The sequence below is a fragment of the Paenibacillus sp. F024 genome (assembly GCF_057814255.1).
In genome coordinates, this window is sequence record NZ_JBVASZ010000001.1 from 573,184 (window position 1) to 688,526 (window position 115,343).

Sequence of the window (115,343 nt, forward strand, 5' to 3'; positions counted from 1 at the left end):
TGGTTTTGTCCCGCATTCCCGGCAAAGCGGCAATCGATTGATGCGGAGCATCGTAAATCAGCTCGCTGTAAATTTCATCGGAAATGACGAAAATATTCCGCTGCGCAAGCAGCTGCGCCATCTCCGACAGCTCCTCTTCCGTCAATACGCGGCCCGTTGGATTCGACGGATAACACAGGATGATGCATCTTGTCTTCTCCGTTAAATGCGGCTCTAATAGCTCCGCCGTCAGCTTAAAGCCGTTAGCACGTGTGTCCACGTACACGGGAACGCCCCCGCATAATCGAACCAAGGGCTCATACCCCGGATAAATCGGTCCGGGCAGGATGACCTCGCTGCCTTCGTCCAAAATGGTACGCAGCGTAATATCGAGAGCTTGACTTGCGCCTGCAGTCACAATAATTTCATCCGCCGCGCCGTACTTCAATCCGTACTTTTTCTCTACAAATGCGCTGGCGGCTTGTCTTAGCTCCAATATTCCCGGATTAGGCGTATACGTGGTCCGGTGGTCTGCAATCGCTTGTTCGGCAGACCGCAAAATATGCTCGGGCGTCGGGAAATCGGGCTGGCCGATCGTAAGCGTGATCGCATCCTTATAGGTGGCCACCAGATTCGAAATTTTGCGGATACCGGATATTTGAATGTCTTTGACTCTCGGATTAATTAAGCGCTCTAAGTGCTCCATGTCCGTTTCTCTTCCTCTACCTTGTTTTTAACACTTCCAGTAATCTCACCATATCCTCCGGCATCGGCGCTTCGAACTCCAGCCATTCTCCCGTCCGCGGATGCTTAAAACCAAGCACGGCGGCATGAAGCGCCTGTCCTTCCATTTGGACTCCTCTGCTTTTCGACGGGCCATAAGCCGGATCTCCCACCAGCGGGTGACCGATAAACTTCATATGTACCCGAATCTGGTGCGTTCTCCCCGTTTCCAGCTTCAGCTCAAGCAGCGTGTAATCCTCCAATCGCTCAATGACGACGAAATGGGTAACCGCATGCTTGCTGTTTCGCTCCGTAACCGTGTACAGCTTGCGATCCTTCGGGTCACGGCCGATCGGGGCGTCCACTGTACCGTTATTGTGAGGCACGTTCCCGTGAACGAGCGCAAAGTATTTACGGTTTACCGTATGTGCTTTGAGCTGCTCGGCAAGGCTGTTATGCGCCAGATCATTCTTGGCCGCCATCAGCAGCCCGGACGTATCTTTATCGATGCGGTGAACGATCCCCGGACGCATCACCCCGTTAATTCCGGACAAATCCTTGCAGTGGTGCAGCAGCGCGTTCACCAATGTTCCTCCCGGATGTCCCGGTGCCGGGTGCACGACCATCCCGCGCGGCTTATTGACTACAATCACATCGGAATCTTCGTAGACGACCTCAAGCGGAATCGCTTCGGGAGCCAGCTCCAGCTCTTCGGGATCCGGCATCACGAGGATAAGCGTATCCCCTTCCGATAGCTTATAATTGGGCTTTACGGTCCTTCCATTGACGGTAACATGCCCGTCTTTAACCCACTGCTGCACCTGCGTACGGGATACATCCTCTTCCAACACTTCCGTCAAAAACTTGTCTATTCTTTCTCCCGCTTCTTCGGGCTCGGCAATCCATTCCAACCGATTGTCCGAAGACTCACGCTCTTCTTCCATGCTCATGATTTACGCATCTCCGCCTTCCGCATTGCTTTGTGCATTTTGTTTGCTTTCCTGACGCCAGCTGATTAACGAATCTACGAAAATCAGGGCAACGCCGATGACAATGGCCATATCGGCTACATTAAATATCGGATAAGTATAATCTACAGGAGTACCGAACCAGTTAAATTGAAAACGGAACATCAAAAAGTCTACCACTTCACCAAACAAAGCCCGGTCGATAAAATTGCCGAGAGCGCCGCCAAGGAGCAGACTCAAAGCGAATGGAAGCAGCTTTTTGCCTTCCTTTAACGTTTTTTGCAAATACCAGATCACTCCCACAGCAACGCCAATCGTGATCACAATAAAAAACCAGCGCTGTTCCTGCAAAATGCCAAAGGCTGCGCCGCGGTTGCGGTGAGATGTAATCTGAAAAAATTCTCCGATGACAGAACGGACTTCTCCTAGCGTCATTTGGCTGACGATGATCCATTTGGTTATCTGATCCAGCAGCAGCACGATAAAAGCGTAGATGTAATATTTCAACGTAACAGCTCCTTTATCCGTTTCCGAGCTAACAGCGATTCCCTTGCCTAAGATCAACCGGAACCGTGAAAAATAACATTACTTGCGATTGTGAAAAAAGGAGGCGTACTCGTATGACGAGCGGACCCGTACCATCCCATTCGCTTACAGATCAGCAGCTTCAGGAACTGGCTGACACGCTGCGTGAAGAGACGCGTTGGCTCGAAGAGCACTTGCAGGACGGCGAACATTTCGGTTTAGGCAACTCCATGCGCGTCCAAACCGGCGAGCTGTCCACCAATGACAATCATCCCGCCGATTTGGGCACCGAGATGTTCGAGCGCAGTAAAGACATAGCGCTGCATGAGAATGCCGAGCGTCATCTATCTGATGCCAAAGAGGCTCTCCAACGTATCCAGGACGGAACTTACGGCGTATGCCGTACGTGCGGCGCACCGATTCCGTTCGAACGGCTGCAGGCCGTCCCGACGGCAGCTTACTGCGTCGATCACGTACCTGATCCGCATGCTTCCGACCGGCGTCCGGTTGAAGAGCGGTTAATGGCTCCTCCGTTCGGACGTGCCAGTCTTGACGAGCTTCCCGAACAAAATCAATTCGACGGTGAAGACGCCTGGCAAATCGTTGAAAGCTGGGGCTCGTCGAACACCCCCGCCATGGCCGAGAACCCGAACGAATCGGACAGCTACAACGAAATGGAAATCGAGGCCGATGAATCCGTCGGCTATGTGGAACCGTTCGAAAGCTTTTTGGCCACGGACATGTACGGCCGGCATGTTACCGTAGTCCGCAACAAAGCTTATAAAGACTACATGCGAAGCAGCGAGGGCTATGGACTTCTTGAGCCGGAACACGTCGTGGAAGACGAGTATTAGTCTAGAAATAACGAGCTTTTCCTTGGGACAATCCCTCGGATCAGCTCGTTTTTTATGAGTTAAGCTTCTACACCGGACTCCAATACTTCCGCACAACGTTTGCAAAGCGACGGATGCGTTTCATGATGGCCGACCTCCGGCGTGACGATCCAGCACCGTTCGCACTTCTCGCCTTCCGCTACGGAAATGTTCACCGACATTCCTTTATAAGCATGGGCACCTACCGGAACCGCAGCGCCTGCCTCGTGTACCTGTACAGCCGATACGATGAACAGCAGGTCAAGTCGGTCAAAACCGTTCAAAAACTGCTGCGTCTCCTGATCCGGATACAAATGAACCGCGGCGCTAAGCGAATTTCCGATTAGCTTTGCCTTACGGGCCTCCTCAAGCGACTTCAATACATCGTCGCGAAGCTCCGTGAACTTCTCCCACTTCTCTTCCAATCGGCTATCAAACAAGCTTCTGTCCACCTGCGGAAGCTCCGCCACTTGTACACTGGGCAGCTCTGTTCCCGGGATATAGCTCCAAACCTCATCGGCCGTGTGCGGCAAAATCGGTGCAATCAGTTTAGTTATTGCCGTGAGGGCGTCATATAATACGGTTTGGGCCGCTCTTCTTTGCGGATCCTCCGGCGTGCTCGCGTATAGACGGTCCTTCAGAATGTCCAGATAGAAGGCGCTCATCTCCACCGCGCAGAAATGATGCACAGCCTGGTAGACGACATGGAATTCATATTTGTCATAGGCTTCGATCACACGGTCGGCCATGCGGTGCAAACGCACCATCGCGTACCGGTCAAGCTCATTCATTTGCTCTGCGCTTACGCGGTCTGCAGCCGGGTTGAAATCATACAGATTCCCCAGCAGGAAACGAAGCGTATTGCGGATTTTGCGGTATCCCTCGGAAATCTGGTTCAGGATATTATCCGAGATGCGGACGTCCGACTGGTAATCCGTGGATGATACCCACAGGCGCAAAATATCGGCGCCGAGCTTGTTGGACACTTGATTCGGATCTACTGTGTTGCCCAGCGACTTGGACATTTTGCGGCCTTCGCCGTCCAGCGTAAAGCCATGACTCAAAATTCCTTTGTATGGCGCAGTACCCTTGACCGCTACCCCGGTAATCAACGACGAGTTGAACCAGCCGCGGTACTGGTCCGAGCCTTCCAGATACAAATCGGCAGGCCACTGCAGCTCTTCGCGAGTTTCCAGCACAGCGGAATGGCTTGAACCGGAATCGAACCAGACATCCATAATGTCGGTTTCCTTACGGAAATGATCGTGTCCGCATTTGGAGCATACGGTTCCGCTCGGAAGCAGCTCCTTTTCATCCTTCAAGAACCAGGCGTTGGAGCCTTCCTGTTCAAAAATGGATGCTACGTGCTCGATCGTCGCTTCATTGACCAGAGGCTCGTTACAGCTGCGGCAGTAGAAGATCGGGATCGGAACACCCCAAGCGCGTTGACGCGAAATACACCAGTCCCCACGGTCGGCAATCATGTTGTGCAGACGGGTTTCGCCCCACTCCGGCGTCCAATTCAGTCTTTTGATTTCATCCAGCATGGCCTGACGGAAGCCGTCAACAGATGCAAACCACTGCTCCGTAGCACGGAAAATCACCGGTTTTTTCGTCCGCCAATCGTGCGGATATTGGTGCTGTATCGTGTTCATATGAAGCAGATGCCCGGATTCCTGCAGCTTCTCCGTAATGATTTTGTTTCCTTTTTCGTAGAACAGCCCTTCAAAGCCCGGAGCTTCACCCGTAAAATGCCCTTGGTCGTCTACAGGACAAAGCACGCCGAGATCGTATTTTTGCCCGATGATAAAGTCGTCCTCGCCGTGGCCCGGAGCCGTGTGAACGCAGCCGGTACCTGCATCCAGCGTTACATGCTCGCCGACCATTACGAGCGAGGTACGATCATAGAACGGGTGCTTGCAGAGCACCTGCTCCAGCTCGCTTCCCTTGAAGGTAGACAATACCTTAACGTCCGTCCAGCCGATTTCTTTGGAGGCAGCTTCCAAAAGCCCTTGTGCCAATACATATTTTTTGCCGCTGGTTTCCACCAGGGCATAATCGAATTCGGGATGAAGGCTGATGCCCAGGTTAGCGGGCAGCGTCCATGGCGTCGTAGTCCAGATGACGATCGACGCATCTTCCGGAAGCTTGCCCTTGCCGTCCTTTACATCAAAAGCAACATAGATCGAAGTGGACGTTTTGTCCTTGTACTCAATCTCCGCTTCCGCCAAGGCGCTTTCGGATGAAGGGGACCAGTAAACCGGCTTCAGTCCTTTATAGATGTAACCCTTATTCACCATTCCGCCGAAGACACGGATTTGCTGCGCCTCATACTTCGGCTGAAGCGTGATATAAGGATTGTTCCAATCCCCGCGGATGGAAAGACGCTTGAACTGGGCCTTCTGTTTTTCAACCCATTCCAAGGCATATGCTTTACAATAATCCCGAAACTCGGGTACGCTCATCTTCTTGCGATCGACCTTGCCGCTATTGGCAATCGCCTGCTCGATCGGCAGTCCGTGCGTATCCCAACCGGGAACGTAAGGGGCATCATAGCCCTGCATCGTTTTGAAGCGGACGATAATGTCCTTAATGACCTTGTTCAACGCATGGCCGATATGAATATCACCGTTTGCATACGGCGGACCGTCGTGAAGTATAAATTTCGGTTTGCCTTTGCGGCTTTCTTGAACCATACGGTAGATATCGATTTCATCCCAGTGCTTTTGCATTTTCGGTTCGGCCTGCGGCAGGTTTCCGCGCATCGGAAAATCGGTCTGCAGCAGGTTCAATGTTTTGCCATAATCCATTGCTCAGTTCACTCCTTACTTGATTTAAACGCAAAAAAGACTTCCCATCCCTAAGGGACGAGAAGTCTCGCGGTACCACCCAAATTAAGACACAAACGAACAGAAGGGGATTGCCTGAAATATTCAAGCAAGCCTGCCCTTTCATCGAAGCGTCTTCGCTCCATGATCGGTAACGGGATCAGCCGATGCTCTTTACTGCAAATCGGTTCAAGAGATGCTCCTGGGTGATTTTCCTTCGCCGCCAAAGCCCGGGCTCGCACCAATCCCCGGTTCGCTGACTTCAGCCTGACGCCAAGTACTCGTCCCAATCGTCGCTTTCGCTCATGTTAACTTATAGTGGAGTATAGCGGAAATCAACGGCGTCGTCAACATAAGACGCATGCTCCATTTAAAAACAGGCAGCAACCCGGATTCGCCTTATCGATTGCCGTTTTTGCTTTAAGGCTGCTCTACCTCTGTTCGTTCTAGAGAACTCCAGTCCTCTTGACTTAGCAGCTCCAGCTGCGCCTCGATCAGCGTGCGGAAACGAGTGCGGTAGATCGATGCTTGTTTCTTCAGTTCTTCCGTTTCCATGGCGATCTTACGTGTCTTCGAGAGGGCTTCATTGATGATGCGGTCCGCATTCTTCTCCGCTTCCTTAAGGATCAGCTGCGCTTCCTTCTTCGCGTTCGTCTTTACTTCATCCGCCGCTTCTTGTGCAACAATGATCGTCTTGCTTAACGTTTCTTCAATGTTCGCAAAATGATCCAGCCGTTCTTGAATGGTGTTCAATTGATTCTGCAGTTCTTTATTTTCACGGATTAACACTTCGTAATCCTTTATCACCTGATCCAAAAACTCATTGACTTCATCTTCATCGTAACCGCGAAATGATCGTTTAAATTCCTTATTATGTATGTCTAGCGGGGTTAAAGCCATTGCTGCACCTCCTGCAAATTTAGCAACCATGCCATCACGTATTGCTATATTCGACAATTGACTGCAATTTCCTGCAATCACAAATAAAAAAATCGGCATTTATGCATACTTGCCGATTTTTACGCGATATCTTCCCTTTTTGGTAACGCCCTCCACCTCTAGCACCTTGAAGCGTCCGAAGCCCTGGAGAGATACGACATCCCCTTGCATGAGCGGCTTGCTCGGATCCTCCACCTGCTTCCAGTTGACCTTGCACCGCCCCGCTTTGATAGGAATCAGCACCTTGGCGCGGCTCAGCCGGTACACATCACTGACAATGCCGTCCAGGCGGAGCGATGCGACCGACAGGCTCATCTCTTCCAGCTTGACCTCTGTACTCTTAAGACGGTCCAAAGGCAAAAGCTCGGTTTGCACATGCACGCGATGGACTGCGCTCAGGTTAAGCCGCATATAATCGGCCACCTCGGCAGCGACGAGAAAATGACATCCGTCGGGACGTACATAAATATCGCCGACCTTATCGCGCTTAATGCCAAGCCCTAAGATCGCTCCCATGTAGTCCCCGTGATCGAGCTGCTGCAGCTTCTCGTCGGGAGAAGTGACCTCAATCAATCGAATGCCCATGTCTTCTTCGTCCAATACGCGATAATCCGGCGCAAGGAATGCCCGCTTGCGCTCAGCATCCGGATGACCGCCATCAAAGCGCACCTGAACATCTCCACTCCGGTTCACCAAGGACGTAACGATAAAGGCTTGGCGCGGATCCAAAAAGTCGGTAAGCTTCACCGCGTGCTGCTCAGCCCGCTCCACCCATTCGGCCGCTTTGTCCACAAAACGATGCTCATCCGGATGAAAGTGGGCATACATATTCTCGTTCATTCGTCAATACTCCTTCGGCTCAAAACACCATTCCGCCCGATAACTAAAAAATGGCGGATACGATCGCGATAATACCTTCGCCAACAAACCGGAGCGCAATCAGGGCGACGATCGGAGAAATATCGATCATCCCGCCGATTGGCGGAATAAAGCGGCGGAAGATGCCCAAGTACGGCTCACACAGCTTCCCCAAGAATTCTCCGATAAAGCTTTCTCTCGCATTCGGCAGCCAGGAGAGCAGAACATAGGCGATGAGTACGTATTGGTAGATTTCGACAAGAGTGCGTATGTAACCCTCAATCAAGCTGTTCACCTCGTTTTGTATAGTTGGGGCTACCCTTCATCATGATTCATGATTTCCGAAATGGAACCGTGAATTTCTACGGTATCCGGAGTACACAAAAAGATGTTGGGGCCAATTTTCGATATTGAGCCGCTCAGCGCATACACTGTTCCGCTCAAAAAGTCAACGATTCGGGTCGCTTGGTCCGGACGAACGCGATGCAAATTGACCACTACCGGACGCCTGGAACGCAAATGATCGGCAATCTCCTGCGTTTCCTCATAGGTACGCGGCTCATTCAGCACGACCCGAACATTTTTTTGCGAGTGTATGCTTACAACGTTCCCCTTATGTTTACGTGTATCCTGCACCGAGGTTTCAACTTCTTCATGCTGTTCTACGATACGTTCGCGTTCCACGACTTCCTCTTCCTCTTGCAACCCGATCAAATTCATAAATTTGTTCATTACGCCCATGTCCTCTCCTCCTTTAGTGCTGTTCACAGTCTTTCCTTACTCCTTACCCACCAGAATAGAACCGAGACGCACCCAAGTTGCCCCTTCTTCAACCGCTACTTCAAAGTCGTTAGACATACCCATCGACAAGTGGCTGATTTCGTAATCGAGCAAAGCCTCCCCGTTAAGTCGATCGCGCCACTCCCGCAAACCCCGGAATACCGGACGCGTTTGCTCCGGTTCCGCCTCATAAGGCGCCATTGTCATTAAACCCGCAATTCGGATGTGACGATATTCTCGAATTTCTTTGACAAATTCGATCAGCGCCTCCGGCTGCAAACCGTATTTGGTTTCTTCCCCGGATACGTTAAGCTGGATAAAGCACGGAACCTCAACGCCCAGAGCCGCCGCTTTCTTTTCTATTTCTTTGGCAAGCGGCAACCTGTCCAACGAATGAATGTAAGCGAACCGGCCGACAACCTCCTTGACTTTGTTCGTTTGGAGATGGCCAATGAAATGCCAGGTTCCTTGATCGCCGTAAGCTTCCCATTTGGCCGCCGCATCCTGCCATCGGTTTTCTCCGATATCGGTAAGCCCCTGCTGCAATACCCGACCCGTGGCTGCCAGCGATACGTACTTGGTCACGGCGATGATCCGTACCTCTTGCGGATCCCTTCCCGCTCTCGCACACGCCGCGGCAATCCTCCCTTTTACCTCGTTTAAGCGAGCTTCCAATTCATATGTCATAGTCAACATTCACCTGCTTCCCGGCTTACGTCAAGCATGAGCTCAGTCACATAGGATTGTTCCCGGCTACTTCCGCAAACCGATCCATGCAGCCATACGGCCTGTAGACCCGCCTTCCTTGCGGTGCGAGTAGAACAGATCAAGCCGACAGCTTGTGCATAAACCACTTATTTCGATATTTGATGGCAAAATTCCTGCTTTTATCATAATTTGTCGGTTTATTTGTTGCAAGTTTAAATTATATTTTCCGTTCGGCTTTTTTATATACAGCGGAGGGATTTCCCCTATCGATTCATTTTTGGCTCCAAGCCCTAGTTCCTCGATGACTTTATTCATCCGCTTCATCACAGCATCGTCCACTTCATAACAGCACATTCCAATCGATGGTCCGATCGCCGCCTTCAGTTCGCGGGGTTTTGTGCCATAGGCGGCGCTCATGGCCTCCGCAACAGCTTTGGCGATCCCCAGCGCCGTCCCCTTCCAGCCCGCATGAGCCAGTCCGACAGCCTTGTGAACGGGATCATAAAAGTACAGAGGCACGCAATCGGCAAAGAGTGCATGCAGGAATACCTCCGGCTCATTCGTGATAAAGCCGTCTTTGGCCTGCAGAGCGCCCTCTCTGGAATCAATACCTGCTCCACGCTGCTTAACTGTTACCACCTGAATCTCTTTTCCATGCACCTGCTCCGCATATGTACAGTGCTCAAAAGGCACGGCCAGCGCTCCTGCAAGCCGCTTTCGGTTCTCCACGACATCCCCCGGAGCATCCGCTACATGGAGACCGCAGTTTAAGCTATCAAAATCACCCCTGCTCACTCCGCCGAGCCGTGTTGTAAATCCGGCGGTCAGCTTGGAATTCAACCGCATAAAACCGGCGAGCGTCAAGAGTTCACAGCCGTTATCCGCTTTTTCAAGCACGAAAGGTTCCGCCGTCTGCATCAACATCCCATCCCCCTGCTGTCAGAATATTTACAAGTATACACGAAATGGACTGAAAGAGCATCATGTCCTGCTTGTTGGGGTGAGACGGAAGTATTGCGGACAAGCTTCGAAAGCCCTCCGTCTGATTTTCGTTTCAGTCGCGATATTGTCGGTAATATTCATAAGCAAGATTCGTTTCGTCATGCCGGCGGTAGGTTGGAATATCCTCCAGCTTAACCAGCACAACGTCCATACCGATCTTTACAATGTTTTCCCAAGGTATGATGATATCGGCGCCGCCGCTAAACAAACCGAAAAAACGCGTTCCGTTCGGCACCACAATGGCATCGATCCGGCCATGCCACAAATCGAGCTCCAGATCGCTGATCTGTCCCAGCTTTTTGCCGTCTACAATATTGACGACATCCTTCATTTGAAGATCGGATATTTTCATGCTGCTTCCCACCACCGAGACAGGCTAGGTTAAGGCTTGAACCAGCCTTTTTTTACTATTATATGAGAAACCTCGGCAAAATAACTTGCCGGAACAAAAAAAGACCGTTCCCGTATGCAGGGTCAGGTCGGATGCTTCGATCAGAAGCGGTTTTAGTTTTTGACGTGCTTTTGCATTTGCGAAATCGCTGATTTCTCCAGCCGCGATACCTGCGCTTGGGAGATGCCGATCTCATCGGCAACCTCCATCTGTGTTTTTCCATCAAAAAATCGCATGGACAAAATCATTTTCTCCCGGTCATTTAGCTTGCGCATCGCCTCCCGAAGAGCTATGCCTTCAATCCAGGAAACGTCCTTGTTACGGTCATCGCTGATTTGGTCCATCACGTAGATGGGATCTCCTCCGTCATGGTAGATCGGCTCGAACAACGATACCGGATCCTGAATCGCATCGAGGGCAAATACAACATCTTCCTTAGGAACGTTCAGCGCCTCGGAAATTTCATATATCGTGGGCTCGCGCGAGTTTTGATTTGTGAGCTGATCCCTTACCTGCAGCGCTTTATAAGCGATGTCCCGCAAGGAACGGGATACCCGAATCGGATTGTTGTCCCGTAAATAACGTCGAATCTCACCGATAATCATCGGCACTGCATAGGTTGAAAACTTCACATTTTGGCTCAAATCAAAATTATCAATCGCCTTCATCAGTCCGATACAGCCTACTTGAAACAAATCATCGACATATTCCCCACGATTATTGAAACGCTGAATGACACTAAGGACCAGCCTGAGATTGCCGTTAACTAATTTCTCTCTTGCAGATCGTTCATTATTCGTTTGCAGCTGAACGAAAAGTTCACGCATTTCCGCATTGGTCAAAACCGGAAGCTTTGCCGTATCGACGCCGCATATTTCGACTTTGTTTCGGGTCACCGCGATTACCTCCCAAGGAGAAACATTACTGTTAATTATCTCCTCGGAACATTTTTTTATGCGCCTCTTAACCCCGTCCGAATCATGCCTTCGGGGATTGCAAACCGTCGAAAGTCAAATCCAGCAAGGAAGATTTCGCTTTCACGGAACGTGAAAAAAACATTTACCAGTTTACACCATTTTATTAAATTCCTTGCGAAGTCGTTTAATAATGCGTTTTTCTAAACGAGAAATATAGGACTGTGAAATGCCCAACATATCCGCAACATCCTTTTGCGTCTTCTCCTGACCATCCTGCAGCCCAAAACGCAGCTCCATGATGATCCTCTCCCGTTCCGACAGCTTATCGAGCGCTTTATGCAGCAGCTTGCGGTCCACCTGCTCCTCGATGTTGCGATAGATCGTATCGTTCTCGGTTCCGAGCACATCGGAAAGCAGCAGCTCATTGCCGTCCCAATCAATATTTAAAGGTTCGTCGAAGGATACCTCCGTACGAATCTTGCTGTTGCGGCGCAGGTACATTAAGATTTCGTTTTCGATACAGCGGGAGGCGTACGTGGCCAATTTTATCTTTTTCTCCGGATCGAACGTATTGACCGCCTTAATTAAACCGATCGCACCGATCGATACGAGATCTTCAATGTTAATCCCGGTATTCTCAAATTTCCGTGCAATGTAAACCACGAGCCGGAGATTCCGTTCAATCAGCATCCCTCGAATGGCCGCATCTCCGGACGGAAGCTTCTCCAGCAAATATTCTTCCTCTTCGCGGGTGAGCGGGGGCGGAAGCGCTTCACTTCCTCCAATGTAGTATATTTCTTCTCCCTTGAGCCCCAGCAGCAGCAAAAGACGGAAATACAAAATCTGCATCATCAGCTTCCACTTGACTAACATATTATGCTTCCTCCTAGCATGAAGATGTCTTCTGGTTGGCAATCCCGTTTCATTGCCCGTTCCTCTGATGTTTTCGGCGCGACTTTGCCCCCTATGCGGTACAGATGATATATGCGGACCGAAAAAGCATGGATCTAGCCGTGATGTTCTTCCTTTAAGGCTGACTGCCCTCCATGAGCGCCGGATGAATGATCGCTTGATAGGCGTTGTCCGAACTAAGTCTGCCGCCGTCAAGGCCGATCAATACCTTCATCGCCTCGATCTGTTTTCCCTCTGTCGTTATGACGACCCGATCCGGCTTTATCGCCAGCATAAACTGCGTACTTCGGTTCACCCCCCGATAAGGGACCAAGCGCAGCCGATCCTGCCATATAAAAGGCTCCGTTCCGATCGATGAAACCAATTGATCGACTTCCGCGCGTCGGATCCTGGCCATCCATGCTTCCGGAATATGCGCTCCCCATTGTGCCGCTTCCATCACCATAACGGGAGTCTTGGTTAACGGGTCGTACAGCTGATTTCCCGTATCGATCAGTCCGGTACAGCTGGTGGCATAATCGTCGATATGGACATCTACTTTGACCATATAGGTCGTCAACTCCTGCTTCCTCCTGAACGTCAGCATCACCTGCCGATAGATCCATACGGTAAAGGGAATAGAGAACAGCAGCAGCGGGACAGTCACCTTTAAATCACGGCTAATCAAAATGCCTTGCACAAATTCACCCGACGATTGCCAAAAGTACACAAACCCGACAACTCCGCCGGCCGCAGCGAAATTGATAAGGTAAAAGGCTCCGAGATTTCGCACAAAATGCTGCAATCCACCAAATCCGAACGCCGTGAGCAGCATCAGCAAGGACAGTATAAGCTTGACTGCAAATGTGTACAAGAACGACAATGGAGGAAAAAACAGCATGATCGCATAGCTGCCGCCGATCGCTGCGGAAAGCCCGAGCCTCCACCAGCGAAAACTGAGCTTGCGTGACCAAGCTGTTGTCCATAGCAAAGCGCCGTCAATCAACACGTTAAACAGGAAAATGACATCGATATACACGATCATTTCCCGTAACCTCCCGCCATCTGTCCCTCTCCGTCGCGAATGAGACAAGTATATAGCAATCCTATTCCAAAGTCTGTCTAAACATGCCGACAGCAGGAGACTTTTTTTGTCGGATAGCGTAAGGTCTTGAAAGGTTTATTCGAGGCAAGTAAGTGGGTGTTATTCGGACGGGACGCAAAAAAAACCGCCTCTGGTCGCAGAGGCGGCTGCTTGTTAGCATCTGAACTATTGATTTTACTTGTCGAAGCCGTTCCGGTTGCGGTTACGCAGGAAAGCCGGAATATCCAACTGATCGCCGGAGGGTTGTCCCCCGCCGAAAGGCCGAAGATTACCCAAACGGGAATCCGACGATTCCTGCTGCGCATTTCCTGTAGCGGCACCGGCTCCAGCAGGCTTCCTCGCTCCCGGAGAAGGCGCGGCCTTATGCTCGAAACCGGTGGCAATCACGGTTACAACGATCTCATCTTTCAGCGATTCATCGATGACGGCGCCAAAAATCATGTTCACTTCCATATCGGAGGCGGAAGCTACGATATCGGCAGCTTCATTCACTTCATACAGCGACAGGTTAATGCCGCCGGTAATGTTCATCAGCACTCCGCGCGCACCATCAATGGAGGTTTCCAGAAGCGGGGAACAGATGGCTTTCTTGGCCGCTTCCGCTGCGCGGTTCTCACCCGTAGCCACGCCGATCCCCATCAATGCGGACCCGCGCTCCGTCATGATCGTCTTCACGTCGGCAAAGTCAAGGTTAATCAGCCCTGGTACCGCGATCAAGTCAGAGATCCCTTGAACCCCTTGACGAAGCACGTTATCCGCTTCGCGGAACGCTTCCAGCATCGGAGTCTTCTTGTCCACGATTTCAAGCAAACGATCGTTCGGTATAACGATCAGTGTGTCAACCTTTTCTTTCAGGGCTGCAATCCCCTGTTCAGCCTGCATATGCCGTTTACGTCCTTCAAACGTAAACGGCCTGGTAACCACTCCAACAGTTAAAGCTCCGCATTCTTTAGCGATTTCAGCGATAACCGGCGCAGCGCCGGTTCCCGTGCCGCCGCCCATGCCCGCTGTAACGAACACCATATCCGAGCCCTTAAGGGCGTTCATAATCAATTCACGCGATTCCTCGGCCGCTTTCTTGCCTACATCCGGATTCGCTCCTGCACCGAGACCGCGGGTTAGCTTATCCCCGATCTGCAGTCTTTGCTCCGACTTGGCAAGATGCAAAGCTTGAGCATCCGTATTGACGGTAATAAACTCCACGCCCTTGACGCCGTTATCAATCATTCGGTTGACGGCATTGCTGCCGCCGCCGCCGACGCCAATGACTTTTATTTTTGCTAACTGGTCCATGTCCATGTCAAATTCAAACATACTAGCGTCTTCCCCCTCATTAGGCTTTCATCGTGCAAGCTTTTTCGATCAAATAAATTCGCTTAACCAATTTTTAAACCGTTCCATAGCCGATGGCTTTTGCTCTTGACCGGAAGACGACTTTTTACTCACCAGCTTTTTCACGCCGGTGCTTTGTTTGGAGCTGCGCATATATTTGGATGCGTATTGAATAATTCCTACTCCGCTTGTAAAGGCGGGATCGCGTACTCCGATAAAATCCGGAGTGGCGATGCGGACAGACGTTGCCAGCTCCAATTGTGCGACAGCCAGCATTCCAGGCAAGGAAACCGTCCCTCCGGATAATACATACCCTCCCGGCAATTCGGTGAACCCGAGTCTTTGCACTTCCATCTGTATCAAATGGAAAATTTCCTGTGCGCGCGGCTCGATAATATTCGCCAAATCGACCTGGGAGTATTCCTTGTCCACATTGCTGCCCAGACGATTCACCTTGAATACTTGATCTTCCGCCGCATGCTCCACCATGGCGCATCCGAATTTTTGCTTGATTTTCTCGGCAATATCGGCTTGCGTTCTAAGACCGTATGCAATGTCATTCGTAATATATTCGCCTCCGATCGGAAGCGTAGATGTCGCAACCAAATTGTTTTCATTAAATACGGCGATGGTGGTTGCACCCGCACCGATATCGACCAACGCGGTTCCAATCGCCTTCTCATCTTTGGACAAAGCTATATGGCCTGCGGCCAGCGACATGAGCACCAATCCGGCAACCTTCAGTCCGGACTTCTCCACCACACGAAGCAAATTATGAATGGCAGTCTTCGTGCCTGTCACGATCGTCGCTTCCACTTCCAGCCTTACGCCGATCATGCTTCTGGGATCATGGATTTGATCCGTCCCATCCACCACGTATTGATTGGGGACCACTCCGATAATTTCCCTTTCAGGAGCCAAAGGGATCACCTTGGCGGCTTGAATGACACGTTCAATGTCGTCATCCCCGATTTCACGGTCATCATTCGACACGGCTACTACGCCATGACTCGATTGCAAAGAGATATGGTTGCCGGAAATTCCTACATACACTTCCGCGATTTGAATGCCCACCATCCGCTCCGCGTGGTCCACCGCACTTCGAATCGATTGTACCGTTTGATCGATATCCACGATTGCTCCCTTGCGGATTCCCTGCGAGTCGGCAGATCCAACTCCAATTATATTAATGGTGCCGTTAACGACTTCCCCAATAATAGCACGAACTTTGGATGTACCGATGTCCAAACTAACAATGATGTCATTGCTGCTCAACCTGTGGCACCTCCTGTGACATGTAATGTATACGAGCCCTGGTCAGCAAACCTCCTGTAGTTATTCCACACAGCTCGTCTGTTTCCTCTTTTTTTCTTAATTTTTTTCGAAAATAAGCATAAAATATCCCATAATTACAATTCTATCATTTTTTTGGTAGGTTGAGTAGCTGGTTTTTTTTAATTTTTCGCTGGTGAAGCCGGGGCTTTGGCGCTCCCATCCTTCCTGCTGCCTTGTTCTGACGGGAAGGGCGTATGGGAATCGGCTTCCAGTAATGTCAATACTCCGCCTGTCTGATTATTTTCTTTTAAGCTGGCGATATAAGTATTCAAATAGATCATTTTTTCCGGAAGATACTCAATTGTGGTCTGCACCTCAAACTGAGAGCGGGTGTACATCTTGATTTTGTCCGGATACGATGTGCTTGGGTCGGGCTTGATCTCCGATACGTCGGAAAAATTGGCAGGGGACAGCTTGGACATCGCAAGACAAAGCTTAGCTTTTAGCGGATCTTCCTCGCTCCATCCCGTTAATAACGGCTTGTCCGGCACAAATCCCTGAAGCGTCACCGGAACCATACTGGCGTCCGCCAGCAGCGCCTTGATTTGGCCTCCCTCGCCGATTTGATAGGCCACCTTGGGATATTCCTTCACTTCGATTAAAATCCGACCGGGAAAATGCTTGGACACGTGTACGGATTCTACCATTCTTAAAGCTCTCACCTTTTCTTCAATCCCGCTGGAAGAGACAGAGAAAAAATGATCGCCCGGCTTTACAGCTGCGGCTTCTTTGATCTCTTCAGCAGAGACAAGCTCCTGGCCTTGAGCTTCGATTTCAGTGATTTGGCTCAACGAGGACTGAAAGAACAGCACGAGAAGCAGCGTAATAAAAAAAACAAAAAGAAACAGGAGCAGCTTTTTGCTGCTGCGGTTTCTTGGTGCAGGTTTTTTGATGACCGGAAGCCTGTCTTCTGAAGTCATGGAAAACCTCCTGAGCTCAGGAATAATATGTAAACCGCTGAACTCCCTTTTCACAGGGAAAAGGGATATTTCAACGGCTATGATCATATGGATGAGTATAGCGTTACTCCGCCGCGACGGGAGTAATCCGTTCAATATTGGCGCCCAAAGTGCTTAACATGTGCTCGATCCGTTCATAACCGCGATCGATATGGTGAATCTGCTCTATGATCGTTGCCCCTTGGGCAGCAAGGCCTGCGATGACCAGCGCAGCGCCCGCACGCAGATCGGTGGCCTCTACCGTGGCCCCATACAGCCTCGACACGCCGCGAATCACTGCCGCGTTCAAATCTACGCGAATATCCGCCCCCATGCGTGAAAGCTCGTCGACATGCTTGAATCTGCCCTCAAACACGGTTTCTTTTATAATGCTGGCACCGTCTGCCAAACTCAACAGCACCATGATTTGCGACTGCAGATCCGTCGGAAATGAAGGATAAGGGGAAGTGACGATCCGCCCTATGGCTTTGGGCCGTGCTTTGGCACATATGTTCATTATATCACTGTTAATTGTGATTTGAACACCTGCCCGTTTCAGTACGTGAATGGCGGAGGTCAGATGGGCAGGATTCACCCTCTCCAAAGTCACGCTGCCTCTCGTAGCTGCAGCGGCGATCATCAGCGTTCCGGCTACGATCCGGTCAGGAATAATCCGATAAGTACAAGGAGTTAATTCGGGAACGCCTTCAATCGTTATCGTATCCGTACCGGCTCCGATAATCTTGGCGCCCATGGCATTCAAAAAATTTTGCAGGTCCTGGATTTCAGGTTCTCTGGCGGCGTTGGTGATGGTCGTCATCCCACAGGCCATTACGGCAGCCATCATAATGTTCTCCGTAGCCCCTACGCTCGGGTAATCGAGAACAATCTCCGCACCAACAAGCTCATCGATCGTACAAACGATTTTGCTGCCGGTCTCCTCAATCCTTGCCCCCATCGAAGCTAAACCCCGCAAATGCAGATCGATCTTTCTTTCGCCAATGGCACAGCCTCCCGGCTGATAGAGTTCCACTTTACCCAGTCGGGTCAGCAGCGGGCCCATAAGAAAAATAGAAGACCGCATCTGGCTCATCAGGCTTTCGGGAATGTGATACTGACGAACGCCGTTCGTATTGACGATAACCGCATCGCCCTTGAGCTCGGCTTGGCAGCCCAGAGCACGCAAAATGCCCAGCATAACATGTATATCGGACAAATCGGGCACATTTTGAATCGTTATTGTTCCTTTTGCCATGATGCTGGCCGCCAGAATGGGCAGTGCGGCGTTTTTTGCGCCGTGAATTCTGATGGCTCCCGATAGAGGTTTCCCGCCTTCGATAACCAACTTTTCCAAAGTCCCACCTCCGATTTACCGCTCACCCACCACCAATACTTCAGGTACAAGCGTAACGCCGAACCGCTCCGAAACGGCATATCGCACTTGTTCGATCAGGGTGAGCACGTCGTGGGCTGTCGCCTGCCCGGTATTGACAATGAAGTTGGCGTGCAGAGGCGATACTTCGGCGTCGCCGACCCTTAGGCCCTTGAGTCCGGCCTCTTCGATCAGCCTGGCGGCATGATGCCCTTCCGGGTTGCGAAATACGCTTCCCGCACAAGCCAGCTGAAGCGGCTGCGTCCTCAGCCTTCTGTCTTTGTAGGCTGCCATGGCTGCCGCAATTTCCTTCCGGTCGCCGCTGTCAAGCTTAAAGACCGCTTCCGTCACAATCCCCGGATTCGTGTGCAGAATGGAGTGCCGGTAAGCATACGCCAAATCGTCCTTTTGCAGTGTCACCAACTCCCCTGTCGGGAGCAGCACTTCAACCCGCTGTAGAATGCGCGACACATCCGACCCGTGCGCCCCGGCGTTCATGTAAACGGCTCCTCCCACGGTTCCCGGAATGCCTCCGGCAAATTCCAACCCGGTCAACCCTTCCTTGCCTGCCATGACCGATAGTTTGATGAACGAATAAGCGCCGCCGGCATAAACGTACTCCCCTTCGAAGCGTACGGTTTCCAGCGCATCCCCCAGTTTAATCGCTACACCCCGGATTCCTTTGTCGGTTACGAGCATATTGGAGCCTCTGCCGATCGCAGTCCAGGGAATCTGGTGCTGATGGAGCAGCTTAACGGCGTTGATCAGCTGGGTTTTGTCATGAGGAATGAGCAGTACGTCGGCCGGTCCGCCGATTTTCCATGTGGTGTAAGGGGCAAGCGGTTCGTTCAATCGAACTTCACCATAGGATCCTTTTAGCAATTCTGTTATGACCTGTTGCATGGGAAAACCTCCTTCACAGAACGACAAGACGGTTGGCCTCCGGCACGTAAGCCGAAGCCCGAGAGCCTCAAGCGATGCGCTTCGCGGGTCTTTGAATGCGCATTGCGGCTTGCGGCTTCGTCAGGTCTCTGTCACGGTTATAGTGTAGTTTATGTGAATCACTGCAGAGTGTGACAAATGCCTAGGGCAAATTTGTCATGCTTCAGGCAATCGGCAAGCTTCGATTAGCTCCACAATCGTTTGAGTTCCGTTGCCGAAAGGGCTGCGGGACATTTGCTCCTGAAAGAGGAAGCGTTCTTCATAAAGATCGGAGACGGCGGTCACAAGCATTTGCGGGGAAAGGTTTTCTTCGTAGAGCACTTTGCTGTAACCCATATTGCGGAAGGACTCCGCATTCAATATCTGGTCACCCCGGCTGGCCTCACGGGATAGAGGGATCAGAAGCATGGGCTTACGGAGCGCCAAAAACTCAAAGATGGAAGTAGATCCTGCCCTGGAGATAACCAAATCCGCACAAGCAAGCAAATCGGGCAGCTCGTCTTTGACATATTCGAACTGACGGTATCCCGGCATTCCTTCCAAAGAAGAATCGGTGTTTCCTTTACCGCAGATATGAATGATTTGAAATCCTGCCAGAAGCTGCTCTAACGTTGCTCTCAACGCTTCGTTAATCCGCTTGGATCCCAGACTCCCGCCCATCATGAGCAAAACCGGCTTTTGTGAATGAAAATCACACATTTGAAGTCCCCGGGAAGCTTCACCCTGCAAAATTTGTTCGCGGATCGGCAGTCCCGTGCATACGGCTTTGTCGCTTCGGATATGCTTAAGCGTCTCGGGAAACGTAACACAAATGCGCGAGGAGAAGGGCATGGAAATTTTGTTGGCGAGTCCCGGCGTCAGGTCCGACTCGTGACAGATGACGGGAATTCCGTGCAGCCTGCACGCCAATATGACGGGAACGGTCACAAAGCCCCCTTTGGAAAATACGATATGAGGCTTGATCTTGCGAAGAAGGCGATAAGCTTGGCCTATTCCCAAAAGCACTTTAAACGGGTCCTTCGCATTTTTCAAATCGAAATAACGCCTCAGCTTTCCTGAAGCGATATGATGGAACGGAATGCCCTCGTGATCGATGATTTCTTTTTCTATACCGTCACGCGAGCCTATGTATTCAATCTCCCAGCCCTGCTTGCGCAGCTCGGCCATGACAGCCAGATTCGGCGTGACGTGGCCGGCCGTACCGCCGCCGGTGAAGACGATTTTTTTCATATGCGGATCACCTCGAAAACCGGGAAATGTTAAGCAATACACCGATTGAGGTCAGCATCAGCGTAAGTGATGAGCCTCCGGCGCTAATAAGCGGCAGCGTGATACCCGTAACGGGGAACATGCCGATGACGACGCCGATATTGATGATCACCTGCACGGCAATCATGCCGACAATGCCGGCTGCCAGCAGGCTGCCGAATGTGTCCGGAGCCGTGATCGCCGTACGCATGCCGCGCCATAAAAGGAGCGTAAACAAGACAAGCACAAACGTTCCGCCGATAAAGCCGAGCTCTTCGGCGATGATAGAGAAAATAAAGTCGGTCTGCGGCTCGGGAAGATAGCTGTACTTTTGCCTGCTCATGCCGATTCCGAGTCCGACAAGACCGCCCGGACCGATCGCATACAGCGATTGAATCGCCTGATAGCCGGCGCCGAGCGGGTCCTGCCACGGGTCCAAAAAAGCCGTAATACGCTTCAAACGATAGGGCGCAGCAGCAATCAAACCGACAAAGCCGAGGAGCCCGACAAGACCGAGATAAGATAAATGAGAAAGCCGGGCTCCCGCCGTATAAATGATCAAAAGCGAGGCTCCCACCAGCACAGCGCCGGTGCCAAGGTCCGGCTGCAGCATAATCAGGCCGAAGGCTAGTCCTACAAGCCCGAGCGGGGGAAGCAGGCCTTTGCCGAACAGCGTGATCGTGCTTTGTTTTTCGGAAAGCCATTTGGACATAAAAATGATCATGCCGATTTTCATAAATTCGGAGGGCTGAATTCCGAACGATCCGATCCCAAGCCAGCTGCGCGCACCGCCGCGAACTACGCCAATGCCGGGAACCAGCACCGCAACGAGCAAAATGAAGCAAATGATAAGCCCGATTTTGGCATGCTTTTTCCATATCCAGTAATCGGTGTTCATCGTGAAGACCATGGCCATAATGCCTAACGCCGCGAACAGCGCCTGCCGCTTCAAATAATAGTATGAATCGCCGAATTCTCGAAACGCCAGCACCGCGCTGGCACTGTACACCATGACCACGCCGATTCCGAGCAGGAGCAGCGTGGAGCCTAGCATCAACATGTCCGGAGCCGACCGCGCTTTAACCATACCTCCCACACCTCTAACCTTAAGTTTGATGGGAGCGACCGATCCAAACGTCCTGCAGCATAATGTTAGCCGCCTGATCAGGCAGCCGCAGGCTTGTTTACTCCCTCTTTACAGGTTATGCACGGTCTGCTTAAACATTCTTCCCCTTTCCTCGTAAGAAGGAAACATGTCCCAGCTGGCGCAAGCGGGCGACAACAGCACCACATCTCCCGGCTTCGCCATGGCAAAAGCGGTTCTCACCGCTTCCGCGACCGTATCCTGCAATCCCTTAGCAGTATCGACGGTTTTGATCCGGCTCATGCCTGCAAGCCGAGCCACCCGGGCGATTTTATCTTTTGTTTCCCCCAAAGCGACCAGCCCCTTCACCTCATGCTGAAAGACAGGCAGCAGCTCCATATAATCGGATCCCCGGTCGAGTCCTCCGGCAATCAGGATAATGTCCTTCGAGAAGGATTCGATGGTTTTGATCGTTGCCGTCGGGTTGGTTGCCTTGGAGTCGTTGTAAAATAAAACCTCATCCTTAACAGCCACATATTCCAGGCGATGCTCCACCCCGCGGAATTCCTTAAGCACACGGGCAATGACGTCTAGCGACACGCCCGATACGAGCGCCATACAGCTGGCCGCCAGCGCGTTCTCCACATTGTGCTTGCCGGGGATGCCCAGCTCTTTGACGGCGGAAACGGGATGCACCTCACCCTGATGATCCCGGTATACGATCATACCTTCCATTTCTTCCTCCCCAGTCCCGAACGGAGGCGAAACATACATGCCGTATGAAAGCTCTGTCCTGACGGAAAACGGAAGCACCTGAGATTGGATCTGTCCAGCCACCTTCCTGCATACGGCATCGTCCCAATTTAGCACCGCCGTATCTTCTTGCGTTTGATTCGCAAACAGCTTCGTCTTAGAAATGACATAATCTTCCATCTTCCCGTGATAATCCAGATGAGTTTCGTATACATTTAGCAAACAGCCAACGCGAGGTCTAAAGCTGCGTGTACCCTTCAGTTGAAAGCTGCTGAGCTCGACGACCATCAGGTTGTCCGCCTCGGCTTCCAGAGCCGCTTCGGTCAAAGCACGGCCGATATTGCCTGCAACGATCGGCTTCAAGCCGCAGGCTTCAAGCATTAGGCCGGTCCAGGTCGTTGTGGTGGTCTTGCCGTTCGAGCCCGTAATGCCGATCATGGGAGCCTTGCAAATATGGTAGGCTACTTCAACCTCGGTAACGACTTCTATGCCTAGCTCAGCCGCTTTCTTCAAAGGTTCGACCGAGTATGGGATACCCGGATTTTTCACTACAAGCGATATTCCCTCATGAATTAGACCTGCCGGGTGTCCCCCGCAAACAACAGAAATACCCAGAGCCTCCAACTCGTCGGCTTCAGGGCATAATTCGCGCTGCTTTTTATCGTTAACTGTGACCAAGGCTCCCTTGTCGTGAAACAGCTTGGCAGCTGCGACGCCGCTGCGTGCAAGTCCCAGGATGACGACCTGGCGGCCGCGGTAATTCTGCGGATGATCCATAATTACAACACCTCGTTAATATAAAGTCCGACGCCTGCAAGAATTAGTCCGGCCGTCCAAAAGGAGATGACCACACGCCATTCCGACCAGCCTACGAGCTCGAAGTGATGGTGGATCGGACTCATTTTGAACACCCGTTTCCCCCTCGTTTTAAAGGAGACGACCTGGATGATGACCGATAAGACTTCGATCACAAACACACCGCCGATCAGGGCCAGCAAAATTTCTCCTTTGGTCAGAATCGCCACTGCAGCCAGACCGCCGCCTATACCAAGCGAACCGGTATCGCCCATGAATACCTTAGCCGGATGCGCGTTAAACACGAGAAAACCAAGCACCGCACCAACCATGGCGGCGGAGAAAATGGCGATGTTCGGCTGGGTATTGTTTAAAGCGATCACCGCGTATGCGCCGAAAGCAATAGCGCTCGTGCCGGCCAAAAGTCCGTCCAGTCCATCTGTGAAATTCACCGCGTTGGATGTACCCAGCATCAAAAACACGACAAAAGGAAAATAAAGCCAGCCGGAATCGAATGAGAAGTCGATGGAAGGAATGCGTATTTCCGTGCTGTGTCCGGACTGCACAAGCAAAATACAGACGATTCCCGATAAAACCAGCTGTCCAAGCAGCTTTTGTTTAGCCGTAAGCCCGAGCGAGCGCTTGAACAATATTTTAATGTAGTCGTCCAGAAAACCGATTAATCCGTAGCCAAGCGATGCGACCAGCAGAATGACCGTCTCGAGGTTTTTTTCTCCGAAACGGAGCACTGCAACCGCCAGCGCCAGCATGATGATGACCCCGCCCATCGTTGGTGTGCCCGCTTTTTTCAAATGCCCCTGCGGTCCTTCCGTACGAATCTGCTGTCCGAATTTGAGCCGGCGGAGCAGCGGAATGAACAACGGCCCCATAATGACTGCAAGTAAAAAAGCCACGCCGAGCGTGATCAAAACAATATTAAAATCCACCCGTTATCCCCCCAATTGCTTAAACCCCATCGTTTCCATTAACGGAAGCGATTCCTGATCGCATCTTTGGCCACCTCACGGTCGTCAAATGGATGCTTAATGCCCATGATGTCCTGATACGTTTCATGCCCCTTGCCCGCAATCAATATACAATCGTCGGGTGCGGCACGATCGATTGCTCTTTGTATCGCTTCTCTGCGGTCGGCAATCAGTTCGTAACGGCCGGAATCATAGCCTGCGGCGCCGAGTCCCGGTACGATGTCCTGAAGAATGCGCTCCGGATCCTCGGTACGAGGATTGTCGGAAGTAACGAATAAATAATCAGCATACTTGGCCGCAACGGCTCCCATCAAGGGACGTTTAGCCCGGTCGCGGTCTCCCCCGCACCCAAATACGCAGTATACCTTGCCTCCGGCAAATTGTCGAATGGTCGAAAGTGCGTTCTCCAGACCATCAGGAGTATGTGCATAGTCTACAAGGACAAGAAATTCTTGCCCTGCATTCACAATCTCCATCCGGCCCTCGACGGAATCCACTTGGCCGAGGCTGTCGGCAATTCTTGCCAGCTCAATTCCCTCCGCAAGCGCGGCAGCGATGGCTCCAAGCGCATTATAAACATTAAATCGCCCGACAAGCCGCATGTTCACCTCGGCTGTTCCACGAAACGTAACACAGCTAAACCGCGTTCCTTTTGAGGACATTTCGATCGCTTCAGCTCTCACATCCGCAGTCGGATCCTCAATGCCATACGTAATGGTTTGCGCGGCCGTCAGCTTCGCATAATCCTTAGACGCAGGGTCGTCCGCATTAAGCACGGCGAATCTGCTTTGGTTCGGATCGGCAGAAAATTCATTGCCGAGACGGGAGAACAGCAGCCCTTTGGCTGCCTTGTACTGCTCCATGGTATGGTGAAAGTCCAGGTGATCCTGGGTCAAATTCGTGAAAATGCCCGTACGGAAGCGGCATCCTTTGACCCGGCCCAATTCCAGACCGTGCGAGGATGCTTCCATAATACAATAATCTGTTCCTGCATCCGCCATCTCACGTAAAATTCGCTGCAGCTCCAACGCTTCCTGCGTATTCGTCATCGAGTTCGGAATATATCGGGAACCGATCTTGACATGAATATTGCCCATCAGCCCGGTTTGAAAGCCTTGATCGCTCAAGATTTTTTCCAACAAATAGGTTGTTGTCGTTTTACCGTTAGTTCCCGTGATCCCGATCAGCTTCAGCTCCCGGCTCGGATAACCGTAAAAATGATTTGCGAGCACGGCCATCGCATATCGCGCATCCTTGACGATCAGCATGGGAACGTTCAGCTCCATCTCCCGCTCGGCAACCAAGGCTGCAGCTCCCCGCTCTACCGCTTTCCCCGCAAAATCGTGCCCATCTACGGCAAGTCCGGGGATACAAATAAACAAATCGCCGGGATTCACCTTGCGGGAATCCGTCTGCAATCCGGTAATTTCAATGCGGTCATCGCCTACAAGTCGGCTTACCGCAAGCTGAGCAGCGAGTTCCTTCAGTTGCATCAAGCGTCCTCCTCCGTTTTTTGCACATGGTATCTATTATGGACAAAAAAATGTGCTGTGAAAAGCCCCTTTTTAAAAAAGACGCGTGCTTCGGCAGACTTTTTAAAAAGGCGCAAAGAACAAGCCAAAAGCCGCATCCTTTAAAGAGTTTGAATCGGCTCCCAAATGGGTTATCAGCCTATTGTAAGGGCGAAGGCCGAGGTTTACAATACGACGGCTTTCCTTTAGCGGCGTTATTGTGTCTGCGGTGCGGCCCCACGGTCGGCAGGCGGCTGTGCATCCGACAAATAGATCCGGATCGTAGAACCTTGTTCGATCCTTGTACCAGGCTTCGGCACTTGGTTGATCACCGTACGGCCGACTCCGGATTTGGCGAGCTGGAAATTCATATTGAGATCTTCATAGATGTCGGTTAGGCTCATCCCTACCAAATTCGGCACTTCCACAATGCGTTTGTCCCCGTACACATACTTTCTTTCCAATTGATCCTTCCGCTGCGGAATTTTCATATACCGAAGCGTATCTTCCATGATATTCTTAACCAGCGGAGCGGCAATCAAACCGCCGAATTGGATTCCTTGCGGATCATCCACCGCTGCATAAATAACGACCTTCGGATCATCCGCCGGAGCAAATCCGATAAAGGAAACAATATGCTCATCAGAGGAATATCGCCCATTGATGACCTTTTGTGCCGTCCCTGTTTTTCCGCCTACGCGATAGCCGTCGACAAATGCATTCCGCCCCGTACCGTTAGCCACGACACTCTCCAGCGTTTCGCGCACCATCTTGGATGTTTCCGGAGAAATGACTTGACGTACCATTTCCGGGCTCACGGTTTCGACAACCTCGCCTGTTTCAGGTTTATACCAGGTCTTAGCCACATGAGGCTTAAAGAGCTTACCGCCGTTAATGGCCGCGGATACCGCCGTAATCTGCTGAATCGGCGTAACCGAGACCCCTTGCCCGAATGAGGTCGTCGCCAGCTCCACAGGGCCGACACGGGAAGGCTTAAACAAAATGCCGTTCTCTTCGCCGCCAAGATCGATACCGGTTTTTTTACCGAATCCGAAATTGTAGATATAATCAAACAGCTTTTCTTTGCCCAGCCTTTGGCCCATCACGACAAAGCCGGGGTTGCAGGAGTTCTCGACCACCTGAAGGAAGGTCTCGCTTCCATGTCCGCCCCGCTTCCAGCAGCGGAGCCTTGCTCCGGCAACCTCAATCGCTCCGGGATCGTGAAACCCCTCCGTCAAGCTGACTTTTTTCTCCTCCAGTGCGGCTGCCAGTGTGATAATCTTAAAAGTCGATCCCGGTTCGTAAGTCATCCAGATCGGAAGATTCCGGTTATAATTTTCCACCGGATAATTTTTAAAATTGCCGGGCTCAAAGCCGGGCCGTGAGCCCATGGCCAAAATTTCCCCGTTGTTGGGATCCATCGCAATGGCAACCACATGCTTCGGCTGGTATTTGACCATGGTTTGATCTAGCTCCCGCTCCATGATCGATTGGATATGGCTGTCGATCGTAAGCTGCAGGTTCAAACCGGCCAGCGGCTCTTTGTATTCATCCGTCGATCCCGGCATCAGCTTCCCGGCCGCATCGGACAAATAGGAAATGCTGCCGTCAATTCCCGTCAACCTGCTGTCATATTTCAATTCTATGCCTGTCAAGCCCTGATTATAATCGCCCGTAAATCCAAGTACATGGGCAGCAAGGCCCCCGAACGGATAGTGCCTTTTGTTGTCCTCGGTTACCCAGATGCCGGGAAGCTGTAAGCTGCGGATCTCATCCGCTTTTTCGATCGTAATTTTTCGTCCTCCGGGCCTGATGTATACACTGGACCTCCGGACTGTAATTTGTTTGTATACCGTTTCCTCGCTGATTTGAAGAACTGAGGCCAGTTTTGCCGCCGTTGCTTTGGGATCTTTAATCTGCGCGGGTACGGCAACAATGGTAGGCGAGCTGATGTTGTATGCCAATTGAACCCCGTTCCGGTCAAGGATTTCTCCCCGTTTGGCCGTAACCTTGATATCTCTTCGCCAAGAATCCTCCGCTTTATCCGACAGCTCCGGACCGACCCAAAGCTGCACATACGCGAGCCTCACCACCAGCGCCAAGAAAAGAATCGTGCCCACGATCAGTGCGGCGAATAAACGTCGACGAACCGTTACGTTCGATGCCCTCATGCCCGCTTTCCCCCCTGAATTGCTGCAACTGCTATAACTTCTCCACGTTATCAGTTGTCAACAAAAATCGTTTCATAATCATCCCTATTCAGGACAACCAGGGGTTAGAACAAGCTATCGCGGCGGTGCGGTATGATTTGCGGGCTAGTTCCCGTTAGGGGCCGAGGCTTCGGCTTCCTGCTGATCTTTATTTTCAGGGTCGGCAACAGGAGGATTGGCCGGCATTTTCTCCGATGCGGCACTCTCTTCCGTCTCACCGTAAGGACGCAGACGCAGATGCAGGACTCGTTGTTCCCCCGCACCTTCCAGCGTTTGGCTCGTTACAAACCCTTCTCCGTCGGATTGACAGCGCAGCTTGAGGAAGGAGCAGAGTCCAACCGCATCGCGCAGCGATTTGCCGGTCATATCCGGTACAGGAATGTTATCTCCCGACTCCTGCATTACTACATACATTCGCTGCAAGCCCCCGATTTCGGTACCAGGTGCGGGATATTGGGCGGTCACTCCGGCTCCTTTGCCAATGGCCGTGACCGAAATGCCGAGTTTATCCATCGTCTGTTTAGCCTGATCAACCGGCAGGCCGGTCAGATCAGGAACAGACGCAAGCATTTTCTGTTCGGCAGCCTGAGCATGCTGTTGATCCGGCGTATTCGGTGCAATACCCATATAACGTAAGGATTGTGATACGATTTCCTTAAATGCCGGGGCGGCTACATCTCCTCCGAGATGGTAATTGCCTCCCAGGTCCGGTTCGTCTACGATGATCGTAACAAGAATTTGCGGATTTTCGAGCGGTGCATAGCCGGCAAACGAAATGACCCATTTCCCCTCGGCGTACCCTTTCTCACCCGGAACAACCTTGTTCGCCGTGCCCGTTTTTCCGGCTATTCGATAGCCTTCGATAAAAGCTTTTCTTCCCGTACCCAGCGATTGATCGGCTACAACCTGCTCCAGATATTCGCCGACCTGCTTTGCCGTGCTTTCCGAAACGACTCTGCGAATTTCCTTCGGTTCGGATTTTTGGATAACCTCCCCCGTTTCAGGATTATAAATTTCTTTGATCAAATGAGGCCACATCAATTTCCCGCCATTGGCAATGGCTGCATAAGCCGCCGTTTGCTGCATCGCCGTCACCGTCAGCCCTTGGCCGTATGTAGCCGTGGCAAATTCAGCCGGATAACGCATATTCACCACTCCGGGGACTTCTCCGGAAATGTCCACACCGGTCTTTACACCGAAACCGAACTTGTCGATATACGATCGAAGCTTATCCTGCCCAAGCATCTCATACCCCAGCTTGACAAACGCAACGTTACTGGACCTCTTCAAGCCTTCGAGATAGGTGATTTGCCCCCACCCTGAGATGTTGTGATCATGCAGCCTGCGCCCCGGAACGGCAATCGAGCCCGATTGATAAGTCGCATTCGGATTGAAGATGCCTTCCTCCACCGCAGCAGCGAGCGTGACCAGCTTAAAGGTCGATCCCGGTTCGTATTGGGAAGCGACCGCATGGTTGATAAAATCGCTTTGCCGCTTCGCTTCCCAATATTTATTGGGGTTGAAGGCGGGCATATTCGCCAGTCCGAGAATTTCCATCGTATTCGGATCGACCGCGATTGCCGTCAAGCTTTTCGGACGCCATTTTTCAACTACCTTTTGCATCGCGCTCTCGATATAAAACTGAATGTTTTTATCCAGCGTAAGTCTTACATTGTCTCCGTTGACTGCCGGCTGATACATTCTTTGGGAATGGGGCAGTTCTACGCCGTAGCGGTCTTTTTCATAGCTTAGCCATCCGGACTCGCCTTTTAAATATTTATCAAGCTGGGTTTCCAAGCCCATGATCGGCTTGCCTTCCTTATCCGTATAACCAAGTAGATGAGCCGCCAAGCCTCCGGACGGATAAAACCGTTTGCTCTCCGGAATCAATAAAATACCCAGGCTTTTTTTCGTATCCAGCTTCTGTTGAAGCTCTTTTTCCAGCGCCTTAATCTTATCGGCAACCTCCGCGTCGATTTTCCAGCCTTCATTCCGAATTTCAACCTGGGTATAATAGGAACCGTCATCTCTTTTCTGATTGATCCGGGTACGGATTTTATCCGCAAGCGCCGACAAAGCGCCGGGATCATCCGAGGTTTTCAGTATGTCGGAAATCCCCTGAACGATTTCGTTCTCGATGCCCTTATCATGAATGATTTTCGGATTCAGCGCCAGCGTATAGGCTGGCGAATCCTCAGCAAGCACTTTATCATTCCGGTCCAAAATCGCGCCGCGTATCGGCCTGAGCTCTTTGTCTGTTGCCCACATCATTTTGGCATCCGACAGCAATTCCGCTCCCTCTACCACTTGTACCCAATATAATCGGGAGACCAAAACAACAAAAAGGAGGGTGAAGACCCCTCCAATAATTAACGATCGCAGCTTTACCTTTTGAATCATTCGGCTTTCCCCCTATTCCAACGGCGGATCAGGGCTGATCCTTCGGTTTTTTCGTATTCTCAGCTACGCCTTGAGAAGACGCTGACGAAGATCCCGATTTGGCATTGCCCGACGGCTTGACCTGGTTATCTCCAGGAACTCCGTAACCGAGCTTTCTGGCTTCTTCTTCCAGCCTTCTCGGATCGGACAATCCATCCACCCGCTGTTTCAAAATGCTGTTCTCCGCTTCCAGTTTACTGATTGTCTGTTCGATGGACTTAATGTCCGCATTCATTTCATAGATCAGAGCATATCTCCAGATGATCACTCCCGCCACCACTACGCAAATGAGGACGGTGAACAAATAAAGAAGCTTCTCCTGCAGCGGCAGCGCTTTGCTGCGGTAAACCACTTTCCTAGTTTCCCTGATTTTTACTTTGGGCTGCGTTTTTTGTTCTGTCGCTAAATTTCCGTGCATGTAAGCCGGCAATGTCTTTTCCCCCTTATGAAGGTAATTTTTCAGCTATTCTCAGCTTTGCCGAACGCGCGCGCGGGTTGTCATCAAGCTCTTGCGAGCCTGCTTCGATCGGTTTGCGGTTAATCAGCCTGACAACACCGACGGGATTGCACACGCACACGGGAAAATCCGGCGGACATGTGCATTTGGCTACATATTTGGCAAAGGTTTGTTTACAAATTCGATCCTCCAGCGAATGGAACGTGATGACTGCCGCTCTTCCGCCCGGAGCCAGACACCGGATCGTTTGCTCGAGCGCTTCTTCAAATGCCCCGAGCTCGTCGTTCACGGCGATGCGCAGCGCCTGGAAGCTCCGTTTGGCCGGATGAGGTCCCGTGCGCCGCGCTGCCGCAGGGATCCCTTCCTTAATCAGCTCAACCAGCTGACCGGTCGTCTCGATCGGGGCTTCCGCCCTCGCAGCAACGATTTTTGCAGCGATTCTTCTGGCAAACTTCTCTTCGCCGTATTCGAATAAAATGTCGGCGATTTCCTGCTCGGACCACTCATTGACGATATCTCTGGCCGTCAACGGCGAGGTCCGGTCCATCCGCATGTCCAGCTCGGCATCATGGTTGTAGCTGAAGCCCCGCTCCGCCTCGTCTAGCTGCGGCGATGATACGCCCAAATCGAACAGAATGCCGTCCACCTGCGGCCGGCCGTCCTTCAAGGCCTGAGGGATTCGTGCCAATTCCTGTTCAAGATAGCGGAAATTACTTCTCACGAGCTTGACCCTATCCGCTACGGAAGCCAGTCGCTGCCGGGCATTGTCCAGCGCCGCATCATCTTGATCAAATGCGATAAGCAATCCATTTGGACCCAAACGCGAGGCGATTTCGAAACTATGCCCCGCTCCGCCGAGCGTACAATCCACGTATACGCCGTCCGGTTTTATATGTAGACCTTCCACTGCTTCCTGCTTAAGTACGGTTACGTGATGAAACATGCTCATTATTCCTCCTGAGGCGTCCGTCATTACGGATTACAAATCAAAGTTAAAGTCGACCAATTTTTCAGCAATCTCATTAAAAGATTCCTCGGACTCCTGGAAGTAGTTTTCCCAAATCGACTTACTCCAAATCTCTACCCGATTGGAAACGCCGATGACAACACAATCCTTGTCCAGCTTGGCATGATCAATTAAATTGTTCGGCAGATTGACCCTGCCCTGCTTGTCCAGCTCACACTCGGTGGCCCCGGAGAAAAAGAACCGGGTAAAGGCACGGGCATCGGATTTCATAAGCGGCAGCGATTTGAGCTTTTGTTCCAGCACCGACCATTCCTGCATAGGGTACACAAACAAGCATTGGTCCAGACCGCGGGTGACGATAAACGATGTTCCGAGAGCTTCACGAAATTTCGCCGGCACGATCATGCGGCCCTTCTCGTCAATGGTATGCTGAAACTCCCCCATGAACACCACTCGCCACCCCCTTATCCACCACTTTACCCCACTTTTCACCACTTAAAATATAATATTTCGCTATGTTAACAAAAAATCCTGCTTCGTCACAAGACGTTCGCAGGATTTTTTTAAAGGCTATGATTCGTTTCTCGGTTCCTGATGCTGATTTTGTTCGGAAAGCCTGGCCCGGATATCCTCCAGCTTGGCCTTCCTTCTCCTCCTCATAAGATAAAAAACAAGAACAATCAACGCAATCAGAACCAAAACGGGCAGTGCGCCGGCTGCGATAACAACCGCCCACTGAAATAAAAAGCCAATCACCGTTGACGTTGCGTTGAGCGCAGCCGCCGCACGCCTCATCAGAGGCCCCTGGTCCTGTGCCTTGATGACTTCCGCTGAACCGATCTTTTGTGCTACCCGGAGTTCGACGGTCGAATACGCTACATTTTGCTCCAGGTATCTCATACGTCCCTGGAGCCGCTCAATCTCCTCCTGCACCTTGCCCAGCTCGTTGGAAAAAGCGACTAATTCGTCTGTTTTCTCCGCCTTTTCCATAAAGGCGACCAAGCGGCTTTCCATAACCTGCTTGGCTTTTAAGCGGGCCGACAAATCGACAAACTCTTCGGTGACATCCTGACCCTGCATGTTTTTTTGCATGCTCGGATTGATTTGCTCCAGAAGATCAATCAAGGATTGAAATCCGTTTGCAGGCACTTTAATGGTGAAAATGCCGTACTTTTCCGACGCCGACGTATTTTCGTCGAACTGCAGAATATAAGCGCCGGACCGCTTGACAGCCTCCTGTATCCGCGACTCCGCTTCCGCATAGTCCTCCACCTGCATGACCAGGTGGGCCGTGTAAATAATTTTGCGGCTAAACGGCTCCGCAGCTGCCTGGGCAAGTCCTCCGGCAGTGCCGCCGGCGTCGGCGTCTGCAGCCGCTCCCCCTACTATTGGAGCCTGATTAGCCGGGGCTGCCCCTGCGCTCCCTTTCACATCGGCCGCCTGGTTCTGGCTGGACAATGACGAGCTTGCAGAGTCTGCAGCCGTTGAAGAGGCCGCTTGATCGTTCGGAGCGCTGCAGCCTGTCAGTAGAGCCGCCAATAGTGTACTCAATACGATCCCCCGCCATAAACGTTTCCAGACCGTTCGAGCCGCGCTTTGCAACCCTCTTTTCTCGTTTCGCATGGATGATCCCCCTCTTTTTGTTATCGTCGCAAGCTTCGCTGATAAGCCGATCGCGTTAATGTTATGACGCAGAGGATGCAGGCGTTGTTGCACTTGTATGGAAATACATTACATGACGGGGCTGCCCTGTGATAGAGTGAGAACCGGAGGTGAAGGGAGGTTTGGCGGCAATACAAAAACATCCCCTTTCACTGAGGAAGGGGATGTTACGGAATGTCTTGAAGGAAAAGCCGGAATCTTAATGCTCAGCCCAGCTGTCCAAATAGCTTTTCTGCTCCTCGGTAAGCGAATCGATGCCCATGCCAAGAGATGCAAGCTTAAATCGCGCCACTTGCTCATCCAGCTCATAAGGCACATTCACCACTTTATTGCCGATTTGCTTGTAGTTATCGTTTACGTATTTCAGAGACATGGCCTGCAGCGCAAAGGTCATATCCATGATTTCCGCCGGGTGTCCGTCGCCTGCCGCCAGGTTTACCAATCGGCCTTCCGCCAGCACATAAAACTTGCGGCCGTCCTGCATCGTATACTCCTCAATGTTGCGGCGAACCGTCCGCTTGGATACGGAAAGCTCCTCCAGCTCCACTTTATTAACCTCTACGTCAAAATGTCCGGCGTTGGACAAAATGGCTCCGTCCTTCATCACCTTGTAATGCTCACCGCGAATGACGTCCCGGTTGCCCGTTACGGTGACAAAATAGTCGCCCACTTTGGCCGCTTCCAGCATCGGCATCACCGCAAACCCGTCCATATATGCTTCTACCGCTTTGATCGCATCGATTTCCGTAACGATGACATTGGCTCCAAGCCCTTTGGCACGCATCGCCACACCTTTACCGCACCAACCGTAGCCTACGACGACCACCGTCTTACCCGCAACGACAAGATTCGTTGTCCGGTTGATGCCGTCCCATACCGATTGCCCGGTACCGTAACGGTTATCGAACAAATATTTGCAGAACGCATCGTTTACGGCCACCATCGGGAACTGCAGCTGCCCTTCTTTTTCAAGGGATTTCAAACGAAGAATGCCTGTTGTCGTTTCTTCCGCGCCGCCGCGCACATTCTTCAGCAGGTCTTTGCGTTCGGAGTGCAAAATCGTAACGAGATCGCCGCCGTCATCGATAATGAGGTCCGGCTCGGTTTCCAGCGTTTTGATCAGCAGGTCCTTATATTCCTTCGGCTCCGGATTGTATTTGGCAAATACCGTGATGCCGTCCTCGACCAGCGCAGCGCAAACATCATCCTGAGTCGAAAGCGGATTGCTGCCGCAAATCGTCACATCCGCTCCTCCGGCTTGAATGACTTTGGCAAGATAAGCCGTTTTGGCCTCCAGATGAAGCGAGATGGCAACCTTTAAGCCTTTAAACGGCTGCTCCTTCTCAAATTGCTCACGAATCCGGTTCAATACAGGCATATGGGCGTTAACCCAATCAATTTTCAAATGCCCTTCTGGCGCCAGCGCGATGTCGCGGATCACGCTTTTGTCGATCGTACTTTTCATGTGGGTAGTGCCCCTCCTTGATATCTTTAATATAGATAATGTTCTACATATAACATATATAATGCTTCCCGTCTATGTTCAAAGGAAGCTCAAGCAGCTCCTTCAACCAGCCTTCGCCGTATTTATTTAAATAAGCGGATATGTTATATACTCTTTCCTGAGGCTTTCCGCCAGGGGCTATCGAAAGACCGATTCTTTGATACTGCCGGAGTCCCGACTCATTCTGTGTGCGCAGCCCGTCTTCCGCCTTATGCTGTAAAAATTCGATTTGCTCGATAATTTTGCCCAAATTGGTCTCGCCTAATTTTTTGAGGCCCGGATTAATCTCGGAAATGGCCGCAATCAAAGGCTCGTAGCCTCTACGGAACTGCTCCTTCACATCCCTGAACCGATCTTCGAGCCGCAGCCCGTCTTGTGCGCGCAGCCACTCCTGCTGCTTGTCTTCAAGATGCAGCATCACATCCTCGAACGTAAGCCCGTATTTTTGCATGTTCTTGTGTACCGTTCCTTCGACGAGCGTGAAGCCCAGACGGGGAACCAGTATCGGCATCTTCATCCCGAGCCGGTGAAACGCCTCACGCGTCAAGCCCCAGTAAGCGATCTCCGCAGGTCCGAGCACAGCAGCCAGCACCGGCATTAAATAGTCCTGCATCAACGGCCGGGTCATCACATTATTGCTCAGCCGCTCCGGAGAGGTGTCCGCCCAATCCAGCAGCCGCTCCCGCGAGAAGCTGTGTTCGCCTTTGCGGTCGGTGAAGGTTCCGTTGTCATTCGCATACAACAGGATCCGTTCACCCTGTTCATCGTATACAAATAAATTGGCCGCATTCGCATAAAGCTCTGCTTGCGGGAGGTAGCCTTCTGCGATCAGCCGATCACGACCCTTGAGGAAGGCTTCGTTCAATTCGCCGCTTTGCTCAATGAGCTTTTGAAACATGGCGCCCTCCAGCTCCCGCAGCGCGGGATCGCCCGAATCCAGAAGCACGAGCCCTTGCGATCCGAACAGCTTAGCCATCAGTTTGGAGAATACATCCACCAGCGTAGACGATTCTGCCGCTGCATCCCGAAACGACTGCACCAGACCTTCCTTGAACTCGGTTGGCATCAGCGACTGCTCCAGCTGCTGCAGCGCATCCTCCCACTGCTCGCGGCTTAGCTTCGTTTGACTGATCGACGTGCGCAGGCCGGTAGGATGCTCCACCTTCATTTTCTCCACTTGAAGACTCTGCGTCAGATGGTTCAGATGATTGACTTCATCGAAATCATGATCCTCGCCGGCAATCCAAAATACCGGCACCACCGGGCGGTTTAATTTCCCGGAGGCTTCCCTCGCCAACCGGAGCAAAGTGACCGCCTTATAAATGACCAGCAGCGGTCCTGTAAAGAGTGAAGCCTGTTGGCCTCCCACTACGCACAGCGTACGCCCATCTCTCAACAGCTCGATGGCTTCCAGCGCTTCAGGTGCATTTCCGGCACGTTCATTGAACCGGCGCAGCGCATCCGCCAGCCGCTGGCGGTCCGCTCCAAGCACGCGCTCATGATCAAGCCAGGATGCGCGGGCCCGCCAGCTTTCCGGTTCCCAGGGATTATATTCATAAAGCTCGCCCGTCTTCTCATAACGGCTCACATAATCGTCCGTCAAAGGCTGGCCGGATTCCCAATGTACTGCTTCCAAACGCACTTGTCCCGCCACCTTTCCCATACTTGGTTCCGTTAAACTTATGTAAAGAAAGCCGCTTTCGCTTTGTAATCGCAAGTAGCATCTATATTGTACACATGTTGAGGAAAATCGTCAAAATATGTACAGCCCCTGATAACAGCAAGAACCGTTCGCCAACTGCCCGCGAACGGTTTTCTTCTTTTAATATAAATGACACGCCGCAAAGTGGCCGGGCTTCACTTCCTTAAACTCCGGCATCGTCAACGCGCATTCTTCCTTTGCCTTCGGGCAGCGTGTACGGAACGGACACCCGCTCGGCGGATTGAGCGGACTCGGAATCTCGCCTTTCAGAATAATTCTCTCGCGCGTACGCTCCACCTCCGGGTCCGGAATCGGAATGGCGGACATGAGCGATTCCGTGTAAGGATGCAGCGGGTTAGCGTAAAGCTCCTCTGCTGTCGTTACTTCGATAAGCTTGCCAAGGTACATCACGCCGATGCGGTCGGAAATATGCTTGACCATCGCCAGATCGTGCGCAATAAACAGATAGGTAAGCCCGCGCTCTTTCTGCAATTTTTTAAACAGGTTGACCACCTGTGCCTGAACGGAAACGTCCAATGCCGAGATCGGTTCGTCCGCGATAATAAATTGCGGCTCAATTGCCAAGGCGCGGGCAATACCGATCCGCTGCCTTTGGCCCCCGGAGAATTCATGCGGAAACCGGCTTGCATGCTCTTCATTTAATCCGACGGCATTCAGCAGCTCGTACACGCGTTCTTTTCGCTGCTTACCGCTGTATAGACCATGAATATCGATGCCTTCCGCGATAATATTCTCCACGGTCATCCGCGGATTCAAAGAAGCGTACGGATCTTGAAACACCATCTGCATCTGGCGGCGGAACGCTTGGAACTTGCGCCCTTTCAGCTTGTGTACGTTTTCCCCGTTAAAAATGACCTCGCCTCCGGTGGCCTCGTAAAGTCCGATAATGGTCCGGCCCGCCGTCGATTTACCGCAGCCGGACTCGCCGACAAGCCCGAACGTTTCGCCCCGTTGAATGGAAAAATGAAGACCGTCAACGGCCTTTAGCATCCTGCCTCCGCCCACGTTAAAATGCTTTTGCAAGTTTCGCACTTCAAGTATCGTATTGCTCATCGCGCAGCACCTCCCGCTTCTACCGGTCGCTCTACTTTTGGTGCATCCGGATGCAGCAGCCAACAGGCTGCCGAATGCGTCTCGGAGAGCACCGTATGCTCCGGCTCAATCTCAAGGCACGCCTTCATCGCGTAAGGACAGCGCGAAGCGAAAGCGCACCCCTTCGGCGGCGCAAACAAATCCGGTGGGGTGCCGGGGATAGGCACCAATTCGCTGCCCTTGTCTTGATCCAGACGCGGAACGGAGCGAAGCAGCCCCCAGGTATACGGATGTTTGGAATCATAGAACAATTCATCCACCGTGCCCTGCTCCACCACTTTACCGGCATACATGACCACCACACGCCGGGCCATTTCCGCTACGACCCCCAGATCATGCGTGATCACAATAATCGAAGCTTCCGTTTCCTCCGAGAGCTTTTTCATTAGATCGATAATTTGCGCTTGTATCGTAACATCCAGTGCCGTGGTCGGCTCATCGGCAATCAGCAGCTTCGGATTGCAAGCCAGCGCAATCGCGATCATCACCCGCTGGCGCATCCCGCCGGAAAATTCATGAGGATATTGATGAATCCGTCCTTCCGGATTTGAAATCCCGACAAGCTTCAACATGTCCACAGCCCTCTGATTAGCTGCATTTTTGCTTAAGCCCTGATGCTTGATTAAGCCTTCCGTAATTTGCTTGCCTATCGTCATCGTCGGATTCAGAGAGGTCATCGGATCCTGAAAGATCATCCCCATCTCCGAACCCCGGATTTTCTCCATTTCTTTACCGGTGCTTCGAGTAATCTCCGTCTTTCCGTCGAATACAATGGAGCCGCTCTTGATGATACTCGGAGGTGAAGGAATGAGTCTCATGATCGTTTGAGCCGTTACCGATTTACCGCAGCCGGATTCCCCCACAATAGCCAGCACTTCACCTTTGTTCAAAGTGAAGGACACGCCGCGGACCGCCTGAACTTCACCGGCATACGTCTGAAAGGATACTCTGAGATCCTTAACCTCTAATATAGGATTTGACATTTATATTTCCCTCCCTTACTTCCGCATCTTGGGATCAAGCGCATCGCGCAATCCGTCTCCAAGCAGATTAAAGCTCATCAGGATTAAACTGAAAACCATGGTCGGAAAAATAATCCGATGCGGGTACAACCGGATGGAATTGGCCCCGTCGGACAACAGCGAACCGAGCGAGGCGAGCGGTACACGTATACCCAGACCGATAAAGCTGAGGAACGCTTCTACAAATATGGCCGACGGCACGATAAACGTGATTTGCACGATGATCAGTCCAAGCGCGTTAGGAACCAAGTGCTTGAGAATGATGCGCGGACCGCTTGCGCCGAGCGTTCTGGCCGCAAGCACGTACTCCTGTTCTTTCAGCTGCAGCAGCTGCCCCCGCACCAGCCGGGCCATCGGCACCCAGCCGGTTATGGCATAAGCGATAATAATCGTCTTGATTCCCGGGCCGATCACAACAATCAGCAGGATCGAAATCAGCAAAAACGGAATCGAATAAATAATTTCGATGATTCGCTGCATAATATCATCAACACGTCCGCCGTAGTATGCGGAGATGCCTCCGTAAAGAACGCCGAAAACTAAATCGAGCAGAGCTGCCGCAATCCCGATCAGCAGGGATATTCGCGTGCCCCACCATACACGCGTCCAAAGATCACGGCCAAAATCGTCCGTACCGAACCAATGCGCCGCGGAAGGAGGCTGGTTGCTGATCTGGTAATTTTGGGTGGCATAATCATAGGAAGACAAAACCGGTCCGAAGACGGCAAGCAGCGATAGCAGTATAAGTGTGATCAGACCGAACACGGCCAGCTTGTTTTTCTTCAGCCTTCTCCATGCATCCTGCCAATAGGTCAATGAAGGCCTGACGATGGTTTCACGGTTCGCTTGTTTATTCTCGACCGGCTGAAACAGATCTTTGGAGATCTCCATCATTTGCTTCCCCCTTTAACCATCCGAATACGCGGGTCAATCAGGCCGTACAATATATCCGTAATGAATAGCACGACAACTAAAATAAATGCATAGAAAATCGTTAGCCCGGTAATCATGGTATAGTCATTGGTCGCGATCGACTGCACAAAATGCTTTCCGAGTCCCGGCACGACGAAAATTTGCTCCACAACCAGAGTTCCTGTAATCAAGCCTACGAACACCGGTCCGAGAACGGTAATGACCGGGAGTATGGCATTACGAAGCGTATGTCCGACTACAATGGCCCTCTGTGACAACCCCTTGGCCCTGGCCGTCTTGATATAATCTTGATTCAATACATCGAGCATGGAGGTTCTCATTAAACGCGCCAGAATGGCTATTGTCCCAAAGGATAAGGCAATCGCAGGCAGCACACGATGCTCCGGTCCGGACCACATGCCCGGAGGAAGCCAGCCCAGCTTGACGCCGACAAAATAAGAAAGCAGCGGGCCCAGTACAAACGAAGGGATGGAAACGCCGGCTACTGCGGTAAACATGGCAGCAATGTCAGGGCCTTTATTATGATTTAAGGATGCGATGATACCCAAAATCAGCCCCACTGCAATCGCAATGCCGATCGCCCACAAGCCCAGCTCGAGCGATGCGGGAAATGCCTGATGAATAATATCGGTCACCTTCCGTGTCGGGAACTGGAAGGAAACACCCAAATCTCCATGCAGGACATTATTCATATATTTTAAATATTGCTTCCAAACCGGCTGATCGAGTCCATATTGAGCGTATAACAGCTGCCTTTGCTCAATGCTCATTTTCTGAGAATCTTCACCAAACGGATCACCGGGCAAATTTTTCATCAGAACGAATGTAAACGTGACGATCAGCCATAGCGTTACGACCATATAAGCTAAACGACGAAGTAAGAAGCGAAGCATGGCGGCATCTCACACCTCCTGATTAAATTCAAATCCTACATGACCAAGAAAAAACGGAGCCGTTCCATTAGATGATAGAACGGCCCAACTTTAATGATTCAGCCTAAAATGAAAGACATTACTTAATGGATACCCATTTGAGCTCCCATTCCTTGGACATGGCAGGAAGGATCAAGCCGTCCACGCTGGGCTTCTTCGCATAGGGCCGGGTACGGAAGTACAGCGGAGAAATCGGCATATCGGTCATCAACAGCTTCTCCGCATCAACCAGCATGGTAGAGCGCTTGGCTGTATCCCTCTCTACCGCTGCGGCTTTGACCAAATCGTCATATGCTTTGTTGTTATATCCAACATAGTTAAACGACGGATTATCCGAAAGCCACATGTCCAGGAACGTCATCGGATCGTTGTAGTCCGCGCCCCACAATGCAAGCAGCGCATCAAAGCTGCCTTCCTGCATATTTTTTACCCGCAGTGCAAAGGGAAGAGATTGCCCGTCCACATCAATACCCAGATTTTGCTTCCATTGGGCCTGAATGAATTCCAGTGATTTTTTGGCCGTTTCCGTATCATCAGCCGTCAAGGTGAATTTCGGCAGAGCACTCAGATTTAACTCCTTTAATCCCTCGCTAAGCAGCTGCTTGGCCTTGGCTGCGTCAAATGGAGGCTGGGTATCGCCCGCCACTTTACGGAATTCCTCTTGATGACCGTCCTGTACCGTTCCCGGAACAAGTCCTGTCGAAGGGATGGAGGAGCCTCCCAATACCACTTCGTTATACGTATTGCGGTCAATAGCCATTCCCAGCGCTTGGCGGATTTTTGCGTTGCTAAAAGCAGGCACTTTCGTATTATGGAACATCACATATGCCGTAACGAACTCTTTTTTGAGTGTTAGATCCGGCTTACCTTGATACATTTTGGATTGTTCGCCTCGAAGCTCGGTCAGATCGACCTGGTCCGTTTCGTACATGTTCAAAGCGGTGTTCGGATCCTTTACCACGTTGACCGTTACTTTAGTGAGCTTTACATTCGCCGCATCCCAATAATTATCGTTTTTCACCATTACCAGCTGCTGCTCATGGTCCCATCTCTCCAGCTTAAAGGGGCCTGCGCCAATCACCTTGTCGGCATCCGCACCGTATTTGTTACCCTGGGCTGTGACAAAATCAGCCTTTTGCGGAAAGAAAATCGGCATGGATAACTGGTCCGTAAAGAACGGAACAGGCCGCTCCAGCGTAATTTCGAGCGTCTTGTCATCGGTAGCCTTCACACCTAACGCAGCCTTCCTCGCTTCTACCTCTTCAGGCTTCGCTTGGTTCAGGGCCGTACCGCCTTTAATCCAGGCCAGCATGGTAGCATATTTGGCTTTGGTAGCCGGGTCCAGTGTACGCTTGTAAGCCCACTCGAAGTCTTTTGCGGTCAATGGAGAACCGTCAGCCCATTTTAACCCGTCGCGGAGCGTAATGGTGTAGACAAGCCCGTCCGCAGAAATACTCGGGAGCTCTTTAGCCAGCGCCGGCTGCGGTTTGCCTTCCGCATCCAATCGGTAGAGACCTTCGTTAATCGCGTTAATCACGGTAAAGGTCGGGTTGGTTGTGGCAATCGAGCTGTCAAGCGCGGGCGGCTCCGCCGATAGATTGATTCTGAGCTCCTGAGCTTTGTTACTATCCAACCCTCCTTGTCCCTGATTCGAATTGCCCGAGCATCCGGCGGCGGTTGCACCGAACATCGCCGTTACCAGGATCAGGATGAGAAATTTGTTCAGCTTCATGGACATCCTCCTTCGATATTATGTAATTTTATGTTAATTCCTATCATGTCTTATATGCATGAAGAAGAATTCATATCAGATAAAATTACCATTTATAGTACTTATAACAATAAATATTGTAGACATTGAAACCGTTGCCAGATGAAAATTATAATACCAATGGTTAATAAAATCTAGAACCTATTTTTAGCAGCAGCCCGTTTTGCGATTTGTGAAACCAATTATCCCATCATGCAGATGACAAAAAAAAGAGCCTATGGAATAGGCTCTCAAATCAAACCGTATTTTATTCGTTGTCGGACCGCAATGCGGACTTTCTTTCCGAATTTAACACAATATGTATGGCATTGGACAACTCCCGGTACACATCGGTCTCCACCTGCATCCGCAGCTGGGTTTTGGCCAATACTTCTCCTTTGGCCGTCGAAACATATTTCGCCGGAAGATGATTGAGTGCAATCGCGATGATGTCACTTTGTTCATTGTCTGTAATCCCGGCCAAATATTCTTGTGTGGCCATCAATTCTTTCAGGTAGCTTTTTACAACATCTTCCATTAAGTTATGTACATTCATAAGGCTACTCTCCTCAAGAGTTAATCATATACTTGCCGATGCCGAAAAGTAACAGCAGCACATAGAAGGCTCCCAAAACCAAAAAACCGAGCCGTCCAAGGGTTCGGACGATTTTGACAAGGTCAATGCGTCCTTTAAGCCGGTTCTGCAAATTACCCAGCAGCCCTGCGGCAATTAAAAAGAGCAGGATAATCACCCACAGCAGCATTCCCGATCCGAACAGATTGCGGCTCATATAGGCTACGGATCCGATCAGAAACAAGGTGGTAATATCCATGCTGAAATGAGTCGCTTTACGCTTATTACGTCCGCAACCGTAATAAACAATCAGCCATGTAATCACAAAAGCCACGAAAGGGAAAAAAGCAATTGCCTTGTAAAGCTGATGAAGCCACACTAATAATCCGTTCAAGCCATGATCACCAACCCTCAATTCGTTCAACGTCCGAATGACGGAAACCGTCCTTCCAAAGCTTTCACAAGCTGGTATACAGCTTGATGCGTTGGCATGGAAAGACCAAGCTCCCCGGCCTCTTTAAGCATCCCCCCGTTGATCGCGTCGATCTCGGTAGGTCGGCCGGCAAGCACATCCTGCAGCATGGAAGATCGATTGGCCGAAGTTCTCCGGCACACTTCGAGCAGCTGTTCCCACAAATCCGGGTCCAACTCGATTCGAAGCCCCGCTGCCAAAGCAGCTCCTTCATCGAATAAAGCGCGCATCAGCTGCTGCGCTTGCGGCAGCCCCGGCAGTTCTCCGTTGGTCACTTGCAATATCGCTGTTAGCGGGTTGATGATGGCATTAACGAGAAGCTTATGCCAAATTCGGCTAGTGATGTTTTTCGACAAAAAAGCACCAAATCCTGCTTCTTCCAGCAGCTCAACCCACTTTTTTTGCGCTGCCTCAGCACATTCACCGTCAATGGGAGAAGCGCTGCCGATCCAGGTCACGCCTCGCCCGGTATGGACCGCCTCCGTTTCCGAGCGCTTTAAAGCGCCTTCGGTAGTAACGGCCAGCAAAATTCGCTCGGCGGGTATCCGTTTTGTAAGCGTATCCAAATGACCGATTCCATTCTGCAGGCAGACAACCCAGGAACAGGGGCCCATCCTTTTTTGAACCGCTTCAGCTAATTCGTTCGTTATGGCCGTTTGCTTTACGGCAAGCACAATCCAATGCATACTGTCTTCCCGCAACAAAGGACTGCTATCCTCTTTATTGATCAGAGTAATCTTCGGATAAATCCTTAATGTTCTCTCCGCTTCTTCCGTTCCCTCCGGAAAAGCGCCGGCTTCGGTTAAGGAAATCCCTTCGGACATCAGGAGCTGTTGTTGCGAGATCCGGCGAACTACCATTTCCATATCGGGGATCGACTTTGCAAGCTTAACGGCAAAGAGCATCCCCAGCGCTCCTGCCCCGATGACCGTAACCCGATTCACATATTCACACCCTTTTATTATAAAAAACTCTATTCCGTCTATCATAACAAATAAACCGTATCCAAAACAAAGAACCCCAAACGGCTTCGGATCGCAAGCGCTCAGGGGTACCTATGCAGGAGCTTTCATATGTTATCATCTCTTTATCGGATTTATTCAATCCGTTCGAGATTTCCGTTCTCATCCATTTTAAAACGCGCCTTATTCTCCTCTTCTTCCTCTGCCAGAAACGCCAGCTTCCGGGCCCGGTCCATGATTTGAATCAAAGCTTTGTAATCGTCATTTACTACCCGGTAATCGGTGGAAACATCGCTGACCTTCCTGCTTAGCTCGTCATTGATCATCCGAAGACGCTCCAACTCATCCTGCTTCTCATTCACTTCTTTTTCTAACTGCCGTACATGGCGAACCATCTCCTGGTAGCTTCCTTTCCACTGCCGCAAAAACCGGATCACCGCATCGATCGACAGCTCTTCAACAATGCCGTCGCTGCGTACGGAGCCGCCTTCCATTAACGGACCTGCCATTGCGCTGCCCGCCACGGTAGCGAATGCTCCCGTATGCTTTCTTTGCTGGTTTCGTTTTTGCCGCTGGGCTTTGGCGATTTGGATTGCCGCTTCATATTTTTTTCTGACAAAGCTATTCCAACGGAAGCCGCAAGCCGCCGCAGTTCTACCGATTTTTTCGCCAACTTCCTCGAATGCGGACAACTGAGTGCTGCCCTCCCGGATATGTCTTAGTGTCACCTCCGCCAATATCAAATCATCTTCCTCGCTCCATGCATCTTGTCTGATTGCAGTCATCGAAGCCGTCCTCCTAACCCCTATAGGTTCATCCACATCTATGATAGGTAGTGCATGAAATATTGCGTTACTTTATCTCTATGCCCATGGTAGAGTTCATAGAATACTTTTCTAGTAATTTGTATTGCCATTTTTAAAGGAGGTCATACATCATTTTCATCAAAATGGGGATGATATTTGCAAGACGGGGATGAAATTGACTTAATTTCGTCACGGTTTGACGTTTACACGTGAATCAGGTTTCGCTATAATGTTGATTAGTAACGTAAAAAATGCAACGTATGTGATGGAAGAGAGGGGGATGCAGAATGGATCGCATGTTTCGTGTTCTCGGTTTTTGGACGCTCGTCATCGGACTAGCCGCACTGGCCGGGGAAATGATTCCTTTCGCTATGATCTTTTTCGCCCAGACGGCGATTTTTGTTCTGTTAGGATACATGAAATTGTCCGAACGTACTTACATATTGATTTTCTGGGGATACATGATTATTTCGTTTACAGGATTTACGTACTGGTCATTTTTCAAAATGTCCGTATAATCTTGAAGCGATGCAGCTCTGAACTCCATCGCCAACCACAAAAAGGTGAACCGCATGTTATTGCGGCTCACCTTTTTTTTGAATCAATACTTTAAACAGCTCGCTCATCTGATCGCTGATCAGCAGTTGGCGAATAGCCCGGTTACGCTTGGCTGCCGGAGAGAACGGATCTGCGGCATCATGCGTCTGAAGCTTATCCAGCAGTCCATTCTCTACCAAAAATTGCTTTTGAGTCATGAATTGGCACGGAACCAAGCCGCTCTCCCGCCCCGCATCGATCAACGCACTGAAATTGACGTGCGAGGTCATATCCTGCTCGCCCGGGTACAGGCAAGGCAGATCATAAGCTTGATGCTTCCGGTAGCAAAGCAGCGTTCCATTCATCCGATGCGGGGCATAAAGCTCTTCCCGAACATCTCCGTAATCAATCGTAATCAGTTGGGCTCCTTCTTCCAAGCTTGCAGCTATATTTTTCAACCAACGTATCGATGCAAGTCCGGCCTCAAACCGCTGCCCTTCCCGCTTGGGCATCTGTTCTTTAGTTATAAAATCCATCAAACTCCGGTCCGTTACGGGCAGCTCGCGCTCGATCAGCTCCTGTGCCTTATCGTCCCATGCCACGAAGCTTTCCATCCAACTCTCTTTCCGGTAAGCAACGCGGTGCACGGGCAGCGCATCCGGCAGCTCATTGGAAAACACAATACAATCTTTCCAAGGACCTTCCTTCACCCATTCCTCTTCGTTCAGCCAGCGCACCTTCTGAGCATGAGGCTCCAGCGTCTCAGCCTGCAGGCTCCGATGATAAGGACTTGCTTCCACGCTGATATATTGAAGCCTGTCATACAGATCCGGAGAAGACAGCCGCAGGGCATCGAGTACTTGCAGCGCCAGCATCCCCCTGCCTCCTCCCCACTCTATCAAATAGAACGATCCCGAATAATCAGACGCTGTCCGGTGGATATATGCGGCCAAAATTTCTCCCAATAGCGTACCTATAGATGCAGCTGTATAAAAGTCGCCGTCTCTTCCGATTTTTGTCCTCTCATTCATATAGTAGCCGTATTCAGGATGATATAGACACAAGTCCATGTATTCGAGAAAAGAAATGGCCCGCTCTTTATGCTGCTCCATACGTTCCCGGATCACCGTCAGAAGCCCCTGGTTTCCCGATTGTCCCATATGCAAATGCCCCTCTCTGCCTATCACCAATTTACTACAGACAAAGCGGCTCCTACTCGATATAATGTATGAAGACAACGATGGAAGGAGCACAACCTTGGTTATCACTCGAAAAATATTACCTCTACTGCTTCTCTGCTGTGTCTTTTTTCTTGCCGCCGGATGTACGGATCACGAACAGCTGAAGCAAGATTTGCTTCAGGCCGCAGCCAAGCAAGAACAGGTACATAGCTACCGGTTCTCAGGCCAGGTCAACCTTCAGCTGGACCCGTCCCTCTTCCAGGACGCACAGCCAATGACTGCCGCGATGCTGGGTTTATTAAAGGAAAGCGCGATTCAATATGAAGGTATCGTTTCGCTTTCCGATCCGGCCCGAATGGAAGCGATGATCACACTGGCGCCCAAGGGCGCGGAAGCTCCGATTGTACTGCCGATCCTTCTTAAAGATAACAAAATGTACCTGCACTTGCCAGCCGTCAATCAACCGGATGAATACATGATGCTCCCCCTTGAAAATGTTCAAAGCCAATGGAACGCAAATGGCGGATTCTCTGCCGGCATCAGCGTCAAGCTGCTCGAGGGCATTGATTCAAAATGGCTGGAGCCCGGATCCAAGGATGAATCGCTGTCCAATGGCGATCCGGCCAAACAGATTACTCTGACAATAAACGAGAAGAATCTTACGGAGGTTTCCAAGCAATTATCGTCCGTTTTGTCGAATCTGTTCAATCACCTGACGGCCGGAGGCTTAAGCTCCGACGCTCAGAGCGAAAGGTTAAAGTCATTTGCTGAGCAATGGAGCGTGGCGGCGCCTTCTTCCATCAGCACAGTGATCGACGAACAGGGCTTTATCCGCGAGCAATCCGGCAAGCTGAGCTTTACGGATAAGAACAGCGGCAAAGCCGTAAACGTTATCGAATGGACACAGCGCATAGACGATGTGAACCAAACGCCGAACTTTACCAAAGAAGCACCGAAACAGGTGAAGAACCTTCAAGACATCCTTCGTCTTCTTCCTGCGGCACCGAAATCTTGATCTCTTCCTGCTGCTTTTCGCCAATGTCCGGCGGAAAGCCATTTTTTTGTCATCATTTTCCTCTTCCTATGATATCTTTAGGTGAGAGGATGGGAGGGGAACTCGGGTGGTATTGCCGTTGAAGGGGTTAAGACGAGCCGTAATCGGCATCATTTTGGCGGGCTGGTGTGCTCTTGGCCTGGAACTTCCAACCCTAAAGGCCGAAACGGGACAAGAAAACAACGAATTGCTGCAAAAAGGATTAACGATTTACGAAATCGACCAAGAGCTCATGCGCATATCGGAGCAGGAAGCCAAGCTTCAGGAGCAGCTCACCAGTACTGAGGAGCAGCTCAAAATGGCCGAGCATTCGTCAGCCGAGGCGAAAGCCCACGCCGCCAAGGTTATTCGCGCTTATTACATGGGAGACCGGGATACGCTTTGGACATTACTATTTACGGTCCGCAGCTTCTCCGAAGCGCTGGCCTCATTAGAATACCTGCAAGCGATTCTAAAGAATGATCAGCTGGCACTCCAACGCCACACGGAAGCATGGCAGCAGTTGACCGCAGTGAAAGAAAGGATGACCAAGACCCAAACCGGACTGCAGCAGACCAAATCGAATTATATAGAGCAGCGGGCACGTCTTCTCGCTCTGCAGCGGGAAGTGGATACGGCCTTAGCCGAAAATATAGAAACAGCTCCCCAGCTTCAGCAGCAGATGCTGGAACTTAACCGCTTATGGCATGATAAGGGAGTCCCCATGCTCAGAACCTACTTTCAAGCCCTGGGAGAAGCCTTGAAGCAGCTGCCTGAATTGGTGACCTCCGGATCGGGCTCGGGCGGAAATTTGATTATGAACGGATTTAACTACACTTTTCAGATGACTGACCAGGAGCTAAACCACTTTTTAAGGCAAAAAAACGAGCTATTCTCCGATATGACGCTCCGGTTCACGCCCGACAAAATGACCGCTGCCGGAATGCGGGACGGTATCTCCGTGCAGATGGCCGGAAGCTACGAGATGGCAGCGAAGGATGAAAGCCGAAATGGGACATTTTTACGGTTTCGAATTACGGAACTGCAGTTCAACGGCTTTATGCTGCCCTCCACGACGATTGAGGCCTTGGAAAAAGACTTTGATTTGGGTCTTTATCCGCAAAATCTCGCATCTTTCCTCCAGGTGACTGGAGTGAAAATTGAAGAAGGAAAGCTCAGCATCATGTTAAAGCTGGCCTTGTAACGAAAAGGTTGCACCGGCCGGCTTTTTTTGCGCATAATGGTGTAACATGAAGTGCGAAACGAAAAAGAAAGAGAGGGCGGTTCCCATGAAAGAAATTCAAATGAAATTCGGTCTTGCGATGGATATGCCCGATGACAAGCGGGCAGGCTATTACGCTCAAATCGTAAAAGCGCTGGCTGGCAAAGCAAGCCTCTTCGACCGGGACAAGGAACTTCTGATCTTCTCTACCCCGCAGGACCGGGAACAGGCCAAGCCGATTATGAACCAATACTCCGTACCCTTTGAGGAGCTGGATTTGCTGCTATTGCCAGCCTCTGTGAGAATAAGCCCTTCTTTTGATGATTACGGATTTATTACCCGATTGGAGAACGCTTATTTGTACGCCGATATGGCTGTCGTATGTAAGCTGAAGAAGCCGAAAGCCCCGTCCGGCCGCGCATATGAACCGGTTCAGGCCGCCGCGCAGCTTGAAGAACACCTGTTGGCGTATTGGAACCTCGATGATGATGGCAGCGGCACTGTTTATACCTTGGAGAAGCAGCATGCCGAACTGGCCGAAGGCATTGCCCGCGCCTACGGCTGCAGCATTGAATGGATCTGCGGGCCTTGAGAAAAGCAGTGCCGTAAAGCCCTTAGAGACTTCATTTTCTTGAAAAATCGGCCGCTTCACGATACATAAATATCGTTGGCGGCCGACGAATATTGAAATTACGCTGCGTTAAGCGTGGAGTTTTTATCCGCTTTGAAGCTTTCCCAAGTCTCCTTACAGCAAATCCGCTGCAAGCTGTGCCAAGTGGGAGCGTTCGCCGCGTTCAAGCATAATATGCCCGCTGATGCTTTGCTCTTTAAAGCGTTCAACCACATAGGTCAGACCGTTGCTCGAAGCATCGAGATAAGGATGATCGATTTGCTCCGGGTCCCCGAGAAGTACAATTTTACTGCCCTCTCCAACACGGGATACGATCGTTTTCACTTCATGCTTGGATAAGTTTTGCGCCTCATCGATGATAATGAATTGCCCCGGTATGGATCGGCCGCGGATATAGGTCAGCGCTTCAACCTGAATGCTTCCCAGTCCGGCCAATATTTTATCGATATCACCCGGCTTTTTCGTATCGAATAAATATTCCAAATTATCGTAAATCGGCTGCATCCAGGGACGCAGCTTCTCCTCTTTCTCACCCGGCAAATAACCGATATCTTTTCCCATAGGAACAACAGGACGAGCAATCAGAAGCTTCTTGTACTTCCTTTCGTCTTCCACCTTCATCAAGCCGGCCGCAAGCGTCAGAAGCGTCTTTCCCGTGCCGGCCTTGCCTGTCAGCGTAACCAAAGGAACCTCGTCATTCAGCAGCAGTTCAAGAGCCATCCTCTGCTGGGCGTTTCTTGCCGCGATGCCCCAGATCGGATCGTTGCTCAAAAAAAGCGGCTCCAGCTTCTTGCCATCCGCACTCACCTTCAAGAGCGCCGATTTGCTGGTTCCCATTTCATCTTTTAAAATAACGAACTCGTGAGGATACAATGTATATGTTAAGTTCAAAGAGCTTACGTTCAGATGGCGGTAAGTATAAAATTCATCAATGACGGATGGATGCACAAGAATCGTTAGATGTCCGGCATAAATTTCTTCGGCTACATTCACAATCCGGTCGCTTAAATAATCCTGCGCCGTAATGCCCAGAACGTCAGCCTTAATCCGAACCAGCATGTCTTTACTGACCAAAATAACCGGCCTCGGTTCGGGCTTTTCATTTTCCTCCAAATGATAATTCAGCGCAACGGCCAAAATCCGATTATCGTTGGATATATCCGCAAAGACTTCCTGCAGCCTCGCAAAGCTTCGGTGATTGAGCTCCACCTTCACGCTTCCGCCGCTTTCAAGCTCAACGCCCTCAAATAATCTTCCGTTGCTTCGCAATCCGTCCAGCATCCGGGAGATTTGACGTGCATTTCTCCCCAGCTCATCCGCGTTCCGCTTTTTGGAATCAATCTCCTCAAGCACTACCGCCGGAATAACTACTTCATTATCCTCAAAAGCATATATGGCATTTGGATCCTGCAGTAAAACGTTAGTATCCAGCACATAAACCTTTTTCATTTTGAGTCCCTCCCGGGTTTGGTGTTTGGTAAAAGCTAAATACATAAGAACTAGCCAGTCAGGACAAGCTAACCAAAGCAGAACCTGAAAAGAAAGGAACGAGAACTAGTGAGGAAATTTGTCGCGGTTATTATGCTGTTGTCCGCTGTGCTAACAGGTTGTACCCAATCACCAAAGAATGGAGCAGCCCCTCCTCAGAACACTGATCATAACCATCAGGTGCAGGTAAAGCAAACGGCGCCTCAAAAGAAACAGATTACAGATGCGGCCGGCGTAGCCCAAAGACTGGAGCAAATCGCCGCCAGTGTGCCGAATGTGGAAAGCGCCAATTGCGTCGTATTCGGCAACACGGCCGTTGTCGGAATCAATGTACCGCAAGGGATGGATCGGGCCAAAGTCGGTACGATCAAGCTGTCTGTAGCCGAAGCATTGAAACACGATCCCTATGGAGTGAACTCGCTCGTGACGGCAGATATGGATCTTGCCGAACGTTTGCGCCGCATAAGGGATCATGTGCGCAACGGCAGAGCGATCAACGGATTTGCTGAGGAAATGGCGGCCATCATCGGAAGAATCGTTCCCCAGCTTCCGCAGGATGTCGTTGCTCCGCAAACCAATCCAGGCCGTTAAAGGTGTAGCAAAAAAGCCTAGAATGCAAAACGATTCTAGGCTTTTTTCATGGCGTCGAACACCTGCGTGTCCAGCCTCTCAGCGGCACGCTTGTCGTACGTCTTTTCATATTCAGGCGCAACGGAAATGCGTGCTCCATAGAACATGGCATCCCGTACCGTAGAAATATCGATGTCATAACAGGCCAGCTTGAACGGAACTCCGTCTAACGCATCAGTAACAAGACGCACAGTGCCATAAATGGCATGTACCGAGCCGGCGCCGATGAAGGTCAAATTGACTAGCGGTTGGTTCCCTAAGTTGGTTCCGATTCGCGAGCGTTGGTCCACGGCAAAACGAATTGTCCTCTCATCCTTGGCATAAAGCCAGGAAATGGCGTTCATGGCCGGCGCGCCGGTTTCATGATCGATCGTGCTTAACAATGCGAACGATTCCCGTTGCAATGAGTCGAAGAGCTGTTCCGAAAGAGTAGTGATCGTTTCGGCCATGCATTCCCCTCCTAAGGTTTGTTCGTTGTTACTATGTTCATTATATCATAGGTGTAATCTTGCAGCTACAAACAGTTGTCCGGAATACTCCCTTCAAATATTAATATTTTATTTTATCGACATGTCTTAACGATTATGTCATTCATTATACTTCGGGTTTGAATTAATATCTTCCAGCAGCTGTTCGGCAGACTCACGGTCAAACGGCTGGATTCGGCTTTCTCCTGCCGTTTCATAATGAATCCTGTACACGTCATCGTCCATGGTATAGCCGAATTGAGTCAGGTGATGGTCTTCCCGCAGGATCACCTCAAAAAAATCCCTCGTCTCAGCGGCTGCACGGTCTTCCGGCCGGGCTTCTGCAACGATGCTGATTTGCAGCCAATTGAACAGCGCATCCTGTAATTTCAAACGCTTTCAGTCCTCTCTCAGCAAAATTACGCAGCGGTCCTGTGTCAGCCATTCCCGCATGGTTTTGAGCCACAGCTCCGTCTCTATGCCTGTGACCGTTTCCGATAACAAAGAGGAAGCCTCCTGCGGTGTCAGCAGCCGGTTGAAATACGCCTCGGCACAGTGAGATAAAGGATAAACCTCAGCCTGATCCGCCTTCATTCCCTCTTGTTCAATGGCTGCAAGACGTACCGCCTGCCCTTGTCCCAAATCAAACGGGAGCACGCCCGTTCCGCAGGTCTCCAAGGCATCGTCGGAGAGCAGCAGTTCCGCCTTAAAGCTTAAAAGCAGCCTGGGGTGAACAAGGCGAAGCGCTTCGGCAAAACGTACACGGGCCTCCTCGGGCTCCAAAAGAAGCCTTTCTTCACCCAACACCGCATAATGTCCGTCCCACTTGACCGGCATCAGCCAACATTTAGCCACAGGATGCCCACTCCTTTCCGAACCTATCGCATAAGACACCTATTCCTTCTTTTGGCTCCGCTCCTGAACAAAGTAACGGATTTTCACCATAAACATCAATGCTACGGCAACCGCCAAGCTCGGCACAATCGGTAGACCCGCCAACTGGAAGAACAGCAGCATGCCGGAGCCTAATGCGAGCATCAAGTAAATGACGGCGTCTTTTAAGATCGGCAGCTTCCGTACCCTAAATACTTTATTGTACACATAAGTGATGAGAACGAAAATCAAAATCCAAGTAATAAACGGATGCGCACGAAACCATTCAACCATAAGATACACCTCCCTTAGCAAGCGACTATACTATTATGATGGAAAAGAAAGCTCTGATCTCTCAGAGCTCTCTTGGTGATACATATGATCATTACACGCCGGCTTCCGCCATTTTGCGGTGCTTTTCGGCACGCTCGCGCTCGTTTTTATTCAAAATCTTCTTCCGCAAGCGGATCGATTTGGGTGTGATTTCACAGTATTCATCGTCATTCAGATATTCGAGCGCCTGCTCAAGGGAGTAAATCCGCGGAGTCTTCATCTTCACGGTATCTTCCTTCGTAGCAGAACGTACGTTGGTCAACTGCTTCTCTTTGCAAATGTTAACGATAATGTCGTTGTCGCGGTTATGCTCTCCGACGATCATTCCTTCGTAAACTTCGGTTCCCGGCTCCAGGAACAACATACCGCGGTCTTCGACCGACATCATTCCATAGAACGTGGAAACGCCGGTCTCGCTGGAAATCAGTACGCCTTCATGACGCCCGCCTACGCCGCTGCCCGCATAAGGACCATAGCTGTCAAATGCATGGTTCATAATGCCGTAACCGCGAGTCAGCGTCAAGAAGTAAGTCCGGTAGCCAATCAGACCGCGCGCAGGAATAAGGAATTCAAGGCGTACATTCCCTGATCCGTTATTGATCATATTGACCATCTCCGCTTTGCGGGTACCCAAGCTCTCCATGACCGAGCCCATGCTTTCTTCCGGGACATCGATAATCAGGCGCTCGATCGGCTCCATCTTTTGTCCGTCGATTTCCTTAATGATAACCTCCGGTTTCGATACTTGAAGCTCAAAGCCTTCACGGCGCATATTTTCAATTAAAATGCCCAGGTGCAGCTCTCCGCGTCCCGATACGATGAAAGCGTCAGGGCTGTCCGTTTCATCCACACGAAGACTGACATCGGTCTCCAATTCTTTGAGCAGGCGCTCACGAAGCTTTCTGGACGTTACCCATTTACCTTCCCGTCCGGCGAACGGACTGTTGTTCACCAGGAACGTCATTTGCAGCGTCGGCTCGTCAATCTTAAGCACCGGCAGCGCTTCAGGATGAGCCGGATCGGCTATGGTTTCACCGATATTAATATCTTTGATACCGGCGATAGCAACAATGTCTCCCGCTCCCGCTTCTTCGATTTCCAGACGCTTCAAGCCTTGGAATCCGAAGAGCTTCTCAATACGGGCTTGCTTGGTCTGTCCTTCGCGGTTAATGACCGCGATCGACTGGCCTTGGCGTACCGTCCCGCGGTTCACGCGGCCGACAGCAATACGGCCTAAATATTCGTTAAAGTCCATCAGAGTGACGAGGAACTGCAGCGGCTGGCTCACATCTTCGGTCGGATGCGGAATATGCTTTATGATGGTCTCATAGAGCGCCTGCATGTTCTCGTCCTGACGTTCGGGATCCATACTGGAGGTTCCCATCAGTGCGGAGGCATATACGACAGGGAAATCCAGCTGGTCATCGTCGGCGCCAAGCTCAATAAACAAATCAAGCACCTCGTCCACTACCTCAGCAGGACGGGCATTCGGACGGTCGATCTTGTTCACGACGACAATCGGGGTCAAGTGCTGCTCAAGCGCTTTGCGCAAAACGAATTTCGTTTGCGGCATCGTGCCCTCGAAGGCATCGACGACCAACAGAACGCCGTCAACCATTTTCATAATGCGCTCCACCTCACCGCCAAAATCGGCGTGACCGGGGGTATCCACAATATTAATCAGAAAATCCTTATAACTGATGGCCGTGTTTTTCGCCAATATGGTAATGCCGCGCTCACGCTCCAAATCATTGGAGTCCATGGCCCGCTCCTGAACAGCCTCGTTGTCTCGGAACGTACCGGATTGTTGGAGCAATTTATCTACCAGTGTCGTTTTGCCATGATCGACGTGAGCAATAATGGCAATATTTCTTATCTTATCTCTTGAATGCATGACGTCACATAACCCTCTCTTCAGATGTGGCTTGATTCCGCGAGCGAGCTGTGAACCCGGCGCGAAAAGCCCGTTCATAAAAGAAGCGTCGGACGTAAGCGCCGACGCTACAATTCACATTTCATTATAAGGGAAACCGCACAAAAACGCAAGAAGACCGAAACAAAAAAAACGTGGTGCAGCTTAACTGATTCTCAAGTCCGCAGATTAAGACGATCTTGGATGGAGTACGAACTTTTTCAGAAGCCCGGATCCAATGACGATCAGCGTTGTAATCACGGGAATCAGATAATGGGAAATGCTGCCGAACAGCCAGCTGACTACCTTGTGGTCCGCCATAAACATTTCACCCGCCGTATAGCCGAGTATTCCGGCTCCCGCAAAAACAAGCACAGGATATTTTTTGAGCAGCTTAACTACAAGTGTGCTGCCCCAGACGATAATGGGAACGCTCATCGCGATGCCAAGAATAATGATTCCGACTTCGCCCTTCGCCTTTGCTGCGATGGCCAATACATTATCAAGGCTCATGACGAAATCCGCCGCAATAATCGTCCAAATCGCTTTCCCGAGCGTAGAGGCCTCTTTTACGTTAGAATGCTCATCCTCCTCATCCATCATCAGCTTGATGGCGATCCACAGCAGCAGAAGCGAGCCGGCGGTTTGGATATACGGGATCTGAAGAACGTACACTGCCGCAAGCGTCAGAATGATCCGTATGCCTATCGCTCCGAAAGTCCCCCACCATATCGCTTTTTTTCGTTCTTCCAGCGGCAGCTTTTTGCTTGCAAGCGCAATGACTACCGCATTATCCCCGCTAAGCACGATGTTAATCAGCATAATTTGCAAAAAAAGCAAAGTCCATTCCATCATCATGCCGCTTTACCTCCAGTGGATTTAGAAAAATGAAGCGAACTTGTCCTCTTTATCCGCAATCGGATCTACCCATATGGATTGGGTATTGCGAACGGCTTCCTCCAGCTCCTCCTCAAGCCAATCCATCTTGCTTTCAATGCTCTCCACGACTCTGAGATTCGGGTTTGTGCTTGGGCTTGGCGGCAAAAACAGTGTACAGCAATCCTCATGCGGAAGAATGGAAATCTGGAACGTATCGATCCCTTCCGCAATCTCAATGATCTCTCTCTTCTCCATGCATACCAAAGGCCGGATGAGAGGCAATTGCACCGCACGTCCGATGGCATTCATACTGGACAGCGTTTGACTGGCGACCTGACCGAGGCTTTCTCCCGTTACAATCGCTCCGCCCCCTCTTTCCTCCGCCAGCTTCTCGGTAATACGCAGCATAGCGCGCCGCAGCAAAGTGATCAGCAAATTATGATTGTAGGCTTTATGGATTTTTGTCTGCACGGAGGTAAACGAAACCATATGGAGCTTTATCGGTCCGGCAAACTCAGCCAGCTTCTTTGCCAAATCGATCACTTTTTGCTGAGACTTTTCATTGGTAAAAGGATAGCTGTGAAAATGCACCGCTTCGAGTCTAAGTCCCTGTCTCAAGGCAAGATAGCCGGCAACCGGGCTGTCGATCCCGCCTGATAGCATCAGCATGGCCTTCCCGTTGGAGCCGAGCGGAAAGCCTCCGGCCCCCTCATCCACACGGCAGTACAGCAGAGCTTCATGATCGCGAAGCTCTACTCTCAGCTCCGCCTCCGGCCGGTGCACGTCCACCTTCAAGTCGGGAAAAGCCCGCAGGACAAAGCCTCCGACCAAGCGGTTCATCTCTTGAGAATCATGAGGAAAGCTCTTGTTTATTCTCCTTACACTTACTTTATATGTTTGAGGGAACGATTTTAATGACTGCATCACACCCAAGGCCGTTTCTTGTATACGTTCCAATTCCAATGGTGAGGTATAAATGGGACTGAACGAAGCAAGGCCCAATACTTTTTGCAGATATGGCACCAATTCCTCATAATCTGCACCGTTCAAATGAAGAATGATTCTTCCGAATTCCTTCTGATACGAGATGGCTTCAAAAGAACGAAGCGTTCGTTTTACCTGCTCGAATATCGTTTTCTCAAACCGGTGCCGGTTTCGCCCCTTTAATGTCAGTTCCCCAAGCCGGAGAATCGCCTGCTGCGGTTTCATCATGAATTTCTCCGTCCTTTCCGTGAAGATGCAGCCGGTTTCAGCTCGGCAACCACTTCCTGCAGCGCAGAACAGAAATGCCGCACATCTTCAAGTTTTTGCTGTAGCGAATAGCTCAATCGTATGCCGCTTACAGCCGCGGCGCGGTCCGCGCCCATCGCCGTCAGCACCCGGCTTGGCTTCTCCGCTCCCGAGGAGCATGCCGAACGGGCCGAGACATAAATGCCTCTCTGTTCTAAAGCATGTACGAGGACTTCCGACTTCATACCGGGATAAGAAAAATGGACAATATGCGGCGCCATTTCCCCCGGATTCCGGGAACCGGTAAGCACAAGCTCAGGCAATCGATCAATCCCTTGAATAAGCCCTTCGCGCAACGCGGCCGTATGCCTGGCGAAGGCCTGCTGCTCCTCGACAGCCATCCTTACCGCTTTGGCCATGCCTACAATCGCGGGGACATTCTCCGTTCCCGATCGCAGGCCATCCTCCTGCCCGCCTCCAAGCAGCAGCGGCTCCAGCTCCACACCATTGCGGCAGTATAAAAAGCCAATTCCTTTAGGTCCCCGAAGCTTGTGCGCCGAGCATGTCAGAAGATCGGCTCCGAGCTGCCCGGGAATGACCGGAAGCTTGCCGATGGATTGCACCGCATCGACGTGAAAAAGTGTTTTGGGCCGATGACGAAGCATTCGGCCGATTTGTTCAATGGGCTGTATCCGTCCCATTTCATTATTCACATGCATGATGCTCACAAGAATCGTTTCATCTGTTAATGCACTTTCCAGCTCATCCAGGCAAACTTGACCCGTATCGTCTACAGGCAAGTAAGTGACGCGGTACCCGTCCATTTCCAGCCTGCGAAAGGTTTCATACACTGATGCATGCTCAACCATAGTGGTAATAATATGGTTTCCTCTGTGCCGGTACTTTCCTGCCGCACCTCTAATGGCCAGGTTATTGCTCTCCGTCCCTCCTGATGTGAATCGGATTTCACCGGGGGCACATTGCAGCATAGCGGCAATCGTTTGGCGGGCACGGGCCATAAGCTGCTCCGCATCGGCTCCCATCGCATGCAGCGAGGATGGATTTCCATAAAACGATCTCATCACTTCCGTCATCGTGTCAATGACTTCTTCGTACATCGGTGTTGTTGCCGCGTAATCCATATAAAGCAAAAACAGTTCCTCCTTCAGTTCCAAGAAAAGACCAATTGCAGCTTCACCTTCCGAAATCACCGTTCGGAAGAAAAACTGCAATTGGTCTTATGGCTGTCATACGATAGCGTCATATTCCTGTTTTAAACCCATCACTTTGCGGATATATTGCTGCGTTTCGGCCGGCAGCAGATGAAGCTTCGACATCAAGTCCTCATCGTTCTTGACACCAATCCGGTCCACTCGTCCGGGACCTGCATTATAGGCCGCGAGAGCCGTACTGGCGCTGCCGTTGTATTTTACCAAAAGATTGGATAAATAGCGTGTTCCGCCTTCTATATTTTGTACGGGATCGAACGGATTGGTTACACCCAGACTCTGCCCTGTTGCATCCATCAGCTGCATTAGCCCTTTGGCACCTGTCCGGGATACCGCACCGGGGTTAAAAGACGATTCCGCATCGATAACGGCTTTGATCAGGCTTGACTCTACACCGTAACGCCGGCTCGCTTCCTGAATGTGCTCTTCAAACTCGGTAGGCCTGCTGGCTGAAAGACGCTGTTGCACCCATGGAGTCATCAAGCCCGGCATTGACAGCATCGCGGGCTTCAACGAAGCCTCAGAAGGCGCATCCTGCGGTTCTTTCATCGCCAGAAGTCCGCTCAACAGCTCGGAAAAGCCGCTATGATCCTCCGTATCTGAAGCAACGCTTGTTGAGGACAACAAATCGGATTTGTTCAACATCTGGAGACGGAGTAATTCTTTTAAGGTTCTGGGATCGATCGTTCCTGGATTCAAACTCATATAGGCTTAAACTCCTTGATTGTACAATCTTACCATCTCAATAAGATTATTTTACACCTTTTTGAGCTTGTCATCCAGTCCTATTTTCAGGCAAAGAAGCAGACCGTCTGAATCGGCCTGCTTCTGCTTCACTGCTTTCTTACGTTAATAAGGGCACCAAAACAAAATAACCCGCCAAAGAAATCAGTCCGATTGCAACGGACCAAGCCCCTAAGGTCCTTTGCCCGAGCATAAAAGCGAAAAATCCGAGCAGCGTCGATGTCGAGCCCAGCAGTACCGGAAACACCATGAGTGACAGTACCGCCAAAATCAGGGCGGTATAGCCCAACCAGCGGGTTGAAGCCGATGCTCCTGCATCAGACTGCTCCACTTCCGATGCGGCGGATGCCTTAGGCCTTTCCTGACGGAAATGCGGCAGCCGATGAGAGGCGGCCGAATCACCCGCAAATTCTTCATTTACCTTCATGCCGGACTCTTTGTGCAGCTGCTCCCGTTTTAACTGCTGAAGCGGTTTGTCCGGCTTGGCGGACAAACCGGAACGTTGAACCCCGAGCTTACGTCTCACGTGATGATCACTCCCTTCATATGAAGAAGATCATTTCGCTTTTTTCGGCTCGAAGGTATGGCAACAGGTATTGCGCACACTTTTGGCTACATCCTTATGGTCCGTAAAATCAGCGGCAAATTCCGTATCATAACCGACCTTCGCATGCTTATCGACTTCGATCATGATCGTATTTGCATTACAGTTGTTTCCCTGTGCCCAATATTCACAGTTTGCAACGCTGCATTTCACTTGTGGCATAGTTATCACCCCTGTCTCAGCTTGCCCCTTATCCATCGGCGATATTCCCGCTGACGCCAAGGCACGGCCTATCCAAGCTTGTGATTCAATACCAAAAACATCGCATGCGACCACAATAGCGGCAGGGCGGGAGGTCCCCACCGGGCAACCCACTCGTCATATTTATGCCTGTCCTCCAGCGCATCCGGGACCTGTTCGGGGAGCCTTCCCTGATCATCAGCCTTGGAGACAATCCACTGTAACGCTATTTCCGCTTGACGGCGGTCGCCCATGGACAGCCTTACCCATCCGTGCCACGCCGTAAGCAGCAGCCATTCTCCTCCGCCGTAATACTCATCCCCCTTGTATCTGCGAATCCCGCCTTGTGCCGTCCGCAAATCGGACTCGATTTGGTTCAGAGTATTCTTCATGATAGGATGCTCCGGCTCAAACAAACCAAAGGGCTGACAGAGCCACATTAAGCTTGCGTCCACTTCGTCATTACCAATTCGGGCTGCAGTGACATCCGCTTCAGGTGCCGGGGTTACAAACTTTACAAAATGCCCCCGCTCCGGATGTACCGCATGGTCAAGCAAAAACGCCTTGATCTGCCCGCAAACCTCCTCCAGATCGTGCCTTTTCTCCAACTCGGCGACTCCTTTTAGTCCGCCATAAATACAAGCCAGCGTCGAAGGATGGATGTGATCTGCATATTCTTCCCAGCAGTCGAAATTCGGCAGCCGCCAAAACGCCTGCAAATAGGCTGCCGTCACCTCAACACTGGAGCGAAAGCGGTCCGGAAGCCGCTGATGTCCGTCAGCTTTCAAATGCTCGGTCAAGGCCCATAACCAGGTGCCGTAACCATCCAGTTGAAAATGACCCCATTCGGACGTGATATCATCTCGTCCGTCCAAATGATATCTGGTATGTAAAAATTCGTTAAGCCCGATCCGCTCGCCGCGGCTGTTCTTTTCCAGCAAATACCGAATATGCCCCTGCTTTCGTTCCACAATTCGTGTGACCCATTCATGGAATTGTCCTGCGCTTGCATGCTCCCCCGCACAATCCATAGCATAGGCGATAAAGCTGCCGTCTCGGAGCCAGCTGTAATTGTAATGAGCGAACAATGGACAGGCGACATAACCTCCGCTTGGGTGCTGGTTCAGCCGAATTAGCCGGACACTATCTTTGGCAAGCTGATTCAAATGGATGGTCTGAGACACAAATCAATCCTCCTTATGCAAAAAGAGATGCTTTGGGAGAAAGCATCTCTTCATTATCATTATATTCCAGGCGGACAATATTATACTTTATCACCTTGCATCCGCTTTTGCGTGATATAGTCGGTTTCGTAGTAAGCCAGCTCATCACGGAGTGTTTCAAAAATTTTCGAAAGCTCGATCGTCAAATCCCTCACTTCGCGGCTTGGTTTTTTACGGAAGCGAATGGCGTCTTGACCGGTGTAAGCATATCTGCCATCTTCAGAATAGCATTCGTTCTTTGGATAAAAGAAACTGTTTATGCAGCTATGATATACTTCGTACAATACCTTTTCGGCATATTCCACATTGAAATTGGGGCGGCGCAAAGCCACGCCGAGCTTCTCGTAAGACACTTCGGAAAACACAAGCAGATGTCTAGTGTCAGATAAATATCCTTTGTAAAATTCGTCCATTGCTTCATCATTGTCCGTATTCAGCTGCCGCAAAGAGTGCTCATTCAAAAATGCTTCCATTTTTGCGATCGCATCGCTCAGCTTCGTTCTTGTTGTTTCACAAAGATTTTTTACGTTAAACACTGCCATAGCTTAGATAGACCTCCTCAACTTAAAAAGCCAACATAGACACTATAAATGACCCTTACTTCATCCTACCATAAATCTCGTATAAAAGTAACACGAAAAAACGTCTAAAATTACAATTCCGTCCATTTCCAGCATGCCGGCGCTCTTGGATAACATTGCTATTATGGCAAATTGACCTTCACGGGAAGGATAACAGCAAACATTTAGGAGGCAGCAGACTATGTGGAAATATGTGATGTCCGTCCTGCTTGTAGTTGCCGGCGTAGCGCTGATCTTCCCCCGGGGAGAGCAACCGCCCGCACCTGAAACGGTAACTCCCGCAGCCGAGCTACAAATGAAACACACGATGCTAAATGAGGATCTCGCCAGAACAGATGAACTCTGCCGCAATGAGTGCAGCATGGTGCTTCACCGTACTGTACAGGAGCTGAGTGCAAAGGAGCCTGGCCAAGCCAATGAAACCTTGAAAAGGGTGCAAACCGAGCATCCGCACATGCAGCTGCTTGCTTGGACAAAAGCTCAGCAGCCGCTGTCGCAGGGCGTGACATCGGGCGGATTAACAGACTCCGTTCGTCCGGCAGTGGAGCCTTTCCTTGCTGAAGCCAAGCAGCTGGTCGATGCAGGTAAAGCTTATCAGTCCAAGCCCATCTATGCCGACGGAAGCACCTACTTTGTTCTCGGTGTTCCTTCCAATGACGGATCGGCCGGCCTTGTAGGCGCGGTACGTCAACAGATTTTACAGCAGGTGGCCGATCATCAGCTTAAAAACCTGCGGATCGTCACATATCCGGGAGAAGGCCGTTACAAAATTGAATCTGTTGATGCCAATTCGCTCCAGGACGTCCGGGTCGACCATCCTGAAGACAATGAGGGCACCAGCCATTACCATGTCAATCAGGTCGTTGTTAAATTCAAGAAGGAACCGGCAGAAAGCGATCTTGCGCGAATCCGCAAAGAGATCGGAAGCGATCAATTCCACAAGCTGGGTTATACGTACGTCTTTGAATCCGGCAATATGGAAGCCAAACAAATGATGGACTATTTTAAGCAGTGGAACGTTGAATATGCCGAGCCGCACTTTCTTTATTTAACCAACGAAACGGCACCCGATACTACGGAAACCCGCGCGGACGTATTCACGCCTAACGATTCGCTTTACCGGCGCTATCAATGGAATCTGCCGCAAATTGATACGGAAGCCGGCTGGAACATCACCAGAGGCTCCCAAGACATTACTGTAGCCGTCGTGGATACAGGTGTCGATATCAATCATCCGGATCTCAGCAATCAATTGGTCAGCGGATATAACGTAGTTAATCCGGATTCCAAGCCGATGGACGATGTAGGTCACGGCACCCATGTCGCCGGAGTCGTTGGAGCATCGGTCAACAACCATCTGGGTGTTGCCGGAATGAGCTGGTATAACCGGATTATGCCGGTCAAAGTGCTCGATAAATCCGGTGCCGGAAGCACTTATGCCGTTGCGCAGGGCATTATTTGGGCAACGGATCACGGAGCAAAGGTCATCAATATGAGCCTTGGCAATTACGCCGATTCCCAATTTCTTCACGATGCAATCAAGTATGCTTTTGACCGCGACGTCGTATTAATCGCTGCGAGCGGTAACGATAATACGGAGCGCCCCGGCTATCCTGCCGCATACCCCGAAGTATTCGCGGTCGCTGCAGTGGACGCCCAGAAATCGAAAGCACCGTTCTCCAATTACGGGGATTATATCGATGTAGCCGCACCCGGCGTAAGCATTGCCAGCACTTATCCGCAAGGCCAATATGCGGCGCTTTCCGGCACTTCCATGGCCAGCCCGCATGTGACTGCTCTGGCGGCGTTAATTCGATCCGCTAACCCTAATCTGAAGAATACCGAGGTTATGCAGCTGATGAGGGACACGGCTGCGGATCTCGGAACTCCCGGCAAGGACAAGTATTTCGGCTACGGCCTAATCGACGTGATAGCCGCGCTGCAGGCCGCCGTACCCAGCAGCTCCGCCGGGCAAGCGGCAGCAAACGCCCCAGCAGATACGACTCTAACCCATTGGCCGGAATGGCTGAGGCGGCTATTGAGCAGATAACTATGCCAAAAAGCGAAGAACCGCCCTTGAGGCGGTTCTTCGCACGTATCCAAAGCTCTATTGCGTGAATGGCTGAAAGAAAGTTTGCCGTAAGCCGGGTTCTGTACTTCCGGTGGTCATAACGGGGGCCACCCTGCCACCATTGAAGCGACAATCATCTATCTAGGCCAGACATTGCTGCCTGGCTCAAGCGACCAACCCGAACGCGTCTCGGGCAAAGACTGTCCCTTGCGGGACCTGCGTTCCTCTAGGTCTTGCTCCAAATGGGGTTTACCAGGAGCGATGTCACCATAACTCCTCGTGGTCTCTTACACCACGGTTCCACCCTTACCTGTGCACGCGGTTGCCCGCTGCCATCGGCGGTCCGTTTCTGTGGCACTAGCCTTCAGCTCGCGCTGACTGGACGTTATCCAGCATCCCGCCCTGTGGAGCCCGGACTTTCCTCTCGCGGCATAAAGCCGCCAGCGATTGTCTGTCAAACTTTCTTTTGCAATAGGTGCATGAGATAGTATACAGGGAATCTCACAAAAAAACAACTGCCGGATTCTAGCAGCATCTACACAAAACGGAATGGTTCCGTATGAATTTGCGAAGCAGCTACCTCAGTCGCCCATTTCCTTTCAGCCAGTTTGCGCTGCAAATATTCCGCCACGCCCAGCTTCATGATTTTCTCCACATTGTGACCCGGATCAATCAAGGCCATACCGGCTGCCAATGCATCATGAGCCGTATGGTAATCGATATCGCCGGTAATCAGAACATCCGCGCCGGCCAACATCGCGTGCTTGACATAGCGGCTGCCCGATCCGCCAAGCACAGCGGCTTTACGGATCACACGATCCGGATCTCCGACCACACGCAGCATCGGAACATCAAAAGCCTTCTTCACTTGCTCGCACAGCTCGTTTAGCGTCACCGGCTTCGGCAGCTTGCCTGCCCGTCCCAGACCGAATGTGCGTGTCTTCAGATCTAGAGAATACAAATCGTAAGCCACTTCCTCGTAGGGATGCGCCTTGAGCATAGCTTGCACGACCTTACGCTCCGCGCTTTGCGGCACGATTGTTTCCACACGAACCTCTTTAACTTCCTCAAGCTTTCCTGGCTTGCCAATGAACGGATCGGTACCCTCATCCGGCTTAAAGGTGCCCGTCCCCTCCATATTGAAGCTGCAATGACTGTATTTGCCTATCCCTCCGGCCCCTGCATCGAACATTGCCTGTCTGACCATCTCCGCATAATCTACCGGCACGAATACAACCAGCTTTTTCAGCTTATCCGTATGTACCTCGTCCAGCGGCTCCGTCACAGTCATCCCGATCGCTTCTGCCATCATATCGTTAATACCGCCTTCGGCCACATCCAAATTCGTATGCGCGATGTAAACGGCAATATCGTGCTTGATCAGCTTCTCAAACAGCCGGCCTGCAGGAGTATCCGTCCGAATATGCGGCAGAGGACGATAAATAATGGCATGATGAGCGATGATCAAGTCCGCTCCTTCCCGAATCGCCTCGTCTGCCACTTCTTCGGTAACATCCAGGGTAACAAGCACTTTGCGGATGTCCTTGTGCAGCGTACCGATTTGCAATCCGATCTTGTCACCCTCTACGGCATATGATTTCGGAGCCAGCTCCTCCATCAGTCCAATCACTGCTTGTCCTTTGGCGTACATCGTTCAATCACCTCCTTGATCTGCTGCATCTCCCTATTGATCTCCGCTTCCTTCGTGCGTGATGCTTCCAATTCGGAATGCGACAGCCGCTCGCGAATGCGGTTAAGCTTATCCAGCTCACTAAGCCACTTATCGATCCAGACCTGAGAGGCCTCCTTCAGTAAGAAAGGACCCATCTGCAGCATGAGCTGCCGATCTGCTATCAACCCGCTCGGCAGTGTACGGGATTCATATAATTCATCATTGCTGTACGGAGCCAAAGCTTTAGGAACGGCGGTTAACATTTCATAGGTTTTGCCTTCCTCTTCCATGATTCTCTCTCCTATCAGCACCCATTCATGGTCCAAAAGCCACTGCCTGACGTTGGATTCCCCCACATTAGGCTGCAATACCAAACGGCGTACACCGGTTAGCTTGCCTATCCCCGCTTCCAGTATGGAAGCGATTAATGTGCCGCCCATACCGGCGATCGTAACAACGTCCACTTCTCCCGGTGAGATCACCTGCAGTCCATCACCAAGCCTAACATCGATGATGCCGTCCAATCCGGCAGACCGGACCTGTTTCAAGGCCGCATCGAACGGACCCGCATTAACCTCTCCTGCTACACCACGGAGGATGATCCCCCGTTCTGCCAAAAAGGTCGGCAGCAGCGCGTGGTCGGAGCCAATATCGGCCAGCCGGCTGCCTGCAGGAACCTCCTGCGCAATCATTTCCAGTCGTTTTGACAATCGAATCATTTATACAACCCACTCAGTCCATTTTTTTCTCCAAGCAAACAGCAGCGCCGCCTCCACCGCCAACTTGCCTAAGAGCAGCCACTGCACGGTTAAAGAACCGTATTTCTCAGCATAAAGCATAGCATATAATTCAGGCATATACCAAACGATCAGGCTTAATAGAAAGAAAACCAGCCCGACTTGCCTGTTCTTTTCATGAATAATCCAAGACATCCAACAAAAAAGAATGGCCAGCGGCAGCCAGCTTAGCTGCAGCGTAATCCATGACAGCGTCTCCAGCTGGTAGTGCAGCAGCCAGCCATAGCAGAATACCAAGCTAACCCATCCGCACAGCTGAAACAGCGCCAATCTTGCCAGCAGACCGGTCACGATCCAAACCACGCTGCACAAAGCTACGTAAGCAACCACCGGTACCGAAGCCGCAACCCCATGCAGCCTCAGCAAATAAACACCGATAAACAGAAGAAATAAAGAGGCCATTCCAATCAAAATTTGTGCAGCCATCGGTTCTTTCTTTAGCTTGGAGCTTCCCCATCCGTAGAACCCGGCCAAGAAGATAATGGAAATTCCTATTTGCATTGGTAATTCAAAAGCGTTAAAATTAAGAGCAGTAAAAGATAAAGCCATGATGAGCAGCAATCCCAGCATCCAGATTTTCCAGCTACTGTTTCTAATCTTGTTTGGGGTGACACCAAATACACCGACCTGATCATTCTGATCTTGCTGTATATCATATATATTCAACAAAAAATCACAGTAATGCTCAGGCAGCAGCTTGCTGCGCCGCCAGTGCTCAATCTCTTGAACAATGATTTCTTTCTTTTTATCATCCATAGGCTATGTCTCCCTTGAGCCCTGCTTTTTTTCCATAATTGAATATCGGCGGCAGGATGGCAAAAAATTAGACCTTTCTGTGCATCTATGCGCAGAAAGGTCCAGAGAGACACCATATTATTCAAGAAAGTCTTTCAAACGTTTGCTTCGGCTAGGATGACGAAGCTTACGCAGCGCTTTAGCTTCAATCTGACGAATCCGTTCCCGTGTAACACCGAATACTTTACCGACTTCCTCCAGTGTGCGCGTGCGGCCATCGTCCAGACCGAAACGCAAGCGAAGTACGTTCTCCTCACGCTCCGTCAAGGTGTCTAGCACATCCTCGAGTTGTTCCTTAAGCAGTTCGTAAGCCGCGGCATCCGCAGGCGCAAGCGCTTCTTGATCCTCGATAAAATCCCCCAAATGCGAATCGTCCTCTTCACCTATCGGGGTTTCAAGAGATACCGGCTCTTGAGCGATTTTCATGATCTCCCGCACTTTATCTGTGCTTAAATCCATCTCTTTGGCGATTTCTTCCGGTGTTGGTTCACGACCAAGCTCCTGCAGCAGCTGACGGGATACCCGGATCAGCTTATTGATCGTTTCCACCATATGTACCGGAATCCGGATGGTTCTGGCCTGGTCGGCAATAGCCCGGGTAATCGCCTGACGAATCCACCAAGTTGCGTACGTGCTGAACTTGTAGCCTTTCGTGTGATCGAATTTCTCTACCGCTTTAATCAAGCCCATATTGCCTTCTTGAATCAAATCCAAAAACAGCATTCCGCGACCTACATAGCGCTTCGCGATGCTTACCACAAGCCTAAGGTTTGCTTCCGCCAAGCGGCGTTTGGCTTCCTCGTCTCCACGCTCGATGCGCTTAGCTAAATCAACCTCATCCTCGGCGGAAAGCAGCGGAACCCTGCCGATTTCCTTTAAATACATTCGAACCGGATCGTTGATCTTGATGCCTGGAGGCAGCGACAAGTCGTCATCAAAATGAAACTCGTCGTGTTCATGCTCCATCGGACTCATGTCGTGGTCTTCATCTGCTTCATTGCCGACATCGATGCCCATCTCTTGAAGCTGCTCGAAAAACTCGTCAATTTGCTCCGGATCCTGGTCAAATGGAGCGAGCTTTTCCATGATTTCTTTGTACGTGATTACGGAACGCTTCTTGCCATGTTCAATCAGCTGTTCCTTTACTTGTTCCAACGTCAGCTCTGTCTCTATTTCCGTACGTTGATCGTTCGCCATCATACAACTCCCTCCTCCCTAGAGTTCAAACTTACGCCGCTTGCCCGGTTTCAGGATGATTTCAACTGCTTTTCTAGGGAAATAATCTCACTGCCCAGCTGCAGTGCTCTAGGGATATCCCCTGAACGTTCTGCTTGTTTCACTTCTTCTTTCTTTCGCTTCAATGATTGCAAAAGCGGATACTTCTTAATTTCCCGGATGTAATCGTCAATAACGGCATCATTGATCCCGTTGCGGTTGTCTATTAAGGTCAGGGAAGTGGCCAAGCTCTCCAGCTTTTCATCCTGCAGCATGCCTAAGAATGCGCCGACATTCGGCTCATGGCCCTGGGCATAGTAGGAATACAAGTATGCGGCTAACGCCGCATGAGCATCCACATTAAAGCCGTCTCCCAATTGACGCTCAACTTGACCGGATATATCCCGGTCCAGCATCATGACGGCAAGCAGCTGTCGCTCTGCGAATTGATACGCAGGCACCATAGAAGGTGTTTCTATCCGAGGCTTCCCGTTATTCATAACATTATTCCACGGATTGTCTTTATTATCCCCGGATCTTTCGTTTTTTTCTGCTTGCAGGCGGATTTCATTCAAATTCTGCTGCAATGCTTCCAAAGAATACCGAAATTCGGACGAAAGCTCTTTGAGATAATGTTCCCTTTCAATAGGCGATGATAATCCCGCAATCAATTTGACCGCTTGCTTGATGTACCGGAGCTTTTCTCCATCCTCTTGCAGTTTATAATTTTTGCGAAAGTAAAGAAGTTTATATTTGATCGACGGTACGGCGGTTTCGATAACTTCCCGTACGAATCGTTCAGAACCGTATTTTGCGATATACTCATCGGGATCGAGCGCGTCGGGCAGCATGCTGATCTTAACCTGGCAGCCTGCGTTCTCGAGTAAAGGTATGCTTTTGTAAGCGGCGGTTTGACCCGCTTGATCTCCATCATATGCTACCGTTACCCGTTCGGAGATCCTGCGAATCGCAGCGGCTTGCTCCGAAGTCAGGGCTGTACCCATCGTGGCCACACCGTTTTTTATGCCCGCATCCCATGCCCGAATCACATCCATATAACCCTCGAACAGCACAATCTCCTGCGTTTTGCGAGCCTGTGGTCTCGCCAAGTGAAGATTGTAGAGCGTTCGGCTTTTGTGGAACAGCATCGATTCAGGACTGTTTAAATATTTGGGCTGCGCATCGCCCATGGTTCTCCCGCCAAATGCGATGACCTGTCCCTTCCAATCAAAAATCGGAAACATGATGCGGTCGCGAAACTTATCCACATATCCGCTTCCGTCTTGTTTGGCCGAAAGCAGCCCGCCCTGCTCCATAAGCGGTAGTGAGAATTGCTTCTTTCCCAAGAGGTTGGTTAGCGTATCCCACCTTGTTGGCGCGTAGCCAAGCCCGAATGTTTCGATCAGCTTGTCGTTCATTCCGCGATCCCGCAAATAGTCTTTGGCCGCTCTCCCTTGCTCCGTGTTATGAAGGATATACTGATACAGCTTGGCAGCAAGCTCATAGCCTTCCAGCAGCTTGGAACGTTCCAGTTGCTCCTTCGTTTCTTCCTGAGCCGTTTGCAAATGCTCACCTAGATCAAGCTTCGCTTCATCCGCCAGCTTGCGAACCGCCTCGCCAAAGGACAAGCCTTCCACCTCGGAAAGAAAACGAATGGCATTGCCCCCAGCCTTGCAGCCGAAGCAGTGATAAGTTTGTCTTGCCGGCGTCACGGTGAAGGACGGTGTTTTCTCTGAATGAAAAGGACAGAGACCCTTGAGGTAATGTCCCTGCTTTGTCAAGTGAACGTGCCGGCCAACAACTTCAACAATATCATGGGCTTTAAGGACCGATTCAATGACATGCTCGGGAATGCGTCCGTTACTCATCTAACCACCTTCATTCAAATTAACACGTAATTACTATTCGCTACACTCCGGCATTTTCCTGCATGCGAGACAAAACTTTTGTCAAAGTTTGTAGAAATACTTCACGGTCATCATTCGTAAAGGCCCTAGGGCCCTTGGAATGCTTACCTCCTCGCCGCAGCTTTGCTTGTTCATGCCTTCGCTCAAGCAAAAACCCTATGGTTCGGTCACTATACATTTGTCCGCGATTCGACATGGCCGTCGCTTTTTTGCCCAATCCCAGCGTGGCGAGACCGAAATCCTGAGTAATCAATACATCTCCTGCCGAGATCCGGTTGGCGATATATAAATCAACAGATTGATCGGAACGGTCCACCTGTACAATCTCTACGCCTTGCGCCGGCTGAAGCCGGTGATCAAAGGAAGCGACCATCAGCACGTCTACGCCAAATTTGGCGGCGGTTTGAATGATTTCCGGCTTTACCGGGCACGCATCGGCATCGACAACTATTTTATACGTCATTACGCTCCCACCGGTTTGCAACCCGGATTTGTGACTGAAGTACTATCGTTAATATTATATACGATGAATTTGCAAAAAATCCTGCTTTAACCTCCAAAGAGGTTTACCTGGAACGGTACATATCAATGATAACGCTAGCCGTCTCTTCTACAGCCTTGTTCGATACGTCGATCACGGCGCAGCCGATACGCTTCATAATTTTATCGGCATACTCAAGCTCTCTATGAATACGTTCCGTATTGGCGTAAGTAGCGCTATCCGGAAGCCCCAACGTTTTGAGTCTCTCGGTGCGAATCACATTCAGCTTATCCGGGCTGATGCGCAGTCCGACAATTTTGCGGCTGGAGACCGTAAACAGCTGCTCCGGCGGCTGAATTTCCGGCACAAGCGGAACATTGGCCACCTTGAACATTTTGTGGGCCAAATACATCGATAACGGCGTCTTCGAAGTCCTGGATACACCCACCAATACGATATCTGCTTGAAGCACTCCGCTAAAATCACGCCCGTCATCATACTTAACCGCAAATTCGATAGCCTCAACCTTTTTAAAATAATCTTCATCCAGCCTATGAAGCATACCCGGCGTATGACTCGCCTCTTGCTTTAAGGATTGCTCGAGCGTACGGATGATCGGACCGAGAAGATCGATATGAGGAATCCGGTAAAGCTCCGCCTGATTGATTAAATAATCTCGTAATTCCGGGATGACCAATGTGAACAAAATGATTCCGTTACGTTCCACCACCGTCCGAATCAGCCGGTCTACATCCGACATGTCCTGCAGAAACGGAACCCGCCTGATCTCCACCTGCTGCGGATGAAATTGCACCGCCGCTGCTCGGACAACAGCTTCTCCCGTTTCCCCTGCCGAATCCGAAGCAACGAATATTACCGATTTGCCGGCTTCCCCCATGAGACCCCGCCTTTCCGTTCTGTTTCTTCCATTCATGAAAGCGGCTTTTAAATCTTCTATACTACTACGAGCCACTACCAAAAAATGTTTCATTCGCTTCCTCTCACAAAAAAATCCCGCTGCCAAAGCCTGGATCTAGGCTTCGTCACGAGAGGCATCAACATGGGTGTATCATAGTATAATATCATCATGATTAAAAAATGTCAATTTCACGCAATTTCTTAAAATTCTTTCAAACTATATCCCATATTTATCCATCTGATCCAAAAAATCGCGCGACTTCAGCCTAACACCCGCATGCGTATCAAAGTAAGCCCTCATGATTTGCTTCAATATTTGCTTGGATTGCGGCTTAACATCAATTTGCCCCAGACGTCTGGCATCCAGCCGGATAAACAGCCGAAGCAGCTTGTATACCCCCGGTGTCAAACGATAGGCTTCGGGATCGCGCAGCCTGCATCGTTCACACAGCACGCCGCCCATGCCGATGCTGATGGCGGATGGCTCCGATGTGTCCCTGCAGACCACGCAATGCTCTAGCTCGGGGGTGTACCCGGCATGCATCAGCATTTTCATTTCATAAAGATGACCGACAATCTGCAAATCTTTGTCCTCCTGAATCGCCTGGAGGCTAGCTTTCAGCTGATCGAACAAATAAGGCTGCCCTTCCTGATCTCCCATCATCTTGTCTGTGAGCTCTGCAAGGTAGGAGGCATGGGCGGCCTTGTGCAAATCTTCCCTTATTTTATGAAAGGCTTCAATAATTTCCGCATGATTCAAAGTGCCCAGCTGTCCTGATTTAAAGAACAAGAAATCTCCATAGGTAAAAAGCTGGGCGGATGAGCCGTACCTGCTTTTTACCTTTTTGGCGCCGCGAGCGACTACACTTATCTTTCCCTGTTCACGCGTAAACATGGTGATGATTTTGTTGCCTTCCCCGTAATCCATGCTGCGGATTACAATTCCCTGCACTCTGTACTGCACCGACAGCCTCTCCCCGCGTATCCAACCGGTTGCCGAAATCATTCTATGATTTACTGCATCGATTCCGGAGCTTCAGCCGCAGACTCCTCCTCCGGCAATTCCGGCACCTCTCCGGTTTGAATCTGAGATTCCTTATAAAGCAGGTAAGCATCCACATCTCCAGTGATTGAAAAATACTTCCACGAAAAATCTCTCATGGTACATCCTCCCCTTGGTAACGCGATTACAATACCTGTTGCTAGGATTAGGATGATTCGATTCGAACAGAAGTATGCTCAACAAAAACTGGTATGGAAGCTTTACGTTCAATGCTGCAAAATTTCTTCGACGCAAGCCATCGGCTATTCGTGGCGGAATCCGAGATCCCGCAGCACCCGATCCTGATTGCGCCAATCCTTCTTCACCTTTACCCAAAGCTCAAGAAAGGTTTTGGAGCCCAGCAGCGCTTCGATGTCTGCGCGTGCTTTCCGCCCCACTTCTTTTAGCAGAGCGCCCTTTTTGCCGATAATAATTCCTTTTTGCGAATCCCGCTCGACGTAAATGACGGCTGAAATATGCACGACGCCATTATCTTCCACCCGCATATCTTCTATGGAAACGGCAATGGAATGCGGAATCTCTTCCCGCGTCAAATGTAATATTTTTTCCCGGATCAGCTCCGCGCAAACAAACTGCTCCGGATGGTCCGTCACTTGATCCGCAGGATAGTACTGCGGTCCTTCCGGCAAATACTTGATCACTTGATCGAGCAGTGTGTTCACATTGCTTCCATGCATGGCGGATATCGGCACGATTTCGGCAAAGGAATACAAGTCCTTGTACGTGGTAATGACCGGCAGCAGGGCTTCAGGGTGGACTTGATCAATCTTGTTCATGACCAGCACCACCGGCGTCTTTACTTTTTTCAGCTGCTCGATAATGTAACGATCTCCACCTCCGAGACCTTCCACTACATCAATCAGAAACAAAATGGCGTCCACTTCGCTAAGGGCGCTTTCCGCGGCCTTCATCATATAGTCCCCAAGCTTGGACTGCGATTTGTGGATACCCGGCGTATCCAAAAAGACGATCTGGGCTTCATCGGTCGTATAAACTCCGTGAATTTTGTTCCGGGTTGTCTGCGGTTTATCGGACATAATTGCGATTTTTTGGCCGATGACCTGGTTCATAAGCGTGGATTTGCCGACATTCGGCCGGCCAATGATGGCGACAAAGCCGGATTTAAACTTCGATTGCTTTTCTTTATCGGAATAAGACATCAGTCAAAGGTTCCTCCATCCAAATCATGTGATGTAAATGCGCCCGGGAGCAATGCTCTAACCGTCGTTACACTGACGTCCCCGCGCAAATTGGCAAGGTACACCGGCATATCCGGACGGCACAGCTCCACGAGCACTTGGCGGCATATGCCGCAGGGAGCGATCGGCTGCTGCGTATCGCCGATGACAGCCATAGCCTGGAAAGTGCCTGGCAGTTCCCCGTCCGCAATGGCGCGAAACAAAGCCGTACGCTCGGCGCAGTTCGTCGGTCCGTAGGCTGCGTTCTCCACGTTGCATCCGAGATGCACCCTCCCTTTGGAATCCAGCAGCGCACTGCCGACCTTAAATTGGGAATAGGGAGTATAGGCTTTTTTTCGTGCTTCTTTAGCTTGAGCGATCAATTCTGTTTTATCCATGCGAAGCGCCCCTTTCCCGGCAGGCAACAGTAATTTATATAGAGATCAGGTAAAAAGCCAATACTGTAATAAAGCTTCCGAGCAGTGCGCCGAGAATTAGCGAGCCAAAGCTGCGCTTCCGTTTGTCGTACAGAGCCAGCAAAAGCACGCCGGCTAATAAAAATCCGAGCAGTACCGCTAAAGTATCCTGCACTCGTACGGCAATCAAGCTGGCGATAGAAAAAGCGAGCGCCGTCAGGAGGCTCGGCCTGACCCAGACTCCTTTATCGGAGAATCGGGTCTGCACTGCGATTACCGTAAGGGCTACGAGCGTGAGCAGAATCCAAACGCTGGCTGCCGTCAAGACGGGCCCTTCTCCCGCCCGAGCCGTTTGAAATAACCGGTCAAACGGCTCGAAGAACACAATCATGCCCGTAATAGCGGCAAAAGCTGCAGTCACCAATACGGAGGCTGCAGCTACATCTTTGGCGATTTTGGCTAAGGGATGAAGCTCCGGCATCGCCAAATCGACTGTTTTTTCCACGGCGGTGTTGATGAGCTCCGTCATGAACATAAGCGTCACGGCCAACAGAATGAACAAGATGTCGGTCTTGGAAAGCTCAAGGAACAGAGCCAGCACAAGAGCGGCAAGGCCCGCAAAAAAATGGAACTTCATATTCCGTTGAGTTGCCAGAGCATACTTGACGCCTTCGTAGGCATAACGAAAGCTCCGCTGCCACTTGACCGGCTGCTTCACCGCGTGAGACCCGCCTGCTGCAAAATCTGCTCCTGCTTGCCGAACATGACACGCTCTTCTTCCTCGTCCTGATGGTCGTAGCCGATCAAATGAAGGAAGCCATGCACGAACAAAAAGCCGAGCTCCCGTTCAATGGAATGTCCATAATCGTCAGCTTGTTCGATGGCCCGAGGCACCGAGATGATGATATCGCCAAGAGGCTCTTCAAACCCCTCCTCTTCGTCATCGGGATCCATGCTGTCCGGCAGAGCATCCTCCGCCGCGTCTTCCTCTTCATAGATGATTTCCAACTCATCGTCACCCATTTCCTGCATGGAGAACGACAGAACATCCGTCGGTTTATCCAGGCCGCGGTACTGCTTGTTCAGCTCCTGTATGGCGGCGTCGTCCGTAAACGTCAGCGCCACTTCCCCGTCGGCCACCTGTTCCAAGTCGCCTGCCAAACGAAGCAGCTCTTCCAGCCTTTCGATCAGGGCAGGGGTAATTTCAAATTGCTCTTGTTCATTATTCCATGAAAGCGTAAGGCTCATGGCTTCACCTCATCCGTCTTATCCTTATTCTTGCTTGCCGAATCCGCCTTTTGCGACGGTATTTCGGTAGGGTATTCAATTCTTGAATGGAAGATGCCCAGCAAAGCTTCGTTCAGTGTTCTGGCAATCTGATCCAGCTCTTTGATCGTCAAATCGCATTCGTTGAATTGCCCGTCATCCAGCCGGCTTTTAATAATTTTTCGAACCATCGTATCAATCTGCTCCACGGTCGGATTACGCAAAGACCGGACAGCCGCTTCCACACAGTCGGCGATGCCGACAATCGCCGTTTCCTTCGTTTGCGCATTTGGACCGGGATACCGGTACTCGAATTCCTCCGGCGGCTTTTCGCCTTTCTCTTCCGCCTGCTTCTTCGCCTTATGATAAAAATATTGCAGCAGCGTCGTACCATGATGCTGCTCGGCAATATCACGAATCGGTTTGGGAATGTTATATTCCTTCAGCATTTCGACACCATCGCGGGCATGCGCTATGATAATCGACTTACTGAGAGCCGGGTCGATTTTGTCATGAGGATTTTCAATGTTCGTCTGATTCTCGATAAAATAGCTTGGACGCTTGGTCTTACCGATGTCATGATAATATGCGCCTACCCGGCAGAGCAATCCATCCGCTCCGATCGCCTCAGCCGCGGCCTCAGACAGGTTGCCGACCATAACGCTGTGGTGATAGGTTCCCGGTGTTTCCGTAAGCAGCTTTCGCAGCAGCGGATGATTCGGATTCGAGAGCTCCACAAGCTTCAGCGGAGATAGGATACCGAATGCCATTTCCAAGAACGGAAGCAAGCCGATGACGAGTACCGCAGTCAGCAAGCCCCCTCCCGCCACAAAAGAAACGGCAAACAGCGCGTCTCTTTGCGTGGTATTATCATTCAGCATCAGAAGCGATGACACAAGCACAAGACCGAATACCGAGACCATGAAGCCTGCCCTCAGGATCGAGGAGCGCCGGCTGGCTCTCTGAATGGAGAAAATCGCGGCAAAGGAACAGGTCAGCGTCAGCAAGCCATAGTTGAAATCGAACGGAAACAGCTGATCGGAGTTGAACACCACACTCGCGATGACGCTAAAGAGAACCGACGCAATAAAAGCCAGCTGCGCATTAAGCAAAATCGTGATTAAGATAGCTCCCATCGCGGTCGGCGCCAAATAACCGATGAAAGGAAAATCAAGGCTTTGGGCCAAGGAGAACACTTTCATCAATCCCGCCGTAATCATCATAATCATGATTAACATCAGCAGTTGAACATTATTATGACTAACCGGGAGCGTGCTCTGGCGGACAAACATGAAAAGGACGAAACAGCATAAAATAACAAATAATAAAAGCCCTACACTCGGCCACGAGCTGGTATCATCCTTAAGCAATTCAAGCTCGGCAAGACGATTATACAATTCCTCCGTGATTTTTTCACCCTTGGCTACCAGCACGTCATTTTTGTTAATATATATTTCTTTTACGTTATCTCGAGCGTGAGATTTGGCTTCTTCCGTCCCCTTTTGGTCGTAAAACTTATTGGGCGTCAATGCCGCACGAACCAGCTCCTGCACCAGCTCGCGCGTCACGCTTTTCGTTAAAGTTGAAGCATTCACCAGCTCCGGCACCTTTACCCGGACCGCCTGCGCATCCAGGATCTGGTCGTTCATCAGCTTGCCGACGATCTCTTTGGCTACAGGCTCCATGTCAGTCAAGTCCTCAACGGACAGCCTTGGAATCTTATAGAACGCCTCTTCCGGTATCCGGTACTGCTGTTCGCGAAATCTCTTGTTCATCTCCGTCAACAGCTGATCGCCGTATTGTCCGCTGTTCATATACGTCATGAGCTGGCGGTCGAGATGGTCTTGGATTAAGGTTGGAATGACCGTCTTATAAATGCTGACTTTATCCGTTTGGGACACATTCGAATCACTGTTAATCTGCTGCAGCTTCTCAAAAATCGATTCTACGGCAAGCTCGTTTTTGAGCGGCACGATCGTATAAACCGGCTGCACGCGCTGTGCGGCTTCTTCCCTGGCTTGATCGGTGGCTGCATTATTCTTGATCGCTCTCGTTGCGAGAATATCTTTCTCAGCGGTGGAATTTAATGTAATATCATAGGTTTGCGGCACAACTTGATGGTACATCGTAAAGAAAAATACAAGCGCAAGCATAACAAACAGAAGAAAGCGCACAATGGCGCTATGTCTCCAACCGGTAAGTCCATATTGAAATTTGCCTGAAATGGAAACGAGGTTTTTCACGATGAAAGGTCAGCCCTTTCTCAGCCTTCTTTATCCTCATTATAGGCTACGATGATTTTTTGCACTAATGAGTGTCTGACGACGTCCTGTTCATCAAATGAGATAAAGCCGATTTCTTCAATCAACCGCAAAATTCGCTGCGCTTCCACAAGCCCGGATGATTTGCCCCGAGGCAAATCGATTTGGGTGACATCTCCAGTGATCACCATCTTCGAGCCAAAGCCCAGACGGGTTAAAAACATCTTCATCTGTTCCGGGGTCGTGTTTTGCGCTTCATCCAATATGATAAACGAATCATCCAGCGTTCTTCCACGCATATAAGCCAGCGGAGCGATCTCGATCAATCCGCGCTCCAACGTTTTAGCCACCTGCTCAGGACCCAAGACATCATTAAGAGCATCATACAATGGCCGCAAATAAGGGTCAACCTTTTCCTGAAGATCCCCCGGTAAAAAACCAAGGCTCTCCCCCGCTTCCACCGCAGGCCGGGTAAGGACAATCCGTTTGACCCTGCCCTCCTTGAGCGCCGCAACCGCCAGGACGACGGCAATATACGTTTTCCCCGTTCCAGCCGGGCCAATACCGAAGACAATATCCTTCTTCTTGATCTCATCGACGTACTGTTTTTGGCCGATGGTCTTCACACGAATCGGTTTCCCTTTGTGTGTAACAGCAATTTCGCCCTTAAACAGTTCCAGCAGCTGGTCTGCCTTCATCTCTTTGGCAAGTTCCAACGCGTAATTTACATCACGTTCTGTCAGCGTATATTGATTGCGTATCAGCGTAAGCAGCACGGTAAACAAATGCTCCAAACGAGCCGTTATCTCGGCTGAGCCTTGAATCACGATTTCTTCTTCACGCGTTAAGATCCGAGCCGGCATTTCCTTTTCGATCAGGTGTAAAAATTTGTCTTGGGGCCCGAACAAGGCGAGTCCCTCAGCCGTATTTTTGAGTGCCACTTTCACGGTAGCTTGGTCAGTCAACAGGTTTAATCTCTCCTCCGGGTTTTCGGAACAATAAAACTCCGAAAACGTCTGCGTCTAAACGTTATGGTACGATCGGCTGTTCAACAGCAATCGATTCTTCCACTTCAAAAAGTATTTCCATATAAACTTTACCATTCTCCGTCTTTTCATGCAAAATTTTTTCGGATATAATACGAGATTCTTTGCCCGCTGCGGCTAAAATTTGCTCTCTGGCCCGCTCAAGCGCGATAGCCGCCGCTTCCTTCGGATCGACCTGCCGCTCCTCCAGGCTCACTTCCATGATTTTCTCGCGCAGCCATCCGATAGGAAGCGTATAATTTCTCCAAGCCAGCATTTTTCGCTCGGGCAGCGTTTCTTGCTGTTCGAACGGGATTTTGCCGTAACCGCTCATTTGCACTCCGCGGCTGCCGATTACAAGGAAGGAACGAATTTTAGTTTCCCCCGTGTACACTTTATACTGCCAGACAAGCGGCACCTCAACAGCAGGCTTATACCATACCAGCCCCTTCACCTCACCTTGGGCAACTACCGTTTGCTGGTGAGTCTCATCCCCTATAATCCCCGAGATTAAAATATCGCCTTTGCGAACATAAGCATTGGGCTTCACGACGGGCTTGCCTTTTTCTGCGAAGATGTCAGTGATCATCGCGTTTTTGGACGCCACCAAGTGACGCGGGCTGAGGAGCGGCGGAGTCTTTGGAATCGTCGCTTCAACCACCTTGATGATCACATGCGTGCCTTGAACCTCCACACCGATCCAAGCGGTGCCGGGCAGCCGGCTCAGCAGCGATCTGGAAAGCGCCTCCGGCTCTTTCAGCCTGCTTTTCCACTGCAGCTTATGGATTCCTTCCTGCTCAGCCGCCAGCAAAATCTGTTCGGTCCGGATCGTCTCGTTGCCTTCCACACGAACTTGCCACACGACGGATGAAAGCAGATAGATCCCGATGAAAAAGCCCAGCAGCCCTAAAACAAAAAACTTGCGCTTCCCCAGCTTGTCCAGCCAAAAGGGCAGCCCATGTCTTTCCTTGATTCGGATCCGGGAGCCTGTCTCTTTCAAGAGCGGCCTAAGCCTGAAGAAGTCAGGAACGGTAACGAACATCTTGGCCTGATGCTCATCCGAATAACGAATGTCCCAGACGGACACTCCCATGACCGTCATGCGATTAATCAGCTCTTCCAGCTGCCGGCCTCTCACTTCGATCATAACATAACCGCGCAGGTGATGGATAAACGATGATTTCACAATCGACTTCCCCTTTCCAAGGCTACGGAATGTATTTGATATCTCGAATGACCCCTTCAATAAACACTTCCTCCGACAAGATCGCTCGTATGACTAGCTGAGAGCCGTATACCTCAATCCGGCCTTTCGTCAAAGCCAGCGTAAGCAGATCGCTTGAGAAATGCAGAACCCCCCGGTGATTCTCAATGTACAGCTGCATGTTTCCGATCATCGTCATGCGGGGCAAGTCCATCACTACGTCCTGAGGCAGGTCGAGCAGTTTGGCGGTCCATTGATTGAATCTGCGTGTCAATCTGCGCATACGTTACCTCCTCCGCAAGCTGCCCTTTAGGCTGCAAAAGCCAGAACACGGGCTATTTACACCATATGCCTGGGAATTGAAAATATGCCCTTAACCCGGTTTATCACCCTTTGGACAGCATCAGCCGCCAAAAATAAAAAAGCGCCTTATCAATGATCCACAGATCAATGATAAGGCGCATCATGATTTCACCGCCGATAAGGACGTTTGGCCCGAGGCGGGCCCAGAATCTCCGCCCACAGCACGCCCCGTGCTAAATCGTCAGGCGTCGGCTGGAATGAGGACGTTGCCGGACGATTACTTTGGACAGCAGGCCTCTGAAGAGCCGATGCCGGCGTTTGCAGTGTTTGCGGAATAGCTCTGGACCTTTGTGCCGGAATGGGCGCGGACACCTCGCGGTTCTCCTGAGAAACGACCGCTTTAGGCTCGGCAGGCGAAACCGCTTTGGGCTCCTGCCGCTCCTGCTGTCGTTTAGGCCATCCGGATCCTGGACCGTCTCCGCCAAACGGAGGCATACCTCCGCGGACCGGCCTGGCAGGCCGAGGCCGGCTCTGCTGATCCGGCTGCTGTTCGGTCCCGCCGCGTCTAGTTTTCATGAACGTGCTTATGCCAATATAAATAATCACCAGAATGAACCAGTTGTTGAGAATCAATTCTATAATATTCACCATTCATCCCGCCTTTCCAAACGGAAGACGTTTGTCATGCGTCTCCATTATTCTTATCCGGGTTGTTCATCCGCCCAAGACCCGCACGCATCTGGGTATCGGCTTCAATGTTCTTCAGGTTCATATAGTCCATCACGCCAATTTTGCCTTCGCGAAGGGCATCGGCCATCGCTTGAGGGACCTGGGATTCCGCCTCGACCACCTTCGCCTTCATCTCAACGACGCGCGCGTTCATCTCCTGTTCAAGAGCAACGGCCATAGCCCGACGCTCTTCCGCTTTGGCTTGTGCGATCTGCTTATCCGCTTCCGCCTGCTCCGTCTGCAGTTGGGCGCCAATGTTTTTACCCACGTCCACATCGGCAATATCGATGGATAAAATCTCAAAAGCCGTACCGGCGTCCAATCCCTTGCCCAAAACCGTGCGCGAGATCAGATCCGGATTTTCCAACACGTCCTTGTGCGAACTGCTGGAACCGACGGTGGTAACAATTCCCTCGCCGACACGGGCGATAATGGTCTCTTCCCCCGCTCCCCCGACAAGCCGGTCAATGTTGGCCCGAACCGTTACTCTTGCAATAACCTTCACTTCAATACCGTCTTTAGCTACGGCGGAAACCGTAGGCGTTTCAATCACACGCGGATTGACGCTCATCTGTACCGCTTGCAGTACGTCCCTGCCCGCCAGATCAATAGCGGCTGCACGCGCAAATTCCAGATGAATATTGGCGCGATGCGCCGCAATAAGAGCATTCACCACCCGGTCCACGTTGCCGCCCGCCAAGAAATGGCTCTCCAGCTGATTAATCGTTAAATCCAACCCGGCTTTGGTCGCTTTAATCATCGGGTTGACGATCCGGCTCGGAATAACGCGGCGCAGGCGCATGGCCACGAGCGTAATGATGCCGATCCGCACGCCGGAGGCCAAAGCTGAAATCCACAACATGACCGGCACGAAGGTGAATAACACCGAAAGTGCGATGATCGCTACCGCGGCAAGCAATAAGAACGTAATTAAAGAAGCATCCATACAAAACACCATCCTATTCCAATTTTTGCTCTACGTTTCTTTCCATTCTTTAACAACAATACGCGAACCGTCGACCTGAACGACCGTCACAGCACTTCCGGCCGCGATAAATTCGCCTGACGTAACCACATCTACACGCTCCTCGCCGAAGACCGCCGTTCCGGCAGGCCTCAGCGGCGTAAGCGCATGACCGGCTTGGCCCATCAATTCCTTGCGGGAGGATGCGGACACGTATCCTTGCTCCGTTGTCAGCTTCTCGCTCAAAATAAACCGGTGCCAAACGCCCCGATGCCTGAAAATTCGGATCACAATGGCCACAATCACAGCCGCGGCAACAAATGCTATCCCGAGGCTCCACACCGCCATTTGCTTATTGTAGGCGGACAGAACCACTCCGCTGAACAAGCAGAGCGCTCCTAGGATGCCCAGTATGCCGAAGCTTGAGACGAAAATTTCCAGAAAAAGCAACACAATGCCGCCAACAAAGAGCGCGATATGCTCCACTCCCGCAAAGCCCGCGATATAATGGCCGAAGAAATACAAGCCGAAGCCCGTCACACCCAGAATGCCCGGAAGACCAAAGCCCGGTACGAAAATCTCGATCGCTACCCCGGCAATGCCGATCAGCAGCAGCAAAGTCGCCACCCACGGTTCAGTTACAAAGCGAGCGAGTCTTTCGGCCACGCTAAGCTCCATCGTAATCAGCGGATGGTTCTCTCCGCCGATAAACTTGACGACGTCATCCAGACTAGCTGCTACCGTTTCCGCATATCCCACCTTCAGCGCTTCCTCAGAAGTTAAAGTCACGATTTCACCCTTCGGCACGGTTCTGCCGATTTCGGTCATCGTTACGCCAACGTTCTTATCCACCATTGCTTCCGCAATTTGCGAGTTGCGTCCGCGCATTTCGGCTGCGCCTTTCATCAGTCCGGACCAGGTGGATATGACCTTTGCATTCTCAATCTCGTTACCCGTGATATCGACAACCGCCGCCGCTCCGATCGAACTGCCCGGTTCCATCGCAATTTGTTCAGCGTTTAACGCGATATAACTGCCGGCCGAGATCGCCTTGCCGCGTACAAAAGCGATAGTCGGAATCGGACTGTTCTTGATCAGCTGGCCAATCTCCTGTGCCGAGTCAACCCGTCCTCCGAACGTATTGACATCGAGAATGATATGAAGCGCGTTCATCTCTTCCGCTTCACGAAACGCCCGTTCCAGGAAATTGTACAGCCCGGTCTCCACCGTATGATGTACCGGAATGACGACAACCGGTGCCGCAAGAGGTTTCGACTCCGCACGCGCGGTTTTAACGTCCGGCAAGCCCATAACCAAAGCCGATATCATCAGCGTCAACGCCAGCAGCATCAAGGCGATATATCTTTGCCAAAAACGACTTTCCGATTTACCGGCTCGAACCCGCATGGCTAAACCTCCTTTTCTGTCATTGTCGGACTATGAAAGGTAATACGCTTTAGAGTCGGTTTTGATTCATAAAATCTCTGGAAATGAAGAAAAACACCCCAATAACGGAGTGTTTCTCGTTGTTGTTAAGACAATAACTGTTGAACAAACTGATTGACAAGCTTGCCGTCAGCCAGCCCTTTAACCTTCGGCATCAATGCGCCCATGACTTTACCCATATCCGCTTTTGAAGAAGCTCCCACTTCCTGGATGGTCTGCTGTACAATGGCTTTTACTTCTTCTTCGGACAACTGCTGCGGCATGTACTCCATCAGTACGGCAATCTCGGCCTTCAGGTTTTCTGCCAAATCATCACGACCGGCCTTTTCAAATTCTTGGAGGGAATCTTTGCGCTGTTTGATCTCACGATTCAGGACGTCAAGCACTTCTTGGTCATCTAAGGTTTTACGCTGATCTATCTCGATATTCTTGATAGCTGCACGAACCATACGGATTACGGAGAGTTTAAACTTATCTTGACTCTTCATCGCAAGCTTCATGTCATTGTTTAATCTCTCGCTTAAGCTCATCGATTAAGCCTCCTAGAACTTTCTCTTACGAGCAGCCTCTGACTTCTTTTTACGCTTTACGCTTGGCTTCTCATAATGCTTGCGTTTTTTAACCTCCGCCAAAACGCCGTCTTTAGCGATAGAACGCTTAAAGCGGCGAAGTGCAGCATCTATAGTTTCGTTCTTGCGAACTCGAGTTTCTGACACCAGTTTTCCCTCCCTCCGAACAGACCGTCCAAGACAACAAAAGACATTCGTCAAACTTCATTATAGGCGAAAACAAAACTGGGTGTCAACCTATCAAAACAATCGTTTGAACAAATCATCGGCACCCGGATTATCCTGCGTTCAGCGCGCCGAGTTTTTCACCGCCAAGCAGGTGATAATGGATATGAAAAACAACTTGACCGCTGTCCGGTCCGCAGTTGTTGATCAACCGGTAACCCGTTTCGGCAACCCCTTGCTCCTTGGCGATTTGCTGAGCCGCGGCATGAATTTCACCGAGCAAATACCAGTCTCCCGACTCCACATCATTCATAGAAGGGATGTGCTTCTTGGGAATGATCAAGATATGTACAGGGGCGGCAGGCTGAATATCGTGAAAGGCGATAACATGTTCATTCTCAAACACTTTTTTTGACGGAATGGCGCCCTCGACGATTTTACAAAAAATACAGTCCATGGATGTCCACCTCTTTTCGTCCCATGAGTGATCTTACTTGTATATCATATCGAATCGGCCTTCAAAAATCCAATAGAAAACAAGCCGAAGCAACCAAGTCTCTCCGGCCCGCGTTTCCCTTAAAGCTCCATCCATTCCACGACCAAATCCACCGCTTGCTTAAACCGTTCGCGGCCGTGTTCGACAAGAGCCTGCTTAGCCTTCTCAAACTCACCCTCGAGCATCCATTGCGCGTTTTGGTCTTTTATTATTGAAAACTGCCTCCAGCAAGCCTTCAGCGCCTCGAAACAAGCATGATCCCGATCCGTCCGCAGCCCGTTCTCCAGTATCGCGAAGCATTCCTCAAGCTTGCGTTCCTCCGCCAGCTTCCGAGCATGCCAGCTGCGGATGGTTTGCGGGTCCGTACAGTGAATCATCGATACCATAATGGCGCGAATACCGAGCGCGCAATCAAGCCAGATGTCCGTTTCCTCCTGCAATGGATGCCGCGCCTTCCGCGGCGGAAGCTTAAACTGCGACACAACCGAACGGAGGGTCATACTATTGTGCGCCGCATCGTTGATATAACCGTTCATTTGAACAACACTCTGCTGTTGAACCACGGCAGACGCCAGCACCTCTTGACTTCCCGCAGACACCTGCTCGATCATAGCCGGGGTTTCATTTACGGAGTCCATAACGGCCGCATTCCCACGGGCTATGGACTGAATTTTGCCATCCATGTCCTGCATGGCGCTCATCAGATTTTGCAGGAGCACTTCCATTTTTTCATACCGCGTAACCGCCGTGTGCATCGCAACCTGTCCCTGCTCTACTGCCCGTTTCATTTCTTCCATTTGATCGGTTACCCGCTTTGCATGGCCAGTAACCTGCAGGATTTGCTCACTGATATGGAAGGTCGATTCTTTCGTCTGAACGGCCAGCTTGGAGATTTCACCGGCTACAACGGCAATGCCGTTACCTTGTTCTTCCGCTCTTGCCGCTTCAATATTGGCATTAAGAGCAAGCAACTGCGTTTGTCCGGAGATGTCCTCAATCACTTTGGTGATTTGCGTAATGAGAGACACGGCTTGTTCGAGCTGACTCATCTCCTTCGACAAATCATCGCTTTTCGCGGAGATGTGCCGGTCGTTGTCCATGGCCGCCAGCATTTCCTTTTTTCCGGATGCGAGGTCAGAGAAAAAGGATTGAGAGGACCTGACAACTCGCCCGCTCTCATCCCGCAGGTCCTCCAAGTGAAGATGAATCCCGCTCATCTCCTCCGCAATGTCCTGTGTTTTTTATATCCTTCCTCATAAACAATAAAATAGACTCAAAGTCTAATTTGATTATAGACCAGGAGTCTAATTTCATTTATAATGGACTCAGCCCGTTTCGAGGTGGGGATTTCATGAACAAATTCATGCGTGCCGCAACCCGGAAAAAACGTGAATATATGATGGAGGTCGCCTTGAAGCTGTTTATCGAGCACGGGTATGAGAAAGTCTCGGTAGACGATATTATCAGGTCGACGAATACCTCCAAAGGAACGTTTTATCACTATTTTGAAAGCAAAGACGAAATTCTTCTGGAAATTCCTAGGAAGCAGATGTCCATCATACAGACATGGGCAAGCCGAACGCCGGCATTTGCTTCACCGCATGCTCCGGAAAGCCGGATCAACGGACTCCTTCTCAGCTTGGCTGAGAGCCTGCAGCATTCATCCAAATTAATGCGGAGCTGGATTGCTTTATCGATGCAAAACGACGTCCTGAAAGCTGCGTTTGAGGAACAAAATCGCGCATTATATGAATGTTTGCTGCATCGGCTGAAGGATCCGGACAAAGCGAGAATGCTGGTGGCAGCCTATCTCGGAACTTTAATGTTATGGTGTTTGCAGGATGAGGATAATTTGAAGGAACTTATGCGCCGACAATTGGCCCCGGTTTGGACCGGAATCCGCACGGATCAGAATGCGGATTCGGCGGTGCTCGAACCGGAACGGAGAGGGGAACCTATTATGAAGGTGGCTGTCATTGGAGGCGGCCTGGCTGGATTGACCGCAGCCGCTTATTTATCGGAGAACCCGGGCATCGAGGGGGTCTTATTCGAACGGAGTCCGCAGCTCGGAGGAAGAGCGTTTACTTATGAGAAATCGGGCTTTACGCTGAATTACGGGGCTCATGCTATCTATGGCATCGACCGCCACACCTTGTCCGAGATGGAAAAGGAGCTTGGGCTTTCCTTCAGCTCCAAGCAGGTTGATAAACGCAGAGTCATGTATGCCAAGAACGGTCAGCTGACGCCCGCTCCGCTCGATTTTGTCAATTTGATGAGAACCGAGCTGTTGAACCCTATGCAAAAGGTTCGCTTCGTCGGGGAAATTACGGCGATTATCGCCAACATTCACCATGTACGCAATTACGAGACGCTCGGGGATTATTTGGCTCATTCGGACGCTGACGAGGATGTCAAGGAATTGTGGGAGCATCTCGTATGCTCGAACTTCTTCATCACGCCGGAGGAAGCCAGAAAAGTTCCCGGAGCGGTCATAAGCGAGTACTATCACAACCTGTTCCTGTCCGGAAAACCGGTGAACTATATTTTGGGCAGCTGGGCCGTGATCACAAACCAGCTGAAGCAAAAAATCGAGCTGGCCGGCCGCTGGGAAATCGCATTGCAGGAAGGCGTAGACGGCATTCGTTATGCAGATCGCCAATTTTGGCTGCAAACGAAAAACCGGGAGCTGCCTTTTGACCGCATCATTTTCGCTATGCCTGTGCAGCAGGTGTGCAAGCTGCTCAAGGCTACGCCTTGGGAGCCGTTCCTGGCTCCGTACGAGGATAATACCGCCACAGAGGTTATGGTATATGACATCGGGTTGAAGCAGGTCGTTGCCAAACCGTTCAGTTATATCAGCGATATGGATAACAAGCTGTTTATCAGCGACGTGTCGGCGACCGACCATACATTGGTTCCCGACGGAGGCCAGCTGCTTCAGGGGATCGCTTACCTCAGCGACAAGTTCGCGGACGAGGCTGAACGCAAGGCTTACTTGGACAATAAAACCAAACAAATGGAAGCCCTCTTTGACAACTACTACCCCGGCTGGCGCGAGGCGACCGAAGTCAAACGCGTATCCAAAAAAGCGATGGTTTCCAGCGTAAAAAATATTGCGGGGAATCATTTGCTGCCCACTCGTATCGAGAACGTTCCGTTTTATTTCTGCGGCGACGGATGTCAAGGCAAAGGGGAACTGGCGGAGCGCGCTTTCTCCAGCGCTATGCTGGCAGCCAAGTCCATATTGGAGGACCCTGAGCTTAAAAAAATCACGGTGCATTAGAATGAATGCGAGTTGCATAAACAACAAAAAACTGGCCTTTGAGGCCAGTTTTTTATGTTTCGGGCGAGTTTTACGCCACCTGGTTAAACAGCTTGAATGCCTTGGCGATTTGCAGCTTGAACCATCCAAAAACAGCCGCGGCTGCTGATCCCAAGTCTCCCTCAGCTTCTTTCGACGCGGTCGCAGGAAGTGCATCCTGCTGATCTTCAGCCGCGCTAACCTTTGCAGCCGATGCTTGACCGTCACTTCGGATTTCCACCGTTCGCGTCGTGCCGTCCCAGCTGACTGCGCCGCCGAAGGCCTCGCCTACAAAACGCGCCGGAACCATCGTATACCCGTTCACCAATTGGGCTGGCATTTCGAGAGCTACGGCTTCTCCGTTTCGGCTGGCAAATTTACTGCCGATTTGAATGGACACGACCGCATCGCCTTTGCGCGCGGTTGCCGTACGTGTAGACGCGTCCCACTCCACCTTGGCCCCCATGGATTCAAAAATGGCCCGCAAAGGCGTCAGCGTGCTGCCTTCCCGGATGACCGGGCGCTGCTCGAACTTTACATCCTTACCGTCCACAGCAACGGACACGCTTGAAGTTAAAGGAAACGATTTTGAGCCTCTCCTTTGACCGTCCTTATTGTAAACTACAATTTCAAGGACAGAGCCTTCCGGAACGGCTCCCGCATGAAGCTCTATGCTGAACGGCGGAGCGCTCTGGGTATCCAGCAGCTTGCCGTTTAAATAATATTCCAGCTTGCCGATATAAACATCCGGAATTTTGACGAAAGGCGTAATTTTCGCGCTTTTGGCAACAGGCGTCCCTGCGGTTAACGGTACATAGCCGGTATGATCCGAAGGTCTGGCCCCCTGCTCGACTTTGGTCAAATAAAACGGCGGAGCAGTGACACGGCTGTAAAGCTGCATCATCGCTTCGTTGTCCCGGAGCAGGTAGTTGTTTTTGGATTCCTTCATTTCCAGATTCACATTAAAGTAAGTGATCGACTTCAGCCGCGGGTATTTATACGGCATAATTTCATACAGCCGCTGCAAATTAAGCGTACCGTAATCAGTAAACGATTCTTGGGGAAGGTTCGCGTAATGGGATACGGCGGTTTCGCTGATCATCAGCGGCTTCCGGCCGGCATACGTCTTGTACAAATAATCCAGCCGCTCCACAGGGCTTGTCGCCTGCATATTCCCCTGCTTGGGATCTCCGTTTTCATACGGCTCGCTGTAGAGGCTGACGCCAACCCAATCGACATAGGCGTCTCCCGGATAATAAGGAGCGATCGAGTACATCGGTACTTGCCCGGGACTCCATACCATGGCTACATTCGGCGCTTCCTGTTCCATGATGTCATGAACCATGCGGAAGTTTTGAATATATTTTTGCGGATCTCCGTGCCACACGACCCAGTTGCCGTTCATCTCGCTGGCATAGCGCAGAAATATCGGAATTCCTGCCGCCTTTGCTTCACGGGCCCACTGGCGTACGGTTTCTTCCGTAACGGCATCGAGTCCGTCCATCGGCTCCCAAGCGATCTGCAGCGCGGCACCTACCTGCTTCGCCCTTGTCACATACTGCTTTGGAAACGGCTTTCCTACTTGGGTATAGGCCAGGTAGAGCGCGTGCTTTTTCCCGTAGAATTTTTCCGAGCGATCGTAGTAATTGAGCATTTGCGGGTCACGTTCCGTATACATGCCGATATACATCCCGTATTCCGGTTCGAATTTCGCCAGCTTGCCGTCCGGCGGGGCCGCAAGCCTTTTTAATTTTTCCGTATCCTGGGTGCTGATATAAGTCTCAACGGTAGTGCGTATTTGATCCGCTCGCTGCACATCGACAGCCCCCCAGTCTTTACCGTCCTTGAGCCAATACTCGTTTTCCAGCTCGTAATAATAAATCGCCTTCTCGTAATCCTTGATTTGATCGAAATATTGGTTCAGTCTGCCGCAAAACAGCGCCGCATTCTGCCAATCCCCGATCGACGCGTAGTGGTTGACCAAAAACTCCCAATGCGGCACGGCATCCCCCGGCTTCCCTTTGGCGACGGCAGCGTCAGCCGCTTTCCATCGATCCCATATCGCATCGGCATAGATCGGTTCGGCGTGCGAAAACAGCAGCCCGGCGCAAAGCGCTGCAGCGAGAAGCCGTTTCGCCCTTTTAAAGCCTTCGGAAGTCTTCAACGAGCGGGTATACAAGGCACCCTTACGGCTATGCCGCCGATCCGGCTTCCGATAAAATGACCACATGATTGTCCCCCCTTAATGATGCATGTCCTTCTATTATACAACAGGTATGCCGGGAAAAGCCCGCTTATGTCTGCGGACTCCCGGCTTACGATTACATACTTTCCAGAGAGATTCGGCTGCCTTGGCCGCCGGGTTGAGCAGGATGCACCACAAGCCGTCTGGGAAGCCGTGCCCGCAGCTCGGGCACGTGGCTGATGACGCCTACCGTCAGCTTGTCCGTATGCAGCTTTTCGAGCGCTGTAATGACCGTATCCAGCAGCTCCTGATCCAGCGTTCCGAAGCCTTCGTCAAGGAAGAAAAACTCAAGCGGATGCTCGCCTTTAAGCTGAATTTGCGTCGATAGGGCCAAAGCAAGCGATAACGACGTCAAGAACGTCTCGCCCCCGGAGAGCGTAGTCACCGGTCTGCGTATTCCTCCGTTTGCATCGTCCCGTATAACGAAGCCTCCTCCGGAGTCGACCTCAATCGCGTACTTTTGCCGGGTGAGCTGTCCTAATCTCTCGGAAGCCGAACGGCTGACATGCATCAGCTGCTCCTCCGCCAGAAATTCCACGAACGCATTGCCCCGAAGAACGCTCTGCAGCTTGCCAAGCAGCGCCAGCTCGCTGCGCAAGGAGGTCATCTTCGACTCCAGCTCACGCCAGCGCTGGTGCTTGGCCTGCAGATCCTCCCAGTCCCTCTCCAGCTTGGCCATCGCCTGCAGCGCCGCTTCATCTTCTGCCTTGTACTCCCGAAGCTCTTTTTCCATCGCCGCCCACATGTCATCCGTGGCTTCACGGCCAGCCAGCTCATGATCCAGTTCATTCAAGCGGGCAGCCAGCTGATGCTCCAGCCTGCCGTGAGCTTCAACCTCGGCGCTCCACTGCTGCTGCTGTTCAGCTGAGATGAACGCATCCGATACTTCCTCGACCGTAGAAAACCCTTCTTCAGCCGAATGCTGAGCCCATTCCCTTTCGGCTTCTTCAAAAGCCTGCTGCGCCGATTCCGCCGCCTGACGAACGGCGGATTCCGTTCTGGCCGACTCTTGATATCCGGACTGAGCCGTTTCCAGCAGCTTCGTTGTCCTTTGCGCTTCCGTACGCAGCTCATTCAGCCTGGTCTGCGCTTCGGAGGCCAGCCGGCCTGCGTCTTCATCCCCGACCCAGGCATGCAGCCGCTCGGCCTGCGTATCCACCTGCTGCTGCAGCGCTTGCTGCTCCGCGGAAATCCGGACCGCATGCTTCTCGGCATCGCCCACTTCCTGCAGCAGCTGCTCCATGCGTGTTTGCTTGGCCGACAAAAAGTCCACGCTTTTGTCCAATCGCTCTTTGATATCTTCGGCCAGTGCCTCCCGCTGCTTCAGACGCTCCGCCAATGCCGCAACGTCCTCCGGCCTGTAGTCCGGAAATTTATCGGCCCAGCCGGAGGTAAGCCATTGAAGTAAACCTCGCGTTTCCGCCGCTTTTTGGGCCTCCGCTTCATAAAAGCCCCGAGCCGTTTGTTCTTTGGCTTCCAGATCATGACGCCGCTTGACCAGCTGCCGTTTTTCCTGCAGCAGCGTTTGGAGAGCTTGCTGAAGCCGGTGCGCATCCCGGCGGCCAAGCTCGAGTTCTTGCGCGGACGTATCGAGCACTGCCTGAAGCTCATCCGTAAAATCACCCGTCTGCACCATGATGGCTTCCGAAAGTGCCGCTGCTGCCTCTTGTCGGGCGGACAGCCATTCAGCCGGCAGCTGCTGCCCTTCATCATCGACAGCCTGACTCCACTGCTGCTCCATGGCTTGCAGCACATGCAGCTGCTGACGCAGATCCATCTGCCGACCCCGCGCTTCTTCTTGCAGCCTCTCCAGCTGTGCGACCGCTGCATGATGCATGTCCTCGCCGCTCTGCACAGCCGCCGCTTCCCCATGCTCTACGGCCGGCTCCGGGTGAAGCGACGAGCCGCAAACCGGACAGGCCTCGCCTTCGTGCAAATGCGCTGCCAGCGCTTTAGCCATAGCCGTTAATTCAGCTTGCTTTTGCATGCTCTTGAGCTCGGAGATTTCATCGGGAATTTTGCCTTGTAGCACCGACAGCTTTTGCTCCGCTTGAAGACATGGCTTATGTAACGAAGCTAGCCGTTCCGACCAGGCTGCTCCACGGTCTATCCATTCTTGTTCCGCGTGCTTAAGCTCGGCCGACGATTGCTTCAGGCGCTCCAGCTCCATTTGCCGCCGCGCCAGTTCCGCCTGCTGCTCCCCGTCCTGCTTTGCAAGCCGGTCCAGCTCGCGTTTTTCCTGCAGCGCCTCCTGCAGCTTGTCCCTGTATGCCCTGGGCACCTCAGCCTGCTTCAGCTCGTCCTTAAGCTGCGCCTGCCGCTGCAGCGCCTTCTCGCGCAGCTCCGCCTCGCGCGCCTGCTCCGCGCGCAGCCCCGCGAGCTGCGCCCTGCTGCGCTCGGCCTCGGCGGCCAGCGCGGCGAGCCGCTCGCGGCTTTGCGCGAGCTCGGCCGCGAGCGCCGCCGCCTGGCGCAGCTGCTCAAGGCGCGCGGCCAGCGGCGCCTCCTGCGCAGCCAGCGCCTCGCGCGCCGCGGCCTGCGCCGCCTGCGCCTGCGCCAGCGCGCCCTGCGCGGCGGCGAGCGCCTCGGCGGCCGCGGCTGCGGCTGCGCGCTGCTGCGCGAGCTGCGCCTCGGCGGTGCCGAGCCGGCGCACGAGCGGGCGCAGCCGCTCGGCCTGCGCGCCGCGGGCCAAGCGCCCGGCGAGCGCCGCCACGTGCGGCACCTGGGCCGCCAGCGCGGCCTGGCGCGCAGCGACCGCAGCGCGCTCGCGCTGCAGCTCGCGGACGGCGCGCAGCTCGGCGGCGCGCAGCTCGCAGGCGGTCAGCCGCTCGCGCAGCACGCGAGCCGTTTCGCGCGCTTCAGCCAGCCGCGCCTCCGCCTGCGCGAGCGCCGCTTCCGAAGCGTCGCCCAAGCCCTGCTGCTCCGCGTGAAGCTCCTTGATCGCCGCATCCGTTTCCTTGTAGCGCAAGGAAGTCTTGGCGCTTAGCCTGTCGCCGTAGGGCTCCAAATGGAACAATCGCTGCAGCATGGCCCGCCGGTCCTTGCCGGCAAGCGTCAGAAATTCCGCAAACTTTCCCTGCGGCAGCACGACGGCACGCGTAAAATCAGCCATCGATAAGCCTAAAATCTCTTGAATGTGCTGGTTGACTTCACCTGCCTTATCGGCCAAAACAACGGATTCGCCGTCCCGGTAATGGATCAGCCGGCACAGACTTCCCAGAATAGACAGCTCTCCATTACGCTTAAATTGGCGGTCTACCCGGTACCGCTTGGCCCCCTGAGCGCTGCCCAGCTCAAAGGTAAACGAGACGGACAGCGTCTGCTCAGCCTGATTCATGATAGCCTGGGTGCCGCCGGGAGCGCGCTCCACCTTGCCGAAAAGCGCCAGCGTAACCGCGTCGAGCAAGGTGGATTTGCCGCTGCCCGTCGGGCCGAAAATTCCGAACACGCCGGCGCCCGTAAGCGAGGCAAAATCGATCTCCTGCGCTTCCCTGTAGCTCTGTAATCCGGCAATTTGCAAATGAATCGGCCGCATGCCGAAGCCTCCTTTAAGATCAATCCCTAAGACCCTTTTCGATCATCACGCTTCCATCCAACTCATGCATCCATAAAGACCCTTTTTCTTTATACCGTCGCGTCGTCCTCTTCGGAAGCCAACAGCTCCAAAAACATTCGGACCAGCTCCGGCTCCGGCTGCGCCCCTCCGGTCTGCCGCTCGTAAAACCGCCGAAACAGCTCGTCCATCGGAAGCCGCGATGCGGAAACCGGCTCCAGGGCTTCCGGCAGCAGCTCCGGATAGACCGGCCGGATGTGAATAAAACCGTCCCGCGCCTGCCGGAGCTTATGAATTTGTTCGAGCGACATCGTCTCTTGAAGATGAATTTCCAGCTCGATCCAGGCCGACGAATCCTTTCCCTCATCCAGCCAGCGGTGCACCTCGGCAAGACCTCCCCTGGCCTTCCATTCCACCAAAGGACGGCCGCTGGACAGAAAAATTTCTTCCACCTGCGGAACCGAGCCCGGCTGGATGTCAAGAATGGTTACCGATTTGGCCTGTCCCGCCTCCGAGAAGCTGTATGCCAGCGGCGAACCGCTGTACCGGACCATCGTCTCCGAGCGGATGTACTGCGGGCGGTGCAGATGCCCGAGCGCCACGTACTGAGCGCCGGCAGTCAACGCTTCCGTATCGACCGTATACGCCCCGCCTACTTGGATCGGCCGTTCGGATTCGGTTTCTTTGCCTCCCAGAACGTACAAATGGCTCATCAGCAGATTGACCGTGTCCTTGCGGTAATGCCTTGCCTGCTCCTGCACGATATGCTTCACGCGTTGGGAATAAGCGGAACGCAGCAGCCCTTCCTCCGCCTCATCGGACAACAGCTCGCGAAGACGGGATTCGGACGGATAGGGCAGCGCGAACACGACTGCCGTTTCCCCCGTTCGTTTGATCAACGACTCATAGACCCGCGCCTCCGGCAGGCCGACTAACGTTACGCCCAGCTTCAGCGCAAGCGGAGCTGCGGCAGCCAGCCGGTCGGGATGATCATGATTTCCTGCAATCACATACACCGGTCTGCTTCCCTGATCGGAAAGTCTGGCCAATGCATCGTAAAACAGCTGCTCGGCCGCAGCGGGCGGATTGACCGAATCATAGACATCCCCCGCAAGCAGCACAAGGTCAATCTGCTGGTCTCTCACGATTGCCGCCAGCTCATCGATAAAAGCCTCCTGCTCCGGCAGCCGGCTTCTTCCCTCCAAAGTCCTGCCGAAATGCCAATCCGCCGTATGCAATATCCGCATGTTCATCCTCCTTCATAGCTGTACCACGTGAGCTCCATCAAATAAAAAGATGTATTTGCCGATCACCGGCCTTTTCCATATCGTCTCCACGGCTCTTGCATACAGGTCGAGCTGCATCCGGTACTTTTCCGCCACGCGATGAGGGGAAGCCCCCTTCAAGCGATCCGTCTTGTAATCGAGCAGAATCAGACCTTCCTCCTCATCAATCAGGCAGTCGATTACCCCTTGCAGCATGACCGTTTCCTTGGACAAGCCTGCCTGCTCAGCACCATATACATCCATCGCAGGCAGTCCGAAGCTGAAGGGCACCTCCCGATGAACACGCTTGGCTTGAAGCATCCGCCTCCCCAGCTCGCTGCGGAAAAAAGATACGATAACCGCAGGGTCCACCAGCGATTGCTGTTCTGCGGTCAACAGCTCCCTTGATACCATACCGGCCAGCGTCTCGCGAACGTCCGCCTCTTCGGGATGTCGATCCAACGGAATATGCTGCATGACCGCGTGAAATACCGTGCCCCGTTCCGCGGCATTCAGCTCTCTTTGCTCCATGAAACGAGGTCTGCGGACGATCATGGGGCGAAATGCCGTTTTCCCCTTTCCTCCGGCTTTCGTTTCGCCGTCAAGCGGCCCGGGCTCCGCTGCCTGCCATGGCTCTGCAGCAGCCTCATCCGACAGCAGCTCGAGCAGCTTATGATGCTCGGAAAGCCGCTTGAGCTCCGTTACGGACGTTTTGGACAACACTTGTGAAGCATTGGGATAAGCATAGTCCCACGACAACCGCCGCCATACTTCATGCTCCCATTGCTCCGTATTGTCCACAGACTCCATGCGGACCACCGACTGCCACCGCGGATCGGCAGGATCCAGTCCTGCCGCTGCTTGCGCCATTCCGGCAAACAGCTCAGGCATCACCAGTCGTACCCGCCACTCGGAGGACTCGTCCTTGAGAAAGGCAGGAACCGTATCTTCTGCGCCGGCTCCTTCCCGCAAAGGCACTCCGTCCGGATGGCGTATCATGGCGGGACCGATCCAATCCAGATAACATTTGGCTTTGGCCAGCGCGTCATCCGGCAGCTCCAGCCGATCATGCGAAACGAACCGGCTCCATTCCTTAAGCTGCTTTTCCAGACCTTTGACCGAGGCCACCAGCACCAGCTTCTCCCTTGCGCGGGTAAGCGCCACATACAGAACGCGCATTTCCTCGGCAAGCATTTCCAGCTGGATTTTGCGTTTGACCGCAAGCCACGGCAGTGTAGGGTAGCTGACGCGCGTCTTCGGATCCGTCAGCTTCGGCCCGAAGCCGAGCTCCTTGTGCAGCAGGAAGCTGTCCGTCAAATCCCGCCGGTTGAACGGCTTGGCCATCCCCGCTGCAAATACGACCGGAAACTCCAGCCCTTTGCTTTTGTGGATGGTCATAATCCTTACCACATCCTCCTGCTCGCCCAATGCCCTGGCAGTGCCCAAATCGCCCCCGCTGTTTTGCATCCGTTCAATGAAACGCAAAAAGCGGAACAAGCCCCTAAAGGACGTCTCCTCATACTGACGGGCCCGATCGTAAAGCGCACGCAGATTCGCTTGGCGCTGCTGTCCGCCGGGCAGACCGCCAACGAAGTCGAAATAGCCGGTTTTCCTGTAAATGTCCCAGATCAGGTCCGCGAGCGAGCTCTGCTGAGCCATCCATCTCCAATCCTTTAACTGATCCAGAAAAGACTTTGCTTTATGTTGGGTATCGGCTTTTCGAACAAACGCTCCTTCGTCATCGCATGACAGTTCCGAACCTTCCGGATGAGGAACGTCTACGCCATCTTTTGGCTGGGTTTCCTCACTCCGGGCATAAGCTCTTACCGCATCGAAAAAAGCGCCGCGACGGCTGCATATCCGAATATGCGCCAGCTCCTCGCTGTCCATTCCCACAATCGGAGAACGGAGCACAGAGGCCAGTGGAATATCCTGATACGGATTGTCAATGAGCTTGAGTAAAGACAAGACCACTTGAATTTCAGTTGCCGTAAAATAACCGGTATTCAGCTCCGCATATGCAGGGATCCCTTGCTGACGCAGCTCCTCGATCAGCACCGGCGCCCACTGCTGGGTAGCGCGAAGCAGGATGACGAAATCCCGGAAGGTGGCCGGACGCAGCCCTTTGACCGATTTATCGAATACCTGAAACGGTTCTCCGCCATCCATCCCCATCATGAGGCGAATCTGCCGTGCGATATACCGGGCTTCCAGCTGCGCCGTTTCCAGCTCCTGCACATTTTCAATCGGGTCCTCCAAAGCCCCGTCCGTCTCCAATGCTTGTTCGGGGTCGGTCATCCTTCCGTCTTCCGCACCCTTATCCGGCATGCTCTCATCATAGGTCGATCTGTCAATGAGAACCAGCTCGGACGCCAGCTCAAAGCCTCCGTTCCCGGTTTCCGGGTATCCTGCGCCATATACGAGCTCCGCATTTTCATCATAAGCGATTTCGCCCACGTTCTCGTTCATCAGCTGGCGGAAGATATAGTTCGTGCCGTCCACCACCTGACGCCGGCTGCGGAAGTTACGGGCCAAATCAATACGTCTTCCCGGATCCGTGCCGTCCAGTTTAAAGCTTTTGTACTTCTCCTGGAACAAGCTCGGTTCCGCCAAACGAAACCGGTAGTAGGGTAAGAACCCCGCGCCTTATCACATTCCTGTGACAGGTTTCGAAGAACTCCCCTCCGAACCGTACGTACTTGTCTCCAAGTATACGGCTCTCCACTTGTCATTTCGACCAAAGATACCTATTCACCGTGATGGATTTTCTCGTGACATTCCTGACAAACAATGAGTGTCTTCCTATTCTTTCCTATCATCACTTTTTCCCATTTTTCTTTGCCTTTAAGGTTCTTCAGCATGTTGACATGATGAACCTCGTAGTTAAGCCTGAAATCGTTGGTGCCGCACAGTTCGCATTGACCGGCTCTCAGCCGATCGAGCAAGCTTGTCGGGTTATTGAAAAATGGCATGAGGTTCGGATGCAGATCCGGGTCAGCCAGTTTATAAGGAGTGTTAGACCTTGTAAACCCATCCTTGTAGAAGTAGAGGATTTTGGTCTGCCCTTTCTTATCCTCGTAAGGAATTCCCCAGTGCTTATCCACCTTGAATTTCTGCTTGATCTTGACAATGCTGGATTTATATTTGTTAGCGAGAGTCGCTAAGCAACTATATTCCATGACATATCTTAATTGCCACATGTACCTGTTCACGTTGACCGCCATTTTGTAGAAGTTATAAAGTCCACGTAGGCGGGCGTTATACAGTGCGACAATTTCGATATCGGGATGGTTGATGATGGATGGATTATGAAGCATTCTCCATTGTTTGGCGTTAATGTCCTTTACCATCTTGTATTTCGTGATAAAGTTCCTGACCGTATCATCCGGCATGTAGAGTTCAACGCATCCGTTGTACACTCTCTTTTTCACGCCGTTTTTGTCTTTTCGGAAATTCCAGTCGTCCCTGACCTTGATGATATGCCCGAGAAATTTGGCACCCTCTGTTGAGTGAGTGATCAGTGTCTTTTCTTCCGATAGCTCGATCTCCAGTTCGTTTGCCATAAGCTCTTTGATATCGTTCTTAATTGTTTCGCATTGTTCCTTGCTGCCCCAGACCGCGACCACGAAGTCGTCGGCATAGCGAATGCATTTGATGCGCTTAAACTCCGAGTTTTGGAAAGCGTAATAAGGGGTTTGGTTTCGAATTTCGGTTTGCTCTTTGATAAATTCTCTCAGATTCTCTTCAGTGTTCGAGTCCGCTGCGGCTTCAAGCTTCCGTTTCGCTCGTACAATCCGCATATCCAATGTCTTGTATAGCCTTGACACCGTTTTGGATTTCGGAGACCCCTGATCGAATTTATTTTTGTAGGCGTTAAACCATTTATCGAAATGATCAAGGTAGATATTTGCAAGCACCGGGCTCACGATACCGCCTTGCGGGGTACCGCTGTAAGTGCCGTAGTGCTTCCAATCTTCCAAGTATCCTGCCCTTAAAAACTTCCAAATGAGTCGAATAAACTTCGCATCGTTGATTTTCTTCTCAAGCAGCGCAATGAGTTTATGGTGGGAGATGTTGTCAAAGTAACCTTTGATGTCACCTTCAATAAACCATGTTGCACCTTTGAAGTTAACCTTTGCTTCGTGTAAGGCAGTGTGACAGCTGCGATTCGGTCTGAAACCGTGACTGAAATCCTCGAAAGTGGGTTCGTAGATCGCATCAAGAACCATTCGGCATATTTCCTGAATGATTCTGTCCGTGAAGGTTGGTATACCGAGAGGACGTTTTTGTTCGTTCTTCTTCGGAATATAAACCCTTCGTACAGGTTGCGGCTGATACGATTCATCTTTCATCATTTCTATAAGAGATCTGACTTTCTCTATGCTGAACCTGTCAGCTGTTTCTCCGTCGATACCTGCCGTTCCGCTGCCGTCGTTGGCATAGAGGTTATCGTAGGCTCGAAGATAGAAGTCAGAGTTGTAGAAGTGACGATAAACCCGTTCAAACACGTAATCAGGCTTCTCACTGGATATCTTGGTCAATAGGTATAAAGTTTCGCTAGAATTCATGGAGCCTTGCGCTCCTTTCCGCAAATTTTATACCAACAAGCTGTCTCCCTTCGCCATGTGACAGGCTTTCCCTATCTCGGACTACTACGGAGACTCCGTTACCATATGGGATATTCAATCCTCTACCGGATATAGCCACTTAGGTAATCCCCATTTAGTCACATCAGTCCAAGCACGATAAGTTGTCGGATGGTCCTTTCGTCCGTTCCACCTATCCAGGTGTGCGCCAGCGCTTGAGAAGCTTGGGTATCACCTCGAATTATAGCATTTATCTGTTCGAAGTGTCTGACAGCGTTCGATTTATCCGCTGTCAATCGCGCTGAGGTCAGGTAGCAGCTAACTTTCCTGCCGGGAAACATGGCCCCGCTAAGACTAGACTTTAAGCAGTTTAGCTTTCATCCTTGTACTTATCTTTATGTCTCGCCGCTCAGTCGTGACGTGTTAGCTCGTCAACTTGCGACTTTCCCAACATGCTACACTCCCCATCGGGTTTCCCCTTTGGATAAGTTGGGTGACATGGCTTCGATACCCTTGAAGCCCCCCGGCTTAACGGGGAAAACTGATGCGCCTTATGGGCGCACAATGCTTTGCTTCACGTCCCCGACCATAAACCGGTTGCCCGGAGCCTCCTGCGAAATCAGCTCGACGATCGCCTCCTGCACGCGGTTGGTATCCTGATATTCGTCAAGCAGCGCTTCGACGAACTGCTCCCGGTATTCCAATGCGGCCTGTGAAGGCGCCGGAGATCCCGGAGCGGATTGATCCGAGCTCAGGATGCGCAGACAATAATGCTCCAGATCGGCGAAATCGACAAGACCTTTGTCCAGCTTGGCTTTTTGGTAACGATGACCAAACTCGATCACCAAGTCGGCGAGCGTCCTCATCAGCGGGGCCATCAGTCTCAGTTCCTCGTTATATTGCTCCGGAGTCCGGGCGAACAGTTCCTCCTTCACATCTCCCAGTCTTTGCTTGGCTTCATTGCGAAGCTCTTTGACCTGCTCCTGCAGCTCTTTATCATACTGATCTCCTTTGCATGCCTTGAGTTTCCCGAACCCGGCCGCCTGAAACGCTTGGTAAAGACTTTCCCAGGATGAACTGTCCGCCTCCTCAAGCAAGGTTTGGATCACCCTTAAATCCTCATGTAAATTGGCCAAATACGGCTCGGGACCGGAGGGGGCCTCCGCCGTACGTACGGCATCCCTTAGCAGGGCTTCGATACCCTGCAGCTCCAAGCGAATATAAGCCAGCAAGCTCGGCACCCACGGATTATGCTCTGACACGGAGCACCGTTCAAATCTTTCAACACTTTCTTCAAGCCAATGCTCCGGCCACGGATGGCTGCGGGAATCGTCATACAGCCGCTGCACCAGCTGAAACAGCGCATCATCGCTTTTATCCGAGCTGAACGCATCGGCCAGACGCCAGAAAGGACCGTCTTCTTCGGCGTCCCCATATCGCTCCTCCAGCAGCTCCTCCAGCAGGTCTTGGCGCAGCAGCGCGCTTTCCGTTTCGTTGGCGATACGAAACCCGGGGTCCAATCCGATAAGCTGATAATGCTTTTGAATGACTTCCATGCAAAAGGAATGCAGCGTCGTGATCGACGCCTTCGGTATGAGCGCCAGCTGGCGCCGAAGATGATCGGAATCCGGATTGGCTTCAAGCGCTTTTTCCAATGCTTCGCTGATGCGGTGACGCATCTCCGCAGCCGCCGCCTTGGTAAATGTAGCAACGAGCAGCCGGTCCACGTCAATCGGATCTCTCTCATCGGAAATGCGACGGATAATCCGCTCCACCAGTACAGCCGTTTTGCCCGAACCGGCTGCAGCCGCCACCAGGATGGAATGACCGCGAACGGAAATGGCGTTCCATTGATCATCCGTCCACGTGCTGCCCTCAGGCTTCGGAATCGTTACAGTCATCGGGTCTCGCCTCCATCGTTATCATTGCTTCCGGGTGCGGAAGTCAGCTCATTTGCTGCAGCGGAGTCCTCTTCGTCTTCCGCTGATGCGGCAGCCTCCATAGCGGCAAGCCTTGCGGTTCGGGACGCTGACGGTCGAAAACGCTGTTTTTCCGAATGCTTCTTCGTTTGTTTTTCCATCAGCTCCCACACCAGATCCTTGCCGAGCGGCGGCAGCAGCTTATAATCGTTGCCTTCCAGCTGCGGATCGAACTGGCAAACCGACCGGAAGGCGCAGCTGCTGCAGGCGGTGGACTGCCCCATGCGGTAAGGCTCTATATCAATTCGTCCGTCCGTCATCGAAGTGCCGATATCGCGAATCGTCCGTCGAATATAGCTCCTGGCCGTTTGCCACTGCTCCTCCGACGCAACGGAGGACGTTTTGTAGAAGCTCCCGTCTGTTTTGAGCGCTGCCGGCAGCAGCTCGGAATGCCCGCTTGCCCCGATCAGACTGTTGTCCATCAGCTTGATAACCTCAGGATCGGCACGGAGCAGTCCTTTCATTTTGAAACGCTTTTTCAACTCTTTATCGATTTGTTCTGCCGTCAGTCCGTTTTTGGCATTCAGCAGCGGGTTGTGTACATGAAAATAAAGGACGCCCGCAGGCTCCGCCTCTTTCCCCAGCCATATCGGAGCATGCGTCAGAATGACATCCAAGTAAGTGAGCATTTGCAGGGAAAGGCCATAATACACTTCGGCCATGTTCAGCATTTTGGCGCTTGATTTGTAATCAATAACCCTCAGCAGCGTCCCCTGATCCGTTTCAGCCCGGTCAATCCTGTCAATCCTGCCGCGCAGCTCCATGCGAACTCCATTATCCAGCTCGTAGAGCAGCGGAGGGATCGGCTGCCCGCTTCCAAAGCCGATTTCAAGCCCGATCGGACGAAATTGTCCGCGTTTGGCATGTTCTCCCAGCATCAAAGCGGCCCGGCCGACCACCTGCTTCAGCTTGCGGGCAATATACAGATATCTTTTGGAGCTGAGGAGAATTTCCCCTTGCAGTCTGGGGGCAAGCGCATCGACGACGAGCGCGGCGCGCTCTTCGCTCTCGCGGGCTGTCAATCCTCCCCAATCGACCCCCTCCATCTCCACTTGCTCGGCAAACTTGCTCAAAGCCGCATGAAATAATTGGCCTACGTCGGGCGCTTCCAGGCGGAATATGCGGCGTTCCTTCAGCCGTAAGCCATGGGATGCAAATTGTGAAAACGGACAGGCGACAAACCGTTCCATCCGCGACACGCTGGTTTCAATATGCTCTCCGTACAGCTGCCTGCTCGTCGGGTCGCTTAAAGCCGTCGCTTTGTTCGTATAAAGCAGCGACTGAATCATCCGCGGAAGCTTTTCTCCGAATTCCGGCTGCCGGGCAAACCAATTGTACACAGACCACCAGACTCCGCTCATCGGAGCGCCTTGCATCCATTGCTTTAATTGCACAACCAGCTGAGACAGCGCTTTGTCGGGATGCGCTATATATTCCAATTGTTCGGTAGAGGGCGCATCCGGAGCCGGAGCATTCAACAGCAGCCGCTCCCTGATTTGCGGGAACAGCCGCCTGATTTGCCGGATAACATCGGAAGGAAGCAGCGATTTTCCTTCTTCATCGGCCAAAGTATAACTAAGCCATAATCCGTCCGACGGCGTGCAGAAAGCGCAATAAATCAAGAACGATTCATCAAGCAGCCGTCTGCGGCTGCCTTCAGCGGTCTGAAGGCCGGCGGCACCGAGCCGTTCCCGCTCCGCTTCCGTCAGCACGCCGCTTTCCGTAATTTTGGCAGGCATAACGCCTTCATTCACTCCAAGCACAAACATGTGCTTCACCCGGCCGGAACGGGTTCTGTCCATCGACCCGATCAATACCTGATCAAGTGTCGGAGGAACAAGTCCGAGCTTGATGCTCTCAAAACCGGTTTGGATCAATTCAGCGAACAGTGCAAGGGATGTGGACTGCTCACCCATCAGCTCTACCAGCTGATCAAACATATCCATAATCCTTTCCCAAACCTGCGCATGCTCCCGCGCCTTTTCCGGCTCTCCCCGCTGGAGCGATGCCTGGCTCCACGCTTCCAGGCGCTCCGGCACTTGAAGCCTGACGAGAAGCTCGTATACCGCTTTAACGCGGTCTTGTACCGTGCTGTTCTCACGCAGCTTCTTTTGCAGCTCGCTGAGCGGCCCCGCCACAGCCCGTCGGCAGGCATTGATTTTCGTTAAAAAGGCTTCGTCTTCGGCACGGGCTTCCACATCATCCTGCTCCAGGCTCGTTCTATAGGAATAAGTCCAATCTTTCTCATCCGTCCATTTGGAGCCTTGAATACCAAAAGCCAGCACATAGTTTTCCAACTGATCCATGGCAAGACGATCGATCCGTATCTTGGCACCCTGCCGGCCCGTTTCTTCCGCAAACGGAAGGAATAGCCCGGTTTTGACGCAGCGAAACACAGCATCGTATTTCCAATGATTGAGCGCTGTCTCCAGTGCGGAACGAATCAGTTCCACAAGCGGATGATGCAGCACAGAACGCTTCTGATCAAAGAAATGCGGGATGCCGTAGTCTCTGAATGTTCCGGCCAATATATCCCCGTAAGCTTCAACATTGCGTACGGAAACCGCGATATCGCGCCAACGCAAGCCTTGGTCCCGCACAAGCCTCACAATATCGCGGGCCGCCCCCTCGACCTCCGCCCTGCGGCTGACCGCTGCGGAGATCCGGACAGACGAAGCTGAGCTTTTAAGCTCTTCCCCCTTCCCGGAAAACGGCTTCTTGACCCTATCCCCCCAGTGCGCTTCCAGATAAGCAAGCATCGGATTGTGCCGAAAGCGGATGGCAGGGGTATCCGGCAGCACAATACGTTCCGTTACATCGACAGCCTGCTGCTGCAGCCGCTCCTGCAGCTCCAGCATCGTGCGTGCCGTCGGATGGAACAGCTCCAGCTCGTGCAGTCCTTCCCCATGAACATACGGCCGGGGGAGGCACAGCGTAAGCGTCACATTCCCCGCTTGCTGCGAAAGCTGCTCCAGTACAGCGAACTCCTGAGGCGTAAAACCGTGAAATCCGTCCACCCAGCATTCTGCACCGCGTACGTAATCCGATTCGCCGAGCTGCCGGGCCAGCAAGGTCAAATAATCCTCCCCGTCCAGGTAAAGCTTCGACAGCTCCGACTCAAAATCGGCATAAATCAGCTGCAGATCGTGCAGCTTGTCCTCCAAGGAGCCGCTTGGGCCGTCCGGGGAACCGAAACGCTCCGAATAAAACCCGCTGAGCCCATCAGATGTGACACAATATCTCTTGAATTCACTGAATAATTGATTCAAATTGTCCAAAAAGCCGATTTGATCCGCCGAAGCGTGAAACCGGCGCAAACGATCCTTATTTCTATGTATAATACGGTGAAGCAGCAGCTTCTTCCCGGTTTCATCTATCGGAAGACGGGCCGTCCCCCCAACCTCCTGCATGACCCGCCAGGCCAAACGGCGAAAGCTGAGTACCTGGGCCCGAAGCGTACCTCCCAGTTCAGGCGCGGATATTAGCGCATACTCCGCCTGAAACGTCGCCTGCTCCGGCACAAGCCAAATCAACGGACGTCCCTCCGGATTATCCATGAGCCTTTGTTTGATTTCGTTCAGACAAAACGTCGTTTTCCCGCTGCCGGCACGTCCAAGCACAAACCGAAACCCCATAATCGCTTCCTCCGTTCCGTATCATTTCCTTTAACTCTATTATTCTACCAAAAACCCGCATGCGTTGGGAAAAGGTAGGTTTTGGTCATTATAACACATTTTCAAAAAATCAGGAACAAACGTTCTGAATATGGCCATCTATTGAACCTGCAGTCATCAGAGGCCCTTGAAATATACGGTTGGCAATGAAAACCAGCGTAAAACCGCAAAATCATAAGATCATATCCTATGACTTACGTTTTCATTGGATTTCATTGCCAATGATTGTCGCTTTCATGAAAGGATATCGCCTTTGTCAAAATGCGTCGGCGGGAGCGATAATAAAAATACAATATTGACAGGGAGGTCGGTTCAAATGATTAAATTCATCACTTCGTTTATCGACTATTTGGCAGAGGTTAAATCCGAAACTTACCGCTTGTTAGACAAACATCATTTAGCAGATCACGATTAAGAAGCTCGCCATAAAAAATAAGGAGGTTCAAACCCATGATTAAATTTCTAAATTCTTTTATCGATTATTTCATTGAAGTAAGAGAAGAGTCCTATCAATTATTAGCCAAGCATGGAATCACCGACATCGAATAAGCGATGCTCCATCATCCGTTTCACGTATGAATAAAGAGGTGATATGATGGTTTCAGGTTGTGCAGGCTGATGCCCTGTTCGTTCCCTTCCAGGAATGAACAGGTTTTTTTGTGTCCAATGAGTCCCTGCGCCGTAAAAAAGCGATATCCGCATGGGATATCGCCTACTGTTATTGTACAGCATCTCAAGTTAATCCGTCATCCAGACCGTTTTGTCCGCCGCCGGCCGCCGTTTGCCTTCCGGCTGCGGCATATCCGGAATCCCCATATAAAGAAGCCCCACCATTTCTTCCTTCTCGCTCAGTTTAAAAGCCTGCTTCATTCGGGGGTGATACACCGGCTCGCCGGAGCGCCAAATCGCTCCAAGTCCTAAACCATGCGCCGTCAACAGCATATTTTGCACCGCGGCATGCGCTGCGGCAAATTCTTCGATTCTGATCACACCTTTAGCCTCCGAGGGCGATACCGCCACAGCGAACACGATCGGTGCGCGAAACGCTTTGGCCGCTTGTTTCGACCTCAAGACCTGCAGCTCCTCCTCCGTCATATGCTCCGCAGCATCTGACGCAATATCGGCATAAGCTTCCGCCAGGATTTGCCTCCCTTTTCCCGTCATGACAAAAAAACGCCACGGCTCGGTTCCGTGATGGCTTGGCGCCCAGTTTCCCGACTCCAGCACCTCTTCAATGTGTTCCCGGGAAACCGGATCCTGCTTTACCCGCCCGATACTCCTTCGCCCCCGAATCGCTTCATCCAAACGCATGCTTCCCAATGCCCGACACCTCTCCTCGTTTAACGGCATCCCCATATCGCTGCATAACATTGTATTCGGTTATCGTCTGCTCCGCACTTCAAAAATGGCGAATTTCAAATAATTTCCTTCGTCAACGCCCAAAATTCGCGGATGATCCTTCCCCGCGCTGCGGTATTCGATTAAACGGAGCGTTTTGCCGGCATCCACCGCCGCGGCATGCACCGTCTCCAGAAACAGCTCCGGTTTCATATGGTATGAACAGCTGGCTGTTACCAAATAACCGCCCTCATTCACCAGTTTCATTCCGTGCAGGTTGATATCTTTATAGCCTCGGACCGCTCCTTCCACGGCGCTTCTCGATTTGGCGAAGGCCGGGGGATCGAGGATAACGACGTCCCACGTTCTTCCTTTATTCGCCAGAGGAACGGAGGTATCCACCTTCCTCCGGTCCGCCCGGGCCCGTTCCTGCCGAAGGTCAAGTCCGCGGGATTGCTCACGCAAATAATCGAACGCATCGGCCACCACAAATTCGACTCGGTCCGTAAACCCGTTCAGCTCAACATTCCGCTTGGCCGTCTCCACCGCATGCTCCGATATATCCAGACAGGTCACCTTCTTCGCCCCGTACGCGCACGCATTCAACGTGAAGCTTCCCGTATGAGAGAAGCACTCCAGAACCGTTGCGCCGTCCCAATACGGAAACGTTACCTCGGCTCCGCTTTTATTCACGGGAACCCGCTTCACTGTTCCGTCATCGAGCACCTTTTCCCGTAGCTCGATTCCGCTTCGTTTACCCCAGCCCTTCATTAACGGAGCCAACGCCGCCCGATTTTCCCGCTGATCGAAGAAATACCCCGTCTTCTGGCCCTGTTCGATATCGACCTCAAGCAGCAGGCCGTTCTCTCTGATGGTCACATGCCGTGGACATTCGCCGTAAAGGAGCCCCTTGCGCTGGGTGAGACCCTCCAACTCCCGTACCGGCACATCGCTGCGCTCGTATATGCCGGCCGGACTCATCACTTCGATCAAAGCGGCGATCAAGGCGTCCTTGGCCTCTTCCATCCCCAGCGTCAGGATCTGGACAACCAGTACATCCTCAAATTTATCGACGATTAATCCCGGCAGCAAATCGGCTTCTCCATAAACCAGACGATAGCTGCGCGCATCCGGAAGGAACCGCTCGCGGTGTTCCTTGCACTGCTGCAAACAGCGGACAAAGAACTCCCTGCTCATCTCCTCCAGCGGTTCATAAGAAACAACCCGGACCGCAATCTGCGAAGCCGGATTGTAGTAGCCGGCCGCGAGGAACTGGCCGGTATGCGTATGTATCGAAGCAAGCCGGCCCGGAACGCTCTCCCCTTCCACCCGTTCGATTTCTGAACGGAAGACCCAAGGATGGCCCTCCTCAAGCCGTTTTTTTCTTTTTTTCTGCAAATAAATCATTGCCATAGCTTAAGCCTCCAAAATGATTAATAGGATGATGAGCCCGCAAGCCCTGACACCAATGCAACTCCTGAGCTCGTCCCAAGCCGGGTTGCTCCGGCTTCAATCATCTTGATCGCCGTTTCCAGATCGCGAATGCCGCCGGACGCCTTTACTCCGATGGATGGAGAAACGCTGCGGCGCATGAGCGCCACGTCTTCCACCGTAGCTCCGCCTTTGCCAAAACCCGTCGACGTTTTGACATAATGGGCTCCCGCTTCCTCGGACAGACGGCAGGCAGCCGTTTTTTGCTCATCCGACAGCACGCCCGTTTCGAAAATCACTTTGATGATCGCTTTTCCTTCTACGGCCTTCACGACGGCTCGAATATCGTCACGGACTGCGTCGTAATCGCCTTGCAGCAGTTTTCCGATTGGCAGCACCATATCGATTTCATCGGCACCCTGTTCTGCGGCTTTAGCGGCTTCAAAGGCCTTTACCGAGCTAATGCCGGCCCCTAGGGGAAACCCGCACACCGCACTGATTTTTACTGCCGTATTCTGCAGCAGCTCGCGGCAGACCGGTACCCAGACGCCATTCACGCACACACTGTAAAACCCGTACTGCTTTGCCTCTTCGCAGAGCTTTTGAATCGCCTCTCGGTCCGCTTCGGCCTTAAGCAGCGTATGATCAATGTAAGAAGGCAGCTCTTTCACATGAAACCGGCTCATTTAGCCCACCTCGTATCCCAGCGCTTTCAGCGCTTTTTGGAGAACCGAATCGTTATTTCCGTATCCCGAATGTGTCTGCTGCTGCCAAGCCTCAAGAGGCTCGAGCCACTCCACTCCGCGAATTTCCTCCACTTGAGCCTGCAGCGTTCCACCCGTCGCCTCTACCAAATAGTAGTGCACCTCTTTATCCACTACGCCTACGCCGGACAACGTAAATTGGTAGGCAATCTTCTCCAGCGGCTGCACAATCGTTCCGATGATCCCCGTTTCCTCTGCAATTTCACGCAGAGCCGTCTGCTCAATCGTCTCTCCCGGTTCCATTTTTCCCTTCGGGAGCGTAATTTTACCGTAGCGGTCTTGAATCATTTGTACCTTCAGGTCATCCCCGATTCTGCGGAACACGACGCCTCCAGCCGAAATCTCCTTCATCGATCTCACCCTTTCCAAATAAAAAGAAATGGAAAGGACTTCATCGGAGCATGCCGCCCAACGAAATCCTCTCCCTTTTTTTATACAATCGCCTTTGCCGCTTGTCCCGGGATGGCCTCAGCACTGCTGCTGCCTGCCGTTTTTCTGGCGGACGAGCTTACAGACACGGTCTCCGGCGCGCGTACGATTTGGCCGCGGCACTCGTTCACACCGGCTTCGGTCACCTTCACATGGCATATCTGACCGATCCAATCCTCGCTGCCTTCGAAGACGAGCTGAAGGTAATTGTCCGAATAGCCCATGATCAGGCCGCTGCCCGGCTGCCCTTTGTAGTCGCGCTCGGGAATAACCTCCAGCACTTGGCCGACAAATTGCTTGGCGTAATCCAGCTGCATGCGCTCGGACAAATCGATAAGCTCATGCACCCGTGCGTTTTTGATTTCCTCGTCGACTTGATCCTCCATACGGGCGGCCGGCGTACCGGTCCGTTTGGAGTATGGAAACACGTGCATTTCCGAGAACTTCATCTGTTCCATAAAACGGTGTCCGTTGCGGAACATCTCTTCGGTTTCACCCGGGAAGCCTACGATAACATCCGTTGTGATCGCAACCCCAGGCATGATGCGGTGAATGTGCTCAATTTTTTGAGCGAACTGTTCCGTCGTATATTTTCTGCGCATCCGCGCCAGCACGTCATTATCTCCGGCCTGCAGCGGAATGTGGAGGTGACGGCACATTTTGTCCGATTTTTGCAGGACCTCCAGCACTTCATCGGTAATTTGGCTCGCTTCGATGGAGCTGATGCGAATGCGCTTCAAGCCCTCCACCTTGTCCAAATCCCAAAGCAGCTTAGCCAGGCTGTAATCCTCCATGTCCTCGCCGTAGCCTCCGGTATGAATGCCCGTAAGCACGATTTCCTGATATCCTGCATCCACCAGCATGCGGGCCTGCTGCAGCACGCTTTGAGGCTCGCGGCTGCGCATCAGACCGCGCGACCATGGAATGATACAGAAGGTGCAAAAGTTATTGCAGCCCTCTTGAATTTTGAGAAAAGCACGTGTGCGGTCGGCAAAGTCCGGCACGTCGAGCTCCTCGAACGTACGGGTTTTCATGATGTTTCGTACGGCATTAATCGGCTGGCGCTCCTGCTCGATTTGCTTTACATAGGGCATAATTTTGTCGCGGTCCTGGGTCCCGATCACCAGATCGACTCCCGGAATCGCCATGATTTCCGCTGGCGAAGTTTGAGCGTAGCAGCCCGTTACCGCCACAATCGCCTCCGGATTTCTGCGGATCGCGCGCCGGATCATTTGCCGGCTTTTTTTATCTCCTGTATTCGTAACCGTACAACTGTTAATGACATATACGTCTGCCGTCGATTCGAAATCGACCTGATCGTATCCTTCCTGCTTAAACAGCTGCCAGATCGCTTCCGTATCGTAAAAGTTGACTTTGCAGCCCAGTGTGTGAAAAGCGACTGTCGCCATGTTACTCTTCTCCTCCCATCTCTCCGGCTTCATATAAAATACACGTGAGCCCGACCATCGCGGCCGTCTCCGTCCTTAATATGCGTTTGCCCAAGCTGACGGCACGGCAGCCCGCCGCCTCCGCCTCTTCCGCTTCCCGCTCGCTAAATCCGCCTTCCGGCCCGATCATGAGCAGAAGCTTGGGTCGTTTGTTCTCCGATTTATGCGATAAGATCGCCTTTCGGATCTGTGCCCGAAGCTCCCGGCCGCTTTGCTTCTCATAGCAAATCCATGCCATATCGGCTTCTTGGGCCAGCCGCAGCAGCTCCTTCCAAGAAAGCACCGGGTCTACGGCAGGCACGCGGTTGCGGTGAGCCTGCTCCGCCGCTTCCTTCGCGATCTTCTGCCACCGCTCTAGGCGCTTCCCTTCCTTCTTGCTGTCCAATTGAATGACGGTACGCCCGGAAACAAAGGGGATAAACCGCGACGCTCCGATCTCCGTCCCCTTCTGAATGACGAGCTCCATCTTGTCGCCTTTGGGGAGGCTTTGCGCCACCCAAACATCGACGGCAGGCTCGTTATCCATCGGCAGCCTTTCGATTACATCGGCAATCACCTGCTGAGCATCGACCGCTTGCAGCCTGACCAAGGCTTCGCGGCTTATTCCGTCGCTCACAATACATGTATCTCCCGGCTTCGCCCGCATCACCCGGGTCAAGTGGTGTGCGTCGTCACCGGCTATCGTTACGGTCTCGTCCGTAAACTGTTCCGGCTGAATGAAATATCTTTGCATGTTAAACCGCCACTTCCGCGTAAATAAGTCTGACCGCTCATACATAAAGTAAAAACGGTCAACCTTCATCTTACACCTTTTTTGCCGTAAACACCAGTACAGCCAGCAAATCCCTTAGGCCCTGTGCTTTACGGTTCTTCAACCGAGGTTAGACTCCGAATAAGAGACGAACGATAGTGGAAAGTATCCCTGTAATCGGCTCCTGCAGCGCGAAGATTGGCCCAAGCGTCACCCTGCGAAGCGGTTCAATGAAGAACATCAGCAGAATGGCGAAGAACAGCCACTGCTCATACGGCTTTACTTTCACCAAAATACGGCGCGGCAGCAGATCCTCCAGAATGCGGTATCCATCCAGCGGCGGAAAAGGAATCAGGTTCAGAATGAACAAAAACACGTTTTGCGTGACCATCAGCGTCAAAAAGAGATTGACCGCCATACTGATGCCCGATGACATCCCGGCCAACAGATTAAAATGATGCACGGTGTACAGGATGATCAAGCTGATAAATCCGAGCACCAGGTTGCTGAAGGGTCCGGCAAAAGATACGATGATGCCCATTCTTCTCGGATATGTAAAGTGACTCCGGTTCACGAGCACCGGCTTGGCCCATCCAATCCCTACAAGGAGAAAAAGAATCATGCCAAGCCAATCTATATGCACGCGCGGATTGAACGTTAGCCGCCCCATGGCCCGAGGAGTCGGGTCACCGAACCTGTCGGCAAAATAAGCATGAGAAAATTCATGCACGGTAAAAGCGATCAGCAGCACCAAAAACACGAAGGGCATCTGCTCGATCCGGAAAGCCAGGAACGAACTCCAGTCCATCCTTTTTCACCTACGGCTTTCTGGCGACGAGCACGACCCAGTCCTGCTCCTCATGACGCTCTGCCATTACAAATCCGGCAGCGGTCAGGGCCTCTTCCACGGCTGCCTGCTTCGCTTTAATAATACCGGATACGATGTACGTGCCGCCCGATTCCAGCACTTCATATACGTCGTCGACAAACATCAGAATAATTTCCGCCAAAATGTTCGCCACAACGACCTGTACAGGCAGCTTTACACCAAGCCCGCTTTCGGCAGCTCCGCCCGCGCGGTTCTCATTGATGACCTGCAGCAGATCGCTCAGCTTCACCGTAATCTGCCGATCCAGGCCGTTCAGCTTGGCGTTCTCCGTTGCGCTGGATACAGAGACAGGATCCAAATCGAGCGCAAGCACCCGGCCCGCTCCCAGCTTCGCCGCGGCAATCGCCAGTATGCCGGAGCCTGTCCCTACGTCAATCACATCTTCCCCGCCTTGAATGACCCCCTCCAGCGTTTTCAAGCAAAGCGCCGTCGTGGCATGCGTTCCCGTCCCGAACGCCATACCGGGATCAAGCTCCAGAATCAACTCGTCAGGCCCGGAAGTATAATCCTCCCACGTCGGCTTAATGGTCAGACGATCGGTAATGCGAAGTGGTTTAAAGTACTGCTTCCACGCGTTCGCCCAATCTTCATCGTCCACGTCCTTTAATTCATATGTAGGTTCGCCTGTATCAATATCGTAGCTGCTCAGCATTTCTACAGAAAGCTTCAGCTCCCGGAGGATGCTCTCCATATCGGTGCCCTCGGAGAAATATCCCTTGATGACAGCACGCCCTTCAGGAATATCGTTTAACGGAAGCTCGTACCATTGTCCGAGCGACGTATCCCTCTGCTTGTTGAGCGTACCCGACTCTTCAATCGATACCCCGCCGGCTCCCAGCTCATGTATAAAATTCGAGATCATTTCGATCGCTTCTTCGGTTGTATAAACCGTCACTTCATGCCATCGCATTAACTTATCCAGCCTCCATTCAGTAAAAAAGCACATTATGCCTATTGTACAACAATTCATCATAACGGTAAAACTTTATATATAAAATCCGGCATCCTGTCCGGATGCCGGATTTTGAGTGAGCCTAAGGCGTGCCTCCTCCATCATGTACAACGCGAAGAGCCTGTTCATATACCTTTTCGTCTACAACAGCCGCCAGTACAATATCACGGCCGGTCGGTCCCGATTCCGCGCCTCCCGCCATGCCGCTGGCATCCACGTCTGCCGCAGCCAGCACAGCCGCGTCGCGGCTGTCGAAATCGCCGCTTTGCGTTAAGTAGCCTATCCCCGGAAAATCGCTTGTGATCGGGTTCATGACGTGATCCACACCATCTCCGGGATATTTGCCAAAACGGTCAACCGACACGTCGATAGCCCGCAGCGCTCTCAGCTTGGAAGCGACCCCTTCCGCTTCCTCCGGCGATTTAAAATAAGCCAGTATGCTTTTTTCCGCCATCGCCTTACCCTCGTTTCCCTTCCTGGCGCGCATCGGCGGCCTCGGCGCGGCGAGCTGCCTCCAGATCATCGGCATCGGCCAGCTCACGGGAAAATTCAATGTCCTCGTTTTTGGCTGCGGGGAGTTCATTTTGCGCATTTTTCTTTGCTTTCATGCGATTAACCTCCTGTCCAATAGTCGATAAAGGCTTGACACATTGAAACTAGTTTCAGCCCCCGCAAGCTCAAATATACAAAAAAACGGCAGGCAATCCGCTCCAGCGGAAAGCCTGCCGTATCCGTCAATCACCTAAAAAGGCTTTTTTCATCCGTTCGAAAATCGACTGCTGCTGTTCATGCGTATGCTCTCCGGAGAGCTGCGAGAATTCACGCAGCAGCTCCCTTTGTTCATCATTCAAATTCGTCGGCGTGACCACAACGACCTTGACATGCTGATCGCCTTGTCCATAGCCGCGAAGTCTCGGAACTCCTTTGCCTTTGAGACGGAAATACGTATCCGTTTGGGTGCCGGCAGGAATTTTCAGCTTCACCTTCTCGGTTAAGGTTGGAATTTCGATTTCATCCCCTAGCGCCGCCTGCGCAAACGTCAGCGGCACTTCACAGTAGATATCGTCACCCTCGCGCTCGAAAAATTCATGAGGCTTCACCCGGATAACGACATATAAATCCCCTGAAGGACCTCCGCGTGTTCCTGCTTCCCCTTCGCCGGTAACGCGAAGCTGCGCTCCGTCGTCCACCCCGGCCGGAATGTTCAAATTGATCGTACGCTGCTTCTTGATCTTTCCCGAACCATGACAGGTACTGCATTTTTCCTTGATAATCTTACCTTGTCCTTGGCAGGCCGAGCAGACACGGCGGTTGACGATGCGGCCGAACGCCGTATTTTGTACGACTTCCTGTTGGCCGGAGCCATGACAGACACCGCACGTTTGCGGCTTCGTTCCCGGCTTTGCCCCACTGCCGTCGCAAGTCTCGCAAGTCTCGGTCCGCGGAATATGAATGTCGGTTTTTTTGCCGAATACCGCTTCCTTAAACTCGATGGTCAGCGTATACTGCAAGTCGTTCCCCCGCTGCGGAGCGTTC

General features: G+C 51.7%; 105 protein-coding genes, 1 other RNA gene, 1 pseudogene and 1 other annotated feature (2 of these 108 only partly in view). Of the genes and pseudogenes, 8 read left to right on the forward strand and 99 right to left on the reverse strand.

Annotation, left to right across the window (positions count from 1 at the left end):
• The 3 genes in view from ACZYR9_RS02875 to lspA are tightly spaced (at most 16 nt apart) and all read right to left on the reverse strand, a layout consistent with a single transcriptional unit that may run on beyond the window.
• Nucleotides 1-685, reverse strand: partial view of an aminotransferase A gene (locus ACZYR9_RS02875; protein WP_488976931.1) — the 5' portion only. 482 nt of this gene lie to the left of the window's left edge; the window shows 685 of its 1,167 coding nt (coding positions 1-685); the start codon lies at nucleotides 683-685; its stop codon lies off the left edge, out of view.
• Nucleotides 686-701: 16 nt separating this feature from the next.
• On the reverse strand, nucleotides 702-1,652 hold the full coding sequence (locus ACZYR9_RS02880) for an RluA family pseudouridine synthase (protein WP_488976932.1): 951 nt from the start codon (nucleotides 1,650-1,652) through the stop codon (nucleotides 702-704).
• A 3-nt stretch (nucleotides 1,653-1,655) separates the two neighbouring features.
• Nucleotides 1,656-2,177, reverse strand: coding sequence for a signal peptidase II (lspA, locus tag ACZYR9_RS02885; RefSeq protein ID WP_488976933.1), 522 nt, complete (start codon nucleotides 2,175-2,177; stop codon nucleotides 1,656-1,658).
• A gap of 113 nt (nucleotides 2,178-2,290) precedes the next feature.
• Here lspA and ACZYR9_RS02890 point away from each other — a divergent pair, with 113 nt between their 5' ends.
• Nucleotides 2,291-3,049 carry a TraR/DksA C4-type zinc finger protein gene (locus tag ACZYR9_RS02890; protein ID WP_488976934.1) on the forward strand — a complete coding sequence of 253 codons (759 nt, stop codon included), beginning with the start codon at nucleotides 2,291-2,293 and terminating at the stop codon, nucleotides 3,047-3,049.
• A gap of 59 nt (nucleotides 3,050-3,108) precedes the next feature.
• On the opposite strand, the gene ileS is transcribed toward ACZYR9_RS02890, so the two are convergent.
• From ileS to ACZYR9_RS03080, 38 genes are all read right to left on the reverse strand, one after another.
• Nucleotides 3,109-5,877 (reverse strand): isoleucine--tRNA ligase, encoded by a 2,769-nt coding sequence (gene ileS, locus ACZYR9_RS02895; RefSeq protein ID WP_488976935.1) that lies wholly within the window; start codon nucleotides 5,875-5,877, stop codon nucleotides 3,109-3,111.
• A 50-nt stretch (nucleotides 5,878-5,927) separates the two neighbouring features.
• Nucleotides 5,928-6,198: a binding site (T-box leader), on the reverse strand.
• A gap of 117 nt (nucleotides 6,199-6,315) precedes the next feature.
• Nucleotides 6,316-6,795: a DivIVA domain-containing protein gene (locus ACZYR9_RS02900; RefSeq protein ID WP_488976936.1), complete on the reverse strand. Its 480-nt coding sequence runs from the start codon at nucleotides 6,793-6,795 to the stop codon at nucleotides 6,316-6,318.
• A 99-nt stretch (nucleotides 6,796-6,894) separates the two neighbouring features.
• Complete coding sequence (locus tag ACZYR9_RS02905) at nucleotides 6,895-7,674, reverse strand: YlmH family RNA-binding protein (protein WP_488976937.1); 780 nt, start codon at nucleotides 7,672-7,674, stop codon at nucleotides 6,895-6,897.
• A gap of 43 nt (nucleotides 7,675-7,717) precedes the next feature.
• Nucleotides 7,718-7,987 (reverse strand): YggT family protein, encoded by a 270-nt coding sequence (locus ACZYR9_RS02910; RefSeq protein ID WP_488976938.1) that lies wholly within the window; start codon nucleotides 7,985-7,987, stop codon nucleotides 7,718-7,720.
• A gap of 20 nt (nucleotides 7,988-8,007) precedes the next feature.
• Nucleotides 8,008-8,433, reverse strand: coding sequence for a cell division protein SepF (locus ACZYR9_RS02915; protein ID WP_488976939.1), 426 nt, complete (start codon nucleotides 8,431-8,433; stop codon nucleotides 8,008-8,010).
• A 36-nt stretch (nucleotides 8,434-8,469) separates the two neighbouring features.
• Nucleotides 8,470-9,159: a YggS family pyridoxal phosphate-dependent enzyme gene (locus ACZYR9_RS02920; RefSeq protein WP_488977137.1), complete on the reverse strand. Its 690-nt coding sequence runs from the start codon at nucleotides 9,157-9,159 to the stop codon at nucleotides 8,470-8,472.
• Between the two features lie 66 nt (nucleotides 9,160-9,225).
• Nucleotides 9,226-10,098: a peptidoglycan editing factor PgeF gene (pgeF, locus tag ACZYR9_RS02925; protein ID WP_488976940.1), complete on the reverse strand. Its 873-nt coding sequence runs from the start codon at nucleotides 10,096-10,098 to the stop codon at nucleotides 9,226-9,228.
• Nucleotides 10,099-10,234: 136 nt separating this feature from the next.
• A complete protein-coding gene (locus tag ACZYR9_RS02930; protein ID WP_488976941.1) occupies nucleotides 10,235-10,534 on the reverse strand; it encodes a YlmC/YmxH family sporulation protein in 300 nt (99 codons plus the stop codon).
• A 152-nt stretch (nucleotides 10,535-10,686) separates the two neighbouring features.
• The gene (sigG, locus tag ACZYR9_RS02935; protein WP_488976942.1) at nucleotides 10,687-11,469 is read right to left on the reverse strand and encodes an RNA polymerase sporulation sigma factor SigG; all 783 of its coding nucleotides are present in this window, start codon (nucleotides 11,467-11,469) and stop codon (nucleotides 10,687-10,689) included.
• A gap of 171 nt (nucleotides 11,470-11,640) precedes the next feature.
• Nucleotides 11,641-12,363 (reverse strand): RNA polymerase sporulation sigma factor SigE, encoded by a 723-nt coding sequence (sigE, locus tag ACZYR9_RS02940; RefSeq protein WP_488976943.1) that lies wholly within the window; start codon nucleotides 12,361-12,363, stop codon nucleotides 11,641-11,643.
• Nucleotides 12,364-12,517: 154 nt separating this feature from the next.
• Nucleotides 12,518-13,426, reverse strand: a complete 909-nt coding sequence (gene spoIIGA / locus ACZYR9_RS02945) for a sigma-E processing peptidase SpoIIGA (protein WP_488976944.1) — start codon at nucleotides 13,424-13,426, stop codon at nucleotides 12,518-12,520.
• Nucleotides 13,427-13,660: 234 nt separating this feature from the next.
• Nucleotides 13,661-14,800 carry a cell division protein FtsZ gene (gene ftsZ / locus ACZYR9_RS02950; RefSeq protein WP_488976945.1) on the reverse strand — a complete coding sequence of 380 codons (1,140 nt, stop codon included), beginning with the start codon at nucleotides 14,798-14,800 and terminating at the stop codon, nucleotides 13,661-13,663.
• A 48-nt stretch (nucleotides 14,801-14,848) separates the two neighbouring features.
• Complete coding sequence (gene ftsA, locus ACZYR9_RS02955; protein WP_488976946.1) at nucleotides 14,849-16,093, reverse strand: cell division protein FtsA; 1,245 nt, start codon at nucleotides 16,091-16,093, stop codon at nucleotides 14,849-14,851.
• A 179-nt stretch (nucleotides 16,094-16,272) separates the two neighbouring features.
• Nucleotides 16,273-17,073, reverse strand: coding sequence for a cell division protein FtsQ/DivIB (locus ACZYR9_RS02960; RefSeq protein ID WP_488976947.1), 801 nt, complete (start codon nucleotides 17,071-17,073; stop codon nucleotides 16,273-16,275).
• Between the two features lie 103 nt (nucleotides 17,074-17,176).
• Complete coding sequence (murA, locus tag ACZYR9_RS02965; RefSeq protein ID WP_488976948.1) at nucleotides 17,177-18,445, reverse strand: UDP-N-acetylglucosamine 1-carboxyvinyltransferase; 1,269 nt, start codon at nucleotides 18,443-18,445, stop codon at nucleotides 17,177-17,179.
• A 15-nt stretch (nucleotides 18,446-18,460) separates the two neighbouring features.
• The gene (gene murB / locus ACZYR9_RS02970) at nucleotides 18,461-19,366 is read right to left on the reverse strand and encodes a UDP-N-acetylmuramate dehydrogenase (RefSeq protein WP_488976949.1); all 906 of its coding nucleotides are present in this window, start codon (nucleotides 19,364-19,366) and stop codon (nucleotides 18,461-18,463) included.
• Nucleotides 19,367-19,561: 195 nt separating this feature from the next.
• On the reverse strand, nucleotides 19,562-20,635 hold the full coding sequence (murG, locus tag ACZYR9_RS02975) for an undecaprenyldiphospho-muramoylpentapeptide beta-N-acetylglucosaminyltransferase (RefSeq protein ID WP_488976950.1): 1,074 nt from the start codon (nucleotides 20,633-20,635) through the stop codon (nucleotides 19,562-19,564).
• A 7-nt stretch (nucleotides 20,636-20,642) separates the two neighbouring features.
• Entirely contained in the window at nucleotides 20,643-21,740 is a 1,098-nt protein-coding gene (spoVE, locus tag ACZYR9_RS02980) for a stage V sporulation protein E (RefSeq protein WP_488976951.1), read from the reverse strand.
• A 108-nt stretch (nucleotides 21,741-21,848) separates the two neighbouring features.
• Nucleotides 21,849-23,267, reverse strand: a complete 1,419-nt coding sequence (gene murD / locus ACZYR9_RS02985; RefSeq protein WP_488976952.1) for a UDP-N-acetylmuramoyl-L-alanine--D-glutamate ligase — start codon at nucleotides 23,265-23,267, stop codon at nucleotides 21,849-21,851.
• A gap of 2 nt (nucleotides 23,268-23,269) precedes the next feature.
• Entirely contained in the window at nucleotides 23,270-24,232 is a 963-nt protein-coding gene (gene mraY, locus ACZYR9_RS02990) for a phospho-N-acetylmuramoyl-pentapeptide-transferase (protein ID WP_488976953.1), read from the reverse strand.
• Nucleotides 24,233-24,270: 38 nt separating this feature from the next.
• The gene (locus ACZYR9_RS02995) at nucleotides 24,271-25,764 is read right to left on the reverse strand and encodes a UDP-N-acetylmuramoyl-L-alanyl-D-glutamate--2,6-diaminopimelate ligase (RefSeq protein ID WP_488976954.1); all 1,494 of its coding nucleotides are present in this window, start codon (nucleotides 25,762-25,764) and stop codon (nucleotides 24,271-24,273) included.
• A gap of 233 nt (nucleotides 25,765-25,997) precedes the next feature.
• Nucleotides 25,998-27,953 (reverse strand): stage V sporulation protein D, encoded by a 1,956-nt coding sequence (locus tag ACZYR9_RS03000; RefSeq protein WP_488976955.1) that lies wholly within the window; start codon nucleotides 27,951-27,953, stop codon nucleotides 25,998-26,000.
• Nucleotides 27,954-28,097: 144 nt separating this feature from the next.
• Entirely contained in the window at nucleotides 28,098-30,392 is a 2,295-nt protein-coding gene (locus ACZYR9_RS03005; protein ID WP_488976956.1) for a penicillin-binding transpeptidase domain-containing protein, read from the reverse strand.
• A gap of 28 nt (nucleotides 30,393-30,420) precedes the next feature.
• Entirely contained in the window at nucleotides 30,421-30,861 is a 441-nt protein-coding gene (gene ftsL2 / locus ACZYR9_RS03010; RefSeq protein WP_488976957.1) for a cell division protein FtsL, read from the reverse strand.
• A 13-nt stretch (nucleotides 30,862-30,874) separates the two neighbouring features.
• Nucleotides 30,875-31,831, reverse strand: coding sequence for a 16S rRNA (cytosine(1402)-N(4))-methyltransferase RsmH (rsmH, locus tag ACZYR9_RS03015; protein ID WP_488976958.1), 957 nt, complete (start codon nucleotides 31,829-31,831; stop codon nucleotides 30,875-30,877).
• Nucleotides 31,832-31,867: 36 nt separating this feature from the next.
• Entirely contained in the window at nucleotides 31,868-32,305 is a 438-nt protein-coding gene (gene mraZ / locus ACZYR9_RS03020) for a division/cell wall cluster transcriptional repressor MraZ (protein WP_488977138.1), read from the reverse strand.
• Nucleotides 32,306-32,425: 120 nt separating this feature from the next.
• On the reverse strand, nucleotides 32,426-33,478 hold the full coding sequence (locus ACZYR9_RS03025) for a DUF4349 domain-containing protein (RefSeq protein ID WP_488976959.1): 1,053 nt from the start codon (nucleotides 33,476-33,478) through the stop codon (nucleotides 32,426-32,428).
• Between the two features lie 238 nt (nucleotides 33,479-33,716).
• Nucleotides 33,717-34,982 carry an adenosylhomocysteinase gene (locus ACZYR9_RS03030; RefSeq protein ID WP_488976960.1) on the reverse strand — a complete coding sequence of 422 codons (1,266 nt, stop codon included), beginning with the start codon at nucleotides 34,980-34,982 and terminating at the stop codon, nucleotides 33,717-33,719.
• Between the two features lie 43 nt (nucleotides 34,983-35,025).
• Nucleotides 35,026-36,663: a bacillithiol biosynthesis cysteine-adding enzyme BshC gene (gene bshC, locus ACZYR9_RS03035; protein ID WP_488976961.1), complete on the reverse strand. Its 1,638-nt coding sequence runs from the start codon at nucleotides 36,661-36,663 to the stop codon at nucleotides 35,026-35,028.
• Between the two features lie 180 nt (nucleotides 36,664-36,843).
• Nucleotides 36,844-37,797, reverse strand: coding sequence for an ABC transporter ATP-binding protein (locus ACZYR9_RS03040; protein WP_488976962.1), 954 nt, complete (start codon nucleotides 37,795-37,797; stop codon nucleotides 36,844-36,846).
• Nucleotides 37,794-38,819, reverse strand: a complete 1,026-nt coding sequence (locus ACZYR9_RS03045) for an ABC transporter ATP-binding protein (protein ID WP_488976963.1) — start codon at nucleotides 38,817-38,819, stop codon at nucleotides 37,794-37,796. The genes ACZYR9_RS03040 and ACZYR9_RS03045 overlap by 4 nt, the downstream gene beginning before the upstream one ends.
• 15 nt (nucleotides 38,820-38,834) lie before the next feature.
• Nucleotides 38,835-39,752, reverse strand: a complete 918-nt coding sequence (locus tag ACZYR9_RS03050; protein WP_488976964.1) for an ABC transporter permease — start codon at nucleotides 39,750-39,752, stop codon at nucleotides 38,835-38,837.
• The gene (locus ACZYR9_RS03055; RefSeq protein WP_488976965.1) at nucleotides 39,749-40,684 is read right to left on the reverse strand and encodes an ABC transporter permease; all 936 of its coding nucleotides are present in this window, start codon (nucleotides 40,682-40,684) and stop codon (nucleotides 39,749-39,751) included. Before ACZYR9_RS03055 ends, ACZYR9_RS03050 begins: the two co-directional genes overlap by 4 nt.
• Before the next feature lie 118 nt (nucleotides 40,685-40,802).
• Nucleotides 40,803-42,455, reverse strand: coding sequence for a peptide ABC transporter substrate-binding protein (locus ACZYR9_RS03060; RefSeq protein ID WP_488976966.1), 1,653 nt, complete (start codon nucleotides 42,453-42,455; stop codon nucleotides 40,803-40,805).
• Between the two features lie 286 nt (nucleotides 42,456-42,741).
• A complete protein-coding gene (locus ACZYR9_RS03065; protein WP_488976967.1) occupies nucleotides 42,742-43,029 on the reverse strand; it encodes a late competence development ComFB family protein in 288 nt (95 codons plus the stop codon).
• A 13-nt stretch (nucleotides 43,030-43,042) separates the two neighbouring features.
• On the reverse strand, nucleotides 43,043-43,441 hold the full coding sequence (locus ACZYR9_RS03070) for a DUF3397 domain-containing protein (RefSeq protein WP_488976968.1): 399 nt from the start codon (nucleotides 43,439-43,441) through the stop codon (nucleotides 43,043-43,045).
• Between the two features lie 26 nt (nucleotides 43,442-43,467).
• The gene (locus ACZYR9_RS03075; RefSeq protein ID WP_488976969.1) at nucleotides 43,468-44,463 is read right to left on the reverse strand and encodes a 2-dehydropantoate 2-reductase; all 996 of its coding nucleotides are present in this window, start codon (nucleotides 44,461-44,463) and stop codon (nucleotides 43,468-43,470) included.
• Between the two features lie 152 nt (nucleotides 44,464-44,615).
• Entirely contained in the window at nucleotides 44,616-45,266 is a 651-nt protein-coding gene (locus tag ACZYR9_RS03080; RefSeq protein WP_488976970.1) for an RsfA family transcriptional regulator, read from the reverse strand.
• A 308-nt stretch (nucleotides 45,267-45,574) separates the two neighbouring features.
• Between ACZYR9_RS03080 and ACZYR9_RS03085 the strand changes: the two genes are divergently transcribed.
• Nucleotides 45,575-45,805 carry a DUF2626 domain-containing protein gene (locus ACZYR9_RS03085; protein WP_488976971.1) on the forward strand — a complete coding sequence of 77 codons (231 nt, stop codon included), beginning with the start codon at nucleotides 45,575-45,577 and terminating at the stop codon, nucleotides 45,803-45,805.
• Between the two features lie 57 nt (nucleotides 45,806-45,862).
• Here ACZYR9_RS03085 and ACZYR9_RS03090 read toward each other — a convergent pair whose 3' ends face one another.
• Nucleotides 45,863-46,984 (reverse strand): class I SAM-dependent methyltransferase, encoded by a 1,122-nt coding sequence (locus ACZYR9_RS03090; RefSeq protein WP_488976972.1) that lies wholly within the window; start codon nucleotides 46,982-46,984, stop codon nucleotides 45,863-45,865.
• A gap of 97 nt (nucleotides 46,985-47,081) precedes the next feature.
• Between ACZYR9_RS03090 and ACZYR9_RS03095 the strand changes: the two genes are divergently transcribed.
• The 3 genes from ACZYR9_RS03095 to ACZYR9_RS03105 all read left to right on the forward strand — a co-directional run bounded on the left by ACZYR9_RS03095 (nucleotide 47,082) and on the right by ACZYR9_RS03105 (nucleotide 49,852).
• On the forward strand, nucleotides 47,082-48,020 hold the full coding sequence (locus ACZYR9_RS03095; RefSeq protein ID WP_488976973.1) for a hypothetical protein: 939 nt from the start codon (nucleotides 47,082-47,084) through the stop codon (nucleotides 48,018-48,020).
• Nucleotides 48,021-48,126: 106 nt separating this feature from the next.
• Nucleotides 48,127-49,242: a hypothetical protein gene (locus ACZYR9_RS03100; RefSeq protein WP_488976974.1), complete on the forward strand. Its 1,116-nt coding sequence runs from the start codon at nucleotides 48,127-48,129 to the stop codon at nucleotides 49,240-49,242.
• Between the two features lie 85 nt (nucleotides 49,243-49,327).
• Nucleotides 49,328-49,852, forward strand: a complete 525-nt coding sequence (locus ACZYR9_RS03105) for a hypothetical protein (RefSeq protein WP_488976975.1) — start codon at nucleotides 49,328-49,330, stop codon at nucleotides 49,850-49,852.
• 153 nt (nucleotides 49,853-50,005) lie between these two features.
• Here the strand turns inward: ACZYR9_RS03105 and ACZYR9_RS03110 are convergent, their stop codons facing one another.
• Nucleotides 50,006-51,340, reverse strand: a complete 1,335-nt coding sequence (locus ACZYR9_RS03110) for a PhoH family protein (protein ID WP_488976976.1) — start codon at nucleotides 51,338-51,340, stop codon at nucleotides 50,006-50,008.
• Between the two features lie 108 nt (nucleotides 51,341-51,448).
• On the opposite strand from ACZYR9_RS03110, the gene ACZYR9_RS03115 reads away from it, so the two are divergent.
• A complete protein-coding gene (locus ACZYR9_RS03115; RefSeq protein ID WP_488976977.1) occupies nucleotides 51,449-51,970 on the forward strand; it encodes a YhcN/YlaJ family sporulation lipoprotein in 522 nt (173 codons plus the stop codon).
• A 35-nt stretch (nucleotides 51,971-52,005) separates the two neighbouring features.
• Here the strand turns inward: ACZYR9_RS03115 and ACZYR9_RS03120 are convergent, their stop codons facing one another.
• From ACZYR9_RS03120 to ACZYR9_RS03180, 13 genes are all read right to left on the reverse strand, one after another.
• The gene (locus tag ACZYR9_RS03120) at nucleotides 52,006-52,458 is read right to left on the reverse strand and encodes a pyridoxamine 5'-phosphate oxidase family protein (RefSeq protein WP_488976978.1); all 453 of its coding nucleotides are present in this window, start codon (nucleotides 52,456-52,458) and stop codon (nucleotides 52,006-52,008) included.
• Between the two features lie 138 nt (nucleotides 52,459-52,596).
• Nucleotides 52,597-52,869: a hypothetical protein gene (locus ACZYR9_RS03125; RefSeq protein WP_488976979.1), complete on the reverse strand. Its 273-nt coding sequence runs from the start codon at nucleotides 52,867-52,869 to the stop codon at nucleotides 52,597-52,599.
• A 6-nt stretch (nucleotides 52,870-52,875) separates the two neighbouring features.
• Nucleotides 52,876-53,331, reverse strand: a complete 456-nt coding sequence (locus ACZYR9_RS03130; protein ID WP_488976980.1) for a hypothetical protein — start codon at nucleotides 53,329-53,331, stop codon at nucleotides 52,876-52,878.
• A gap of 39 nt (nucleotides 53,332-53,370) precedes the next feature.
• Complete coding sequence (locus tag ACZYR9_RS03135; RefSeq protein ID WP_488976981.1) at nucleotides 53,371-53,643, reverse strand: YlaH-like family protein; 273 nt, start codon at nucleotides 53,641-53,643, stop codon at nucleotides 53,371-53,373.
• A gap of 91 nt (nucleotides 53,644-53,734) precedes the next feature.
• Complete coding sequence (gene typA / locus ACZYR9_RS03140) at nucleotides 53,735-55,576, reverse strand: translational GTPase TypA (protein WP_488976982.1); 1,842 nt, start codon at nucleotides 55,574-55,576, stop codon at nucleotides 53,735-53,737.
• Between the two features lie 207 nt (nucleotides 55,577-55,783).
• Nucleotides 55,784-56,449, reverse strand: a complete 666-nt coding sequence (locus ACZYR9_RS03145; RefSeq protein ID WP_488977139.1) for a TerC family protein — start codon at nucleotides 56,447-56,449, stop codon at nucleotides 55,784-55,786.
• Between the two features lie 24 nt (nucleotides 56,450-56,473).
• Nucleotides 56,474-57,685 (reverse strand): tRNA uracil 4-sulfurtransferase ThiI, encoded by a 1,212-nt coding sequence (gene thiI, locus ACZYR9_RS03150; protein ID WP_488976983.1) that lies wholly within the window; start codon nucleotides 57,683-57,685, stop codon nucleotides 56,474-56,476.
• Nucleotides 57,682-58,854 carry a cysteine desulfurase family protein gene (locus tag ACZYR9_RS03155; RefSeq protein WP_488976984.1) on the reverse strand — a complete coding sequence of 391 codons (1,173 nt, stop codon included), beginning with the start codon at nucleotides 58,852-58,854 and terminating at the stop codon, nucleotides 57,682-57,684. Before ACZYR9_RS03155 ends, thiI begins: the two co-directional genes overlap by 4 nt.
• Before the next feature lie 96 nt (nucleotides 58,855-58,950).
• Nucleotides 58,951-59,637, reverse strand: coding sequence for a lytic transglycosylase domain-containing protein (locus ACZYR9_RS03160; protein ID WP_488976985.1), 687 nt, complete (start codon nucleotides 59,635-59,637; stop codon nucleotides 58,951-58,953).
• A 139-nt stretch (nucleotides 59,638-59,776) separates the two neighbouring features.
• A complete protein-coding gene (locus tag ACZYR9_RS03165; RefSeq protein ID WP_488976986.1) occupies nucleotides 59,777-60,202 on the reverse strand; it encodes a hypothetical protein in 426 nt (141 codons plus the stop codon).
• 30 nt (nucleotides 60,203-60,232) lie between these two features.
• Nucleotides 60,233-60,442, reverse strand: a complete 210-nt coding sequence (locus tag ACZYR9_RS03170; protein WP_488976987.1) for a DUF1540 domain-containing protein — start codon at nucleotides 60,440-60,442, stop codon at nucleotides 60,233-60,235.
• A gap of 68 nt (nucleotides 60,443-60,510) precedes the next feature.
• Nucleotides 60,511-61,644 (reverse strand): glycoside hydrolase family 15 protein, encoded by a 1,134-nt coding sequence (locus ACZYR9_RS03175; RefSeq protein ID WP_488976988.1) that lies wholly within the window; start codon nucleotides 61,642-61,644, stop codon nucleotides 60,511-60,513.
• Between the two features lie 80 nt (nucleotides 61,645-61,724).
• Nucleotides 61,725-62,225 carry a YpuI family protein gene (locus tag ACZYR9_RS03180; protein ID WP_488976989.1) on the reverse strand — a complete coding sequence of 167 codons (501 nt, stop codon included), beginning with the start codon at nucleotides 62,223-62,225 and terminating at the stop codon, nucleotides 61,725-61,727.
• Nucleotides 62,226-62,445: 220 nt separating this feature from the next.
• On the opposite strand from ACZYR9_RS03180, the gene ACZYR9_RS03185 reads away from it, so the two are divergent.
• Nucleotides 62,446-64,314 carry a S8 family peptidase gene (locus ACZYR9_RS03185; RefSeq protein ID WP_488976990.1) on the forward strand — a complete coding sequence of 623 codons (1,869 nt, stop codon included), beginning with the start codon at nucleotides 62,446-62,448 and terminating at the stop codon, nucleotides 64,312-64,314.
• A 75-nt stretch (nucleotides 64,315-64,389) separates the two neighbouring features.
• Here ACZYR9_RS03185 and rnpB read toward each other — a convergent pair.
• The 25 genes from rnpB to ACZYR9_RS03310 all read right to left on the reverse strand — a co-directional run bounded on the left by rnpB (nucleotide 64,390) and on the right by ACZYR9_RS03310 (nucleotide 86,422).
• An RNA gene (gene rnpB / locus ACZYR9_RS03190) (RNase P RNA component class A) lies at nucleotides 64,390-64,798 on the reverse strand.
• A 72-nt stretch (nucleotides 64,799-64,870) separates the two neighbouring features.
• A complete protein-coding gene (locus tag ACZYR9_RS03195) occupies nucleotides 64,871-65,986 on the reverse strand; it encodes a Nif3-like dinuclear metal center hexameric protein (RefSeq protein ID WP_488976991.1) in 1,116 nt (371 codons plus the stop codon).
• Nucleotides 65,962-66,726, reverse strand: a complete 765-nt coding sequence (locus ACZYR9_RS03200; RefSeq protein WP_488976992.1) for a tRNA (adenine(22)-N(1))-methyltransferase — start codon at nucleotides 66,724-66,726, stop codon at nucleotides 65,962-65,964. Before ACZYR9_RS03200 ends, ACZYR9_RS03195 begins: the two co-directional genes overlap by 25 nt.
• Nucleotides 66,727-67,560, reverse strand: a complete 834-nt coding sequence (locus ACZYR9_RS03205; RefSeq protein WP_488976993.1) for a hypothetical protein — start codon at nucleotides 67,558-67,560, stop codon at nucleotides 66,727-66,729.
• A gap of 117 nt (nucleotides 67,561-67,677) precedes the next feature.
• Entirely contained in the window at nucleotides 67,678-68,796 is a 1,119-nt protein-coding gene (rpoD, locus tag ACZYR9_RS03210) for an RNA polymerase sigma factor RpoD (RefSeq protein WP_488977140.1), read from the reverse strand.
• Nucleotides 68,797-68,846: 50 nt separating this feature from the next.
• Nucleotides 68,847-70,682, reverse strand: a complete 1,836-nt coding sequence (dnaG, locus tag ACZYR9_RS03215; RefSeq protein ID WP_488976994.1) for a DNA primase — start codon at nucleotides 70,680-70,682, stop codon at nucleotides 68,847-68,849.
• Nucleotides 70,683-70,722: 40 nt separating this feature from the next.
• Nucleotides 70,723-71,184, reverse strand: coding sequence for a YaiI/YqxD family protein (locus ACZYR9_RS03220; RefSeq protein WP_488976995.1), 462 nt, complete (start codon nucleotides 71,182-71,184; stop codon nucleotides 70,723-70,725).
• 103 nt (nucleotides 71,185-71,287) lie between these two features.
• The gene (locus ACZYR9_RS03225; RefSeq protein WP_488977141.1) at nucleotides 71,288-72,100 is read right to left on the reverse strand and encodes a pyruvate, water dikinase regulatory protein; all 813 of its coding nucleotides are present in this window, start codon (nucleotides 72,098-72,100) and stop codon (nucleotides 71,288-71,290) included.
• Between the two features lie 237 nt (nucleotides 72,101-72,337).
• Nucleotides 72,338-73,084: a DNA repair protein RecO gene (gene recO, locus ACZYR9_RS03230; protein ID WP_488976996.1), complete on the reverse strand. Its 747-nt coding sequence runs from the start codon at nucleotides 73,082-73,084 to the stop codon at nucleotides 72,338-72,340.
• Between the two features lie 50 nt (nucleotides 73,085-73,134).
• A complete protein-coding gene (locus ACZYR9_RS03235) occupies nucleotides 73,135-73,281 on the reverse strand; it encodes a YqzL family protein (RefSeq protein ID WP_488976997.1) in 147 nt (48 codons plus the stop codon).
• 144 nt (nucleotides 73,282-73,425) lie between these two features.
• Nucleotides 73,426-74,343, reverse strand: a complete 918-nt coding sequence (gene era, locus ACZYR9_RS03240) for a GTPase Era (protein WP_488976998.1) — start codon at nucleotides 74,341-74,343, stop codon at nucleotides 73,426-73,428.
• Nucleotides 74,343-74,759, reverse strand: coding sequence for a cytidine deaminase (locus ACZYR9_RS03245; protein ID WP_488976999.1), 417 nt, complete (start codon nucleotides 74,757-74,759; stop codon nucleotides 74,343-74,345). The genes era and ACZYR9_RS03245 overlap by 1 nt, the downstream gene beginning before the upstream one ends.
• A 34-nt stretch (nucleotides 74,760-74,793) precedes the next feature.
• Nucleotides 74,794-75,495, reverse strand: a complete 702-nt coding sequence (locus tag ACZYR9_RS03250; RefSeq protein ID WP_488977000.1) for a diacylglycerol kinase family protein — start codon at nucleotides 75,493-75,495, stop codon at nucleotides 74,794-74,796.
• Nucleotides 75,492-76,025, reverse strand: coding sequence for an rRNA maturation RNase YbeY (ybeY, locus tag ACZYR9_RS03255; protein WP_488977001.1), 534 nt, complete (start codon nucleotides 76,023-76,025; stop codon nucleotides 75,492-75,494). Before ybeY ends, ACZYR9_RS03250 begins: the two co-directional genes overlap by 4 nt.
• Nucleotides 76,022-78,286 carry an HD family phosphohydrolase gene (locus ACZYR9_RS03260; protein ID WP_488977002.1) on the reverse strand — a complete coding sequence of 755 codons (2,265 nt, stop codon included), beginning with the start codon at nucleotides 78,284-78,286 and terminating at the stop codon, nucleotides 76,022-76,024. The genes ybeY and ACZYR9_RS03260 overlap by 4 nt, the downstream gene beginning before the upstream one ends.
• Nucleotides 78,287-78,306: 20 nt before the next feature.
• Nucleotides 78,307-79,269, reverse strand: a complete 963-nt coding sequence (locus ACZYR9_RS03265; RefSeq protein WP_488977003.1) for a PhoH family protein — start codon at nucleotides 79,267-79,269, stop codon at nucleotides 78,307-78,309.
• 64 nt (nucleotides 79,270-79,333) lie between these two features.
• The gene (gene yqfD / locus ACZYR9_RS03270; protein WP_488977004.1) at nucleotides 79,334-80,515 is read right to left on the reverse strand and encodes a sporulation protein YqfD; all 1,182 of its coding nucleotides are present in this window, start codon (nucleotides 80,513-80,515) and stop codon (nucleotides 79,334-79,336) included.
• Nucleotides 80,516-80,537: 22 nt separating this feature from the next.
• Nucleotides 80,538-80,816 carry a sporulation protein YqfC gene (gene yqfC, locus ACZYR9_RS03275; RefSeq protein ID WP_488977005.1) on the reverse strand — a complete coding sequence of 93 codons (279 nt, stop codon included), beginning with the start codon at nucleotides 80,814-80,816 and terminating at the stop codon, nucleotides 80,538-80,540.
• A gap of 188 nt (nucleotides 80,817-81,004) precedes the next feature.
• Nucleotides 81,005-81,487 (reverse strand): hypothetical protein, encoded by a 483-nt coding sequence (locus ACZYR9_RS03280; protein ID WP_488977006.1) that lies wholly within the window; start codon nucleotides 81,485-81,487, stop codon nucleotides 81,005-81,007.
• Nucleotides 81,488-81,518: 31 nt separating this feature from the next.
• Entirely contained in the window at nucleotides 81,519-82,511 is a 993-nt protein-coding gene (floA, locus tag ACZYR9_RS03285) for a flotillin-like protein FloA (RefSeq protein ID WP_488977007.1), read from the reverse strand.
• 30 nt (nucleotides 82,512-82,541) lie between these two features.
• Nucleotides 82,542-83,936 carry an NfeD family protein gene (locus tag ACZYR9_RS03290; protein WP_488977008.1) on the reverse strand — a complete coding sequence of 465 codons (1,395 nt, stop codon included), beginning with the start codon at nucleotides 83,934-83,936 and terminating at the stop codon, nucleotides 82,542-82,544.
• 125 nt (nucleotides 83,937-84,061) lie between these two features.
• Entirely contained in the window at nucleotides 84,062-84,505 is a 444-nt protein-coding gene (locus ACZYR9_RS03295) for a GatB/YqeY domain-containing protein (RefSeq protein ID WP_488977009.1), read from the reverse strand.
• A 12-nt stretch (nucleotides 84,506-84,517) separates the two neighbouring features.
• Nucleotides 84,518-84,691, reverse strand: a complete 174-nt coding sequence (rpsU, locus tag ACZYR9_RS03300; RefSeq protein ID WP_010491812.1) for a 30S ribosomal protein S21 — start codon at nucleotides 84,689-84,691, stop codon at nucleotides 84,518-84,520.
• 130 nt (nucleotides 84,692-84,821) lie between these two features.
• Nucleotides 84,822-85,166 (reverse strand): histidine triad nucleotide-binding protein, encoded by a 345-nt coding sequence (locus tag ACZYR9_RS03305; RefSeq protein WP_488977010.1) that lies wholly within the window; start codon nucleotides 85,164-85,166, stop codon nucleotides 84,822-84,824.
• 119 nt (nucleotides 85,167-85,285) lie between these two features.
• Nucleotides 85,286-86,422 carry a methyl-accepting chemotaxis protein gene (locus tag ACZYR9_RS03310; protein ID WP_488977011.1) on the reverse strand — a complete coding sequence of 379 codons (1,137 nt, stop codon included), beginning with the start codon at nucleotides 86,420-86,422 and terminating at the stop codon, nucleotides 85,286-85,288.
• 134 nt (nucleotides 86,423-86,556) lie between these two features.
• Between ACZYR9_RS03310 and ACZYR9_RS03315 the strand changes: the two genes are divergently transcribed.
• A complete protein-coding gene (locus tag ACZYR9_RS03315) occupies nucleotides 86,557-88,488 on the forward strand; it encodes an FAD-dependent oxidoreductase (protein WP_488977012.1) in 1,932 nt (643 codons plus the stop codon).
• A 70-nt stretch (nucleotides 88,489-88,558) separates the two neighbouring features.
• Here ACZYR9_RS03315 and ACZYR9_RS03320 read toward each other — a convergent pair whose 3' ends face one another.
• The 18 genes and pseudogenes from ACZYR9_RS03320 to dnaJ all read right to left on the reverse strand — a co-directional run.
• Nucleotides 88,559-90,736 (reverse strand): stalk domain-containing protein, encoded by a 2,178-nt coding sequence (locus tag ACZYR9_RS03320; RefSeq protein ID WP_488977013.1) that lies wholly within the window; start codon nucleotides 90,734-90,736, stop codon nucleotides 88,559-88,561.
• Between the two features lie 91 nt (nucleotides 90,737-90,827).
• Entirely contained in the window at nucleotides 90,828-94,283 is a 3,456-nt protein-coding gene (locus ACZYR9_RS03325) for an AAA family ATPase (protein ID WP_488977014.1), read from the reverse strand.
• A gap of 89 nt (nucleotides 94,284-94,372) precedes the next feature.
• Nucleotides 94,373-95,548: an exonuclease SbcCD subunit D gene (locus ACZYR9_RS03330; protein WP_488977015.1), complete on the reverse strand. Its 1,176-nt coding sequence runs from the start codon at nucleotides 95,546-95,548 to the stop codon at nucleotides 94,373-94,375.
• Nucleotides 95,549-95,560: 12 nt separating this feature from the next.
• The gene (gene addA / locus ACZYR9_RS03335) at nucleotides 95,561-98,164 is read right to left on the reverse strand and encodes a helicase-exonuclease AddAB subunit AddA (protein WP_488977016.1); all 2,604 of its coding nucleotides are present in this window, start codon (nucleotides 98,162-98,164) and stop codon (nucleotides 95,561-95,563) included.
• 149 nt (nucleotides 98,165-98,313) lie between these two features.
• Nucleotides 98,314-100,134: a reverse transcriptase domain-containing protein gene (locus ACZYR9_RS03340; protein ID WP_488977017.1), complete on the reverse strand. Its 1,821-nt coding sequence runs from the start codon at nucleotides 100,132-100,134 to the stop codon at nucleotides 98,314-98,316.
• Nucleotides 100,135-100,709: 575 nt separating this feature from the next.
• A pseudogene (locus ACZYR9_RS03345) lies at nucleotides 100,710-102,053 on the reverse strand (UvrD-helicase domain-containing protein); the annotation flags it as partial.
• Nucleotides 102,050-105,766 carry a helicase-exonuclease AddAB subunit AddB gene (addB, locus tag ACZYR9_RS03350; RefSeq protein WP_488977018.1) on the reverse strand — a complete coding sequence of 1,239 codons (3,717 nt, stop codon included), beginning with the start codon at nucleotides 105,764-105,766 and terminating at the stop codon, nucleotides 102,050-102,052. The pseudogene ACZYR9_RS03345 and the gene addB, both read right to left, overlap by 4 nt.
• Nucleotides 105,767-106,543: 777 nt before the next feature.
• A complete protein-coding gene (locus tag ACZYR9_RS03355) occupies nucleotides 106,544-107,116 on the reverse strand; it encodes a nitroreductase family protein (RefSeq protein ID WP_488977142.1) in 573 nt (190 codons plus the stop codon).
• Between the two features lie 69 nt (nucleotides 107,117-107,185).
• Nucleotides 107,186-108,556: a class I SAM-dependent rRNA methyltransferase gene (locus ACZYR9_RS03360; protein ID WP_488977019.1), complete on the reverse strand. Its 1,371-nt coding sequence runs from the start codon at nucleotides 108,554-108,556 to the stop codon at nucleotides 107,186-107,188.
• A gap of 20 nt (nucleotides 108,557-108,576) precedes the next feature.
• Nucleotides 108,577-109,260: a deoxyribose-phosphate aldolase gene (gene deoC / locus ACZYR9_RS03365; protein ID WP_488977020.1), complete on the reverse strand. Its 684-nt coding sequence runs from the start codon at nucleotides 109,258-109,260 to the stop codon at nucleotides 108,577-108,579.
• Nucleotides 109,261-109,689 (reverse strand): NUDIX hydrolase, encoded by a 429-nt coding sequence (locus ACZYR9_RS03370; RefSeq protein WP_488977021.1) that lies wholly within the window; start codon nucleotides 109,687-109,689, stop codon nucleotides 109,261-109,263.
• An 80-nt stretch (nucleotides 109,690-109,769) separates the two neighbouring features.
• Nucleotides 109,770-111,176 carry a tRNA (N(6)-L-threonylcarbamoyladenosine(37)-C(2))-methylthiotransferase MtaB gene (gene mtaB / locus ACZYR9_RS03375; protein WP_488977022.1) on the reverse strand — a complete coding sequence of 469 codons (1,407 nt, stop codon included), beginning with the start codon at nucleotides 111,174-111,176 and terminating at the stop codon, nucleotides 109,770-109,772.
• A gap of 1 nt (nucleotide 111,177) precedes the next feature.
• The gene (locus tag ACZYR9_RS03380) at nucleotides 111,178-111,948 is read right to left on the reverse strand and encodes a 16S rRNA (uracil(1498)-N(3))-methyltransferase (RefSeq protein WP_488977023.1); all 771 of its coding nucleotides are present in this window, start codon (nucleotides 111,946-111,948) and stop codon (nucleotides 111,178-111,180) included.
• Nucleotides 111,949-112,096: 148 nt separating this feature from the next.
• Nucleotides 112,097-112,774: a site-2 protease family protein gene (locus ACZYR9_RS03385; RefSeq protein ID WP_488977024.1), complete on the reverse strand. Its 678-nt coding sequence runs from the start codon at nucleotides 112,772-112,774 to the stop codon at nucleotides 112,097-112,099.
• A gap of 10 nt (nucleotides 112,775-112,784) precedes the next feature.
• Complete coding sequence (prmA, locus tag ACZYR9_RS03390) at nucleotides 112,785-113,765, reverse strand: 50S ribosomal protein L11 methyltransferase (protein WP_488977025.1); 981 nt, start codon at nucleotides 113,763-113,765, stop codon at nucleotides 112,785-112,787.
• A gap of 124 nt (nucleotides 113,766-113,889) precedes the next feature.
• Nucleotides 113,890-114,261, reverse strand: coding sequence for a hypothetical protein (locus tag ACZYR9_RS03395; RefSeq protein ID WP_488977026.1), 372 nt, complete (start codon nucleotides 114,259-114,261; stop codon nucleotides 113,890-113,892).
• Nucleotides 114,262-114,265: 4 nt separating this feature from the next.
• A complete protein-coding gene (locus ACZYR9_RS03400; RefSeq protein ID WP_488977027.1) occupies nucleotides 114,266-114,415 on the reverse strand; it encodes a YfhD family protein in 150 nt (49 codons plus the stop codon).
• 126 nt (nucleotides 114,416-114,541) lie between these two features.
• On the reverse strand, nucleotides 114,542-115,343 hold the 3' portion of the coding sequence (dnaJ, locus tag ACZYR9_RS03405) for a molecular chaperone DnaJ (protein WP_488977028.1). It continues 317 nt past the right edge of the window; 802 of the gene's 1,119 nt are visible here — the last part of the coding sequence; its start codon lies off the right edge, out of view; the stop codon is at nucleotides 114,542-114,544.

Bases quoted from the DNA above. Each gene is read 5' to 3' on its own strand.
- ACZYR9_RS02880 (WP_488976932.1), bottom strand. From the start codon at position 1,652: ATGAGCATGGAAGAAGAGCGTGAGTCTTCGGACAATCGGTTGGAATGG.
- ACZYR9_RS02890 (WP_488976934.1), top strand. From the start codon at position 2,291: ATGACGAGCGGACCCGTACCATCCCATTCGCTTACAGATCAGCAGCTT.
- ileS (WP_488976935.1), bottom strand. From the start codon at position 5,877: ATGGATTATGGCAAAACATTGAACCTGCTGCAGACCGATTTTCCGATG.
- ACZYR9_RS02900 (WP_488976936.1), bottom strand. From the start codon at position 6,795: ATGGCTTTAACCCCGCTAGACATACATAATAAGGAATTTAAACGATCA.
- ACZYR9_RS02905 (WP_488976937.1), bottom strand. From the start codon at position 7,674: ATGAACGAGAATATGTATGCCCACTTTCATCCGGATGAGCATCGTTTT.
- ACZYR9_RS02915 (WP_488976939.1), bottom strand. From the start codon at position 8,433: ATGGGCGTAATGAACAAATTTATGAATTTGATCGGGTTGCAAGAGGAA.
- ACZYR9_RS02920 (WP_488977137.1), bottom strand. From the start codon at position 9,159: ATGACATATGAATTGGAAGCTCGCTTAAACGAGGTAAAAGGGAGGATT.
- pgeF (WP_488976940.1), bottom strand. From the start codon at position 10,098: ATGCAGACGGCGGAACCTTTCGTGCTTGAAAAAGCGGATAACGGCTGT.
- ACZYR9_RS02930 (WP_488976941.1), bottom strand. From the start codon at position 10,534: ATGAAAATATCCGATCTTCAAATGAAGGATGTCGTCAATATTGTAGAC.
- sigE (WP_488976943.1), bottom strand. From the start codon at position 12,363: ATGTTAGTCAAGTGGAAGCTGATGATGCAGATTTTGTATTTCCGTCTT.
- spoIIGA (WP_488976944.1), bottom strand. From the start codon at position 13,426: ATGATCGTGTATATCGATGTCATTTTCCTGTTTAACGTGTTGATTGAC.
- ftsZ (WP_488976945.1), bottom strand. From the start codon at position 14,800: ATGTTTGAATTTGACATGGACATGGACCAGTTAGCAAAAATAAAAGTC.
- ACZYR9_RS02960 (WP_488976947.1), bottom strand. From the start codon at position 17,073: ATGACTTCAGAAGACAGGCTTCCGGTCATCAAAAAACCTGCACCAAGA.
- murB (WP_488976949.1), bottom strand. From the start codon at position 19,366: ATGCAACAGGTCATAACAGAATTGCTAAAAGGATCCTATGGTGAAGTT.
- murG (WP_488976950.1), bottom strand. From the start codon at position 20,635: ATGAAAAAAATCGTCTTCACCGGCGGCGGTACGGCCGGCCACGTCACG.
- spoVE (WP_488976951.1), bottom strand. From the start codon at position 21,740: ATGGTTAAAGCGCGGTCGGCTCCGGACATGTTGATGCTAGGCTCCACG.
- murD (WP_488976952.1), bottom strand. From the start codon at position 23,267: ATGGATCATCCGCAGAATTACCGCGGCCGCCAGGTCGTCATCCTGGGA.
- ACZYR9_RS02995 (WP_488976954.1), bottom strand. From the start codon at position 25,764: ATGCAACTGAAGGAACTCGCTGCTCAGCTTGCGGTAAGCCGACTTGTA.
- ACZYR9_RS03000 (WP_488976955.1), bottom strand. From the start codon at position 27,953: ATGAGGGCATCGAACGTAACGGTTCGTCGACGTTTATTCGCCGCACTG.
- ACZYR9_RS03005 (WP_488976956.1), bottom strand. From the start codon at position 30,392: ATGATTCAAAAGGTAAAGCTGCGATCGTTAATTATTGGAGGGGTCTTC.
- rsmH (WP_488976958.1), bottom strand. From the start codon at position 31,831: ATGTTTCATCACGTAACCGTACTTAAGCAGGAAGCAGTGGAAGGTCTA.
- ACZYR9_RS03025 (WP_488976959.1), bottom strand. From the start codon at position 33,478: ATGCGAAACGAGAAAAGAGGGTTGCAAAGCGCGGCTCGAACGGTCTGG.
- ACZYR9_RS03030 (WP_488976960.1), bottom strand. From the start codon at position 34,982: ATGAAAAGTACGATCGACAAAAGCGTGATCCGCGACATCGCGCTGGCG.
- ACZYR9_RS03040 (WP_488976962.1), bottom strand. From the start codon at position 37,797: ATGAGCAATACGATACTTGAAGTGCGAAACTTGCAAAAGCATTTTAAC.
- ACZYR9_RS03045 (WP_488976963.1), bottom strand. From the start codon at position 38,819: ATGTCAAATCCTATATTAGAGGTTAAGGATCTCAGAGTATCCTTTCAG.
- ACZYR9_RS03050 (WP_488976964.1), bottom strand. From the start codon at position 39,752: ATGATGGAGATCTCCAAAGATCTGTTTCAGCCGGTCGAGAATAAACAA.
- ACZYR9_RS03055 (WP_488976965.1), bottom strand. From the start codon at position 40,684: ATGCTTCGCTTCTTACTTCGTCGTTTAGCTTATATGGTCGTAACGCTA.
- ACZYR9_RS03060 (WP_488976966.1), bottom strand. From the start codon at position 42,455: ATGAAGCTGAACAAATTTCTCATCCTGATCCTGGTAACGGCGATGTTC.
- ACZYR9_RS03065 (WP_488976967.1), bottom strand. From the start codon at position 43,029: ATGAATGTACATAACTTAATGGAAGATGTTGTAAAAAGCTACCTGAAA.
- ACZYR9_RS03080 (WP_488976970.1), bottom strand. From the start codon at position 45,266: ATGACTGCAATCAGACAAGATGCATGGAGCGAGGAAGATGATTTGATA.
- ACZYR9_RS03085 (WP_488976971.1), top strand. From the start codon at position 45,575: ATGGATCGCATGTTTCGTGTTCTCGGTTTTTGGACGCTCGTCATCGGA.
- ACZYR9_RS03090 (WP_488976972.1), bottom strand. From the start codon at position 46,984: ATGGGACAATCGGGAAACCAGGGGCTTCTGACGGTGATCCGGGAACGT.
- ACZYR9_RS03105 (WP_488976975.1), top strand. From the start codon at position 49,328: ATGAAAGAAATTCAAATGAAATTCGGTCTTGCGATGGATATGCCCGAT.
- ACZYR9_RS03110 (WP_488976976.1), bottom strand. From the start codon at position 51,340: ATGAAAAAGGTTTATGTGCTGGATACTAACGTTTTACTGCAGGATCCA.
- ACZYR9_RS03120 (WP_488976978.1), bottom strand. From the start codon at position 52,458: ATGGCCGAAACGATCACTACTCTTTCGGAACAGCTCTTCGACTCATTG.
- ACZYR9_RS03135 (WP_488976981.1), bottom strand. From the start codon at position 53,643: ATGGTTGAATGGTTTCGTGCGCATCCGTTTATTACTTGGATTTTGATT.
- typA (WP_488976982.1), bottom strand. From the start codon at position 55,576: ATGCATTCAAGAGATAAGATAAGAAATATTGCCATTATTGCTCACGTC.
- ACZYR9_RS03145 (WP_488977139.1), bottom strand. From the start codon at position 56,449: ATGATGGAATGGACTTTGCTTTTTTTGCAAATTATGCTGATTAACATC.
- thiI (WP_488976983.1), bottom strand. From the start codon at position 57,685: ATGATGAAACCGCAGCAGGCGATTCTCCGGCTTGGGGAACTGACATTA.
- ACZYR9_RS03160 (WP_488976985.1), bottom strand. From the start codon at position 59,637: ATGAGTTTGAATCCAGGAACGATCGATCCCAGAACCTTAAAAGAATTA.
- ACZYR9_RS03170 (WP_488976987.1), bottom strand. From the start codon at position 60,442: ATGCCACAAGTGAAATGCAGCGTTGCAAACTGTGAATATTGGGCACAG.
- ACZYR9_RS03180 (WP_488976989.1), bottom strand. From the start codon at position 62,225: ATGGCAGTGTTTAACGTAAAAAATCTTTGTGAAACAACAAGAACGAAG.
- ACZYR9_RS03185 (WP_488976990.1), top strand. From the start codon at position 62,446: ATGTGGAAATATGTGATGTCCGTCCTGCTTGTAGTTGCCGGCGTAGCG.
- ACZYR9_RS03195 (WP_488976991.1), bottom strand. From the start codon at position 65,986: ATGTACGCCAAAGGACAAGCAGTGATTGGACTGATGGAGGAGCTGGCT.
- ACZYR9_RS03200 (WP_488976992.1), bottom strand. From the start codon at position 66,726: ATGATTCGATTGTCAAAACGACTGGAAATGATTGCGCAGGAGGTTCCT.
- ACZYR9_RS03205 (WP_488976993.1), bottom strand. From the start codon at position 67,560: ATGGATGATAAAAAGAAAGAAATCATTGTTCAAGAGATTGAGCACTGG.
- rpoD (WP_488977140.1), bottom strand. From the start codon at position 68,796: ATGGCGAACGATCAACGTACGGAAATAGAGACAGAGCTGACGTTGGAA.
- dnaG (WP_488976994.1), bottom strand. From the start codon at position 70,682: ATGAGTAACGGACGCATTCCCGAGCATGTCATTGAATCGGTCCTTAAA.
- ACZYR9_RS03220 (WP_488976995.1), bottom strand. From the start codon at position 71,184: ATGACGTATAAAATAGTTGTCGATGCCGATGCGTGCCCGGTAAAGCCG.
- ACZYR9_RS03225 (WP_488977141.1), bottom strand. From the start codon at position 72,100: ATGGGGGAAGCCGGCAAATCGGTAATATTCGTTGCTTCGGATTCGGCA.
- ACZYR9_RS03235 (WP_488976997.1), bottom strand. From the start codon at position 73,281: ATGAGAGATTTTTCGTGGAAGTATTTTTCAATCACTGGAGATGTGGAT.
- era (WP_488976998.1), bottom strand. From the start codon at position 74,343: ATGTCTTATTCCGATAAAGAAAAGCAATCGAAGTTTAAATCCGGCTTT.
- ACZYR9_RS03245 (WP_488976999.1), bottom strand. From the start codon at position 74,759: ATGGATAAAACAGAATTGATCGCTCAAGCTAAAGAAGCACGAAAAAAA.
- ybeY (WP_488977001.1), bottom strand. From the start codon at position 76,025: ATGAGCCTTACGCTTTCATGGAATAATGAACAAGAGCAATTTGAAATT.
- yqfC (WP_488977005.1), bottom strand. From the start codon at position 80,816: ATGCGCAGATTGACACGCAGATTCAATCAATGGACCGCCAAACTGCTC.
- ACZYR9_RS03280 (WP_488977006.1), bottom strand. From the start codon at position 81,487: ATGGTGAATATTATAGAATTGATTCTCAACAACTGGTTCATTCTGGTG.
- floA (WP_488977007.1), bottom strand. From the start codon at position 82,511: ATGGATGCTTCTTTAATTACGTTCTTATTGCTTGCCGCGGTAGCGATC.
- ACZYR9_RS03290 (WP_488977008.1), bottom strand. From the start codon at position 83,936: ATGCGGGTTCGAGCCGGTAAATCGGAAAGTCGTTTTTGGCAAAGATAT.
- ACZYR9_RS03295 (WP_488977009.1), bottom strand. From the start codon at position 84,505: ATGAGCTTAAGCGAGAGATTAAACAATGACATGAAGCTTGCGATGAAG.
- ACZYR9_RS03305 (WP_488977010.1), bottom strand. From the start codon at position 85,166: ATGGACTGTATTTTTTGTAAAATCGTCGAGGGCGCCATTCCGTCAAAA.
- ACZYR9_RS03310 (WP_488977011.1), bottom strand. From the start codon at position 86,422: ATGAGCGGGATTCATCTTCACTTGGAGGACCTGCGGGATGAGAGCGGG.
- ACZYR9_RS03315 (WP_488977012.1), top strand. From the start codon at position 86,557: ATGAACAAATTCATGCGTGCCGCAACCCGGAAAAAACGTGAATATATG.
- ACZYR9_RS03320 (WP_488977013.1), bottom strand. From the start codon at position 90,736: ATGTGGTCATTTTATCGGAAGCCGGATCGGCGGCATAGCCGTAAGGGT.
- ACZYR9_RS03325 (WP_488977014.1), bottom strand. From the start codon at position 94,283: ATGCGGCCGATTCATTTGCAAATTGCCGGATTACAGAGCTACAGGGAA.
- ACZYR9_RS03330 (WP_488977015.1), bottom strand. From the start codon at position 95,548: ATGCGGATATTGCATACGGCGGATTGGCATTTCGGCAGGACTTTGGAG.
- ACZYR9_RS03340 (WP_488977017.1), bottom strand. From the start codon at position 100,134: ATGAATTCTAGCGAAACTTTATACCTATTGACCAAGATATCCAGTGAG.
- addB (WP_488977018.1), bottom strand. From the start codon at position 105,766: ATGGGGTTTCGGTTTGTGCTTGGACGTGCCGGCAGCGGGAAAACGACG.
- ACZYR9_RS03355 (WP_488977142.1), bottom strand. From the start codon at position 107,116: ATGCGTTTGGATGAAGCGATTCGGGGGCGAAGGAGTATCGGGCGGGTA.
- ACZYR9_RS03360 (WP_488977019.1), bottom strand. From the start codon at position 108,556: ATGGCAATGATTTATTTGCAGAAAAAAAGAAAAAAACGGCTTGAGGAG.
- deoC (WP_488977020.1), bottom strand. From the start codon at position 109,260: ATGAGCCGGTTTCATGTGAAAGAGCTGCCTTCTTACATTGATCATACG.
- ACZYR9_RS03370 (WP_488977021.1), bottom strand. From the start codon at position 109,689: ATGAAGGAGATTTCGGCTGGAGGCGTCGTGTTCCGCAGAATCGGGGAT.
- mtaB (WP_488977022.1), bottom strand. From the start codon at position 111,176: ATGGCGACAGTCGCTTTTCACACACTGGGCTGCAAAGTCAACTTTTAC.
- ACZYR9_RS03380 (WP_488977023.1), bottom strand. From the start codon at position 111,948: ATGCAAAGATATTTCATTCAGCCGGAACAGTTTACGGACGAGACCGTA.
- ACZYR9_RS03385 (WP_488977024.1), bottom strand. From the start codon at position 112,774: ATGGACTGGAGTTCGTTCCTGGCTTTCCGGATCGAGCAGATGCCCTTC.
- prmA (WP_488977025.1), bottom strand. From the start codon at position 113,765: ATGCGATGGCATGAAGTGACGGTTTATACAACCGAAGAAGCGATCGAA.
- ACZYR9_RS03395 (WP_488977026.1), bottom strand. From the start codon at position 114,261: ATGGCGGAAAAAAGCATACTGGCTTATTTTAAATCGCCGGAGGAAGCG.
- ACZYR9_RS03400 (WP_488977027.1), bottom strand. From the start codon at position 114,415: ATGAAAGCAAAGAAAAATGCGCAAAATGAACTCCCCGCAGCCAAAAAC.